Below are 115,343 nucleotides of genomic sequence, written 5' to 3' on the forward strand. Positions count from 1 at the left end.
CAACTGCCGCCACGTGATTCATCACGACCTCGCGTGGAATCCCAGCACGATCGAGCAGCGGACCGGGCGCGTCGATCGCATCGGCGCCAAGGCCGAGCGCACCGGCAAGAGCATCGAGGTGTACTTGCCGTACGTGGCGGCGACCCAGGACGAGAAGATGTACCAGGTGGTCATGGACCGGGAACGCTGGTTCCAGGTGGTCATGGGTGAGGACTACCCGACCGACGTCCTCGCCACCTCCCGGCTGGCCGAGCGGGTCCCGCTGCCGGAGGCCGCGGCTGAGGGGCTGATCATGGACCTGTCGCTGGACGGGGGGCGCGCCGATGTCTGATGACGGGCTGCCGCATCTCGCGGTCGAAGCGGCCCAGGACCACGAGTTGGCGCCGGGCTCGTAGCCGCGGATCCGCATCGCGGGCGGATCCACCCGCCCCCGGCATCCTCGCCCGGCTCGCCCGAATGACCCGAGCCATCCGCGCGTTGTCACGGGGGACAGCGCGCGGCCGGCGGGGTGGCACGGCGGCTGCTGTAGGGAGTCTCACCGCACTCGCGCGGCGCTCACCAGGAGTAATGCCATGGGACTGTTGCAGTACGCGAACCTTGGACTGTCGAAGCGCCCCGACCTGACGCAGCGGTCGGTGTTCAATGGGCTCGGCGATCTCTTCCGCTACCTGAAGTCGGTCAAGAGCTACCTCGAGCGCGACGAGGCTATCCACAGGATCGGCTGGGAGCCGGCCGACCCGCCCGAGTGGGCGCGTCTTGCACCCAGTGCCGACGGGCGGCCCGCCGAGGGGCGTCTGGGTGGCGCTGATTCGATCGGCTGGGCCGCGCAAGGCCCGATCACCTCGAGAGATCCGCGCCGCGTTCCTGGACGAAGGGACGCGCGATGTCTACGAGCGGTCGCCGGCCGAAGCTGGCGACGAGCCCTCTGGCGAGCTTGAGCCCAACGACGCCTCGCCCTCGGAGCGGCCCGCCCGCTTCCGGTGGTCGCCAGATCACCGCATCGAGGTGCTCGACCGCGACCCGCGGGCCGGGCTGCTGTTGCTCGAGCGCCTGCCGACCCTCCAGGGCACCCGCGCCCGACTCGCGCTCCGGCCGAACACCTACACGATCGGCAAGCAGATCCAGGCGATCCAGCGCCTGCAGGACGCCCCGATGCAGGGCCACCGACCGCTCATCGACCTGCTCCTACCCGACCAGGAGGTCGCCTGGCAGTGGGTGGTGCCCGCGCAGGTCGACACCTGGCGGATTCTCACCGATGCCACGCGGGCCGGCACCGCCGAGCAGCGGGACTTCGTCAGCCGCGCGCTGGCCACGCCCGACTTCGCGCTGCTGGAAGGGCCGCCCGGCTCGGGCAAGACCACGGCGATCTGCGAGCTGGTCTTGCAGATGGTCGAGGCGGGCCAGCGCGTCCTCCTGGTCGCATCGACCCATGTCGCCGTCGACAACGTGCTCGAGCGCATGATCGAGCACGAGCACACGGGCGCCCTGGTCGCGGTCCGGATCGGCGACGAGGGCAGCGTGTCGGACCGGGCCAGGCCCTACTGTCTGCGTCGACGCTTGGAGACCGAGCAGCGCGCACTGCGCGACTTCCTCGAGCGCCAGCGCCCCGGCTCCGCAGCGCAGGCCATGCTTCGTGACCGGCTGCGGCGCGGTCGCACCGCGATCGAGGCGATGGTCCTCGATGCTGCCAACCTGGTGTGCGGGACCACCATCGGCATCCTCCAGCACCCGGACATCAGGGGCACCGGCGGCCGGCGGCCGGAGTCGGACGGCGAGCGCCGGCCCCGGCAGGGCGGCGAGCCGATGTTCGACATGATGATCCTCGACGAGGCATCGAAGACCACGTTCCAGGAGTTCCTGGTGCCGGCGGTCCTCGCGCGGCGGTGGATCATCGTCGGTGACCCCAAGCAGTTGTCGCCGTACGTCGAGCAGGAGGAGTTCGCGGTCGGCCTCGAGGCCGTGCTCGTCGGCGAGCATCTGCGCAACGCCTGCGTCGACGTGTTCAGCGCCCAGCGCGGTCGAGCCCGCGGGGCGACGCTGGTGGTGACCAAGGACGCCGCCGCGATCGAGGCCTATCGCCGGCAGGCCGAGGGGCGCGGGGCGCTGGCGGTGGTCGCGGAGGCTGGTGCCACGGACATCGCCCTCGCGGATGTGGTCCTCGCGTCGCCCGACCGGGTCGCTGGGGTGGTCGACGACCTGCCGCTCGACCTCCGCGCGGTGCGCGGTGACGCGCCTGGGGCCTGGCGCGCCCGACGGCGCAGCACAGGCGAGGGCAACCTGCCGACCTGGAGCGGGGAGGTCGCGTGGCGGCTGGTGCGCAGCTACGAGCAGCGCTTCGGCGGCAACGCCAGGACGGTCGAGGCGCTGCGCGACGACCTGGCGGCGCTCGAGCCAGTAGACGACGACGGGGAGCGGCTGGATCGCTTCCGCCTGGGGCTCGCTGGGGCTCGCCGGGTCGCGCTGCCCTCGGTGATCGAACTGCTGCGCTTCGGGTTCGAAGGTGGCGAGCGCCACAGGGCGACCGCACTCAATCGCGGCTTCCTGCCCGAGGTCCTCGCCGACCGCCGAGTCCTGCTCGAGTTCCAGCATCGGATGCACCCCGAGATCTCGCTGCATCCGCGGCTCGTGGTCTACGACGACAAGGCGCTGCAGGACGCGCCCGGATTGGCCGCGGCGAGGGCCTGGAGCTACCGCGGGCACCGCGCCGTCTGGGTGCACGTGGACGGCCACTGCGGCGACGACAACATCAACCGCGCCGAGGTCGACGCGGTGATGGCCGAGTTGAGCGACTTCGTCGCCTGGGCCGGGAAGAGCGGCCTCCGCGGCGATGGCAAGGAATGGGAGGTTGCGGTGCTCAGCTTCTACCGGGGGCAGGAGCGTGCGCTCCGTGAGCGGCTGCGCAAGGCCACCAGCCAGGCCAACGAGTACCGGACCTTCCGCTGGAAGGGCGTCCCAGATCGCCCTGTGTACGGTCGACCGTTTCCAGGGCCACGAGGCCGACCTGGTGCTGCTGACCTTCGCGAAGCAGCACCCGAGCAACTCCTCGAGAGCCAGAACCGCCTGAACGTCGCGCTGACCCGGGCGCGCTACGGGCTGCGGATCTTCGGCAATCGTCATCGGCTCGGTCACAGCGAGGCGCCCTTGCTCAAGGCGCTCCAGACCCTGCCGTCGGACGTCCACTGGGATGGAGGTGAGCGATGATCCCGACCATCAAGCTGAGCCGGCCGTTGGCGGTCGAGTCCTGGAACCTCGTTGCCACGGTCGGGCTCGCCGTCGAACGACAGTGGGAGCCGGCGCTGCTGCGGCTCGTCTCTGACGAGGGGCCGACGACGGCCGCCCGCGTGGGCGACCACCTCCTCGGCGGTCGCAAGGCGATCGCCGCGCGCCTGTTGCGCGCCTGCGCCGGGCTCGGGCTGCTGGTCGAGGGCCCCGGTTACACCTACGCGCTGACGGACAGCGGCAACAGCGCGGTCGCGACCGGCGGATCCTGATTCCGGAGACGGGAGCGTGGACCCTGTGGTTTCTCCGGTGATCGGCTCCTGTCGTCGCCGGTGCTCGCCCTCGAACCGTACGCCGAGCCCTCGACGTTCGATGATCAGCAGCGGTCGAAGCGCGGCGAAGCGCCCCGCAAGTTCGTCGGGTTGCCTGAGGCGGTCCGGGTGATTCAAGGTCGGCCTGTGCCCGTGCTGCACGGCAAGTACCCGCGGGCGCGGTTCGACGAGTTCAAGCCGCAGGTGGAGCCGGCCGCGCCGGACGACACCCGGTTGACGATGACCGTGGAGCTCATGCCGGCGCGCGCCGTGGCGACGGTCCGGGGACGGCTGGGACGAATGCAGGTCGACAACCTGGGTATCCCGGAGCCGGGGCTTCACCACGACGAGGCCTGGTCCGCCCTCCTGACCGCGGCCGGGCTGCGCGACCGGTGGGATGCTGGCGCCGAGGTCCTGCGGGTCTCGTTCGACGAGACGACCGACCGGGAGCGCGCCAGCTTCCAGCGCGATCTGACGATCAAGAAGCCGTCGATCGGGGCGTGGGGCACGTTCGACGACACGGTGCTCGAGCGGGTTCCGCTCGCGGCGAGGACGCCCGCGGACGCCGCGGCCTGGGCGCGCTGGCGGCTGATGCAGTCGGTCCGCGACACCGCGACGACCGCGCGATACGCCGAGTGGGCGAAGGACGCCGTGACGCCGTTCGGCAGCCTGGCACCGGTGCTGCCGACGCGGGCGGCGCTGGCAGCCGAGCTGCGAGGCCGGGGCAAGCCTGAACCGATCTACTGGCGGCTGCAGGCCGCCGAGGACTGGAACCTATGAGCGCCACCGCTGGAGCGGCGAGAGCCGTACGTGAACAGGAGCAGTCGATGAGCGAGAGCGTGGAGCGTTCGGCGGATGGCTGGTCCGTGACCTACCGCCAGGTCGTCGACCATCGAACGACGGTGATGCCGCCGGTCGTGGTCCCGCGGATCCCGGCGACCGGGCCGGTGCATGGCGGTACCCGGGTCATCGCCGTGAACCGCGAGGGTCGAGCGCTCGCGCGGATCGTCGCGGCGATCGAGGCCGCGCGAGCGACGGTGGTCGTCGGCTCGTTCCTGATGTCGTCTCCCGAGCTTGAGAAGGCCCTGCTCGGCGCTGCCAACCGCGGGGTGCGGGTCTACGTCCTGGTCGCGGCCGAGGCTCGCCTGCTGAAGGAGCCGAAGGAGGACTCGGAGTTCGACCAGCGCATGATCAAGCAGCACAAGGAGATGCTCGATCGGCTCGCGGGGTGGGTGTTAATCCGCACCGCGGGGGACTGGCACGCGAAGGTGGTCCTGGTCGACCAGGGGCCGGCGGGGCAGGGTTTCTTGCTCACCGCGAACCTGACCGCCGAGGCGCTGTCGCGCAACGAGGAGTTGGTGGTCGAGCTCACCGCCGGCGAGCGCGCCGAGCTCCGCGAGGTCGTACGCTGGGGCCTGTGGGGCGCCGCCGACCACGAGGTGGTCGAGCCCGGCAAGTTGACCGCGGTCCAGGCCGTGTCGGAGGTGCCGAAGCCCGTCCTCACCGGCGGGGCGGTCGGCACGCTGCGCGAGGCGGGGTCGCTGGGACGGGCGATGCTCGACGTCATCGCCTCGGCCCGGTCCGAGCTGATGGTGGCCTCGTTCGGGTGGGACGTGCAGCACCCGGTCGTCGCGGCGCTCTGTGCCCGCGCGCGCGCGGGCGTCGCGGTCACGGTGCTCGCGCGTGCTCGGCCGGCCTGCCGATCGGCCCTGATCGAGCTGGCCCGGGCCGGAGCGCGCGTGTTGATCTTCGAATGGCTGCACGCCAAGGCGATCTGGAGCGACGCCGGCACGGCCATCGTGGCCTCGGCGAACCTCGAGCCGCAGGGTCTCGACCGCGGCGTCGAGTTGGGCGTCGTGTTTGCCGATGAGCGGCACGCCGAGTTGCGCGATGTACTCCGTGGCTGGGCCGCCAAGACCGAGAATGAGCTGCGGGTGGACGTGCGCCTGGGCGAGTTGCTCGGTCCGGTCCACCTGTGGAGCCGGGCCAAGCTCGATCGGGTGGAGGTCATGCCGACGTTCTCGGCCAAGCCCGAGACGACCGTGGCGGCGTCGGCCGACCGCTTGGTGGCGCCGCCGATGGCTGCGGCCGGCCCTGGATTGCCGCTGCCGCTGGCCCACGAGCACGTGATCACGCGCATCGTGAGCGCACCCGTGCTTGAGGCGGGCCTCAAGCCGGTCGACGTGGAGGACGCGGCATCGCGACTGGCGGTGTTCCGTGGACCCAAGGGCAAGGTGGTGGTCGTGAGCTCGGTCGACCAGCTGGAGGCGGCCGCGGCGATCGCCAAGGCGCATGGTGGGGCCCCGATCGTGGTGGAGCGCAAGGCGCCATGAAGCGCCCGGGTGAGACTCTGGTCTGCTGGCACTCGCAGCGCGCGGGCGGCGACGTGCTGCGCCATGCCGTGGCCAACCTGCGCGCTGACCACAAGATCGCGATCGACCGCGTGCGGTACCTGATCGATGGCGCGGCCGAGGACGAGCGCGCGCCGCGCCTGGATGGGGTCGCGGTCGAACTGGTCCGGGTGCCGATCCAGGATCCCACCCGTCACCACGAGGTCTACGAGGCCGTGCGCCGGTTCGTCCGGGACGCCCTCACGGGGCCGGTGCACGTCAACGTGTCGCCGGGGACGCCGGCGATGCACGCGGTGTGGCTCGCGCTCTACGCCGGTGGGGCGCTGCCGGTCGGATCCCGGTTGTGGTCGTCGCAAAAGCTGAAGGACGGCACGACCCGCATCGACGAGGTCGACTTTCGCATCTCGACCTACCTCGCGGAGATCCGGAGGAGTGCCGAGGCGACGCCGACCACGGCCCAGTACGATCTCGAAGCGCGGTCGATGGCCCGTCGCGACGCGTTCGAGCGGCTCGCGCGCTACGGTCGCCTCGCCGGCGCACCGCTGCTGGTCCTCGGCGAACGAGGCACCGGTAAGTCGCGCTTGGTGGAGGCGGTCATCGCCAAGCTTCGGCAACGGCCGGTCACGACGGTCGCGTGCGGGTCGCTGGACAGCAACCTCGCCGACAGCCTGCTCTTCGGCCACCAGAAGGGCGCGTTCACCGGCGCCGCCGAGAAGCGCGCGGGTCTGCTGCAGCAGAGCGACGGCGGGCTGCTCTTCCTCGACGAGGTGCAGGACCTGCCCCGGACCACGCAACGCCGCCTGGTGCGGTTCCTCCAGGATCGGCGTCGGCGCTTTCGCCCCCTCGGTGCCGACAAGGAGGTCGAGGTCGATGTCGAGGTCGTGTGCGCGTCGAACCTGCCGCTGCCGGAGCTGCGCGCCCAGCTCGATTCCGATCTCTTTGACCGCATCGGCCATCTGATCGTCGAGGTCCCGCCGCTGCGTTCGTGTCGGGAGGATCTGGTCGATGACTGGCGACGGGTCTGGCGAGAGCTGCGCCCGGACGGCGACACTGCGCCCGAGGCGCCGGTCACCAGCGAGCTCGAAGCACTGTTCGCGACCCACGGTTTCCCAGGCAACTTGCGCGATCTGCAGCGCCTCGCCTACCTGATCGCGGCGTGGGCGCCGTCGTCCTCGCAGTCCGCGGCCATCCCGATGGCCATCGCCGAGTGGTCGCGTCGCGACGGCGGCGGAACAACCCAGTCCGATGCATTCGGGCAGGGCACCCGGACCGAGCGGGTGCGCTGGTTCCATCGCGAGCTGGCCCGCTGGGCCCTGCGCGAGCACGGCACCTGGATCAAGGCAGCCCGCGCGCTCGGTTGCGACGAGAAGACGCTGCGCGCCGACGCGAAGTGAGCAGACGAGCGTGTAAGATGTCCTCCTATGGAGATGACCTTTGTTGACGCCGCCGAGCAAGTGTTGCGGGAGGCTGGTGAGGCGCTGCCGGTCGCCGAGATGTGGAGGCGGATCACGGCCAAGGCCCTGGTCGAGTCGGTCGGGGTGACGCCGGAGCAGACGCTGCGGGTCGCGCTCCTGCGGCAGGCTGCCGGGTCGTCGCTGGCGGCGGGGAAGGGGACGCCGCGCTTCTACCGGCGCGGGGATGGGGCCTTCGGGCTCTGGGCCGAGCTGTCTTCGGAGCAACGCAAGGCCATCGAGCAGGCGGCTCCTGCAGGCGAGCGTGTGCCGGCGCGTGAGTTCGCCGCTGACCGTGCGGGCATGCGAGCCGAGCCCGCGGTGGCAGGTCGCACGCTGAGCTGGCTCGTTCCGGCCGAGGGGCCGCGGCGAGCGGCCGCGGAGTTGCTGGCCGAGTTGATCGAGGACGCCCACGCAGCAGGTCCGGGCCGCTGGAAACTGACTCTCGGGCCCCGGTCGTTCCGACTGACCGTGGGGCGGATCATCGTCTCCACACTTCAGCATGGGTTCTGGTTCGCTGGCCGACCTGACGCCCTTGCCCCGGCCGACCAAACGCTCATCGAAGGGCTCGCCACTCGCGACCTCGAGACGCCGCCGTACCGGACGTTCCCCCAGGTCGTGTTCTTCGCGATCGAGGTCGACCTCCTGGCCGAGGCGGCGGGTGCGGTTCGCAACGCCGTGAGGCCGGTGATTCGGGAGGCCGCGGCCGCTGGCGAGGTGGACGTTCACGGCGCGCAGTATCATTCCCCGGGCGCCGTCGAGTGGTTGAGCAAGCTCGTGGGCCGCGCGCTGCCGACTCCAACGTACGGGGCGGCGCCTGAAGACGACCCGCCGGAGACGGCCGTCGACGAGGGGGAGTTGTCGCTCGGCGACCTGATCGAGGAGTACGTCGACACCTTCGTTTCCAAGCCCGAGGTTCGCGACTATCTGGCCGGCTACGAGCGGGAACGGGCCGCGGCGCGGGCCAACCTGACGCACATCGACGAGATTGAGCGTGCCGGGGGCGATCCTACCGACTCGATCCTGCTCGGGCTGTTGCCGTACACCGACTCGGTCAGGCACCGCGAGGCCGGCGCGTGGGTCTCTCACGCGCCGGCGATCCAGGGCAACTTCAAGACGTGGTTCGAGAACGTAGGGTGGGTCAAGGCCGAAACCAGAGTGTTGGCCTTCGTACGCGCCTGCCTGGCCAGCCCGCTCGACGTCCGGAAGGCCATCGGGGAGTTCACGGCCAATCCGCTGTCCAGAGGTTTCGGTGTCGGGATGCTGACCCCGATCCTCAACGCGCTCGCGCCCGACGAGTTGCCGCTGGTCAACGCCAAGGTCGCGCAGGTCGTCTCGTACTTCAGCGGGACCGAGGTCGAGGCAACGCTCGCCGACTACCCACAGGCGTGTCGGTTGCTGCGCACGCTCGTCGACGGTGCGCCCCAGCTCCGCGATCCCCGCCTGGGCATCCGGCCAGGCGACGCCTTCGATCACTTCTGCCACTGGCTGGTCGCCGTGCGCCGGTATGCGTTCCCGAGCAACAGCGCGATCGGGGCGGCGCCTGGATACTGGAAGATATCGCCGGGGCCGGGGGCCGAGCTCTGGGATGACTGGAAGAGGAAGTGCATCGCCGCCATCGGCGGCCGTCTCCTCGGTGACCTGACGTCGGTCGACGACGAGGAGTTCCTGGCGCGGGTGGCGTCCGCGGCCGAGCAGGATCCCACCTACAAGCTCAACGGCTCGCGGCAGTCCCTCAACCTGGCGCGGATGCCGGTGGGCACGCTGCTCGTCGCCAACCGCGGCCGGAACGAGGTCGTCGGGCTCGGCCGGGTCACGGGGCCCTACCGATTTCTCGACAGCGGCGAGTACGTGCACGAGCTGCCGGTCGAGTGGTTCGACACGGACGCGCGGGTCGTCGATCGGCCGGGCTGGGCGCGGACGCTGGTCCAGCTCGACAAGACGACGTACGAAGAGATCGCGGCGTTGCCGCCACGGGACCGAGACGTTGGGGGCGGGGGCGGCGGTCCCCCACCGCCACGCTACGACCGCGCCAGCTTCCTGGCCGAGACCGGCTTCACCGAGGCCGACGCCGACCGCTGGCTGCGCATCCTGCAGGGCAAGAAGCAGATCATCATCCAGGGGCCGCCCGGCACCGGCAAGACCTGGGTCGCCGAGCGGCTGGCCCGGTGGCTGGTGAACGGCGCCGAGGACCGGATCCGGCTCACCCAGTTCCATCCGGCCTACAGCTACGAGGACTTCATCCAGGGCATCCGGCCGCGGCTGGTGGGGACGGCGGTCAGCTACGAGCTCGCGCCGGGGAGCTTCCTTGACCTGTGCCGGGAGATGCCTCGGCAAGGGCCGGTCGTGCTGATCATCGACGAGATCAACCGCGCCAACCTGCCCCGGGTCTTCGGCGAGTTGATGTACCTGCTCGAGTACCGCGACCGGCAGGTGCGGCTCGCGAGCGGCGGCAACCTCCAGGTCCCCCGCCAACCTCGTGGTTATCGGCACCATGAACACGGCTGACCGGTCGATCGCCCGGCTCGATCACGCCCTGCGCCGGCGGTTCTCGTTCCTGCGTCTGCAGCCGAACTTCGACGTGCTCGGCGGCTACGCGCGCAAGCGCGGTATCGAGGACATCGAGGCGCTCATCGAGGTGCTCAGGCGGATCAACCGCGAGATCGACGACCCCAACTTCGAGCCAGGATCTCGTACTTCCTGAAGGAGGACCTCGCGGACGCTCAGGTCCTCGAGGACGTCTGGACCTGCGAGATCGAGCCGTATCTCGAGGAGTACTTCTACGACAGACCCACGCTGGTAGGCCCGTTTCGATGGTCGGTGCTCGTCGACGGTCCCTTCGCCGGCTGGGGAAAGACGGCGTGAACGTCATCGACCTCCGCGAGTGGGAGTGGACCACTCTCGGTGGCCCGGCCCCTGAGGCTATCGCCCGCACCGTACGAGCCCGGCACCGGCGGCAGTTCGAGGTCGAGCCGCCCGATCCCATCAACGGGACGTCGTGGCGCCTGCGCTCGACCGGGCTGGTCGGCTACCTGCCCCTCGACGCCACCCACGCGCTGCGCATCGGGCCCAAGGTGCCCATCGACAGCGTGCTCGTGATGTTCGAACGCGCGTACGACCTCAAGAGCCTGACTTGGTACGGCGGGCTGACCTCGATCGCCACCATCGAGGGCCTCTTCGAGATCCTCGCCAGCATTCTCTGCCGGCGCATCGGCGACCGTGTCCGCAAGGCCTGTACCGCGCCTACCAGGAGGAGCGCGACGAGCTGCAGGTGGTTCGTGGTCGAGTCCTCGCGCGTGAGAGCCTGGCTCGCGCGGCCCGCGGCGCCGTCGCGGTCGTCTGCGAGTACGAGACCCTGACCGACAACCTCGCCGACAACCAGATCCTGCTGTGGACCCTCGAGCGCCTGCGCCGGGTCGCGCTCGGCCGAGAGGACGTCCGTCGTATGGTCCGCGATCAGTACCGGACGCTGGCTGCGACCCTCGACCTCGTGCCCTTCCGCGCCGAGGACTGCACCGGCCGCTCCTATCACCAGCTCAACCACGACTACCAGGCGATCCACGCGCTGTGCCGCCTCCTGCTCACCCTGTGCGGCGCCGCGACCGCCTCCGGTCCGACCGCGTCCATCCCCTTCACGGTCGACATGCCGCGCCTGGTTCGAGCTCTTCGTCGCCCGCTGGCTCGCCGCCGAGCTCCCCGACTGGGCCCGATCCGCAGCACCGCCTCGACCTCGGCTCCGGCCCTCTGCTACCCCGTCGACATCGTCGTCCGCGACCCCGCCACCCGCCGCCCCATCGCCGTCATCGACACCAAGTACAAGGACGACGACCGCCCCGCCGCCGCCGACGTCCAGCAGGTCGTCTTCTACGCCACCGTCATCGGCTGTCACGAGGCCTGGCTCGTCTACCCCCGCCCCGTCCGCCCCCTGTCGTTCGCCGCCGGCCCCGTCCGGGTCCGCACCTTCGGTCTCGACCTCGCTCGAGTCCGCGACCTCGACCCAACCTCGCTCGGCGCCGCCATCGCAACGGCTGTAGCCTAATCCGGGCCTAGAGCGGCGGCCTCGTTTACGAGCGCGTGCAGTTGGGCGGCGAGGTCGGAGTAGCCGAGGAATTCAAGGACAGCGTCCAGCATCTGCATCAAGCACATGCACGCCAACGTCACGGGGCGCCCGGATGGAGCACCAGCGCCGATGAGGAACCGTCGCACCGGACCGTCAGCGGTGTCGACCTCCTCGACGTGGCTCGCGATTGCACTCAACCCAGCGTGTAGTGCTCTGCAAGCCTCGGCATAGATCAAGTTGTAGGCGTTCTCGCGATCGACCGCGAGCGCACGCATCTTGATCGATTCGCTTCCCTTGATAGCGCCAGCCCACTTGTAACGGTCGGGGTATCGGCCCTTCGCTGCGTCGTGACGCTCCTGGAGTCGCTGGATAGCATCGGCCGACAGCGCGGTCGGGTCGTCCTTGTACAACGCCTGAAATGCCTTCGCCTGGTACAGGCCCAAGACCTCATCGTGCTCGAGAAAAAGCGCGGTCCGGTTCTCGGGGTCCTCCTTAAGGATAAAGGCCAAGTCGATATCCAGCTCGCAGATCGTTCGCACCGCCCCCATCGCATCGAGGGTTAGGCCGGCCTCAGCGAGTAGCACAACGCTTTGCAGCGATGTGAGGGCGCGCGCTAGCACCGCCATCGCGACCGCCCTGTATTCCTCGGGCGGGGGCTGCTGGACGAAGGTGTTGATGGCTGCAAGGCCAACATCCTGAACCCTCACCGCAAGCTTTCTGGCATCCGCAGGGTCAAGCGTCTTCATCGCTCCATCCTCGCACCGGGTGCGACACACGAACTAGGCCGCATCGCGATTCTCGCTGCCGTCGTCGCTGTTGTCACCTGACAGGCTGAGCGCATCCGCTGACGCGCTGGACTCGTTCGCGGCATCGCGATCGGCGAACGCCGCGACGGGTCGGCCACGGTGGCGCGCGACGCTGCCGACGGGCGCGCCGCCGTCACGGACCATCACTTCGCCGCCGCGCCGCGCAGGTCGTCGGGCAGGTGGCCACGGATCGTCTTGAACCGACGCACCAGGTTCTTGAACGCCTGGCCGGCGATCCCGACCCTGGCCTCGGCGTCGGACTCGACGTGGTGGCCGGTCTCGTAGGCGTCCAGGAGCGCGAGCAGTTCGCGATCGCGCGCGGCCTCGGCGCGCAAGGCGCCGAAGACGCGGGCGCGCACCTCGCGCTGGGCGACGAGGGCGTCCGGCCGCGTGCGCGGGTCCTCGCGCTGGGCGGACATCTCGATCTCGATGCCGCCGCCGTCCTGGGAGTCGTCCACGGCGGCCGGGGTGAGCGGGACGAAGCGCCGGCGCCGGGCGCGCTCGCACTCGTGCCAGAGGCGCGAGTTCACCGTCTGCTCCAGGTGGCGGCGCAGCGTGCGGGCCTCCGGGTGCCAGGCGCGCACGCCGTCCCAGGTGTCGACCACCGCGGCGTTCACCAGGTCGATCGCCTTGTGTGGGTCGATCCGGTCCTCGATGGACAGCAGCTTGCCGCACTGGCGATCGGCCCAGGCGATCAAGTCGGGCAGGAACCCCGGCGCGGCGACCTCGTGCTTGATCCGATCGGCGATCTCGGGCGGTGCAGGGACAGCAGCCTTGCGTGGCATCTCGACGACCTTTCTTCCCCGCCATGCACCGGGGACCACCAAGCTACGGCCGCCGTCTGACACTGAACGCGCGAGCAGGTCGTTGCGCCGGCCCCGTCGACAAATCGCCGCCGTCTAAGTCCTCGAACCTCGCGGGTCGGCAATACGCCGCGGACAAATCCCGCGTGATTTCTCCCCCGGCTGACGTCGCGCCAACCCAGCGATCGCCGGTCCGCGCGCCGCGCGCCCCTTCAAGTAGGTGTCGCCCGCCCAGCCTTCGTGCCCGCCGCCCGGCCGCCGAAATCGACACCGATCGACCAGCCGACCTGCTCCTCCCGCCTCGCTCGACGGCGGATAGAAGTATGGGCACCGCGATCCACCCGGTCACCGAAATCGACACGAATCGACCGGGCGACCTGCTCCTCCCGCCTCGTTCGACGGCGGATAGAAGTATGGGCATCGAGTTCGCCGCCGACCTCCACCAGGAGGCGCGCCATGTCTGAGCTGCACTACGACGCCGACGGCGAGCCGGCCAAGCTCCCAGCCGCGGCCGAGGAGTTCCGCGTCCGGCGGTTCCGCAAGCCGGGCGAGCGCGGGGCGTGCGAGATCGTCCACGGCGCCGACGGCGCGCCGCTGTACGTCGCGGTCGACACCACCTACAACGAGTTCCGGACGCTGGTCGACGGCGTCGCCGGCCGCTACCGGCTCGACCCGGTCGATGGCACCCGGGCGGTGTGCAGGGACGCGGTGCCGATGTACGTGACGATCGACCCGGCGCGGCGCAACGGCGGCGGCCAGGGCGAGGAGGCGAGCGGCATGGTGCGCGAGCTGATGCGCGCCAACGTCGAGATGATGCGGGCCAACGTCGAGATGACCAAGCACGTCACCGAGCGGCTGGCGGGCATCATGTCGGCGACCTCGGAGATCCTGCGCGCGGCCGACGGCGCCAACCTGCCGCGCCGCGAGCCGCTGCCGCCGCTGCCGGTGACCGAGGTCGACGACCAGGAGGACGAGGACGACGACGACCAGGACGCGGTCAACCCGCTGGCGATCGCCCTGGCGCACCTGCTCGAGCAAGCGACGCCGATGCTGGGCACGTACATGGCCGAGCGGATGGCGCGCGAGCGTCGGGCCCAGGCCGCGGCGTCGGCGCCGGCGGCGGCATCACCAGCGCCGGCCCCGGCCCCGGCTGCGCCGTCGTCGGAGCCTGCGGCGCCAGCGCCGGCGACCGCCACGCCCGCCGCGCCGACGAGCGACGCCTCCGCGTCCGCCGACCTCCGCAACGCCGCGCCGCCGCCGCCGGCGGCGCCGACGCCGGAGCAGATCCAGCACCTGTTCGCGGTGCGCGCGAAGCTGTCTCCGGATGAGCAGCGCGTGGTGATGGCCGCGATCCCACGCATGGACCCGATCGCCCGCGCCGAGTGGATGACCACGATGTGCGCGCTGCCGGTCGATGACGCGGCCGAGCTGGTGCGCTCGATGATGCCGCCCCTCCGCACCCGAAAGGAGCCCGTGTCGTGATCGCATCCCCCGAGAATGACCACGCGTGCCTCGACGCCATCACCGAGGAGCTCGCGGCCCGCGTCCGCGAGCGTGACCCGGCGATCGTCGAGATCGCTCAGGCCCACACCACGACCGCCGAGCTGGCGCACTGGCTGCGCTCGCTGCCGCAGCGCGACGACCACGGCGCGCCGCACGACGGCCCGAAGGTCGCGGCCTGCGACCCGCCGCAGCGGCTGCGGCTGCCGGCGGTCGACCCCAACTGTGTCGAGCGCGCCGCGACCTTTATCGCCGCGGCCGAGCTGATCGATCCGGCGCCGGTGCGCGCGCTGGCCACGACCAACACGCCGACCGGGCTGCACACCTACCCGATCGAGGACGGGCGCCCGGTGGTGCTCGACCCGCGGGTCAGCCGCAACGCCCTGGCGGCCGGCCGCTTCCACGACCACGGTGCTCGCAACGGCAGCGGGCCGGTAGCGATGACCCCGCGCGAGCTGATCGAGTGGCTGGCCGACCTGGCGCTGGAGCCGGCGGCGCGCTTCGACCGCGGCGCCGAGCGGGTGGCGCGCGGCCATCGCGCGCTGTGCCTGGTGCTGGACGGCCGGCCGCTGTGCGTGGTCGACCTGCGCGACGTGGCGTTCGTGCTGGCGCTGGCGGATCGCGAGGCGCGCCAGTGGGGCCCGGTCGGCCCGCGCATGGTCGCGACCGCCGCGCGGGCGGTCGACCAGCTCGACCAGGCCGCCGCGTCGCGCGCCCAGCCCGAGCGCGGGCCGGCGTCCGCGCGCAACCTGCCGGGGCCCGAGCTGCGCATCGGCGACGCCCGGATCCGCCCCGACCTGCAGATCCTCGGAGCGCTGGGCCGGGTCGGCGGGCGCCTCGGCTACGCCGCGGGCGTCGAGGCCCTGCGCATCAAGCTCGCGGGCCTGGGCGTGGGCCCGCCGGTCCTGAACACGCTCGAGCGCGAACTCCAGCGCGAGGGCCTGTCGCTGGGGCCGCTCGCGAAGCCGCCGGCGGTCCTCGGGTCGCTGTCGGCGATGACACCCGAGGCGCTCGCCGGTCGCTACCTGGCCACCAAGCTGTAACCGCTTCCCGGCGCCGGCCACGGCCGCGCCGACACCACCGCGCCGCACCTGCGGGCGCACCACCACCGCCCGACGGCGCCACCGCGCCGACGGCGAACGGCCGCGATCTGTCCGGCCGCAAGGAGACCGCCATGTCCGAGATCAAGCCCACGACCGCCACCGACACTCCGAAGACCACCCGGCCCCCGAAGCGCAAGCGGACGCCGGCCCGCCCCGCGCCGCGGCTCGCGCCGCCCTGGATCGAGGGCGGCATCGACTACGGCCCGGCGGTGGTGGCGATCGAGGACCTGATCGGCTGGGCGTTCGAGGTGGCGGCCGCCAGCGTCGCCGACGTGCCGGCCGACGTGCGCCGCGTGAAGAACGCGCGTCGCTACGCGCTGGCCGCGATCCACGGCCAGGCCGATCCGCGCGCGGTCGAGGACGTGGTGTTCACCGCCGCGCTGCTGGCGCGCGTGCTCGACGCCGACCTGGGCCTCGGGCTCGGCGACATCGTGACCGTGCTCGAGCAGATGGGGCTGCCGGCGGACGACGTGCCGCCGCCGGCGCGCCGGGCGCCGGCCCGCCGGGCCCCGACGGGCGCGTCGCGCCTCGACCTGGCCGCGGTCATCGACGCGGTGGCGGCGCTCCAGGCGCTCGCCCCGATGGTCCCCCTGCGCCCGCACGGTGCGCGCAGCGCGGCGCCGATGGCGTCCTGCGCCGCGTGCCCGGCCCGCGGCCTCCGCTTCGCCGCCTAGGCGGCTGCGTCACCCCAACCAGAAAGGACACTGCGATGGCGAAGCACAAGCACAAGCACAAGATCAAGAACGGGAAGCCCAAGCACCGCAACAGCGCGGGCGCGACGCCGGCCCCGCGCCGACGCGCGCTGCGCCGCGGCGCCGCGCCGGATCCCTGGACCATCGTCGCCGCGGCGGCGGGCGGCGCCGGCAGCGCGCTGCTCAGCGGGCTGGCGGTGAACCAGCAGATCGTCAGCCCCGAGGGCGCGGCGCTGCTGATGATCGGCGCCGGCGGCGCCACGGCGTACCTGGCCGATGGCAACGCGCGGATCGTGGGCCACTCGATGGCGTCGGCGGGCGCGGGCCAGCTGGCGCTCGCGATGATGGGCCGGCGCGCGATGACCAAGGGCGGTGGTGCGCCGGCGGCGCCGCCGGCCGCCGCGGCGCCGGCGTTGCCGGCGGGTGGTGCGCCTCGACCCGCCAACGCGCCCATGGGCGGCGGCTACGTGCTCGACGTGTTCCGCGACGCCGCGCAGCAGCTCGACCTCATCGACGAGGACGAGGCCCGCATGGGCATGCGCGACGCGGCGCCCGAGGGCTACGACCTCGAGCCCGCGGCGTAGCGCGACGACTTCGGATCGGGGTCTGGCGTCGGGCGAGCGATCACGGCTGCACACAACGAAAGGCAACGACCATGGCGAACGACTACAGCGTGATCTACATCGACGACGAGCGGAACGCGCGGCCCGTCCTGGTGGACAACCGCGGGGTGCCGGTGCCGCGCACGGCGGGCGGCTTCTGGCCGCGCGTGGGCGCGCCGCGCGCGGTCTACCCGCAGGGGATGCCGCCGATGTACGGGCCGGCCCAGCCGACGGTCGTCTACCACCAGCCCGCGGCCAAGGCCTCGGCGCTGGCGGGGATGACCGTGGCCGAGCTGGTCGACATCGGCGCGCAGCTCCTGGCGGCCGTCCAGCCCCTCCCCGCGGCGCCGACCGCCGCGGGTGAGCTGGAGACCGACGTGGAGAACCTGGTGCTCTACCAGACCGCGCTCGCCACCCACGCCAAGCGCGACGAGCAGCTCCGCACCCTGGGGAGCCTGCTCGGTCGCCTGCTGCGGAAGTAGGAGGACCCGATCATGGACATCCTTCGATCGAACCCTCCCGCGTACCGGGGCAAGGCCGCGTCGTCGACGCAGGGCCGCGCCGGGCTCCTCTCGGGGCTCTGGTGCTACCTGTTCGGCGGCGGGACCCGGCCCGGGTACCGCAGCGCGAGCGATGGTGGCGCGTCGGCGCCGGTGGTGTCGCGGTGCTGGTGGTCCTTCCAGGATCGCCCGCAGTACAAGACGCCGCCGGCGCCGACCGAGCCCGGCCCCGAGCCCAGCGAGCCCGAGCCCGACCAGGGCCCGAGCGAGTGCGGCGACGGCGTGCCGGTGATCGGCCGCGGCGGGGAGATCCACATCTACCCGGCCGAGTGACCACCACGACGAGCGACTGACCGAACGCGACTGACCAACCCGTGACGGTCGGCGGTCGCTCGCCCGACTCCAGATCCTGATCCGAAGTCGAACCCCATTCCCAGGAGCAACCCATGACCCAGCACGACGACACCTGGATCCGGACCGGCGCGCTCCTCGCCGGCGTCGGTGTCGCCGGCTACTACGGCGCGCGCTGGCTGACCGCCACGCCGCCGGCCGCGGCGGCGACCTCGCCGCGGCCACGGCCACAGGCGGAGCCCAGGCCGCTGCCGATCATCGACGTCGGGCCGGTGACCTCGCCCGACCAGGTCGAGGCGCCCGCCGCCGGCGGCCTGCCGCGGCACTTCGATCCGATCTTCGAGCGCCACCGCGGCGCCATCCCGCTCGCGTTCCTGCGCGCGCTGGCGATGCGCGAGTCGGGCATGGATCCCAGCGCGCGCGGCACCGCCGGGTGGGGCCTGCTCCAGATCGTCGAGGTCGTCCGCGCGTCGTTCAACCGCGCCCGCGGCACCCGCTACACGCGGGCGCAGCTGCTCGACCCGGAGGTCAACGTGCAGATCGCGACCTGGCTCCTGCGCCGGATCGTCGACGGCTACCAGCGTCACCACGGCGACATCGCCAACCTGCGCACCGACTGGCGCAACCCGCGCTTCGTCGAGCTCGTGGTGTTCGGCTGGAACGCCGGCATGTCCGAGGCCGCCGGCGTCGGCCGCGTGGTCGAGTACCTGAAGCGCCACGGCCACCGCGCGATCGACCTCGACCTGGTGCACGAGCACGCCCAGGCCGCCGGCGCCAGCCGCCATCTGTCGAACCCGGCGAAGGTCCGCTGGGCGCGCAGCGTCGCCGAGCTGTACGCCCGCGAGTCGGGCTTCCGCAACGCGGGCTGGTGGGCGGTGAAGACCCCGGGCGTGATCCTCGGCGAGATGAACGTCACCAACGCCGACGTGAGCGCGATCGGCCGCGACATCTACGCGACGTTCCGCCGGCCCTGGGAGCTCGAGTTCGACAAGGCGCGGGCGCGCTTCCGGACCGAGCGCGGCCGCGACCCTGGCGTCGGCAAGGACAGCGACCCGGCCGCCGAGTGGGCCACGGTCTACGGCTGGATGACGCCGCGACCGTCGGCCGAGGACATCCGCTGGAAGACCTACCAGGGCGCGTTCGTGCACTCCTGGGGCGAGTTCGAGCGCGAGTGGCTCGCGTGGTTCACCAGCAACAAGGGCACGTGGGCGCGCATGTGGCGCGGCACCTACGACCAGGCGCTCGACTACCGCAAGCGCGCCCGCCAGTGGCGCGAGCAGTTCCAGGCGCTCGGCGGCGTGCCGTCGGCGCCGGCGCCGCACATCCCGGTCGAGGGCGGGCCGCTCGGCGACCTGTCGCTGTCGCGGGTGGCGGTGATCGCCGGCGCGGTCGTCGGCGCCGCGGTCGCCGGCCCGCCGCTCATCCGCGCGCTGCAGAAGGACCGGGCGTCGTGAGCGCCGACAGCCCGCTGCCGCTCGTGCTCGGCGCCGGCGGCCTCGCCGCGGTCGGCGCGTGGCTGGCGCGACCCGGCCGCGCCTCGGTCGCCGCTGCGATGGCGCCGGCGGTCCAGCGCGAGCCGCCGACCTCGTGGGTGTTCCCGGTGCCCGCGCTCGGCGACCGCCGCGCCGAGGTGTCCGACGGCTGGGGCTCGCCGCGCGACGGCGGCAAGCGCAAGCACCTCGGCGCCGACGTGATGTTCCGCCGCCGCCACGCGCTCGACCAGGCCGTGCTGTACCCGCCGGGCACGCCCCACGGCTCGCTGCACTACTTCATGCCCGACAACGTGCCGGCGCTGGCCATCGGCCCCGGCCTGGTGACCCAGGCGCGCCGCACACCGCGCGGCGGCACCGTCACGATCCGCCACGCCGACGGCTGGACCAGCTACTACACGCACCTCGCCAGCCTCGCCGTCGAGCTCGGCCAGGTCGTGGCCGCCGGCGATGCGCTCGGCACCATCGGCGGCGATCCGACCGACCCGCGCCACCTGAAGCACCTGCACCTCGAGCTGTGGGCCGATCACCTGCGGTCACGCGCCATCGACCCGGGGCCCTGGCTCCGCCGCTGGCGCCACCGCACGATCGAGCGCGCCGCCCAGCACCGCAACCGCGGCGCCGCGCTGACGTACCGCCCGGTCGGCGCCCGCGGCGACCGCTACCCCGACTGGGTCCAGGCGCTCCGCGGCAAGTCCGGCGTCTACGTCATCCGCGAGCGCGACACCGCCGGCGATCCGATCGTCGTCTACGTCGGCGAGAGCCACACCGACAACCTGTACGAGACCCTGACCCGCCACTTCCAGGAGTGGCGCCGCTACAAGGGCTTCTGGCGCGGCCAGTACGCCGAGGGCCACGACCCCGGCCTCACCTACCGCCGCGACCGCGTCGAGGTCGCCGTCCGCGTCATGTCCGGCCCCGCCGCCCTCGACGAAGAGGAGCGGCTCATCCGCCGCCTGCGCCCTCGCGACAACCTGATCGGCCAGCCGGAGGACGTCCCGTTCTGACCAAGGAGCACACCATGCAGGACCAGATCGAAGCCATCCGTGCCGCGGTCACCGACGGCGCGACCCCCGAGCAGAAGGCCCACGGCGCCCAGGCGTGTCGGGCCATTCTCGCCGCGCTCGGCGCCCAGGCCGGCAGCCCCATCATCATGGCGGGCGCGCCGACCCCGCACCCGCTCGCCGGCATCGACCCCGGCCAGGCGATCGACCTGCTGATCGCCAAGCTGTCGGCCATGCTGCCCAAGGAGGGCGACGCCAAGGCCGCCGCCCCGGCCCCGCCTTCGCCGCCGATGCGCATCGCGTTCGTGGCGCCGCCGGTACGCGCGCCAGGACCGCGTACCGCGCCGCGTCGGAGGCCGCGGTGAGCGCGGCCCCGGAACGATCGCCGCGCCCCTGGCCGCGGTTCATGACCGCGAGCGTGGCGGCGGACTACGCCCACACCTCGCCCTGGACGATCCGCCGGCATGTCCGTGCCTGCGGCCGGCGGGGACGGGCGCTGGTCTTCGCGATCGAGGACATCGACCGCTGGATGCAGGGCGAGGCGCTGGCCCGGGCGGCGCCGGCGCCGTCACGGCCGTCGCCGCGGCCGGCACCGTCGTCAGCGGCGTCGGCTGTCTCGCTCGAGCGCATCCGCACGCTGGCGCGAGATCGCGGGGGGGCTCGCGGGGTTGCCGGAGCGGGCGAGCCCGTGTCAGGGTAGGTGCGCGAGCACCTCTAACTCCCCGGAGCGATCCACGACCTAGACGAACCACGACCTTTCCCGCTGCCGGCATCACTCCAAGGAGATGAGGGTGCTCGCAACAACTTCGTCGGCGCGGAACGCCGGTGGCGGGGCTTTGCCATTTTTCGGGAGGCTTCCATGGAGATCATGGATCGAGGGACCGCTGCGGCGGTCGGAGGCGATGGCGACGGACAGGGCGGGGCGGCACCGCCACGCGATGGCGCGCGGGCCCAGGCGCGCAAGGGGTCAAGCCGCGGATGGGTAGAGCGCTGGCGCGACGTCATCGCCGCCCAGCCCGAGCTGCCGGGGGTGTGGCGTCGACGCGACGGCGGCTACCACGTGCGGGCGCGGGTCAAGGACCCACGCACCGGCCAGATGAAGGAGATCAACCGGGCGCTGGCCGACGTCGCCAAGGCCCGCGACGCCTTCGCGTGGCTCCAGACCGAGCTCGAGCGTGCCCGCGCCGGGACGCCCGAGGCCGGCGCCACGGCGCCACCGTTCCACACCTTCGCGGCCGACGTGTTCGAGCGCAAGCTGGCCCTCGGCAAGATCCGATCGGCCTCGGGGCGCGCGAAGTGGGAGGCGATCCTGAAGCACCACCTGGTGCCGGCGTTCGGCGAGATCTTCATGGACCAGCTCCGGCCGCAGGACGTGAAGGCCTGGCAGGCGAGGATGGCCGGGAAGATCAAGGCCCGCGACATGGCGCCGGCGACCGCCAACACGATCATCTCGGTCCTGCGGCAGATCACCGACGAGGCGATCACCGACTTCGACATCCGCGACCCGATGCGCGGCGTCGACCTGTTCGACATGCGCGAGCACTCGACCTACACCGAGGAGGAGCCCAACTCGCTCGCGCCGGACGACGTGCCCCGCTTCCTGGCCACGCTGCGCGACATGCACCCGGAGCACTACGCGTTCTCGTTCCTCGGCTTCACGACCGGCCTGCGCCCGTCGTCGCTGCGCCCGCTACGACGCGCCGGCGCGCACGCCGACATCAAGTGGAAGGAGGGCATCCTGCTCATCCGGCGATCGCAGACGCTGGGCGACGACGTCATGGAGACGACCAAGACCGACCTGCACCAGCGCCTGACCCTGCCGCCCGAGCTCCTCGACGTCCTCCACTGGCACGTCGACGAGATGCTGACGCTCACCAAGATGCGCTCGAGCGAGCTGCTCTTCCCCGCCATCACCGGCGGCTTCCGCTCGCGCTCCTGCCTCGACAAGCCGTTCGCCGACGTCGCCACCGCGATCAAGCTGCCCCACCGCTTCACGCCCCGCGGCATGCGCCGCACCTACCAGGACCTCGCCCGCGCCGCCGGCGTCCACGACGCCGTCACCCGCGCCATCTCCGGTCACGCCACGCCCGCCATGCAGCTCCACTACTCGACCGCCCGCGGCGACGAGGTGCGTTCCGCCCTGGCGCAGGTCGCCGGCATCGCGACCGGGGCGAAGGTGATCGACTTGGCCACCGCTCGTCGGGCAAGCGGTGCTTGATGTGGCGTTGACGTCGCCCCTTGGCGTGCGAAGATCCCCACGGAGGTAGCGATGAACGGCACAGACGCGGAGCGGGACTTGTTGGCGACGCTGGGACTGCTCCTAATACACGCCAACTACGTCGACGAGGCATTGGTGGACCTCTACTGGACAGTGGCGAGGAAGTCCGAGCCAGACCTAATAGTCGCCGTGAGGGGCAAGACGCTAGGTGGCCTTGTAAAGGCGGTGTGCGATACGTACACGGACACGATCACAGACGGAGCGCTGCTGGAGAGGCTGGAGCGGCTCCGACCGCTACTGGATGACGCTCTCCAGGTCCGCAACGACTATGTCCATGCGTACTACGTCTTCACCGGTGGGCCCAGCTTGGACCGGACTCGTCGTCCGAAGAAGGGTGCGACCGTTGAAGTCCTGAAGAACGTACAGGTAACGGACCTGGAATCCGCGATAGAGACGCTGGGCGCTGCTCAAGAGGCGATCTTGGACTTGTACGACGCAACCGTCGAACACGTGCCGGGCCGTGACTTGTCCCCGCGGGCGGCGTGGTCTCTGCGGACGGCATCTGCACCATGCGCGCGTTGGGCCATCTCCGACTATTAGTGCAGCACCATGAATGTCATCGAAGGCAACGCGGGCCCACGATGAGTCGAAGGCGGACTCGCGACGAGTCACATGTGCCCTTGCGGGCACAGCTTAGCCGCGAGATGCGTCGATTCCTCGCCAACCCGTGGGCGGCATGGTTGTGGGCGTGGGCCTGTGTCGGCCGCGAGCACGCGGGGCGCGCGCGATACGAGCAGCGGTTCCCGTGGGAAGTCGGGGGAAGTCGTGAGCCGTTCGTGCATCACGGCGGCCCGGTTCCACCTGGCCACACGATCCACGCTGACATCGACATCTTTGGCGGGCCGCCGACTGGATACGTCGGCCTGTACGTCGATGGCGAATCCGTCTTCAATGGGTCGCGAGAGATCGCGGTTGCGCTGAAGAAGTCGTTCGACGCTGTGGCCGCCATGCTCAACATCGGCGGGTTCGATAGGAAGTGGTTGATGTTGACGCTTGAGCATGTCGGGACGGCGCGACGGATGTTCCACAGCGCCCCACCTGCTCCACTGGCGGGCCATCACAACCGCATGGCGATGGTCGCCTGGCGCTTAGCGATGGAGCAGGATGGCCGCACGGGGGCGTTTCGCTACCGGTCCTGGAGTGAAGCTCGGGACGCGGCGATCGCCATCGCGCTTCCGGACGCCACGGCAGCGGAGATCGCCGATGCGATCGGCACCATCACTCCGGCCGCGGTGAAGAAGGCACGCCAGCGGCTTCGGAAGAAGAGCAGGGCCCCCGGGGGACAGGTGACTCGGAAGAAGTCCCCTCCCCGTCGATGAGCGACAGGCCTAGGTTGTCGATGTGGACACCGACGACATGGCCGCGGCCCTGAAGACTCGATCCAAACAAAACCGGCGGCGACGGCTCCGGAAGGAGCTGCCTCGCCCTCAAGCCCCCGGTGGTGTGGGAAGTGGTGTGGGACCACCTCGACGATCAGCTAACTATAGAGCGGGAGAAGAGATTCGAACTCTCGACGTCAACCTTGGCAAGGTTGCACTCTACCACTGAGTTACTCCCGCAGCGTGGGGGAGCTTTTAGCGAGCCCGGGGCGCACTGTCAAGCGCCGGCGTGACGCAAAAATGCGCGGGCGTGGTAGCGTCGCGGGCATCATGCAACGGCTCATCTTTCGCGCGCTTGTGCTGGCCCTGGCGGGCCTGGCTCTGGGGACGGCTGCCTGCGGTCCCAACCCGGCCGGCAAGGTGCCGGTGTCGTCGCCGGTCTACTCGTTCCAGGCCCCGGACGCCGAGGACTTCGAGGACCAGGACGACGAGGACGACGACACGGTCCCGCCGGACGACGTCGACGCGGGCGACTCGGAGTAAGCCATGTGCGGCATCGTCGGTTACGTCGGGGGGCGTCAGGCGACGCCGCTCCTGGTCGGTGGTCTGCGCCGGCTCGAGTACCGGGGCTATGACTCGGCGGGCGTCTCGGTCTGGTCCGACGGCGCGAGCCGGGTGGTCCGGTGCCGGGGCAAGCTCCAGAACCTCGAGGACAAGCTCCTCAAGGAGCCGGCGCCGGGCACGATCGGCATCGGCCACACCCGGTGGGCGACCCACGGGCGGCCGTCGGACGAGAACGCCCACCCGCACAAGGTCGGCACGATCTCGGTCATCCACAACGGCATCATCGAGAACCACCTGGCGCTGCGGGCCGAGCTCGCGTCGGCCGGCGCGAAGTTCACGTCCGAGACCGACACCGAGCTGTTCGCGCACCTGATCGATCGCGCGGTCAAGGCCGGCGCGACCGACCTGACGTCGGCGGTGCGCGCGGCCCTGGGCAAGGTCCGGGGCGCGTACGCGTTCGTGGTCATGAACGACGACGACCCGACCACGCTGGTGGCGGCCAAGAACGCGTCGCCGATGGTGATCGGCCTGGGCGACGGCGAGAACTTCATCGCCTCGGACGTGACCGCGATCCTGTCGGAGACCCGCCGGATCCTCTTCGTCGAGGAGGGCGAGGTCATCACGATCACCAAGGACGCGGTCGCGATCACCGACTTCGAGGGGCGGCCGAAGCACCGCGAGCCCAAGACGATCACGTGGTCGGCGATGCAGGCGGAGAAGGGCGGCTTCAAGCACTTCATGCTCAAGGAGATCCACGAGCAGCCGCGGGCGGTGGCCGACACCCTCGTGGGCCGGGTCGACCTCGAGCGCGACGACGTGATCTTCGACGAGGTCAAGCTCGACGTCGCCAACATCAAGCGCATCATCTTCGTCGCGTGCGGCACCTCGTACCACGCGTCGCTGGTCGGCGAGTTCATGATCGAGGGCCTGGCCCGCATCCCGGTCGAGGTCGAGCTGGCCTCGGAGTTCCGGTACCGCGATCCGATCGTCGGCCCCGGCGATCTGGTGGTCGCGGTGAGCCAGTCGGGCGAGACCGCCGACACGATGGCGGCGGTGCGCGAGGCCAAGGGCAAGGGCGCCAAGGTCCTGGCGATCTCGAACGTGGTCGAGTCGTCGATCGCGCGCCTGGCCGACTACGCCTTCTACACCCACGCCGGCCCCGAGATCGGCGTCGCCTCGACCAAGGCGTTCACGACCCAGCTGGTGTCGATGGCGCTGCTCGCCATCTACCTGGGCCGCCGCAACGGCAAGCTGGCGCAGGCCAAGGCCCGCGAGCTCCTGGCCGAGCTGCTGCAGCTGCCGGGGAAGCTGAAGGACGTCGTCGACCACAGCGCGCAGCTGCAGGTGCTGGCCCGGCGCTACGGCCCGGCCACCGGCTTCCTGTTCCTGGGCCGCGGCGCGCAGTACCCGATCGCCCTCGAGGGCGCGCTCAAGCTCAAGGAGATCTCGTACATCCACGCCGAGGGCTACGCCGCCGGCGAGATGAAGCACGGGCCGATCGCGCTGATCGACGAGAACCTGCCGGTCGTGGTGCTGGCGCCGCGCGGCCCCAACTACGAGAAGGTGGTCTCGAACCTGTCCGAGGTGAAGGCGCGCCAGGGCAAGATCCTCGCGATCGCCAGCCGCGGCGACAACGAGATCGGCTCGGTCGCCGACGAGGTCGTGCTGATCCCCGACGGCGCGGTCGAGCTGCAGGCGATCCTGACGGTGATCCCGCTGCAGCTGCTGGCGTACTACGTGGCCGACTTCAAGGGCACGGACATCGACCAGCCGCGCAACCTGGCCAAGAGCGTCACCGTTGAGTGAGCGCCCGCGCCCGACCCGCGCGCGCCGTGACACCGCGATCGGCCGCGCGCCCGCGCGGGCGGTGCGGGGCGCGACCGTCCCGCCGACGAAGGCGCCGTCGCCGAAGGCGTCGGCCAAGGCGCCGCCGGCCAAGGCGCTGACCCACGTCGACGCGACCGGCGCCGCGCACATGGTCGAGGTCGGCGCCAAGCCCGAGACCGCGCGCGAGGCCATCGCCTCGGGCGAGGTCCACATGACCGCGGAGGCGGCCGGGCTCCTGGCCGCGGGCGCGCTGGCCAAGGGCGACGCGCTGGCGGTGGCGCGGATCGCGGCGATCAACGCGACCAAGCAGACGCACCTGCTGGTGCCGCTGTGCCACCCGGTGCGGGTGACCGGCGTCGACGTGCAGCTCGACGTGGGCGAGACCAAGGTCGCGATCACCGTCGCGGTGCGCGCGTTCGATCGCACCGGCGTCGAGATGGAGGCGATGACCGCGGTCGCCGCGGCGGCGCTGGCGATCTACGACATGGCCAAGGCGGTCGATCGCGGGATGGTCATCGGGCCGATCATGCTCGAGGCCAAGCGCGGCGGACGCACCGGCGTCTGGGCTCGCTAGCGCAGGGGGCGGGCGCTCGGCGGGCGGGCGCTGGGCGGGGTCCGGCGCGGTAGCTCGGCTCAGCCTTCGGCGCGGCGGGCGCTCGGCGTCCGGGCGCGGTAGCTCAGTAGCTCAGGCCTTCGGCGCGGCGGGCGCGCGGCGTCCGGGCGCGGTAGCTCCGGCGTTCGGCGCGGCGGCGCGCGGCGTCCGGGCGCGGTAGCTCAGGCCTTCGGCGCGGCGGCCGCGGGCTCGTCGGCGTCCGCCGCCGCGTTGGCGTCGTCCTCGGCGGCGCGCTCCTCGGCCGCGTCGTCGTCGTCCGCGTCGTCGTCGGCCGGCGCGGCGGCCGTGGCGCCGGGCTGGTCCCACGTGCGGATCTCGGCCCAGGCCCGGTCGAGGCCGTCGACCACGCCGTAGACGCCGAGCACCAGCGTCGCCCACTTCTCGCCGCCGCCGTCGAGGCTGCGGATGCTGAAGTAGATCACGGCGAGCGAGAACGCGACCTCGGTCGACGCGAAGAACACCGGCCGGGTGTGCTTGAGCACCAGCATCAGCACGGCGAACACCGCGACCACCAGCGTCGCGACGCCGGCGGTGGCCTTGCCGGGCTGGGCCAGGACCCGCAGGCCCGACTCGAACAGGATGATCGCGGCGACCAGCGCGATCGCGAACAGCGCGAACAGCTTCAGCCACGACTCGTCGTCGCCGGCGAGGAGCCCGCCGACGAAGCCGAGCGTGAGCCCGACGAGCGGGATGAAGATCTTGGGCTGGGACAGCACGTCCCAGACCACCGACCAGCCGCTCGGCGCGCGGGTCGGCGGACCGACCCCGACGCCGGGCGGCAGGCGGACCGCCTGGGCCAGCGCGTCGCCGACGGCGCCGGTGATGAGCGCGACCGCGGCGAGCGCGATGAACAGGACCAACGTCGACGTGCGCGTGGCTGGTGACACGTGGCCTCCTGCGCGGCCCATCCCCCGGGCCGGCGCCCGTCGATCGTACGACGGTCAGCGCGCGGCGCGCATCACCCCGGCGGGACGATCTCGGCGACCGGGACCGCGACGTCGGGCTGGCCGGCGAGGGTGAGGACGTCGCCGGGGCGGGCGCGGTCGACGCGCTGGTAGACGCCGTCGACCGGGTCGGTCATGACCAGCACCTCGCGCGCGGTCAGGTCGACCAGCCAGTACACGGGGATGGCGGCCTCGGCGTAGAGCGGCGCCTTGATGCGCAGGTCCTTGTGCAGGCTGGAGTCGGCGACCTCGATCACCAGGGCGCAGCGGTCGGCGAACTGCGTGAACGAGCCCGTCGGGACGACGGCGAGGTCAGGCTCGGGCATGGAGTCGGTCCACATGCGCAGCGGGCCCTGGGGCTGGACCAGCCAGTCGCCGCCGAGCTGCCGGACCAGGATGCGCACGAGGACCGACACGACCCGGGCGTGGGCCAGCCCGATCGGGCTCATGACCACGACCTCGCCGCGCAGCAGCTCGACCCGCTCGTCGTCGCGCAGGATGCCGACCTCGGCCATCCGCAGGTACTCGTCCCGCGTGATGTGGCGGCGCGCGACGCCGACCGAGTCGAGGGGTCTCCATGGGGTGCAGCATACCATCCGCCCTCCTCCTGCCCGCGGGATAGCGAGGGCCGTGCCAGCGGCGAGGGCGCGAGGTCCCGTCGCGGCGATGTCCAGGACGTCCGGATTCCGGACGCTATGGCCGAGGGCCGGCCGTCGCCGGACGCCGCGCTGCGTCCGCGACGTCGCTGCTATGCCGTCACGCCGTCACGCCGTCACGCCGTCACGCCGTCACGCCGTCACGCCGTCACGCCGTCACGCCGTTGTCGCCGTCACGCCGGTGTCGCGCACGCCCTTAGGGCCCACGCGTGAACAACTCGGTCGGTCTCGCGGCCGATCCATCCCGGCTGGCTGCGTTGCCGGCTCCGGTCCTCGGGTCACGTCCAACGAGGACGCTCCCCTCCGGTCCTCGCCGTCGCCTTGCCATCCGGGCGCCTCGTCCGCGATCCTCGATCGACTTGTTCACGCGCGGGCCCTTACCAGGCGCGGGCCTGACCACGGTCAGCGCGCGGCGCGCATCACCCCGGCGGGACGATCTCGGCGACCGGGACCGCGACGTCGGGCTGGCCGGCGAGGGTGAGGACGTCGCCGGGGCGGGCGCGGTCGACGCGCATCAGCCGGGCGGGACGATCTCGGCGACCGGGACCGCGACGTCGGGCTGGCCGGCGAGGGTGAGGACGTCGCCGGGGCGGGCGCGGTCGACGCGCTGGTAGACGCCGTCGACCGGGTCGGTCATGACCAGCACCTCGCGGGCGGTGAGGTCGACCAGCCAGTACACCGGGATGGCGGCCTCGGCGTAGAGCGGCGCCTTGATGCGCAGGTCCTTGTGCAGGCTGGAGTCGGCGACCTCGATCACCAGCAGGCACGTGGTGGCGTAGGCATCGAACGTGCCGCGGGGCACGACGGCCAGGTCGGGCTCGGGCATCGAGTCGCCGCGGACCGGCAGGGGGCACTGCGGCTGGACGTCGAGCGCCGCCGAGAGCTGCTGGATGAGCATCCGGGTGAGCCGCGTGACCGACTGCGCGTGGTGCGCGCCGATCGGGCTCATGACCACGACCTCGCCGCGCAGCAGCTCGACCCGCTCGTCGTCGCGCAGGATGCCGACCTCGGCCATCCGCAGGTACTCGTCCCGCGTGATGCGGCGGCGCGCGACGCCGACCGAGTCGAGGGTCTCCATGGGGTGCAGCATACCATCCGCCCTCCTCCTGCCCGCGGGATAGCGAGGGCCGTGCCAGCGGCAAGGGCGCGAGGTCCCGTCGCGGCGATGTCCAGGACGTCCGGATTCCGGACGCTCTGGCCGAGGGCCGGCCGTCGCCGGACGCCGCGCCGCCTCCGCCGCGCCGCCGCTGCTAGTCGGCCAGGCCGGCGCTTCGTGCCCCGCGACGCCGCTGCTCCCCGGTCACGCCCCGCTCGTCCGCCGCTGCTACGACGCCGTCCCGCCGTCCCGCCGTCCCGCCGTCCCGCCGTCCCGCCGACACGCCGTCCCGCCGACACGCCGGCACGCCGTCACGCCGTCACGCCGTCACGCCGTCACGCCGTCACGCCGTCACGCCGTCACGCCGGGGCGTACGGGACGCCGCTGTCGCGCACGCCCTTGCCGAGCGCGCGCTTGACCGCGCTCTGGGCGCGGAACGCCGAGGCCAGGACCGCGTGCTTGACGCGATCGCGGGCGGGCGAGGCGCCGACCGGGCGCGGCGTCAGGCCGAGGCGGCGCAGCTTGGCGTTGCCGCGGTAGAGGAGCTCGTTGGCGCGGGTCGAGTCGGTGTAGTAGGTGAAGCTGATCGTCACCGACGGCTCGGGGCCGTTCTCGACCATGTGGCCGGTGGTCGAGGGCATGTAGCCGCCGGCGCCGGGGGCGAGGTCGAAGACGCGGGCGCGGTCGCGGTGCGCGTCCTTCCAGGTCACCAGGTCGCGCGAGTGGCCGTCGTGGAACAGCTCGAGCGCGCGCTCGCTGACCACCGCGCGATCGTCGTGGGGCCACACGTACAGCTTCTTGGTGCCGCGGATCTGCAGGATGAAGTTGTGCTCGTGGTCGATGTGGAACGGCGTCACCGCGCCGGGCGACGACACGAAGATCCAGCCGGCGCGGTAGCACATGCCGGGATCGACGCGATCGATCGCGGGCCGCAGCTCGTCGAGGATCTCGTCGATGAACGCGCGGTAGGTCGGGTCGGCCTGGACGTTCAGGAGCGACATCCACGCGTTGGCGCGGGCGACGTCAGCGAGGGTCTCGGCCGCGGTCTTGCCGGTCGGGTGCAGCTGCGGCGCGTCGGCGAAGCTGGTGCCGGCGGTGGCCGCGGCCGAGTGCGTGCGCACCAGCTTGCGGGCCTGCTGGCGCTTGCCCAGCTCGACCAGCGCGTCGAGCTGGAGCAGCGGGTGCGTCGACAGGGCGTGGGTGAGCCCGGTGATCTTCCACGGGTCGAACGCGGTGGGGAGGTGGATGCGTGGGCCGGCCATGCGAGGGCCGAGGATAGCAGCCGGGCGCGGCCACGGGCCGCAGCCGCGCGCGTTGCGACCACCGGTCGTGGCTGCCAAGGTCGGTCCATGCAGGCGGACTTCTGGGATCAGGTCTACGGCAGCGACGACCACGTCTACGGCACGACGCCCAACGACTTCCTGCGGGCGCACGCCGGGCGCATCCCGCCGGGGCCGGTCCTGTGCCTGGCCGAGGGCGAGGGCCGCAACGCGGTGTACCTGGCCCAGCGCGGCCACGCAGTGACCGCGGTCGACCAGTCGCCGGTGGGCCTGGCCAAGGCGACGCGCCTCGCCGACGACCACGGCGTCGCGCTCGAGACCGTGTGCGCCGACCTCGCGGTCTACCAGCCGCCGCTCGGGCACTTCGCCGGCGCCGTGGCGATCTTCGCGCACGTGCCGCCGGCGGTGCGCGGCCCGATGTACGCGCGGGCGATCGCCGCGCTGCGTCCCGGCGGGGTGATGCTGGTCGAGGTCTACGCGCCGCGCCAGGTGACGATGGGCACCGGCGGGCCCAAGGACCCCGCGATGCTGGCCGATCTCCCGACCCTGATCGCCGCGCTGGCCGGGCTCGACCTCGAGCTGGCCGAGGAGGTCGAGCGCGACGTGGTCGAGGGCCGCCTGCACACCGGGCGCGCGGTGACGCTGCAGATCATCGGCACCAAGCGCTGACCCGCGCGCGCCATCGGCTAGAGTGCCGGCGTGGGAATCATCGACGTCAGCAAGCGCATCGGCAAGCACGCCTGGCGTGTGCCCGGGCTGGGCCAGGTGCTCGAGGCCGACTACGCGCGGACGTTCGCGCGGCGGCCGCCGGGCTGCTTCCGCGGCGTGTACCGCAGCTTCGCCGAGGCCGAGGCCTCGATCCCGAGCGGGCACCCGGTCGGCTACGATCACGACGCGATGTCGACGATGTACCGAAGCCGCATGGACAAGGCCTGCCAGAGCGACTACGCGGTGCTGCTCTGGCTGCGCGAGATCCTGCGCGCCAAGCCGGGGTCGTTCGTGTTCGACGTCGGCGGGCACGTCGGCGTCAGCTACCACGGCTGGAAGAAGTACCTCGACTACCAGCCGGGCCTGCGGTGGCTGGTCGAGGACGTGCCGGCGATCGTCAAGGTCGGCGCCGAGCTGGCGGCCGAGCGCGGCGGCGCCGGGCTCGAGTTCACGAGCGAGCTGGGCGCGGGCCGCGGCTGCGACGTGCTGCTGTGCGCGGGCGCGCTCCAGTACGTCGACCTGACGGTGCCGCAGCTCCTCGACGCGGTCGGCTCGCGGCCGCAGCACCTGATCCTGAACAAGATGCCGGTCTACGACGGCGAGGGCTTCGTGACCGTGCAGTCGACCGGCCGCGCGTTCCACGCCTACCGCATCTACAACGGCCCCGAGCTGGTCACCGGCATCACCGCGCTGGGCTACACGCTCGTCGACGACTGGACCAACCGCGAGCAGCACTGCGAGATCCCGTTCACGCGCGGCAAGGACATCGACGCGTACACCGGGTACTACTTCACGTTGGCGAGGCCGAGGTCGTAGATCTCGCCGGCGTCGCCCGCGGCGACGCGGTGGGCGTGGGCGGTCAGCCAGGCCGCGAGGTCGGCGTCGATCGGCCGCTGCGCGACGTGGACGTAGTAGCGGGCGCCGCGCAGCGCGTAGTCGGCGATCGCGGTCGCGCCGGCGAGGTCGTTGGGCACGACCCAGCCCTTGGCGCGCGCGAGGTAGAACACCCGCGGGTCCTGGAAGTTGTTCGTGGTGTGCCACTGCTGGTTGTAGCCCTCGGCCCGGGCGCGCACGACGACGCGGGTGCCGGGCGGCGCCAGGGCCGCGAGCTGCGCGCCCATGATCGACTCGGGCTCGCGTGGCAGCGCCCGGACGAACCGCACCGCGCGCGCGCTCAGCGCCAGCGCCGCGATCGCCGCCAGCGCCAGCACCACGCGCGGGCGCGGCAGCTCGGCGGCGACGTGGGCGACCAGCCACGCGCCGAGCACGACGTGCGGCAGGAGGTAGTGCGTCCCGAACGTGCTGGCGGTGTAGCGGAACGCCAGGAGCGACAGCGCCAGCGCGGCGCCGGCGAGGGCCAGCTCCTCGCACGCGAACCGGCGCCGGACGGCGAGGTAGAGCGCCGCGGGGACCGCGAGCAGGCCGACGCCCCAGACCACGCCGAAGCGCGCCAGCTCGCGCCAGGGCTCGACCGCGGCCAGGGCCGACAGCGCCGGCAGCTTGCTGTCGCCGCCGGACAGCACGCCGAACGTGTTGCCGTAGGTGACGTAGAGCGTGCGCGCGTACAGCAGGAAGGCCCCGACGATCGCCAGCACCGCGGCCCAGCCCAGCCACAGCCGCGGCCGCCGCAGCGCCGGGCGGTGGGCCAGCGCGACCACGGCCACCTGCGCGAGGCCCAGCTCGAGCGTGGTCGGCTTGACCAGCCCGGCGATCGCGGTCGCGGCGATCCAGGTGGCGAGCGCGCGCGCGGACGGCCGCGCCAGATCGTCGAGGAACGCCAGCCAGCCGATCGTGAACGCCAGGAACGCCAGCGGGTCGGGCTGGATCGACGTCGACGCGACGATCGTGCCCTGCATCGACAGCGCCGCGAGCAGCGCGACGTACGCCGGCACCTCGCCGAACCGGCGGGCCAGCGCGCCGAACAAGAGCGCGCACGCCAGCGCGACGCAGGCCAGCGACACCAGCTGCGCCGGCAGCTCGACGTCGCCGGTGGCCGTCGCGAGCGCCGCGACGATCGCGGGGTAGAGCTGCAGCTCGGTCTCGACGTAGCCGGGGCCGTCGCCGCGCCAGTCGATGCGCGGCCGCAGCGGATCGAACTCCTCGTCGACGAAGTTGCGGGCGATCGCCGCGGTGTCGGCCTGGCGCCAGCCCTGCCAGTCGTCGGTGATCGCGGCCGGGCGGCGCGCCATGACCATGAACACCGCCCACGCGGCGATCGTCGCGTAGGCCGCGAGCCGCCACGTGCGATCGATCATGACTTGAGCGCGGACCACAGGCGGCGCAGGCGCGAGGTCGGCGCCGGCGGCTCGGGCGGGCGTGGTGGCTTTGGCCCGGACGGTGGCGCCAGGGCGCTTTCATACTCCCGAGCGAGTTGCTCCAGGTTGTGGAAGAAGAATGCGCGTGGGCTGACGCGCTTGCCCGTCCGTTGCTCAAGCTTTGCGATGGCCTGCATTACTAGGAGGGAGTGGCCGCCAAGGTCGAGGAAGTTGTCGTAGATCGAGATTCGCTGGGCGCCAAGCAGGCTCTTCCAGACGTCTGCGACGAGGTTCTCGGCCGGCGTTCGCGGCCCAGCATAGGGGCCTGCCACCGGCGCGGCGCCGGCGTCGGTCGGGGCCGGCAGGGCCCGGCGATCGACCTTGCCGTTGGGCGTGAGCGGCAGGGCCGGCAGCGGCACGAACACCGCGGGGATCATGTAGTCGGGCAGGGCGTCGCGGAGGTGCTCGCGCAGCGCCGCGGCGGCGGGGGCGTCGCCGCCGGACGCGACGAGGTAGGCGATCAGGCGCTGCTCGCCGCCGGGGCCGGGGCCGGCGACGACCGCGGCCTGGGCGATCCGCGGGTGGCGGGCGAGCGCGACCTCGATCTCGCCGAGCTCGATGCGGTAGCCGCGGATCTTGACCTGGAAGTCGGTGCGCCCGAGGTGCTGGAGGGTGCCGTCGGCGCGCCAGCGGCCGAGGTCGCCGGTGCGGTACAGGCGGGCGTCCGGGGCGGCGGCGAACCGATCGGGCACGAACCGCTCGGCGGTCAGCTCGGGGCGGTTGTGATAGCCGAGCGCGACGCCGAGGCCGCCGATCGCGAGCTCGCCGGGGACGCCGATCGGCACCGGCTGGCCGGCGTCGTCGACGACCCAGACCGTGGTGTTGGCGATCGGCGTGCCGATCGTGAGGTCGCCCTGGCCGGGCTCGATGCGCGCGCAGGTCGACCAGACCGTGGTCTCGGTGGGGCCGTACATGTTCCAGAGCGCGCCGGTGCGCTCGAGCAGGGCCTCGGCGAGCTCGACCGGCAGGGCCTCGCCGCCGCACAGCGCGGTGAAGCCGGCGCCGCCGCGCCAGCCGGCCTCGACCAGCATGCGCCAGGTGGCCGGGGTGGCCTGCATGATCGTCGCGCGCGCTTCCTCGAGCAGGGCCCGCAGCGCGTGGCCGTCGGTGGCCTGGTCGCGGCTGGCCAGGATGATCTCGGCGCCGACCGCGAGCGGCAGCCACAGCTCGAGCACGGCGATGTCGAACGACAGGGTCGTGACCGCGCACAGGCGATCGGCGGCGGTCAGGCCGGGCCGCGCGGCCATGCTGGCGAGGAAGTTGGTGACGGCGCGGTGGGGGACGGCGACGCCCTTGGGCAGGCCGGTCGAGCCCGAGGTGTAGATCAGGTAGGCGGCGTCGTCGGCGGTGGCGGCGCTGGCAGGCCCGGGCCCGGCCTCGGGCAGCGGGTCGCCGTCGAGGCGGAGGACCTGCGCGGCGGCGACGCCGAGGTCGGCGAGGTCGCGATCGGCGACGACGGTGTGGGCGCCGCTGTCGGCGAGCATGAACGCGAGGCGATCGCGGGGGAACGCGGGATCGAGCGGCAGGTAGGTGGCGCCGGCGGCGGCGACGCCGAGCAGCGCGGCGATCATCGCCGGGCCGCGCTCGAGGTGCAGCGCGACCACGGCGCCGCGGCCGACGCCGCGCGCGCGCAGGGCCGCCGCGATCCGATCGCGCTGCGCAGCCAGCTCGCCGTAGGTGGTGGCGGCGCCGGCGCAGCGGATCGCGACCTGGGCGGGATCGCGCGCGAGGCCGGGCGCGACGTACGCGGCCAGGTTGGCCGCGGTGGGCGGCGGCGTCGCGGTGGCGTTCCACGCGTCGAGCTGGGCGCGCTCGTCCTCGGTGATCGCCAGGAGCTCGCGCACCGGGCGCTCGGGGTGCGCGGCGATCGCGGTGACCAGCGCCAGGAACCGCCGCGCCAGGCGCTGCGCGGTGTCGGCGGTGAGGATGTCGGTATTGTAGTTGAGGCTACCGACCATGCCACGTGAGGTGTCCGTGAGCCACAGGGCGAGGTCTTGCATGGCTGCCGGCGGAAATACTCTCAGGGCCTCGAGTTCGAGTTCGCCCCATCTCAGTACTCTCGCGCGACGATCCTGGTAAGCGAGAAACGCTTGGTAGATCGGAGAGCGGCTCGGATCGCGGACGAGATCGACGACACGAACCAGATGCTCGAAAGGGACGTCCTGGGCTCCGAATGCCTCGACCGTGTCGACGCGCACCGCGGCGACCAACTGGCTGAACGATTGGTCAACGTCCAGGGTGAAGCGCAGGGGGATCGCGTTGGCGAAGAAGCCCACAACGCGAGCGAGATCTGGGTGAACGCGCCCGTGTACGGGCGTGCCGATTACTAGATCGGACTGGCGGGTGAGTTGAGATAGGAACACTGCCCATGCTGCGAGCAGCACCATGAACGGTGTCGCACTGTGCTGGCTAGCTAGTGCGCGGAGCTCGGCGCTGGTCTTGTCGTCGAGTTCGATCCATTCGGTGGCCCCATTGCCGGTCATGGTCGCGGGGCGCGGGAAATCGGTCGGGAGGTCAAGCGACTCGGGGGCGCCGGCAAGCTTGCCCTTCCAGTAGGCGAGCTGACGTTCGAGTTCAGGGCCAGTCATCCACATCCGGTGCCACTCGCTGAAGTCAGCGTAGGTCACGGGCAACGATGGAAAGGTTGGTGTTTCACCAGCCACGAGGCTCACGTATGTGGTTCCGAGTTCCTCAAGGATGATTGCCAACGAGGTGCCGTCGAAGATGGCGTGATGCACCACCAGCATGAAGACGTGCTCATCGGCGGTCGTGCGCCAGAGGTTGGCGCGGAGCAGCGGCGGGATCCCGATGTCGAAAGGTCGGGCAGCCTCCGCATCGAGCCGCTCGGTCAGTGACAGCACGTCGCCGTCCGCGACTGGGGTCGTCAAGTCGTCGAAGTCGATCGGTACAGATACGTGAGCCGCGATCGCCTGGAAAGGCACACCGTCGTGCAAGCCAATGGAGGTCCGCAGCGCCGCGTGTCGTTCGAGAAGTAGATCGAGTGCCCGCTGAAGCAGGCGACGGTCGACGTCGCCGCGCAGGCCGAACGCGGCTGGCATGTTGAACAGCGGACGTGCACCTTGGAGTTCCTCAAGGTACCAAGCGCGCTGCTGTGCCAGTGATAGCGGGGGCGGCGTAGAGGCGGTGCGCTTCGGGAGCGCGAGACGGTCAAGTCTGGTCGGGCGGTTCGCGAAGATCCAGCGCGACAGTCCAGCGGTAGTTGGATGCGTGAACGGAGCACGCATCGGAAGGTCCCACCCGAGCGCGCTCGACAGTCGAATCGTCACGCGGGCGACCAGCAGAGAATGGCCGCCGAGTGCGAAGAAGTCGTCGTCGACGCCGACCTGCGGGATCTCAAGTACGTCTGCGAAGGTCTGCGCGATCAGCTGCTCCATCGCGTCGCGCGGCGCGGCGTAGCTGACCACCGGCGCGGCGCCGGCGTCGGTCGGGGCCGGCAGGGCCCGGCGATCGACCTTGCCGTTGGGCGTGAGCGGCAGGGCCGGCAGCGGCACGAACACCGCGGGGATCATGTAGTCGGGCAGGGCGTCGCGGAGGTTCTCGCGCAGCGCCGCGGCGGCGGGGGCGTCGCCGCCGGACGCGACGAGGTAGGCGATCAGGCGCTGCTCGCCGCCGGGGCCGGGGCCGGCGACGACCGCGGCCTGGGCGATCCGCGGGTGGCGGGCGAGCGCGACCTCGATCTCGCCGAGCTCGATGCGGTAGCCGCGGATCTTGACCTGGAGGTCGGTGCGGCCGAGGTGCTGGAGGGTGCCGTCGGCGCGCCAGCGGCCGAGGTCGCCGGTGCGGTACAGGCGGGCGTCCGGGGCGGCGGCGAACCGATCGGGCACGAACCGCTCGGCGGTCAGCTCGGGGCGGTTGTGATAGCCGAGCGCGACGCCGAGGCCGCCGATCGCGAGCTCGCCGGGGACGCCGATCGGCACCGGCTGGCCGGCGTCGTCGACGACCCAGACCGTGGTGTTGGCGATCGGCGTGCCGATCGTGAGGTCGCCCTGGCCGGGCTCGATGCGCGCGCAGGTCGACCAGACCGTGGTCTCGGTGGGGCCGTACATGTTCCAGAGCGCGCCGGTGCGCTCGAGCAGGGCCTCGGCGAGCTCGACCGGCAGGGCCTCGCCGCCGCACAGCGCGGTGAAGCCGGCGCCGCCGCGCCAGCCGGCCTCGACCAGCATGCGCCAGGTGGCCGGGGTGGCCTGCATGATCGTCGCGCGCGACTCCTCGAGCAGGGCCCGCAGCGCGTGGCCGTCGGTGGCCTGGTCGCGGCTGGCCAGGACGATCTCGGCGCCGATCGCGAGCGGCAGCCACAGCTCGAGGGCGGCGATGTCGAACGACAGGGTCGTGACCGCGCACAGGCGATCGGCGGCGGTCAGGCCGGGCCGCGCGGCCATGCTGGCGAGGAAGTTGGTGACGGCGCGGTGGGGGACGGCGACGCCCTTGGGCTGGCCGGTCGAGCCCGAGGTGTAGATCAGGTAGGCGGCGTCGTCGGCGGTGGCGGCGGTGGCGGGCCCGGGCCCCGCGTCGGGCAGCGGGTCGCCGTCGAGCCGGAGGACCTGCGCGGCGGCGACGCCGAGGTCGGCGAGGTCGCGATCGGCGACGACGGTGTGGGCGCCGCTGTCGGCGAGCATGAACGCGAGGCGATCGCGGGGGAACGCGGGATCGAGCGGCAGGTAGGTGGCGCCGGCGGCGGCGACGCCGAGCAGCGCGGCGACCATCGCCGGGCCGCGCTCGAGGTGCAGCGCGACCACGGCGCCGCGGCCGACGCCGCGGGCGACGAGCGCCGCGGCGATCCGATCGCGCTGCGCGGCCAGCTCGCCGTAGGTGGTGGCGCCGCCGGCGCTGCGGATCGCGACCTTGGTGGGATCGCGCGCGAGGCCGGGCGCGACGTAGGCGGCCAGGTTCGGCGCGGGCGGCGGCGGCGTCGCGGTGGCGTTCCATGCGTCCAGCTGGGCGCGCTCGTCGTCGGTGATCGCCAGCAGCTCGCGCACCGGGCGCTCGGGGTGCGCGGCGATCGCGGCGACCAGCGCCAGGAACCGCCGCGCCAGGCGCTGCGCGGTGTCGGCGGTGAGGATGTCGGTGTTGTAGTTGAGGCCGCCGACGACGCCGTCGGTGCCGTCCAGGAACCAGAGCGCGACGTCCTGGGCCGCGGCCGGCTGGAACACCGGCAGGTTCCGGTGATCGAGGTTGCCCCAGCGCGGCGGCCGCTGGCGCGCGTCCTGGTACGAGAAGAACGCCTGGTAGATCGGGAACCGCGACTCGTCGCGGCGCACGTCGAGCGTGCGCACGAGGTGCTCGAACGGCACGTCCTGGGCGCCGAACGCCTCGATCGTGCGCGCGCGGACGCCGCGCACCAGCTCGAGGAAGCTGCGGTCGGGATCGACCGCGAGCCGGAGCGGCAGCGCGTTGACGAAGAACCCGGCCACCTGCTCGACGTCGGCGACGTTGCGCCCGCGCACCGGCGTGCCGATCACCAGCTCGCGCTGGCGGGTCTGCTGGTGCAGGAGCACGGTCCACGCGCCCAGGAGCGTCATGAACAGGGTCGCGCTCTCGCGCAGGCCGGCGGCGCGCAGGCCGTCGGTGACCGCCGGCGGCAGCCGCAGCCACTCGGTGTCGCCGGCGCCGCTCATCGTCGGTGGGCGCGGGTGATCGGTGGGCAGATCGAGCGACTCGGGCGCGCCGGCCAGCGCGGCCTGCCAGTGCGCGAGCTGGCGCTCGAGCTCGGGGCCGGCCATCCAGTCGCGGTGCCAGACCGAGAAGTCGGCGTAGGTGACCGGCGGCGGCGGGCGGCTCGGCTCGGCGCCGCGCTGGTACGCGCCGTAGAGGTCGGCCATCTCCTCGTAGAACAGGTCGAACGACCAGCCGTCCCAGATCGCGTGGTGCGGCATGAAGAACAGCACGTGCTCGTCGTCGGCCAGCTTGAACAGCCGGGTGCGGAACAGCGGCGCGACCGCGAGGTCGAACGGCACCGCGACCAGCTCGGCCAGGCGGCGGTCGAGCACGGCCGCGCGCGCGTCGGTCGGGGCGCCGGTGAGGTCCTCGAACGGCACGGCGACGTCGACGTCGTCGAGCACGACCTGGGCCGGGCTGTCGCCGACCATGCGGATGACCGTGCGCAGCACGTCCTGGCGCTGGACCAGGGTCGCGATCGCGCGCTCGAGCGCCGGGCGATCGAGCGCGCCGCGCAGGCGGTGCGCCGACGGCACGTTGAAGACCGTGCGGCCGAGCTGGAGCTGCTCGAGGTACCAGACCCGCTGCTGCATCAGCGACAGCGGCGCCGGGCCGACGTCGGCGCGGCGCGGGATCACCGGCAGCGCGACGGCCCCGGCCGGGGCCTGGGCGCCGAGCCACGCGGCCAGCCGCGCGACCGTCGGGTGCTCGAACACCGCGCGCATCGGCACGGCCCGGCCGAGCTCCTTGCCGAGCCGGGCGGCGAGCTGCGCGACCAAGAGCGAGTGGCCGCCCAGCGCGAAGAAGTCGTCGTGGATCGACAGGCGCGCGACCGCGAGGGCGTCGGCGAACCCGCGCGCGAGGCGCTCCTCGAGCGGCGTGCGCGGCGCGACCGCGGGGCCGTCGGCGACGACCGCCGGGCCTGACGGCGCCGGTAGGGCCTTGCGGTCGACCTTGCCCGAGCCGGTCAGCGGCAGCGCCGCCAGCGCGACGAAGCGGGACGGGATCATGTAGTCGGGCAGCGTCCGCGCCAGGTGCGCGCGCAGGTCGTCGTCGGCGGGGACCGCCGCGCCGGCCGCGGGCACCAGGTAGGCGATCAGCCGCACGTCGCCGGGGCGATCCTCGCGGGTGGTGACCGCGGCCTGGGCCACGGCCGGGTGGCGGGCGAGCGCGACCTCGATCTCGCCGAGCTCGATGCGGTAGCCGCGCAGCTTGATCTGGAAGTCGGTGCGGCCCAGGCACTCGAGCGCGCCGCCGTCGGCGCTGGCGCGGTGCGCCAGCGGGCGAGATCGCCGGTGCGGTACAGCCGGGCCGCGCCGCCGACCCGGAACGGATCGGGCAAGAACCGCTCGCCGGTGAGCTCGGGCCGATCGAGGTAGCCGAGCGTGACGCCGTCGCCGCCGATGTAGAGCTCGCCGATCACGCCGACCGGCACCGGCTGGCGATCGTCGTCGAGGACGTGCAGCGTGGTGTTCGCGACCGGGTGGCCGATCAGGATCGGGCCGTCGTCGGTGACGCGGTGGAAGCTCGACCAGACCGTGGTCTCGGTCGGGCCGTAGCCGTTCCAGAGCGCGCCGACGATCGGGCGCAGGTCGGCCGCGAGGTCGCGGGGCATGGCCTCGCCGGTGCAGATCGCGGTGACGCGGGGATCGCCGGCCCAGCCGGCGGCGCGCAGCAGGCGCCAGGTCGCGGGCGTGGCGTCGATGAACGTCACGGCCTCGCGCTCGACCAGCGCGCGCAGGTGATCGCCGTCGGTGGTCTGGCCGCGGTCGGCCAGCACGATCGTGGCGCCGACCGTCAGCGGGGCGATCAGCTCGGACACCGCGATGTCGAACGACGGCGTCGTGACCGCGAGCACGACGTCGCCCTCGGTCAGGCCGGGCTCGCGGGCGACGCTGGTGATCAGGTTGACGACCGTGCGGTGCGGGACCTGCACGCCCTTGGGGGTGCCGGTCGAGCCCGACGTGTAGATGACGTAGGCGACGTCGTCGGTCGAGCCGACCGCGACCGCCGGCGGCGTGGCGGGCGCGAGCTCGTCGATCGCGATCGTCCGGACCGGGCCGAGCGCGACCCGATCGCGGACCGCGGCGGTGGTGACGACGACGGCGACGCGCGCGTCCTCGACCATGAACCGCAGGCGCTCGGCCGGGAAGCTGGGGTCGAGCGGCACGTACGCGGCGCCGGCGCCGAGGACGCCGAGCAGGCCCGGCAGCAGGTGGCGATCGCGATCGGCCAGGAGGCCGATCCGGGCCCCGGGCGCGACCCCGGCCTCGACCAGCGCCGCGGTGACCGTGGCCGCGGCCGCCGCCAGCTCGGCGTAGGTGAGCGCGCCGTCGGTGGCCTTGACCGCGACCTTGCCGGGCACGCGCCGCGCGGTCGCGGCGACCAGCGCCTCGATCCGGGTCGTGCGCGGGTACGCGGCCTCGGTCTGGTTCCACGCGGCCAGGAGCCGTCGATCGTCCTCGGTCACGATCGGCAGCCGGCCGATCGGCTGCTCGGGATCGGTCAGCGCGCCGCGCAGGAGCGTCTCGTACGCGGCCAGCCACCGCCGCACGGTCGCGGCGTCGAACAGGTCGGCGTTGTACTGGCACTCGACGCGCAGCCCGGCGCCGGTGTCGACGGCGTTGACGAACAGCTCGAAGGTCTCGTGGGTGCGCGGGTTCGATTGTAGGTCGAGCGCGAGGCCGGGCAGCGCGTGGGCCTCGCCCGACAGCGCCTGGTCGATGTTGAAGATCACGCTCACCAGCGGCAGCCGCGACGGATCGCGGGCGATCGGCAACACCTGCAGCACCCGGCCGAAGGTGACGTCCTGGTGGTCGTAGGCGTCGAGCATGCCGCCGCGCACGCGCTTGACCACGTCGGCGAAGCGGTCGTCGCGCGCGAGCCGGGCGCGCACCGGCAGCATGTTGACGCAGTGCCCGACCAGGCCGCCGAGGCCGTCCCGGTTCTGGCCCGCGGCGGGGATGCCGACGACGAGATCGTCGGCGCCGCTGAGGCGGTGCAAGAGCGTGTCGAACCCGGCCAGCAGCGTCGCGAACACGCTGGCGCCCAGGCGCGCGCCGAGCTTCTTGACGCCGGCCAGGACCTCGGCCGGCACGACGTGATCCGCGCGGCCGGCGGCGGTGGTGCGCACCGGCGGGCGCGGCCGATCGGTCGGCAGATCGAGCGTCGGCGCGCCGCCGGCGAACTGATCGATCCACCAGCGCTCGTTGGCGCGGACCTCGGGCGCGTCGGCGCGCGCGGCCTCGGCCTCGGCGTAGTCGGCGAACGACGGCGCGGCCGGCAGCGGCGCCGAGCGCGCGCCGGTGGCCAGGCCGTAGAGCGCGGCCAGGTCCTTGACGATGACCCAGTACGACCAGCCGTCGAGGACGATGTGGTGGCCGGTGAACACCAGCACGTGGTGGTCGGCGGTCAGGCGCACCAGCTCGGCCCGGACCAGCGGCCCGCGCGCGAGGTCGAACGGCTCGGTGACCGCGCGCAGGGTGACCTCGGCGAACGCGGCGTCACGCGCGGCGGCCGGGCGGTCGCTTAGATCGATCAACGGCACCGCGAGCTCGGGGGCGTCGGCGGCGACGTGCAGGGTCACGCCGTCGGGGTCGAACGTGGCGCGGAACGCGTCGTGGCGGCGCGGCAGCTCGCGCACCGCGTGGCGCAGCGCGCCGACGTCGAGCTCGCCGCGCAGGTGCAGCGCCACGCTCTCGTTGTAGGCCAGCGAGGCCTCGGGGCCGAGCTCGGCCGCGAGCCAGACCTCGCGCTGCGGCTCGGTCGACGGCACCGTCCGCTCGCCGGTGGTGGTCGCGACCGCGAGCTGGGCCCGGGCCGGCGGGAAGAAGCCCGACGCCTGCATCTCGGCGGCCGCGGCCTTGTACGCGGCGACGATCGCGGCGAGGTCGGCGTCGGTGTGGGCCGTGGTCAGGAAGCACGGGAAGTTGTCGAGGATGTGGATGCCGCGGTCGCGCAGCATCGCGTAGATGAGGTCGCTGTAGGGCAGATCCTCGGTGAAGTTGTTGCGCCACCACGACGCGTAGGTCTTGAGCGTCAGCGGCGCGCCGGTCGCCTCCATGTGCGCGTTGATCTCGGCGACCATCGCCGCGGTCCGGGCGGTGAGCCCCTCCTGCAGCGCCGGGCCGGCGTCGCGCATGTACACGAGCATCGCCTTGGTGGTCGCGAGCGCGAGCGGGTGGCGCACGAACGTCCCGGCGAAGTAGGTGACGCCGACGGTCGGGATCGAGTCGTCGCCGTACTGCCAGTGGCCGCCGTCGAGCGCGTCCATGAACTCGCGCTTGCCGGCGATGACGCCGATCGAGAAGCCGCCGCCGACGACCTTGCCGTACGACGCCAGGTCGGCCTGGATCCCGAACAGGCCCTGGACGCCGCGCGGGTGGGCGCGGAAGCCGGTGACGACCTCGTCGAAGATGAGCAGCGAGCCCGACCGCTCGGTCAACGCGCGCAGGTCGCGCAGGAACTCGACTGGCCGGAAGTCGGGGCGGCGCGACTGCACCGGCTCGACCATGATCGCGGCCAGCTCGTGGGCCCGGGCCTTCAGGATCTCGAGCGACTCGGGCGTGCCGTAGTCGAGCACCAGCACGTTCTGCGACGCCGCCGGCATGATGCCGGGCGCGGCCGGGATGCTCTTGAGCTTGCGGGTGCCGCGGACGATGACCTCGTCGAAGATGCCGTGGTACGCGCCGGTGAAGATCGCGATCAGCGAGCGGCCGGTGACGGTGCGGGCGATGCGCATGCAGCCCATCACCGCCTCGGAGCCGGTGTTGCAGAACGCGGCGCGGTCGGCGCCGGTGAGGTCGCAGAACAGCTCGGCGCACTCGCCGGCCAGGACGTGCTGCGGCCCGATCTCGTAGCCCTGCTCGACCTGCGCGTGGATCGCGGCGCGCAGGAAGTCGGGCTGCCAGCCCAGCAGGTTCATGCCGAAGCCGTTGAGCACGTCGATGTACTCGTTGCCGTCGAGGTCCCAGACCCGCGCGCCGCGCGAGCGCTCGATCACCAGCTGGTAGGTGAGCTCCTTGGTCAGCGGGCGGAAGCCGTTGACGACGCGCGGGTCGGCCATGCGCGCGCGGTGGGCCTGGGTGTAGGCCTTGGACCTCGCGGTGCGGGCGGTGTAGCGGGCGGTCAGCGCGTCGAGGCGCGCGCGCTGGTGCGGCGACAGCGCGTCGGCGGCGGTGTGGATGCGCGCGATCGCCCCGAACGCCTTCTTGACGTCGTAGGTGACCGCGCCGGCCGGTGGCTCGTCCTCGTTCTTGCTGGGCGCGAGCGCGGGCTGCGCCGGCGTGACGGCGGTGACGGGCGGCGCGGCGACGGGGCGCGGCGCGGGCGCGGCCGGCGCGGGCGTGGCGACCGGTTGGCCGCCGAGGACCGCGAGCTGCTGGGCCATCAACGCGAGCTGCGCGTCGATGACCTGGCGCACGTAGCCGCCGGCGTCGCCGGCCGCGGGCGGGAGCGCGAAGGCCGGGACCCCGGGCGCCATCGTCGGCGCCGCGGCGGGCGTCGTCGGGGCCGCGGCCGCGACCGGGGCCGCGTCGGGCGGCAGCGACTCGTCGAGCATGCCGACCAGGCTGGCCATGGTCGGGAAGCTCTCCATGACCTGGCGGAACGAGACCTTGACGCTGTGCGCGCGCTGCACCGCGAGCGCGAGCTGGGTCAGGGTCAGCGAGTCGAGGCCGAGGTCGAGCCACGGCGTGTCGGCCTCGGCGGCGGTGACCTCGGTGCCGGACACCTCCTCGACCAGCTCGCACATCGAGGCGAGGAGGCGGGCGCGACGAGCAGCGGCGGAGACGGGCGCGGGCGCGGTCATGATGGGCTCCGGGAGCGGGAGGGCGGGCGCCGTGAGCGCGAACGCGGGCGCCGTGAGCGCGGCCGGCAAGGCGGGGAGGGAGGCCACGGCGGCGCCGGCGGCGACGGGCGCGTCGACCCAGTGGCGCTGGCGCTGGAACGGGTACGTCGGCAGCGGCACGCGGTGGCGCCGCTCGCCGGCGCGGTAGCGGGTCCAGTCGATCGTCGCGCCGAGGGTCCAGAGCTGCCCGAGCGCGGCGGTGATCGCCGGGCTCTCGCGCTCGGCGGCGTCGGCCAGGCTCGGCACCGCGACCGGCAGCGCGCGCTTGCCCGGGACCGCCTGGCGGGCCAGCGCCGACAGGGTCGCGCGCGGCCCGATCTCGATCATCACCCGGCGCGGCTCGGCCAGCGCGACCGCGACCGCGGGCGCGAACCGGACCGGGCGGCGCAGGTGCTCGGCCCAGTAGCGCGGGCTCTGGGCCTCCTCGTCGGTCATCCAGGTGGCGGTCACCGTCGACACGATCGGGATGCGCGGCGCCGCGAGCGGGATCGTGGCCAGGCGCTCGGCCATCAGCGGCACGACCGGATCCATCATCGGCGAGTGGAACGCGTGCGAGGTCTGGAGCCGGCGCGCGGTCACGTCGGCCGCGGTCAGCTCGGCCTCGAGCGCGGCGATGAGCTCGGTCGGGCCCGACGCCACGCACAGCCCCGGCCCGTTCTCGGCGGCGATCTCGAGCCCGGGCCGCAGGCGCGGGCGCAGCAGGTCGGCGGGCAGCCGCACCGACAGCATGCTGCCGGCCGGCAGCGCCTGCATGCGGCGGCCGCGCTCGACGACGAGGCCGATCACGTCGGGCAGCGCCATCACCTCGGCCAGGGCCGCGCACACGAACTCGCCGACCGAGTGCCCGACCAGCGCGGTCGGCACGACGCCCCAGCTCATCCACAGCCGCGCGAGCGCGTACTCGAGCGCGAAGATCGCCGGCTGCGTGACGCTGGTCGCGACCAGCGTCTGGGGATCGTCAGACCAGAACACGTCGCGCGGATCGTGGCCGAGCTCGGCGCGCAGGATCGCGCAGCACTCGTCGTACGCGGCGCGGAACGCCGGCTCGGCCTGGTACAGGCCGCGGCCCATCTGCGGGTACTGCGAGCCCTGGCCCGGGCACAGGAAGCCGAGCGCGGGCACGTCGGCGCCGAGCGCGCGCGCGCCGCAGCTCGCGACCTCGGGCGTCGTCAGCAGGCGCGCGGCGTCGGCGGCGGCGCCGGCGACGACGTACCGGCGCTGGCTGAACCCGCGGCGCCCGACCTGGAGCGTGTGCGCGACGTCGGCCAGCGGCGCGGGCTCGTCGACGAGGTAGCGGGCCAGGTCGGCCGAGGCCTCGGCCAGGGCCGGCGCGGTCCGCGCCGACACCAGCACCAGCTCGACCGGGCGGGTCGGCGTCGACGACGGGGTCGGCGCCGGGGCCTCCTCGACGACGACGTGGGCGTTGGTGCCGCCGAACCCGAACGACGACACGCCGGCGCGGCGCGGTCCCTCCTGGGTCGGCCACGCGGTCAGCTCGTGCTGGACCCAAAACGGGCTGCCGGCGAAGTCGATCTTGGGGTTGGGCGTCGTGAAGTTGATCGACGGCGGCAGCGTGCGGGTGTGCAACGCCAGCGCGGTCTTGATCAACCCGCCGACGCCGGCCGCGATCACCATGTGGCCGACGTTGCTCTTGAGCGAGCCGATGGCGCAGAAGCCGCGGTCGCTGGTGTGCCGACGGAACGCGCGGGTCAGGCCCTCGATCTCGATCGGATCGCCGAGCGGGGTCGCGGTGCCGTGGGCCTCGACGTACGAGATCGAGCGGGCGTCGACGCCGGCGGCGTCGAGCGCGGCGCCGACGACGGCGGCCTGGCCCTCGGGGCTGGGCGCGGTGAAGCTGGCGCGCTCGGAGCCGTCGTTATTGACCGCGGCGCCGAGCAGGACCGCGTAGATCGGATCGCCGGCGGCGATGGCGTCGGCGAGGCGCCGCAGCACCACCACCGCGACGCCGTCGGAGAACACCGTCCCGCCGGCGGCGGCGTCGAAGGTGCGGGTGTGGCCGTCGGGCGACGCCATCGACCCTTCCTGGAACGTGTAGCCGCTGGCCGGCGGGCAGGTGATGGCGACGCCGCCGGCCAGCGCCAGATCACAGCTGCCGCTGCGCAGCGCGTCCATCGCCATCGCGGTCGCGACCAGCGAGGTCGAGCACGCGGTCTGGACGTTCACAGCGGGGCCGGTCAGGTTGAGCTTGTGGGCGGCCCGGGGGGCGAGGAAGTCCTTGTCATTGGCGAGCAGCACCTGCAGCTCGCCCAGTCGCCCGGTCTGATCGGGTCGGGTCCACAGGTGACGTTGATAGTAGGTTGCTGTGCTCATGCCGGCGAACACGCCGATCGGCCCAGGCGCAGTCTCCGGTGCGTAGCCGGCGTGCTCGAGCGCGTGCCACGACACCTCGAGGAAGTGCCGGTGCTGGGGATCGGTCAGCGACGCCTCGAGCGGCGAGCTGCCGAAGAACGCCGCGTCGAAACGCTCGACGTCGTCGAGCACGCCCCGGGCCGGCACGTAGGCGGCATCGGTGCGCACCGCGGCCGGGACCGAGGGATCGAGCTGGTCGGGGGCGAAGAACCGGATCGACTCGACGCCGGCGCACAGGTTGCGCCACAGCGCGGCGACGTCGGCCGCGCCGGGGAACCGGCCGGCCATGCCGATGATCGCGATCGGCTCGCGGGCGTCGCCGCTCGGCGCGCGGCGCGTCGGCGTGGCGGTCGCCTCGCCGGCCATCGCCCGGGCCAGCGCCGCTGGGGTCGGCGCGGCGAAGAAGGTCGCGGTCGAGATCGCGGGCAGCCCGGCCTCGCGTAGGCGCACGAGCAAGGTCATCGACAGGAGCGAGTTGCCGCCCAGCTCGAAGAAGCCGTCGAGCGTGCCGACGCCGTCGAGGCCGAGCACGTCGGCGAACACCGCGCAGATCGCCTGCTCGCGCGGGTCGACCGGGGCGCGGTAGGGGACCGCAAGGTCCGGGCGTCGTCGGTCAGGGCCGGGCAGCGCCGCGCGGTCGAGCTTACCGTTCGCGGTCACCGGCAGCGCCGCGAGCGCAACAACGATCGAGGGGACCATGAAGTCGGGCAGCACCTTCGCCAGGGCCGCGCGCAACGTCGGGGCGCTGACGTCTGCGGTGCCATCGCCGACCACATACGCGACCAGTCGCTTGCCGATGGGGCCGTCATCACGGACCAGGACCGCGCACGCGGCGACGCCAGGGACGACCGCGAGCCGAGCCTCGATCTCGCCCAGCTCGATGCGAAAGCCGCGGATCTTGACCTGGTGGTCAATCCGATGGACGAAGTCGAGGGTGCCGTCGGACCGCCAGCGAACATGATCACCTGTCCGGTAGAGGCGATTGTCGCTGCCTATGTGATCAGGCACGAAGCGTTCGGCGGTGAGGTCGGGGCGGCGTTGATAGCCGCGCGCAACCCCGGCGCCGCCGATGTACAACTCGCCGACCATCCCGATCGGCAGCGGGGCGCCGTCGGCCGCGAGCACGTAGCAGCGGGTATCGGCGATCGGCCGGCCGATCGGGATCGTGCGCAGGTCGACCGGGAGGACGCGCGGGATCGTGAAGGTCGTGGCGATCACCGTGCACTCTGTGGGGCCGTAGACGTTGCACAGCTCGGTGGCGGGGAGCGCGGCCAACGCCCGGCGTACGTGGGCGGCGGAGAGCGCCTCCCCGCCGACGTAGAGCTGGCGCAGGCCGGCCAGGTGCCGTGGGTCGTCATCGACGACGGCGTTGAACACGGCCGTCGTGAGGACGGAGGTCGTGACGCCGTGCGTGGCGATGGTCCGTGCCAGCGCTGGTCCGGTCGGGATGGCGTCGGGGAAGACCACGCACGCGCCGCCGTGCAGGAGCGGGCCCCAGATCTCGAACGTCGACGCGTCGAATCCGAGCGACGCAACGTGCAGGAACCGCGTGTCGGCGTCGAGGTGCACGTAGTCGACATCGCCGACCAAGCGGAGGATTCCTCGGTGTTCGATCTCGACACCCTTCGGGGCCCCCGTCGAGCCCGAGGTGTAGAGGATGTACGCGCGGCTCGACGGCGTCGCTCGCTCGACCCGAGGTGCGCCGCTGTGGCTCAGCGGCACGTCCTCGTCAACAACGATCGTGCGCAGGGCCAACGCCGCCAGCGCCTCGCTGCGACCGCGATCGGTCACGATCACGCGGGCGGCGGTGTCATCGATGGCGAATTTCAAGCGGTCGATGGGGTGCTTGGGATCCAGCGGTAGATAGCAGCCGCCGGCCTTCAGGATGGCCAGCATCGCGACCACGGCGACCGGCGATCGCGGCAGGATCAGCGCGACCGGATCGTCGGTGGCGACGCCGGCGGCGATCAGGCGCTCGGCCAGCTCGTCGGACGCGGCGTCGAGCTCGGCGTAGGTGAGCTGGCCGCCGTCCCAGATCAGCGCCGGGCGGTCCGGGGTCGCGGCCGCCTGCGCGCGCACGAGGCCGTGGACGGTGGCGTCGGGTCGGTAGGCGCGGGCGGTGTCGTTCCAGGTCTCGACGACGGTGGTGCGCTCGGCGGCCGACAGCGGCGTGGCGTCGGCGAGGTCGGCGGCGGTGGCGAGCGCGCCGACCGCGACCGCCCACAGCTCGCCCAGGCGGGCGACGCTGGCGTGATCGATCAGCGCGGGCGCGAACCGCGCGGCCAGGCCGGTCGGGGTCCGCCACCACACCAGCGCGCGGTCGCCGAGGTCGGCGACGGGCCCGTCGGCCCAGGCGCTGGCCGCCGGCTCGGCGGTCATCGGCGCGGCCGCGGCCGCCGCCAGCCACGCCGCGACGTCGCCGCGGGCGGGCACCGCGATCGCGACCGCGCCGCCGTCGGTGCGTCCGAGCCGGGCCCCGGCGACGCCGGCGATGCGCGCGAGCACCAGCGCCCAGGCCGCGCGCGCGGTCGCGTCGAGGTCGCCGTCGGCGCGGGCGGCCGCGGCGGTCAGCGCGATCATCGCCGCGGGCAGCGCGGCCTCGTACGGCCGCGACGGCGGCGCGTCGGGGGACGGCGGTGGCACGGACAGGGCGTCGAGCAGATCGGCGTTCGGCGTGGTCATGGGATCGTGGCCTCGATGCGCGTGACGATGGCGTTGACGATGTCCATGGGCACCACCGCGGCGTTGACGGCGGCGTCCGAGTTCCAGGCCGCGCTGGCGGCGAGCTCGACCTGTTGCGCGCCCGGCCACGGCGAGGTCGCGCCGGCGCGGGTGGTGATCAGCGTGATCAGGTCGGCGCGCGGCGGCGCGCGGGTCAGGTCGATCGCCGCCATCCCGGTCGCGAGCGCGTCGCTGATCGGCGTGCCCAGGGCCTCGCGCGGGGTGCCGTCGGCGCGGTCCGGCGGCGGCCGCCAGTGCGGGCCGATCTCGTCGCGCATGAACGCCGCGTGCTGCGCCCCGAGCTCGCGCAGGTACGCGCGCCCGTCGACGACGGGATCCCACGCGATCAGGTGCCGCGCGACCAGGTCGTCGCCGGTCGCCAGCGTGGCGAGGGTCGCGCCGAGCCGCAGCCCGACCAGCGCCACCCGCGGGCTGCCGCTGGCCTCGCGCAGCGCCGCGGCGGCGGTGCGCACGTCGGCGATCCACCCGGCGATCGTGGCGTCGTGAGCGTCGCCGGCCGAGTCGCCGGTGTGGGCGTAGTCGAACCGCAGGCACGCGTAGCCGGCCCGCTCGAGCTGCGTCGCCAGCACGCGGTAGATCCGATGGGCGCGCGCGGCCTCCTCGCCGAACGGGTTGCACAGCAGCACCGCGGCGCTCCGCGCGCGCAAACGACTCGGTCGATGCAGTGTGCCGAGGAGCGCCCCCGGTCCCCCGAAGTAGTGGACTTTCGCCGCCAACACGACGAGATTACCGGGCGACCTCCATGGCGGCAACGAGCCCTGCACCCTACCTGGCCCCCGACGAGGTCGTCGACCTGGGCGACGAGCGCGGCCTGGTCGCCGTGCTGACGCGCGCGGGCGCCGCCGCCACGGGGCGCCCCGCGGTGATCTTCCTCAACGCCGGCGTGCTGCACCGCATCGGTCCGCACCGGCTGCACGTGCGCCTGGCCCGCCGGCTGGCCGCGCGTGGGCTGGCCGCGCTCCGCCTGGATCTCGGCGGCGTCGGCGACAGCCCGTCGCTGGGCGACGCGGTCAGCTTTCGTGACAGCGCGGTCGCAGACACGCGCGCGGCGATGACCGCGATGACCCGCGCGACCGGCGCCGAGCGGTTCGTGCTGTTCGGGCTGTGCTCGGGCGCCGACAACAGCGTCGCCACCGCGCTGGCCGACCCGCGCGTCGTGGGCGTCGTCGCGCTCGATCCGCCCACGTACACCAACCGCCGGGCCCGCGCGCGCAAGCTGGTCCGACGGGTGATCGCGCTCGGCGGTCCGGTCGCGGCCGCGCGCTGGGCGACCACGGTGATCCAGCGCCGGCTCGGGCGGCGCATGGGCGGCGCGTCCGACGACGGCCAGCGGCGCGAGGTCGCGTCGGTCGAGGACCACGGGGCGCAGCTCGCGACCCTGGCGGATCGTGGGATCGCGGTCCTGGCGATCTACACCGGCTGTCACGACGATCGGTACAACCACCCCGACCAGCTGTTCGAGCACTACCCGGGGCTGCGCGGCCGGGTCGAGCGCGCGTTCTTCCCCGACGCCAACCACAGCTTCGCCGAGCTGGCGGCCCAGGCCGCGCTCGGCGATCTCGTGACGACCTGGCTCGAGCGCCACTTCCGCTGACCCTTGCCGAGGGCGGGGCCCCGCGGTACTTAGCGACCGTGTTCCGCGCGCGCGTCAAGTCGGTCGCCAAGCAGGTCCTCGCGCGCTCGACCCGCGGCCGGATGATCTGGCGCGGCCCCGCCGACAGCCGCCGGGTCGCGATCACGTTCGACGACGGGCCGGGCGAGCTGACCGAGGCCTACCTCGACGTCCTCGCGGAGCTCGGCGTGCCGGCGACCTTCTTCGTGATGGGCTACTACCTCGACCAGCAGCACCTGCCGGGCGCGGTCGGCAAGTACCTGCGCGGCGGCCACCAGCTCGCCGGCCACGGCTACTTCCACGAGCGGTTCACCACGCTGGGCGCGCTGGCGATGCGCGAGGAGCTGACCCGGATGGAGCGCGCGCTCGGCCCGATGCCGTGGGGCAAGTGGGTGCGGCCGCCGCACGGCTCGATCGGCCCGCGCGACGCGTCGGTGATGCTGGCCCTGGACTACACCGTCGCGATGTGGTCGTTCGACAGCTGCGACTACGACGGCGCCAGCGCCGACGTGCTGATCGAGCGGTGCGCGCCGGCGCGGGTGGCGCCGGGCGAGGTGATGCTGTTCCACGAGGCCTGCCCGGCGACGCTGACCGCGCTGCCGACGATCGTCCGGCGCCTGCAGGCCGACGGCTACGAGCTGGTCACGATGGCCGACCTGCTGGCGCGCTGAGCCGCGCCGGGCGTGTGGGGCGGGCTCGTCGCCCGAGGCGCCGTGCGTCAGCGGCCGGCGCCGGCGCGGCTCAGCGCGCCCGCGATCGCGTCAGCGGCCGACGCCGGCCGACAGCATCAACCCGATCGTGCCCTGGCCGTCGCCGATCACGCCGAACCGCACGCTGGCCGAGACCAGCGCGCCCAGCGGCAGCCCCTCGACGCCGATCGCGCCCCAGGGCCCGACGTAGCTGCGATCGTCGCCGGCGAACAGCGGCTCGTTGGTCCGGGTCAGCGCGGCGCCGCCCCCGACGAACACGACGTTGCGCCGGCGCGGGCCCAGCATCATGCGCACGCGCACGCCGGCGTCGAGCTCGACCATCGCCATCGAGTCGGCGACGCGGGCGCTGCCGCTGCCGTAGTACGACCACAGGAGCGACCACGACAGGCCCAGGCCGATGGTCTGGGGCGCGCGCAGCGGCGCGTAGCCGGCCTGGATCCCGACCACGAGGCCGGTGCCGATCGAGTTGTAGAGCGACCCGGTGCCGGTGCGCGCCCCGATCACGCCCGCGATGCGGCCGGCGGGCAGCGGCTCGGCGCGGGCGCGCGGGGGCGCGGCGGTCGAGGCGAGCGCGGCGACCACCAGCCCGGCCAGCACCGGGGGCAGGCACGCGCGGGCACGGACAGAGCGCGGCATCGGCGCGGCTAGAACTTCGAGGTCGTGGCCAGGAAGGTCATCTTGTCGTTGGTCGCCCGCAGGCGCCGCGACAGGGTGCGCACGAAGTTCCACAGGAGCTCGTACGCGAGGTCGCGGTCGACGAACAGCAGGTCCTCGAGGTCGCGCCGGTTGACCACGAACAGCCGGCACTTCTCGTGGCACACGGCGGTGGCCGAGCGGGGCGCGTCGTCGATGAGCGACATCTCGCCGAAGTACGCGCCGGGGCGCAGCACCGCGAGGGCCTCCTCGCCCATGCCCGGCACGAACCGGCTGATGCGGACCGCGCCCTCGAGGATCTGGTAGAACTTGTCGCCCGCCTCGCCCTCCTGGAACACGTTCGCGCCGATCTTGTATTGCTCCTCGACGCCGATGTCGACGACGCGGCGGAGGTGCACGGGCGGCAGTCCGGCGAAGATATCGATCTGCGCCAGGATCTCGAGGGTGGACTTGCCCGCGAGGTCGAGCGGCGCGGGTCCAGCGGGGGCGTCAGACATGCGCGGTCAGGGTCCCACGGCCCGCGGCACGTCGCAAGTTACGCCCGGGGCGGCCGGCCCCGAAAATGCCGACGGCCGCCCGAGGGCGGCCGCGACGTCACGCTCCGTGCGTTCGGCCGTGAATCAGGGAATCTTGCCGAGCAGGAGGAAGGCGACGATGAGCGCGTAGATGACCAGCGACTCGATGAGGGCGAGGCCGAGAATCATCGGGCCGCGGATCTTGTCGGCGGCGCCCGGGTTGCGGGCGATGCCGTCGAGCGCGGTCGCGGCCGCGCGGCCCTGGCCGAGCGCGCCACCGAGAGCGGCGATGCCGAGGCCGAGCGCCGCGCCGAGCGCGATCAGACCCGAGTTGCCGGCGACCTGCATCTTGGCGCCGTCGGCGCCCTGCGCGAACGCGACGCTCGCGAGGCAGGTGACCATCAGGAAGGTGAGGAACGAGGTGATCTTCTTGATCGAACGGTGGCTCATGGTCTTTCTCCTTATTGTCCAAACGCGCGGAGCGCGGGTTACCTAGCGTGAATCGACGGCGACGTGAAGAGGTTCGGGGGACAAAGTGCGCGGCGCGTCGAGCGATCAGGGGCGGCGGGCGGCGAGGGGGGGGGGCGGCTGCCGGGAGGCTTGCGGGGAGGATCTGGGCCGTTTCGGGTGGGGGCGAGGTGCCTGCGGTGGCGGTCGTCTGTCCGGGTCCGGAGCACCCCCAGCCACCGCCTGGGTCTTTTCGAAAGACCCTCTCAGGTCTCAGTGCTCCTCGTGCTCCACCGCCATGCCCAGGTAGACCATCGTGAGCGTGCAGAAGACGATGGCCTGGACCAGGCAGACCAGCAGGCCGAGCAGCATGAACGGGATGGGCACCAGGATCGGCACCAGCATGAAGAACGAGAACACGACCTTGTGGTCGGCGACCATGTTGCCCATGAGCCGCAGCGTCAGCGAGATCGGGCGGGCGATGTGGCTGACGATCTCGATCGGCAGCATCAGCGGCGCCAGGGCCGGGGTCGGGCCGAGGAAGTGCTTGAAGTACGCGAGGCCGTGCTCCTTGATGCCGTAGACGTGGGTCGCGATGAAGACGGTGCCGGCCAGGGCCAGGTTGGTCTTGATCGTGTCGTTGGGCGAGATGAAGCCCGGCACCAGGCCGATCAGGTTGCCGAACAGGATGAAGACCCAGAGCGCGCCGACCAGCGGGAAGAACCGCGGCGCGTTGTGCGGACCCATCGCGCCCTCGACCATGCCGTAGACCATCTCGGCCATGACCTCGAAGAAGTTGCGGATGTTCATCCGGCGCGGCGGCACGAGGCCGCCGTCGGCCGACGCCAGGCCGCCCTTGAACTGCAGCGCGCCGTAGATGACGAACAGGAGCACCAAGAGCGTCACGAGCACGTGCGCGAGCGTGAAGTGGCTCTCCTGGAACACCAGCAGCATCGGCTTCTTGCGGCCGAACAGGTTGTCCGCCTTCTCCATCAGCGTTTGCCAGAAGGAGAAGCGGTTGAGGAAGTCGAACCAGGTTCCGTGTTCACCCATGGCGCTAGCTCGAAGACGTGGGAGTGGACGATTCGTCGGGCGAGTCGGGGGTCGACGGGGCCGGGCGCAGCACGCTCAGCACACCCTCGACGACGATCGACACGATGAAGACCGAATAGCCGATGACGAAGAAGATCGCGTCGATCGGCAGGAACGCGAGGGACAGGACGACCGCGCCCATGAGCGCCACCATCTTGGGCATGATCAGCGCGATGCGGTTGGCGCCGACGCCGTCGCCGCGCTTGGCGTCGTCGATCCAGCGACCGATGAGCCGGTTCATGAACCAGAAGTTCAGGCACGTGAGCGCCACGCCGACCGCGGCGCCGAGCGCCTGGTCGCGGCGGGTCGCGACGGCGCACACGATCACCAGCACGCCGCCGAACAGGTAGTTCAGGCGCTCGATGCGGGGCATGCTCGCCATCGTCATCACGGCTGGGATGCTCCGGCCTCGGCGGCGGCTTCGGCCTCGGCGCGATCCGCGTCGCGATCGGCCTGGCGGACGAAGCGGTAGATCGCGCGCATGCCAGCGGTGAAGCCGAGGCACAGGAACAGGATCATCATCCAGGGGCTGGTGCCGATGCGGCCGTCGAGCCAGCGCCCGAAGAACATGCCGATGAGCACCGACACCGACAGCTCGATGCCGACCGAGCTGGCCGACAGCGACCGGTAGTAGTCCCGGGTCTTGGCCGCGTAAGGCGCGGCGCGTCGCACGCCGGCCGTCGAGGCCTGCGTCGTGGGCGTGGTGGTGATGCTATCTTCGCGAAGTCCCATGGGAATCTGCGTCGAGGCGGGCCGCGTGTAACATGGGCTCCCCGCCGTGGTCAATCGCGAACGGCCGAAACGCCGGCGGCGATCTCCTGATGACTCAAGGCCATCCGCTCGCCTGCGGCAACTCGCCGCACGTGTCAGACCGAGGTCGGCGGTCTAACTGTTTGGAATAAAAGAAGAACTTGACCGGGCCGGGATCGGGACGGAGCTCGGCTGTTGTTCGCAACATATTGGAATTATTAAGGAATCCTGGTGGCCGCCCCGGCAGTCTCGGGTGGGCAATGATCGCCCAGCAGGTGCGGCCCGCCGCCCATCCCGGGCCTCGACGTTCGTGGGCCGACGGCGCGCTCGCCGCCGCCCGAGTCGCTCACGAGCACGGCCCACGGCCACCGCTGGCTCGACTGCGCGGACCGCAGATCCCAGCCACGAGGGTGGCGGCGCGAGCGCATCGCGACGGCGCGCGGCTTCGCCGGTCGTGTGGCACAAGCTGGCAACCCCCCGGCTGGCGCTGGTGGCCCCCGCGTCCCGGTGATAGGTTCCGCGGCGATGTCTCCGGTAAAGCTAGCGATCATCCTCCTAGGGATCGCCGCGTGCGACGGCGGCAGCGCGACGATCAAGGACGCCGCCATCGACACCCCGACAACCATCGATGGCGCGGCCGACATCGACGCTGGGGTCGACGCCTCGGCGGCGTTGCCGGCGTACGAGTTGACCGGCGGCGCCGCCGGGTTGCGCGGCGCTCGGTTTTCGGCGGACGTGCAGATCGGCCACGGGTTCGATCAAGCGCCGGTCGGGACGACGATCAGGGCTGAGGGCAACGCGGCGGTGAAGCCGTGAGGAGCACGACGATGAGACTCGCACTCGCCACGTTCCTGGCGCTGGCCGCGCTGACCGGTACCGCCGCGGCGGTCCCGACCACGATGTCGTTCACCGCGCGCCTCACGGACGGGGTCACGCCGGTCGAAGGCCCGGTCGATCTCCACGTCGCGGTCTTCGACGCCCCGACCGCGGGGACGATGGTGTGGGAAGAGACCCACGCCGGGATCGTCGCGAGCCGCGGCCTGGTCTACGCCAACCTCGGGAGCGTCGATCCGGTCAACAACGGGATCGACGCGTCGGTGTTCACGGGCACCCCGATGTACATCGAGCTGACCGTCGATGGCGACGTCCTGAGCCCGCGCATCCCGGTCGGGGCGGTGCCCTATGCGGTCAAGGCGGGCGTCGCCGAGGCCCTCGAGGGCTTCGATCCCGGCTCGATCATCACCGGCGTCACCGCGGGCGCGGGCCTGACCGGCGGCGGCACGACCGGCGGGGTCACGCTGACCGTCGACACCACCGCCATCCAGAGCCGGGTCACCGGCACCTGCGCCGCGGGCACGTTCATCACGGGCGTCGCCGCCAACGGCACGGTCACCTGCGGCACCGACTCGGTCGGCACCGGCGACATCACCGGCGTCACCGCGGGCGCGGGCCTGACCGGCGGCGGCACGACCGGCGGGGTCACGCTGACCGTCGACACCACCGCCATCCAGAGCCGGGTCACCGGCACCTGCGCCGCGGGCACGTTCATCACGGGCGTCGCCGCCAACGGCACGGTCACCTGCGGCACCGACTCGGTCGGCACCGGCGACATCACCGGCGTCACCGCGGGCGCGGGCCTGACCGGCGGCGGCACCGCCGGCGGGGTCACGCTGACCGTCGACACCACCGCCATCCAGAGCCGGGTCACCGGCACCTGCGCCGCGGGCACGTTCATCACGGGCGTCGCCGCCAACGGCACGGTCACCTGCGGCACCGACTCGGTCGGCACCGGCGACATCACCGGCGTCACCGCGGGCGCGGGCCTGACCGGCGGCGGCACCGCCGGCGGGGCCTGACCGTCGACACCACCGCCATCCAGAGCCGGGTCACCGGCACCTGCGCCGCGGGCACGTTCATCACGGGCGTCGCCGCCAACGGCACGGTCACCTGCGGCACCGACTCGGTCGGCACCGGCGACATCACCGGCGTCACCGCGGGCGCGGGCCTGACCGGCGGCGGCACCGCCGGCGCCGTGACGCTGTCGATCGCCACGGACGGCGTCACCTCGGCCCACATCCTCGATGGCACGATCGTCGCCGCCGACCACGCGGCGGACTCGATCACCGCTGCGCAGATCGCGACCGACGGCGTCGGCGCCGCCGAGATCGCCGCCAACGCGGTCGGGCCCTCCGAGATCGCCACGAACGGCGTCACCACGATCGACATCGCGACCGGCGCCGTGACGATGTCGAAGACCGACGCCCCGGTCGGCTACGCCGCGCTCAACAGCAGCAACGGCTCGTCGAGCGTCTACCCGAGCGGCGACATCACCTTCGCGGAGAACGGCTCGTGCATGGTGACCGTGCAGGCCATGGACCTCGGCGCCAACGCCAGCTTCCGCCTGCGCCCGAGCATGCTGCACGTCGCCTCCAACGCCGCCCTGGCGCCGGCCGAGTTCGCCCCGTCGGTGTACGGGTCCGACGGCGCCACGCAGAACGGATACTTCGCGAGCTCGACCGCCGTGATCACGACCAACCAGCTCGGCGCGTGGCGGTTCGGCTGCGAGATGCCCGGCTACCCTGGTCAGCTCAACTGCCGCGTCTCGTGGCTGTGTAACTGACGCGCGCGGGCGCCGCCTGGTCGTCATCCACGCGGCGTGACCGGGCCTCCTGGAGGACACCTGGTGGTCGCAGCTCTGCTACCTTCCGGCGCTGTGAACACGCTGGGCGGAGATCTCCACGTCGCCACGCGCCGCGGGCGCACCTCGTCGCGATCCCGCGCCACCGCGCCCCGGGTCCGGCGGGCGGCGCTCGTGCTCGCGCTCGTGCTCGTCGGTGCGTGCGGCGCCAAGGGCGGCGGGAGCACCGGCGCCGGACCGTTCGCGCTGGCGTGCGACTCGGCCGACACCGCGCAGAAGTCGACGATGTTCTGCGTCCGCACCGATAGCCGCAACGGCGACGCGCTGGTCGTCGATCTCGATCGCCTGCCGATCACCAGCGGCGCGTCGCGCGCCGCCGCCGGGCCGGCCGGCACCTACCAGACCGTGTGTGACTCGACGGTGACCCCCCAGAAGTCCGACTTCGGCTGCGTCCGCCTGCACACCGGCACCGGCGAGGTGGTCGTGCTGCGGCTGTCCGAGCTGCCGCACTGGCCGCGGTGAAGACGCTCGAGCGCTATCAGCCCGCGCTGCTGGCCGTGCTGGTCGCCGCGTGGGCCAGCGTCGTGCTGTCCGACCGCTTCTTCACCGATCCCGACAGCTACTTCCACGTCGGCGTCGCGCGTCGGCTGATCGAGCACGGGTGGCTGCGCCGGTTCGACTGGCTGCCGTACACGACGCTGCACGATCCGTATCCGGACATGTACGTCGGGCAGCACGCCGTGTTGTCGCCGTTCGTGGCGCTGTTCGGGGTCGACCTCGGGCTGCGGCTCGGCATCATGGCGCTGTCGTCGGCGTTCGCGCTGAGCCTGCACCTGGTGCTGCGGCGCCGGGGCGTCCGCTGGCCGACGCCGTGGATCGTCCTCGCCATCCTCGGCTGCCCGCTGGCGCTGACCTACAGCGTCTTCCTGAAGGGCGCGTCGACGTTCCTGGTGTTGCTGCCGTGGTTCGTCGACGCGGTGTGGGCCGGCGCGTGGCGGCGGACGTTCGTGCTGGCGTGGCTCAGCGTCTACGTCTACGTCGGCGCGACCGTGCTGGTGCCGTTCGCGCTGGTCCACATGGTCGTCGGCCGCTGGTGGCACGGCGGCTGGGACCGCCGGTGCGTCGGCGCGACCCTGGCGGGGCTGGTCGCGGGGATGCTGATCAACCCGATGTGGCCGGCGCACTGGGGCTACGTGCTCGCCGAGCTGCGCAGCATCTTCACCCGCGACCCGACGATGGTGCCGGGCGAGTACCGCGGCGCCGAGTGGGCCGCGCTGACCGGCGCGATGCTGGTGCAGGTCGCCGGCGTGGCGATGGCGGCGTGGTTCGTCGTGCTGGTGCGCCAGCTCGGGCGCGCGCAGCGGGTCTCGGCCGAGGCCGCGAGCGGCGCCATCGCCGCGCTCGGGCTGCTCGGCGCCGGCCTGCTGTCGGGCACCAAGCTGGTCGAGCTGTTCATCGTCTTCTCGATCCTGGCGCTGCCGCTCTTGGCCCGCGACATGCGGCCGTGGTCCCGGTGGATCGTGGCGGCGGCGGTCGCGGTCGGCGTCGCGGCGGCGACGTGGTCGATGGGCGATCTGCGCACCCAGCAGCGCGGCGAGGGCCTGGCCCGGCCCGCCGACTACGCGCTGATGGCGAGCTGGCTCGGCGAGCGCACCGAGCGCCGAGAGATGATCGTCGCGCCGTGGGACGACATGCCCGGGCTGTTCGCGTTCGGCGGCGACCAGCGCTACGTCGCCGGGCTCAACATGCAGTTCCTCCACGATCAGGATCGCCTGCGCTTCGAGGCCTACGCGCTGCTGTACCGCGGCGTGATCTCGGATCCCGAGCAGACCTTGATCCGGTTCTTCGACGGCGCGCGCTTCATCCTGGTGCGCCGGCTGGCCCACCTGCCCGGCGAGCCCGCGCTCACCGATCGGCTGGTCCACAACCCGGCCTTCGAGGAGCTGGCCGCGCCGACGCCGGTGTGGCGGGTGTTCCGGCGCCGCGCGGTCGGGCCGAGGCCGCCGTGACGCGCCGGTCGGTGGTGGTGCCGGCCTACGACGAGGCGGCGCGGCTCGGCCCGACGCTGGCCCGGATCGCGGCCCACCACGCCGGCGCCGACGTCGAGGTGATCGTCGTCGATGATGGCTCGCGCGACGCCACCGCCGCGATCGCCGCGGCCGCCGGCGCGCGGGTGCTGCGCCACGCGGTCAACCGCGGCAAGGGCGCCGCGGTCCGCACCGGCGTGCTGGCGGCGACCGGCGATCGCATCCTGGTGTGCGACGCTGACCTGGCGACGCCGATCGAGGCGGTCGCGCGGCTGGACGCCGCGCTCGACGCCGGCGCCGATCTCGCGATCGGCTCGCGCCACGTCGCCGACGCGCGCATCGAGGTCGCGCAGCCCTGGCACCGCCGCGTGCTCGGCCGCGGCTTCCGCGTGCTGGTGAAGCGCGGCCTCGGCATCGCCGCGCGCGACGCCATGTGCGGGTTCAAGCTGATGACCCGGGCGGCCGGGCGCGATCTGTTCGGCCGGGCGCGGATCGATCGCTGGGCGTTCGACGTCGAGATCCTGTACCTCGCGCGCGATCGCTGGCAGGTCGCCGAGGTGCCGGTGCCGTGGCGCCACGTCGAGGGCTCGCGGGTCTCGGTCGCGACGGCCGGGCCCCGCGCCGCGCTCGACCTGATCGCGATCCGCCTCCGTGGCCGCGGTTGAGCGCCGCCGTGGCGGTGGCGAGCCTCGCGATCGTGGTCCGCCGGTCGCCGCCGTGATCGAGCTCAGGGGGCCGCAGCGGCCGGGGCGGACCCCAGCGTCTGCGCCGCGGCGGTGACGATCGTGTCGATGTCGTCGTCGGTGAAGGCCAGCGAGACGAACATGGCCTCGAACTGCGACGGCGGGAGCGAGACGCCGCGGTCGCGCATGCCACGGAAGAACGAGGCGAAGCGGGCCAGGTCGCAGGTCCTGGCGGCGGCGTAGTCGGTGACGGGGCCGGCGGTGAAGAACAGGGTCAGCATCGAGCCGACGCGCTCGACGCAGGCGGGGACGCCGGCGGCGCGGGCGGCGCCGGCGAGGCCCAGGGCGAGGCGGGCCGAGAGCGACTCGAGCCGCTCGTAGGTGCCGGGCCGGCGCAGGAGCTCGAGCATCTTCAGGCCGGCCGCCATCGCGATGGGATTGCCGCTGAGCGTGCCGGCCTGGTAGACGGGGCCGAGCGGCGCGAGGTGGTCCATCAGGTCGGCGCGGCCGCCGAAGGCCGCGGCCGGGAGCCCGCCGCCGACGATCTTGCCGACGCAGGTGAGGTCGGGCGTGACGCCGTAGAGCGCCTGGGCGCCGCCGTAGGCGACGCGGAAGCCGCACATGACCTCGTCCATGATGAACACGACGCCGTGCTTCGAGGTCAGCGCGCGCACGCCGGCCAGGTAGCCGGGCGCCGGCGGGACGCAGCCCATGTTGCCGGGCACGCCCTCGACGATGATCGCCGCGACCTGGCCGGGGCGCTCGTCGAGGATGCGCTCGATCGCGCCGAGGTCGTTGTGCGGCACGGTCAGCGTGTCGGCGGCGGCGCCGTCGGTGACGCCGGCCGACCCGGGGATGCCGAGCGTGGCGGCGCCCGAGCCGGCCGCGACCAGGAGCGCGTCGGAGTGGCCGTGGTAGGCGCCGTCGATCTTGATGATGACCGCGCGGCCGGTGGCGCCGCGGGCCAGGCGCAGCGCGCTCATCGTGGCCTCGGTGCCCGACGACACCGCCCGGACCTTCTGCATCGACGGCACCGCGGCGCGCACGGCCTCGGCGAACTCGACCTCGATCTCGGTCGGCGCGCCGAAGCTGGTGCCGTTGGCGAGCGTGCGCGCGATGACCTCGAGGATCTCGGGGTGGGCGTGGCCGAGGATCATCGGCCCCCACGACCCGATCAGATCGAGGTAGGCGTTGCCGTCGACGTCGAACACCCGGCCGCCCTCGCCGCGGGCGATGAACAGCGGCTCGCCGCCGACCTGGCGGCACGCGCGCACGGGCGAGTTGACCCCGCCGGGGATGACGGCCTGGGCGCGGGCGAAGATCTCGGCGGAGCGGGGCGTTGGGCGGAGCGTCATCGGGGCGGGCTTACCACGGCCGGCGGCCGGCGCGATGGCCGCGGCCGGCGCGCGATCGTCGCCGCCCGGATCGCGCCGCCCACGTCCTCGACGCCGGCGCACCGCCACCGGGCGGCGGCGGCGGCGGGGACCACGGTGCGCCCGCGCCCGCGCCCGCGCGCCGGCCGGTGTATCCTCGCGAGCCATGGTGCAAGCGCGCGCGGGTCACGTGGGTTCGTTGGCTCTCGTCGCGTCGATCGTGGCGCTCGGCGCGTGCGGGCGCGCCGGCGGAGCGGCGCCGCTGCCGGTGATCGGCGCCCAGCACGGCGCCGCCGTGGCGACGGTGCCGTGTCCACCCGAGGCCGAGCTCGCCGCGGCGCTGCGCGCGCGCTGGGCGCTGACCAACGCCGACGTCGACACCACCTGCACGCCGGGGCGGTTCCCGCAGGCCGGCTGGGCGATCTCGGCGGTGGTCGACCTGTCCGAGGACGAGGCCTGGGATCGGATCGTCGTGCTCGACGCCGCCACCCGTGCGGTGATCGCCGAGAGCGAGGTGCACTCGATCCCGCCGTGGGCGCGCAACGAGGGCTCCGGTGGGGCGCGGTTCGAGGTGGTCGACTTCGACGGCGACGGCGTCGACGAGCTCACCAGCACGGGCGGCGAGAGCCACGGCGGCTCGAACGTCGAGTGGCTGGCCGTCGCGCGGCTGAGCGGCGCCGCGATCGCCCAGGCGCTGTGGCTGCAGACCCACTACGACGACGCCGGGGAGGTCGACGCCGCCGAGGGCCTCGCGTGCGACGTCGACGCCAGGATCGTCGCGAGCGGCGCGGCCCGGGTCATCGCCGCGGTCGGCGCCGTGACCAGCCAGCGCACCGAGCTGCCCGAGGATTGCTTCGTCGGACGTCGGGAGTACCGGCTCCGCGACGGCGCGTTCGTGCACGCCCCCTGAGCCACCGGCGGAGCGGGCGCGGCGCCCGTGCGCGGCGCCCGTGCGCGGTGCGCGCCGCCCCAGCGGCCGACCGGGGCCGAGGTCGCGCGCACAGCGAGACCCAGCGGCTGACCGGCTGGCCGAGTGGTCCCCGATCCAGATCGCTACGCCTCGACGTCGTCGTCCGCGTCGTCGTCGTCCGCGTCGTCGTCGTCGTCCGCGTCGCCGTCGTCCTCGCCGTCGAGGTCGCTGGCGTCCATCGGCACGGTGTCGCCGTCGTCGGCGGCCTCGATCGGCGCGCCCTCCTCGATGTCGCTCTCGTCCGGGTCGGCCAGGCGCTCGAGCGCCGCCACGCTCTCGCCGTCGTCGAGCCGCATCACCCGGACGCCCTGGGTCGCGCGACCCTGGATCGGGATGTCCTTGGCGCGCAGGCGGATGATCTTGCCCTTGTCGCTGATCAGGATCACGTGATCGTCGGCGGCGACGATGCGCACCGCCGCGACCTTGCCGTTGCGGGTCGTGGTCTTGATCGTGATGACGCCCTTGCCGCCGCGGTTCTTGGTCGGGTAGTCGGCGAGCGACGTGCGCTTGCCGTAGCCGCGGGCGCACATCGTCAGCAGCGTGGCGTCGCTGCCGCGCTCGAACGCGACCATGCCGACCAGGCGATCGTTGGTGCCGAGCTTCATGCCGCGCACGCCGCCGGCCTCGCGGCCCATCGGCCGGACCTTGTCGTCGCGGAACCGGACCGCCAGGCCCTTGGCCGAGGTCAGGAGCACGTCGTGCTTGGCGCTGGTGATCGCCACCGACACCAGCCGGTCGGTGTCGTCGAGCGAGATCGCCCGGATGCCGGTGACGCGGATCTTCTCGAAGGCGGTCAGCTCGGTCTTCTTGACGGTGCCGCTCGCGGTGGCGAGGAACACGTAGCGGTCGTCGCTCCACTCCTTGAGCGGCAGCATCGACACGACCTCCTCGCCGTCCTGGAGATCGATCACGTTCACGAACGGCTTGCCCTTGGAGGTGCGCGCGCCCTCGGGCAGCTCGTAGACCTTCTTGTAGTAGGCCCGGCCCTTGGACGTGAACAGGAGCAGGTGGTCGTGGGTCGAGGCCGCGAACATGTCGGCCACGAAGTCGTCGTCCCCGCCCTGGGCGGCGCCGGTGATGCCGCGGCCGCCACGGCCCTGGGCCTGGTACTCCTTGAGCCGCGTGCGCTTGACGTAGCCGAGCCGGGTCCGGGTGACGACCATGTCCTCCTGGTCGATCAGCGCCTCGGTCAGGATCTCGCCCTCGGCGTCGACGATCTCGGTCCGGCGCGCGTCGCCGAACTCGTCCCGGAGCGCGACGAGCTCCGCGACGATCGCGCCCATCAGCTTCTTGTCGTCGGCCAGCAGGCCCTCGAGGTAGTCGGTCAAGCTCCACAGCTCGCGGTACTCGGCCTCGAGCTTCTCGCGCTCGAGGCCGGTCAGCCGGCCGAGCCGCATGTCGAGGATGGCCTGGGCCTGGCGGGCGGTCAGCTGCACGAACCCGGCGGCGCGCGCGGCGGCGACCTCGGCCTCGGGCCGGCCGGCGCGCTCGAGGAAGCCGTCGAGCCCGCCCAGCCGCTCGGCCTGCAGGCGCTCCTTGGCGATGTCGGTGTCCTTCGACCCGCGGATGATCTCGATCACCCGGTCGATGTTCATGACCGCGAGGCCGAGGCCCTCGACGATCTCGCGCCGGGCGCGGGCCTCGCGCAGGTCGAACAGCGTCCGCCGGGTGACGACGTCGCGGCGGTGGTCGATGAACACGTGCAGCGCCCGCCGCAGCGTCAAGAGCACCGGCCGGCCGTCGACGATCGCCAGCATGTTGACGGCGAACGAGCTCTGCAGCGCGGTCGCCTTGTAGAGGTTGTTGAGGATGACCTGGTCGTTGGCGTCGCGCTTGAGCTCGAACACGACCCGCATGCCGGTGCGGTCGCTCTCGTCGCGGATGTCGGAGATGCCCTCGAGCTTCTTGTCGCGGACCTGGTCGGCGCAGTTCTCGATCCACCGCGCCTTGTTCACCATGAACGGCAGCTCGGTGATGATGATCGCGGGGCGGTCCTTGCGGACGTCCTCGACGTGCGCGCGCCCGCGCACCACGACCGAGCCGCGGCCGGTCTTGAACGCGCTGAGGATGCCGAGGCGGCCCTGGATGATGCCGCCGGTCGGGAAGTCAGGCCCGGTGACGATCCGGAACAGGTCCTCGTCGGGCAGGGTCGGCCGCTCGATCAGCGCGAGCACGCCGGTGACGATCTCGGTCAGGTTGTGCGGCGGGATCGACGTGGCCATGCCGACCGCGATGCCGGTGGCGCCGTTGAGGAGCAGGTTCGGCACCTTGGTCGGCAGGACCGTGGGCTCGAACTCCTTGTCGTCGTAGTTCGGCTGCCACTCGACGGTCTCCTTGTCGAGATCGGCGAGCAGCTCGCTGGCCAGCTTGGCCATGCGGCACTCGGTGTAGCGCATCGCCGCCGGGGGATCGCCGTCGACCGAGCCGAAGTTGCCCTGGCCGTCGACGAGCATGTACCGCATCGAGAAGTCCTGGGCCATGCGGACCAGGGCGTCGTAGACCGACGCGTCGCCGTGCGGGTGGTACTTGCCGATGACGTCGCCGACGATGCGCGCGCACTTGAGGTACGAGCGGTTCCAGACGTTGTTCAGGCCCTTCTGGGCGAACAGGATGCGCCGGTGGACCGGCTTCATGCCGTCGCGGGCGTCGGGCAGGGCGCGCGCGACGATCACGCTCATCGCGTAGTCCATGAACGAGGAGCGCATCTCCTGTTCGATGGCGATCGGCGTGATGTTGGCGTTGGCGGCGGGGTCGGACATCGGCGGCTCGCTTCTTCTGCGTCCCGGGCCGCGTCGGGGCGGCGGCCCGCGGCTCCGACGACGACCGCCGGCGCACGGACACCGTGTTTAGCCCGAGCCGGCCGCGCACGAAAGCCGCGGCGGGCGCCATTTCTCGGTGAGATCGGAAGCTAACCCCAGGGCCCGCCTGGGTTGATCCCGCGCCGCGCCGCCGCTCCGCCACGCTGCCGCGTCGCCGCTCATCCACGCCGCCGCGCTGCGCGGGACCCGGCGGTCGCAACGACGAGCGCGCGCGGCACCGCGCCGCGGGGCGACGCTGGCGGGCCCGGTGGGCGGCGGCCTACTGCCGGTAGTCGTACCAGGCGCTGTCGTACGGGGCGGCCTGGTGGCAGCGGGCGAAGCAGAAGTCGGCGTGCGTTTCAGCGCCGCCCGGGCTCGACGTCTGCGAGAACAGCCAGTGCTCCTGCAGCGGCAGGTCGGTGTCGTCGCCGAGCTTGCGCATCAGCGCGACGTAGCGGAGGTCGCCGGGCGCGCCGCCTTGGTCGTCGTGGATCTCCTTGACGATGATCGAGCCCTCGGCGTAGCCGCCGACGAACGGCTGGGCCGGGTCCGCGGCGATCGGGTTGACGTAGATGATCCGGTAGGTGTCGCCGTGGCCGGGCGCCGGGCCGCGCACGTCGAGCCGCTTCCAGCTGGTGTAGTCGCCGACCGGCTCGGGATCGACCGCGACCGAGCACGCGCCGAGCGCCGCCAGCGCCAGGGCCAGCGCCGCCCTCACGGCTGCACCTCGAGCGCGCCCAGCGCCAGCTCGATCGGGCCGGCGCCGTCGTCGAGGATCGCCACCAGCGCGTAGCTGCCGGCCGGCGGCCGGGCCACGGTGACGGCGTCGGTGCCGGACTTGACGGCGGCCAGCACGCGCTCGCCGTCGACGCCGCGCGCGCGCACGGTGCCGACCACGAGGTCGCGGTCGCCGTCGGCGATCGTGTAGCGCAGCGCGACCGCGGTGGCGTCGGCGGTGGCCGTCGCGGCGATCGTCGGCGGCTGGTTGCCGGGGCGCGGCGTCCGGTCGGGCGGATCGCCCTGGGCCCAGGCCACCAAGGTCGCGCGCTCGTCGTCGCCGAGCGGGAACCGCGGCGGCATCGGCGCGGCCGACGAGTCGACCCGCAGCGGGATCGCCAGCGCCATCGCCGCGGCGCCGCGGACGCCGACGTCGTCGTCGGGCACCGCCGGGTCGCCGGTCTCGATGATCGTGTCGTCGTACGAGTCGAGCCGGAAGCCGCACCAGCGCACGCCCGGCGTGGTGGTGCAGGCCGACCGCCCGGGCGCGCCGCCGATGGTCGGCACCGAGTGGCAGCGGACGCAGCTGGCGGCGAGGATCGGCAGGACGTCCTCCTGGAACCGCGCGGCGGTGGGCGCGCCGTCGGTGCAGGCGGCGAGCGCGGCGGCGAGGGCGGTGGCGAGCAGCGCGCGGGTCATCGCGTCCTCACAGGTAGTAGTGCAGCTGGAGCTGCGACAGGAAGCCGGGCGCGTCGAGGTCGTTGCCGACGGCGCTGGCGCGGTTGAGCCAGTACAGCTCGACGTGGGCGCGCGGGAAGTACTGCAGCACGATCTCGGCGGCGTCGCGCCACGACCGCAGGGTCAGGTCGGGCTGCCAGCGGTGGACGCCGGCGGCGAGCCACACGCCCCGGGTCACGCGCTGGCTGGCGCCGAGGTAGCCGCCGAGCTGCCACCGGGTCGGGCCGGCCGGGAAGCTCTGGCGCTGGAGCGCGACCTCGCCCTCGAGCAAGAGCCCGGCGCCGTCGAACCAGCGCTGGCCGGTGCCGTCGAGCAGCACCCGGGTGTCGTCGGGCGAGGTCGCGTAGCGCACGCCGGTGCCGAGCGCCGCGGTCTGATCGAGCACGCGCCGCTGGTAGCTCGCGGCCACGCCCTTGGCCCGGGGCCCCGCGCCGAGGAGCGGCACCGGGTTGGGGATGAACGCGTGGACGTGGCCCTCCCAGTCGCCGCGCACGACCCCGGCGCCGACGCCGTAGGGCTCCTCGGACAGGCCGAACCCGAGGTAGCGCCGCACGGACGCGGTGTGGTCGGGCAGGCGCAGCCCGAGCGGGGTGAAGAACCGCCCGGCCCGCGCGTAGGCGGCGCCGCGCTGGTACATCAGGTAGTGCTCGCGCGAGCCGAGGCGCTCGATCAGGGGCGGGCTGGGATCGCGGGCGGCGCCGCGCAGCCCGACGACGAGGTTGAACGACACGCCCGCGCCGCCGGCCCGGGCCGCGAGGTCGGCCTGCATCGGGAACGCCGCGAGGTCGCGCTCGCCGTCGGCGGCCTTGATCATCGCCGCGCCGCGGAAGTCACCGCCGAGCGCCAGCCACGACGGCGGGGTCCACAGCCCGTGCAGGAGCGCGCCGTCGCCGCCGCGGCTGATCGTGTCGCCGGCCTCGAGCCGGCCGTAGTCGGTGAGCAGCCCGCCGCCGGTCGGGGCGAGGTGGCACTCGCTGCAGGTCGTCGCGCCGGTCGAGAGCTGGAAGCGCGGGTAGGCCGCGGCCGGGGCCGCCAGCGCCAGCAGCGCGCCGATGACGACGGCTACTCGCACGTCGCGCCCTCCGCGATCCAGCGCTCGACGAGCGCGAGCTCGACCTCCGGCAGCGGGCTGTCGGGCGGCATGCGCGGTCGGCCGATGCCGCGCAGCTGGTAGACCAGCTGCGAGAACTCGGGGCTGCCGGGGTCGACGTAGTTGCGCGGCGGCGCGCCGGGCACCAGCGGCTCGCCGCAGATGCGGCCGGTCAGGAAGGTGTACGCGCCGGTCCGCGACGACAGGTCGAGCCCGGCGACCGCGGCGGCGGTCGAGTGGCACCCGGCGGTGGCGCACGCCGGCGCGATCACGGCGGTGTGCAGGTACGACCAGCGCGCGGGCCGATCGTCGACGTCGGCGCACCCGACCAGGGCCGCGAGCACGAGGAGGCGAGGGGGCGAGGGCATCCGTGCCCATGCCTACGCCGGTCGCCGCGGCTGGTTACACCGCGGCCGCGGGCAAGAGCGCCGCCAGCGCGGCGCCGTCGACGTGGACGTCGTGGCGGGCCAGGCGCGCGACCACGCGCTCACGCACCGCGGTCACCAGCGCGCGCTGGTGATCGGCCGCCGGCGCGACGCCCAGCCCCGGCGCCTGGCACGCGTCGCAGGCCTCGCGCTGCCACAGCGGCGCGAAGCTGGCGATCGCCGCCAGCGCGACCTCGGCCAGGTGCGCGCGATCGGCGGGCTCGAGCTGCGGCCCGGCCCAGGCCAGCAGGCGGAACCCCAGCTCGGCGTGGGGGCCCTCGTCGCCGAGCAGGCGATCGAGCACGGCCTGCACCAGCGGCTCGGTCACGAGCGCCCGCGACCGGCGCAGCGCTGGCACGCTCAGCGCCTCGCCGACGCACGACACGCTGATCGCCAGCTCGAGCGCGCGCACCAGCGCCGGCGCGCCCGGCGTCGTCACCTGCGAGATCTGGGCGACGTCGAACGCCAGCGGCAGCGCGCCGCCCAGCTCGCCCAGCAGCCGGGCGACCAGCTCGACGTGATCGAGCTCGTCGACGACGATGTCGGCGGCGACGGCGGTGAGATCGACCGGCGCGCCGCACTCGAGCAGCGCGGTGGCCAGGTTGCCGAACGCCGCGGCGCTGGCGTACTCGGTGAAGACCCCGTTGGTCCACACGCGCCGGGCCTCGAGCAGCTCGGCCGCGGTCGTCGACGCGAGGTCGAGCGTGCCCCAGGGCAGGTCGTCGATGCCGGGCCGGCGCCGGCGCAGGCGTCGCTCGGACCAGACGCCCTGCCAGTCGAGCTGGAACAGCGCGGTCACGGCAGGCCCCGACGGCACGCGGCCACGAGCGGCTCGGTCGAAGGGGCGTCGGCGGCGATCGTGGTCATGGTCGGCTGCTCGCTGGCGGCGTCGGTGATGAGCCGCACCTGGCGATCGACGTCGATGAACACGGTCACGTCGGTGGTGCCGCAGGTCCGGCTCTGGAACGCCCAGCGCCCACCGTCGGCCTCGATCAGGCGGGTCGTGCCGACGGCGTCCGTGCACTGGCGCTGCGGCGGACCCTTGGTGGCGATGTTGCCGCACACCGGGCGCTCGCTGGCCGAGACCAGCGGGCGCGCGACCGCGACGCCGGGCGCGGACACGGGGCGGACCAGCGGCCGGGGCGCGGGCGTGGGGCGGACCAGGGGCCGGGGCGCGGCGGCGCGGGGCCGGGCCGTGTGGGCGGGGGCGTCGCCCGGACGGGCCTCGGCGACGCAGGCGGTGGCGGCGAGGGTGGAGAGCGCGAGGACGAGGGTGGTGGGCGGGGGCGGCATGGGTGGCTCCTTTGAGCACCAGGACGCCCGCGGCCCCCGACCGTTAACCGCGCCGCCAAGAAAAAGACGACGTGCCGCCCGCCGCGCAGAGCCTGTGCTTCTTCCGGTCGAGCACCGGTCGACGCGCCGGGAGTTTCGCGTCCTGGGTGGGGGCCCTCATCGGGGCTGCCCCCGATGGGGGAGGGTTCGGCGACGAACCCTCTGGAACTCAGGCGCGGCCGGCGGCCTTGCGCCAGCTCGCGCGCTCGGCGCACCGCTGCCACCACGCCATCACGTGCGCGTGCGGCACGAACAGCTCCTTGGCGGGGGTCGCCATCAGGTACTCGATGTACGGCAGGAAGCCGACGTCGGCGAGCGTGAACGCGTCGCCGGCCAGGGACGGCGACTGAGCGAGGCGGGCGTCGAGCACCGCGAGCGCGCGGGTGATGCCGGCGTTGCCGTCGCTGATCATCTGCGGGTCCTGGGCCTGACCGCGCATCGGGAAGAACACGTAGTTGTAGATGAGCTTCATCGCCGACGGCGTGAAGTTCGAGGTTTCGACGCTGATCCAGTGCTCCATGACCGCGCGGCCCTGGGCGGTGTGCGGCACCAGCGCGCCGCCGGCCCGCTCGTCGAGGTAGCGGCAGATCGCGCGCGACTCGTAGAGCGCGAAGCCGTCGTCGTCGATCGCCGGCACCTGGCCGAACGGCTGCCGCGCGAGGTGCGCCGGCTGCTTGTGCTCGCCGGCCCCCAGGTCGACGTTGAGGAACTCGAACGGGGTGCCGGTCTCGTGCAGCGTGCACAGCACCTTGCGGGTGCAGGTGCTCAGCGGGTTGCCGAAAAGCTTGATCATCGGCGCAGGGTAGCGCCGAACCGACCGGGCGGCAGGGCGCCGCGTGGGCGGGATCACGGGTGGAGCACCGCGCCGCCGATCACCTGGCCGCGCCACTTGGTCAGCAGGGCCTCGCGCCACGCGGTCAGCGGGAACCGGTGCGACACGTACGGCGAGATCGCCCCGGCCGCGGCCCAGCCCAGCACCGCGGCCAGGCGCGGTGGCCGCAGCGCCGGATCCTTGACGGTCGAGATCACGGTCGGGCAGCCCAGCACGTCGAGGCCCTTCATCATGATCAGGTTGGTGGGCAGCTGGTTGGCGTTGGGCGCGCCGCGCCCGCCCTTGCCGGCGGCCACGAACGGCGTCGCGGCCCAGCCGACGATCAGGTAGCGCGCGCCGAACCGCGCGCACCGCAGCGCCGCCTGCGACAGCTCGCCGCCGACGCCGTCGTAGACCACGTCGACGCCGTCGGGCGCGATCGCCTTGACCGCGTCGCGCAGCGGCGCGTCGCCGAGCGCGACGACGTGATCGGCGCCCCGGGCCGCGACCACCTCGAGCTTGGCGGCCGAGCGCCCGACCGCGATGACCCGGGCGCCGACCTGGCGGGCGACGTCGACCGCGGCCAGGCCGGTGGCGCCGGCCGCGCCCAGGATCAGCACGGTCTCGCCCGCGGCGAGCCGGCCGCGCGTGAGCAGGCAGTGGTAGGCGGTCTCGTAGTTGCCGAGCAGGCAGCAGGCCTGATCGAAGTCGAGCGCGCCCGGGATCGGCACGACCGCGGCCGCCGGCGCCACCGCGTAGCTCGCGAAGCCGCCGTAGCGTTGGTAGGCGCCGAGCGAGCGCGGGCCCGACGTGAAGCCGTCGATCAGCACGCGATCGCCGACGGCGCAGGTCGTGACCGCGGGCCCGCGCCACGCGATCGTGCCGGCGTACTCCAGCCCGGGCGTGTACGGCGGCGTCGGCACGTGCTGGTACTGGCCGCTGGTCATGAGCAGATCGACCCAGCCGACCTGGGCGCTGGCGACCGCGACGATCACGTCGGTCGGCGCCAGCGTCGCCGGATCGGGCGGCGCCATCGGCTCGAGCGCGAGGTGGTGATCGATCGCGTCGAGCGGGGTCTCGCCGAGCGCGGTGACGACGACGCGGTGGCCGGGCTGCATCGCCGGCATGATGCCGGAACCGGCGGCCGGGCGGTCCGCGGCGGTCCGGATCTTCGAGGCCGCTCGGCCCCGGGCGGCACGCGCCGGGTCGGAGCAGCGTGGCGAGCATCACGCCGCGGTCACAAGGGCGCGCGCACGTCGAGGCGCCTTGGTAGCCTGGCGCATGCGCACCGCTGTCGCTGCCCTCGCGTGGATGGGGGCGATCGTCGTGGCCACCGCCTGCGGCGGCGGCAGCCCGGTCGACGCCGGCGGCTACGATCCGTTGCCACCCATCGACGCGTCGGGACCGCTGATCGAGGCGCCGCTCGAGCAGTGGACCTGGGTGCCGATCGAGGGCATGCGCTGCGGCGACGGCTCGGCCACCGGCGTCGGGGTCAACCTGACCCGCCGCAGCGATCGGGTGCTGGTGTTCCTCAACGGCGGCGGCGCCTGCTGGGACGCCCAGACCTGCTTCGAGCTGCGCACCGCCGCCAGCATCGACGCGCCGTTCGGCGCCGCCGAGTTCGAGGCGGTGCGGGCCACCCTCGCGAGCTACCCGCTGTTCGGGCGCGCGGCCGGCAGCCCGTTCCAGAACGTCAGCTTCGTGTTCGTGCCGTACTGCACCGGCGATCTGCACGCCGGCCACAACACCGCGCCGTACACCACCACCGCCGGGCCGCGCACGGTCGCGCACGTCGGCCAGGACAACCTCGACGCGCTGTGGCCGCGGTTGCGCGACGTGCGGCCGGGCGCCGATCGGGTCTGGCTGACGGGCGCGTCCGCCGGCGGCTACGGCGCGATGCTCGAGGTCGATCGCCTGCGCGCGGCGTTCAGCGCATCGCGCGTCGACGTGCTGTCCGACTCGTCGCACCCCATCGATCCGGAGCCGGCGCGGTGGGACGCGATGCGCGCCGCGTGGTCGCTCGACCTCCCCGGCGGCTGCGCGGCCTGCGCCACCGGCTTCGGGGGATGGCCCGCCCACCTGCGCGCCACCGCCCCGACCGGCGCGCGCTGGGCGCTGCTGATGAACACCCGCGATCAGACGATCGCGGCCTACTTCGGCGTGAGCCAGGCCGAGCTGGCCGCCCGCACGCTGGCGATCCGCGATGGCATGACCGTCGGCAGCGGCCAGGCCGCGTTCGTGATCGACGCCGCCAGCCATGTGCTCACCGCCACCAGCCCGGCGCCGCAGACCACCGGCGGCGTGGGCATCGCCGCTTGGGTCCGGCAGTTCGCCATCGATGACCTGGCGTGGGCGTCGGCGGGCCCGTGACCCTGGCCTGATCCACCTTCCCAAGCGATCCGCAAGAGATCAGCTGGTGGTGAACGATAATTCTGGCAAGAATTAGGCTTCGTCGGGCTGGATCAAGGCTTGGCGGCGGTCCACAGTCCGCCTCCAGGAGGCACCCGTGGACACCCGCAAGAGCCGCACTGCATCGAACACCGCCCCGCGCGAGCTGCGCGACTTCCTCGAGATCCCGTACGACGAGCTCGAGGAGCTCAACCTCGAGGCCAAGAACCAGCGCCTGAACCGGACCAAGCCCGACAAGATCCGCGAGCAGCGCATGAAGTACCTGACCGACGAGAAGCGCATCAAGGCCGTCACCGTGTGCTTCACCGACCTCGAGGGTCGGCTGCACATGCTCGACTACGACAAGAAGTTCCTCCTGCGTCGGCCGACAACCTGACCTTCGACGGCAGCTCGATCCGCGGCTTCTCGGCGCAGCAGGAGTCCGACCTGCGCCTCGGCATCGACTGGCCGGCGTTCTACTGGCTGCCGGCCGACGTCTTCGGGCCCGGCAAGGTGCTGGTGTTCGGCGAGGTGCTCGAGAAGGACGGCTCGCCCTACGAGGGCGATCTGCGCGGCCGGCTCAAGGCCTACACCGAGGGCCTCTACGCCAAGGATCAGACGGTCTGCAACGTGGCCCACGAGATCGAGGGCTTCCTGTTCAAGGGCCGGGACGCCGAGCGCCACTACCACGAGACCGGCGCGTTCGAGTTCATCTCGACCGGCGGCTACTACCACTCGCTGCCGGGCGACGCGCTGCGCCGCTTCATCGACAGCTCGGCCGAGGCCCAGCGCGCGATGGGCTTCGAGAACGAGAAGGACCACCCCGAGGTGGCGCCGTCGCAGTTCGAGATGAACTTCAAGTACGCCGACGCGGTGGTCGGCGCCGATCAGGTGCAGCTGTACAAGCTGCTGGCGCGCCAGGTCGCCAGCCAGCACGACATGACCGCGTCGTTCCTGCCCAAGCCGGTCACCGGCGTCAACGGCAACGGCATGCACACCAACCTGTCCTTGTCGAAGAAGGGCGTGAACACCTTCCACGACAAGAAGGGCAAGGACGGCCTGTCCAAGGCCGGGTGGGACTTCATCGCGCGCATCCTCGGCGCGGCGCCGGACATCTGCCTGGCGCTCAACGCGTCGGTCAACTCGTACCGCCGGCTCGATCCGCACTACGAGGCGCCGAACCAGATCAAGGCCTCGGCGATCGACCGCGGCTCGATGGTGCGCATCCCGCTGGGCAACGAGCGCTCGGCCCGGGTCGAGGTGCGGTCGGTGGCGCCCGACGCCAACCCGTACATGTCGGTCTACACGATCCTGCGCACCGGCCTCGAGGGCCCGGTCGAGGCCGACGACGACGGCAAGAAGTCGCGGACCCGGTTCCTGCCCGACAACATCTACGACGCGATCCGCCTGTTCAAGGGCAGCGCGTTCACCAAGAAGCTGTACGGTGAGACCGTCCACACCAAGTACGTCGAGCTCAAGAACGCGTCGGCCGAGCGCTGCCCGAAGGCCCTGGGCGCGACGGTCAAGACCAACGAGATCCAGTTCCACCACGAGATCACGAACCAGTACCTGTGGTCGAAGTTCTGAGCGGGGCGGATCCGGGCGGAGCTTGCCTCTCCTGAACCGATTCGCTCGGCGGAGGTCTGGGGCCCTCCTCGGGGCGGTCCTCGATGGGGGCCGGCGCGCGGGCGCGGTCGCGGGGCCGCCGATCAGGCGCTGGCGAGGGTGACGACGATGGCGACGAGCGGCGCGGCCACCTCGAGGCGGTCGAGCCAGGGGCCGCGCACGTGGGCGCGCACCCGGCGGCCGATCAGGTTGCCGACCACCAGCGCGGCCGCGAGCGTGGCCAGGGCCGGCACCATCGCGGCGCTGTACAGCCCGCCGAGCGCGTAGCCGGCGACCCGGGCGCTGTTGAGGATCAGGGCGCTGGCGGCGACGGTCGCGACGTAGCCGTCGCCGCGCACGCCCGCGGCCAGGAGCACCGGCGACACCAGCACGCCGGCGCCGCCGGCCGACGCGCCGACCGCGCCGACCACCGCGCCGCTGCCGGTGAGCGCCCGCGGCGACGGCGCCCACGCGAGGCCGCCGAGCGCGCGGGCCAGCGCCAGCGCGGCCACGACGATCAGCGCGCCGTGCAGCACCGCCGGCGGCAGCGAGGTCACGACCACGGCGCCGGCGAGCGCGCCGACCGCCAGGCCGACGCCGAACCGGGCCACGATCGCGCGGTCGACCGCGCGCGCGTACAGCGCGGCCCGGTGGGCGTTGCCGACGGTCAGGGCCGCGGCCGACAGCGCCAGCGCGGTGGCCGGCGGCATGAGCAGGGACAAGAGCGCCAGCGCGACCATGCCGCCGCCGACGCCGGTGACCGTGGTCAGGATGCCGCCGAGGAGACCGATCGCGACGAGGAGCGCCATGCCGCTACGATGGCGTCTCGCGGGCCAGCCGTCTTGTCGAATGATTCGATGGTTTCCATAACCAGTGTCGATGGTACGATCGCGGCGATGTTGCGCGAGCTCGAGCAGTTCGTGGCGGTCGCGACCGCCGGCACGTTCACCGCGGCGGCCCGGCGGGTGCACCTGTCGCAGCCGGCGCTGACCGCGGCGATCCAGCGGCTCGAGCACGAGGTCGGCGCGCCGCTGTTCGATCGCGGGCGCCACGGCGCGACCCTGACCGCGGCCGGCCGCGCGCTCGTGCCCCGGGCCCAGGCGGCGCTGGCGGCGTTCGCCGACGGCAAGCGCGCGGTGGCCGAGATCGAGGGCCTGGCGGCGGGCGAGGTGCGCATCGGCGGCGGCGCGACCGTGTGCACGTACGTCCTGCCGCCGATCCTCGCCCGGTTCCGGCGGGCGCGGCCCGGCATCCGGCTGGGCCTACGCGAGGGCTACACCGACGAGCTCGAGCAGGCGATCGAGGCCGGCACGCTCGACCTCGCGGTCGTGACGATCGACCGGCGGCGGCCCGCGGCCGGGTCGATCGAGCGCCTCGGCAAGTTCCCCGACGACGACCTGATCGTCGTGGGCGCGCCGGACTGCGATCCGCGGACCGCGCCGTGGATCACGTTCGCGCCGGGCTCGCCGACCCGGGCGCTCCTGCTCGAGCGCGTGCCCCAGGCGGCGATCGTCATGGAGCTGGGCTCGATCGCGGCGGTCAAGGGCCACGTCCGCGCGGGCATCGGCCTGGCGCTGCTGAGCCGGCGCGCGGTCGAGACCGACCTGGCCCGGGGCAGCCTGGTCGAGGTGCCGCTCAAGTGGGCGCCGGTGCGACGCCGGCTGGGCGTGCGCCACCGTGGCGCGCGGCACCTGACGCCGGCCGCGACCGCGCTCCTGGCGATGCTGCGCTGAGCGCGAGGTCCGACCTTCGCCGACGCGCCGCGGCGGGCGCTGGGCCAGCGCGACGGCCGCGCGCCGGTCAACGCCGACGACGATCCAGCGACGCCGTCGCGGCGCGCACGTCGGCCCACCGCGTCGTGCCGGCGCGGGGTGGCCAGGGCGCGCCGGCGGCGGTACCACTACCGGCATGCGCAGGTCCCTCTGGTCGATGGCGTTGTTCCTGGCGGCGGCGTGCGGTGGCCCGTCGGCGCCACCCGCGGCTCGTCCCACCCCGGTCCCGGTGGCGCCGGTCCCGCCTGCGCCGCCGCCGGTGGCGCCGGCCGCGGTCACGCCGCCGATCGCCACGGCCCGCGTGGTCACCGACCGCTACCACGGCGTCGACGTCGCCGATCCGTACCAGTGGCTCGAGGGTGACGGCCCCGAGGTCACGGCCTGGAGCGACGGCCAGGACGCGTACGCGCGCCACGTCCTCGACCACCTGCCCACGGTCGCCGCGCTCCGCGACGAGCTGCGCGCGATCTACACCGCGCCGACGACCAACTACGGCGACCTCAAGGCCGCGGGCGGCAAGGTGTTCGCGCGCCGCAAGCTGCCGACCAAGCAGCAGGCCGAGCTGGTCGTGATGGACACGCCCGAGGCCGCGGCCGAGGCGCGGCTGATCCTCGACCCGACCGCCGGCGGCAGCGCGATCACGACGATCGACTGGTTCGTGCCGTCGCCCGACGGCACCAAGGTCGCGGTGTCGATCTCGTCGGGGGGCAGCGAGGCCGGTGACCTGCACATCGTCGATCTCGACGGCCGCGACCTCGACGTGGTCATCCCCGACGTCCAGCGCGGCACCGGCGGCGGCGACATGGCCTGGCGCCCCGACGGCGCCGGGTTCTGGTACACGCGCTACCCGGCGCCGGGCGAGAAGCCCGACGACGAGCGCGACTTCTGGATGCAGGTGTGGTGGCACACGCTCGGCACGCCGGTCACCGACGATCGCTACGAGCTCGGCGCCGACCTGCCCAAGATCGCCGAGATCGCGCTCGTCGCCGACCCGCGCGGGCGGGTGCTGGCGACGGTGCAGGACGGCGACGGCGGCACCTTCCGGCACTACCTGCGCGCGGCCAAGGGCGGCTGGACCCAGCTCACCGACTGGGGCGACGCGGTCGTGTTCGCTGGCTTCGGTCCCACCGAGGACCTGTGGCTGGTGTCGCGCAAGGGCGCGCCGCGCGGCAAGGTGCTGCGGCTCGACGGCAAGCGGCCGGCGCTGGCGCGCGCCAAGGTGATCGTGCCCGAGGGCGCCGACGCGATCGTCACCGGCTACCCCGACCGGGGCCTGGTCGTGACCAAGGACCGCCTGTACCTGACCGTCCAGCTCGGCGGCCCGACCGCGCTGCGGGCGTTCACGCTGCGCGGCCGGCCGGCGCCGGCGCCGGCGCTGCCGCCGGTGTCGAGGGTGGCGCAGCCCAAGGTGGTCGGCGACGACCTGGTGGTGTGGTCGTCGTCGTTCACCGCGCCGGGCGGGTACGCGCGCATCGACGGCGAGACCGGCGCGCTGACCACGATCGCCGCGCTGTCGCCGCCGTCGACCGTCGACCTCAGCGAGTTCGAGGTCGTGCGCGAGCAGGCGATCTCGCAGGACGGCACCCAGGTGCCGATGTCGATCGTCTGGAAGCGGGGCGCGCCGCGCGACGGCTCGATGCCGTGCGTGGTCAACGGCTACGGCGGCTACGGCATCAGCCAGGAGCCCGGCTTCCTCGAGAGCTGGGCGCCGGTGCTCAAGCGCGGCGTCTGCTTCGTCTCGGTCAACACCCGGGGCGGCGCCGAGTTCGGCGAGGCCTGGCACCGGGACGGCGCGCTGACCAACAAGCAGCACGTCTTCGATGACTTCGCGGCGGCGCTCGATCACCTGGTCGCGCGCGGCTTCACCCGTCCGGAGCGCACGGTGATCCTCGGCGGCTCGAACGGCGGGCTGCTGATGGGCGCGCTCCTGACGCAGCACCCCGAGCGGGTGCGCGCCGTGGTGGCGCAGGTCGGCATCTACGACATGCTCCGGGTCGAGCGCTCGCCCAACGGCCAGTTCAACATCACCGAGTTCGGCACCGTCGCCGACCCCGCGCAGTTCGCGGCGCTCTACGCGTACTCGCCGTACCACCACGTCGTCGCCGGCACCGTCTACCCGGCGGTGCTGATGACCACCGGCGCCAACGATCCGCGGGTCGCGCCGTGGCAGTCGCGCAAGATGGTCGCCGCGCTGCAGGCGGCCCAGGGCGGCGACGCGCCGATCCTGCTGCGCACCAGCAGCAGCTCGGGCCACGGCGCGGGCACCGCGATGGACGAGCGCATCGACGCCGGCGCGCACGTGCGCGCGTTCATCCTCGATCAGCTCGGCGTCGAGTGATCGTCGTCGCGGCCGCGGGCGCTCAGCCGAGCACGCCGCGGTCCCGCAGGATCGCCTCGATCTCGGCGCGCCGGGCCTCGAGCTCGGGCGGGTCCTTGACCGGCTGGAACCGGCCGTCGACGCCGCCGCGCGCGACCTCGAGGAACTGGGTCGGCAGGAACGCGGTCAGCTCGCCGACCAGGCGCTCGGACTGGATCGCGGTGGCGCCGTCGACCTGCTTGGCGACGTGGAAGTAGGTCAGGTCGAAGTCGCGATCGATCGCCTCGACGTCGAGCACGAACGTGTTGGTGTTGAACACGGCGATCGCGTCCTGATCGAACCCGGGCGGGAACCGGAACGACTCGAGGATCTGGACGACGCCGTCGACCCGGGCCGGGGCGCCGCCGCGATCGCCGGGGTCCTTGCGGACCACCTCGGCGGTGATCGCCCGGCCGCTGGCCAGGTGGGCGCCGATGACCGCCGGGTCGAGCGTGGCGGCGAGGTTGTCGACGTTCGACATGTGCAGGTAGCGGCCGCCGGCGGCGCGGAACCGCGCCAGCGCGCCGGCGCGCCGCAGCGCGAACGTCAGATCGCCGTGGCCGGGCGCGTACGGCGACAGCGCGCCGTCGGCCTCGCGGAACAGCGCGCCGTCGGGCGTGAGCCGCAGCGACACGAACTGCGGCACGCACGCGATCGGCGTCGCGGGCGCCGGGGCCCGGGCGGCGAGGTCGTCCTCGAGCCGGGCGTGGGTGGCGTACGACGTGAGCAGCCACACCGGCACCGTGGTCGCGTGCGTCGCGGCGATCCGCGCGGCGTCGGCCAGCTTGAGGTCGAGGAAGGTGCGGTCGCCGACGACCGGCACCACCGCCTTGACGACGCCGCCGAACCGGGTCGCCATGCCGCCGGCCAGGTAGACCACGCCGACCTGGCCGGCGCGGATGGCCGCGGCGCCGCGGGCGTGCAGCTCGGCCCGGGCGGGTGAGCCCGGCGGCGGCAACGCGATCACGTCGTCGTCGGTCGGCGCCGTGACCTCGCCGGCGACGGCGTTGGCGGCGGCGGGCGCGCCGCGGGCCAGGCTCGCGGCGGCGGCGTCGAGGCGGGCCTGGTCGAAGCCGAACCGGTCGAGGAGCGCGCGGGTGTCGGGATCGATCGCGGTCATCGCGCGCGATGGTACGGCAAGCGCAGGTCGCCCGGGGCCAGGGCCGCCCCCAGCGCGCGCCCGGGGCCACCGCGGGCCGCGGCGCGGTAGTGCGCGCGCAGCTCGGCGCGGTCGGCGGCCATCGTCGCCGCGAGCTCGGCGCGGTCGTCGTCGGAGATCGTCCGCGCGAGCGCGCCGTCGGTGAACAGCGCCAGCAGGGCCCGGCCGGCGGCGGCGTGGCGGGCCTCGTCGCGCACGAGCGCGGCCAGCACCGCGCGCGGCCCCGGGGCCGAGGTCGCGGCGCGGTACGCGGCCAGCGCGGTCACCGACTCCTCCTCGGCGACCACCAGCTCGCGCCCGACGATCGCGGCCGCGCGCTGGGCCTTGGTCGTCGCGCCGCGGTCGGGCAGGCCGACGTCGGCGAGATCGATCGCGCAGTCGGCGTGGCCGCCCAGCCAGCCGGCGACCTCGGCGCACCAGGCGGCGTGGCGCAGCTCGTCGCCGATCAGCCGCTGGACCGCGCACAGCGCCGCGAACGGCGCCTCGAGGTCGGCCAGCAGGTGCGCGAGCTCGGCGAAGACCGCGACCGAGCGATACTCGTCGACGATGCGCGCGGCCCAGGCGACCCGCGCGGCGGCGCGATCGGCCTCGGCGTAGGCGGACAGATCGGGCTGGGGCCAGCGCGGGCCGCGCAGGTCGACGGCGAAGCGCGCGAGCGGCGCCGGGCCCGGGGCGAGGTCGATCACGGGGCGTCGGCCCGCGCGGTGGTCGCCGCGGCGGTCCGCGCGGTCGCGGCCGTCGCCGGGGTGGCGGTCGACGCGGCGGTCGACGCGGTGGTCGCGGCTGGCGCCGGCGCGGCGGCTGGGGCGGTCGCGGCGGGCTTCGCGACCTGGAACCGCTGGCGCTCGTTGCCCCAGCGCGGGCCGCCGCGCAGCTGGTAGCGGCGCCCGTCGTCGGGCGCGAGCGCGATGGGCGCGGGTCGCGTGGCGGTGACCGGCGGCGTGACGGCGGCGCTGGCCGGGGTCGCGGGCGCGGGCGCGGGCGCGGGCGTGGTCGCGGCGGTGGCCGGGGCGGCGGTCGCCGCGGGGGCGGGCGTCGCACGCACCGGCGGCGGGGACGGGTGCTCGCAGCCGGCGGCGACGAACAACGCGGTGGCGATCCAGGGATGGTGGCGCATCTCGGTAGCCTGCCGGAGCGGCGTCGCGGGCGCCGTCAGGGCTGCGTAAGGCTCCTGGTGCTCCGACCGCGTGATTCTGAACCGCCACGCCGCCGATGCATCTCCATGGGCTGCGTTGCAACTCCTCGAGTTACGGAGAGTAGCCCGTCGTCGTTGCGCCTTGCCCCTGGAGCGCCTCGACGCCGTGGACGGATCACGATCACCCGGTCGGAGCACTCGCTACTCGGCGAGCATGCGCGTGAGCCGCGGCGCGATCTGATCGACCGCCCCCGGCCCCTTGATCGAGCCCTGGATCCGGGGCCCGGCGGCGCGGCCGTCGGCGCCAGGGCGCGCGAACAGCGGGATCATCTGCGCGCCGTAGCCCGCGGCCTCGAGCCGGTCGTCGTCGCGCTCGGCGTCGAACTCGAGCACGGTCAGGCGCGGGAACCGGGCGTCGAGGTCGCCGCGGGCCACCGCCGCGTGGAAGTAGGTGCACGGCTCGCACCACGGCGCGCCGACGTAGACCACGACCTGCCGGCCGGCCGCGCCCGCGACCTGACCCGCGACCCACGGCGCGACCTCGCCGTCGGCCGGCGCCGCGATCAGCTCGACCTTGGCCGGGGCGGGGGCCTCGTGGCCGCCGCAGGCGACGGTGGCGGCGACGAGCGAGAGGGCGGCGCGCATGGCCCGATCATGCGTCGGCTCAGGCCCGGCGCCAAGGCGCGGACGCACGATGGCGGGCGGATCGGCTCGTCCCCGGCGGCCGTGGGGGTAGACTGCGCGGCCCGTGACCGCCGTCCTCACCGTCCAGGATCTGCACAAGCGCTTCGGCGATCGCCGGGTGCTGGCCGGCGCGTCGTTCGTCGTCGACGAGCGCGATCGGATCGGGCTGATCGGCGCGAACGGCGCCGGCAAGTCGACCCTGCTCAAGATGATCGTGGCCGGGGCCGCCGGCGGCGGGGTGACCGCGCGCGACGCCGCCGAGCGCGACGCGATCACGCCCGACAGCGGCGTCATCACCTGGCGGCGCGACCTGACGCTCGAGTACGTGCCGCAGGAGCCGATCCTCGATCCCGAGGCGACCGTCGGCGCGACCCTGGCCCGGCCCGGGGTCGAGCTGCACCAGGTGCGCACGGTCGCGGCCGCGCTCGATCTGCCGCCCGAGGACGCGGTGCTCGGTCGGCTCTCGGGCGGCGAGCTGCGGCGCGTCGCCCTGGCCCGGGCGCTGCTCGGCACGCCCGACGTGCTCGCGCTCGACGAGCCCACCAACCACCTCGACGCCGACACCGTCGCCTGGCTCGAGGATCGCCTCGGCAGCTTCCCGGGCGCGGTCATCGTCGTCACGCACGATCGCTACTTCCTCGATCGGGTCGCGACGCGGATCCTCGAGGTCGATCGCGGCCAGGTGTTCGGCTACGACGGCGACTACACCTACTTCCTCGAGAAGCAGGCCGAGCGCCTGTCGATCGAGTCGACCCACGAGCACGAGCGCGCGATGTTCGTGCGGCGCGAGCTCGACTGGATCCGGCGGGCGCCGCCGGCGCGCACGGTCAAGTCCAAGGCCCGGGTCGATCGCTTCGACGCCGCGGTCGAGCGGGCGCCCGGCGTCGACGAGCGGCCGCCGCGCCGGATGGCGCTGACGCTGCCGGCCGGCCCGCGCCTGGGCTCGACCATCCTCGAGACCCGCGCCCTGACCAAGCGGATCGGCGACCGCACGCTGTTCTCGGACCTGACGATGACGATGAAGCCGCGCGATCGGATCGGCATCGTCGGCAAGAACGGCGCCGGCAAGACCACGCTCATCCGTACGCTCCTGGGTGAGCTGCCGCCCGACGGCGGCACCGTCACGCTCGGCGTCAACACCCGGCCGGCCTACCTCGAGCAGGCCCGGACCGACCTCGACGACGATCGCACGGTCATCGAGGAGGTCGCCGGCGGCTACGATCACGTCGAGCTCGAGAGCGGCCGCACCCACGTGCGCACGTTCCTGCGCCAGCTCGGCTTCGCCGACGCCACCGCCGACGCCAAGGTCGGCAAGCTGTCGGGCGGCGAGCGCAACCGGGTCATGCTCGCGCGCCTGCTGCGCCGCGGCGGCAACCTGCTGGTGCTCGACGAGCCCACCAACGACCTCGACCTGATCACGCTGGCCACGCTCGAGGACGGCCTGCTCGACTTCCCGGGCTGCGCGCTGATCGTCAGCCACGATCGGTGGTTCCTCGACCGGGTCGCGACCGGCATCCTGGCGTTCGACGAGTTCGGCGTGACGTTCTACGAGGGCACCTACTCGAGCTACGAGGCCAAGCGCCTGGCCCGCCGGGCCGAGGCCAAGCGCCCGGCGCCGGCGGCGGCCAAGGTCGCGGCGACGTCCAAGGCCGAGCGCCCGCGCAAGCGCACGTTCAAGGAGCAGCAGGAGCTGACCGCGATGGAGGCCACGATCCTCACCGCCGAGGCCCGGGTCGGCGAGCTCGAGGCGGCGCTGTCGGATCCGGCGCTGTTCCGGGACCGGCCGCTCGAGGTGGCCGGCCTCAACGCCGCGCTCGAGGCGGCCCGGGCCGAGGTCGAGCGCCTGTACGCGCGCTGGGCCGAGCTCGACGCGATCCCGCCAGCCTGACCGCCGGCTGCGGTACTGTGGCGCGCAGATGATCCGTCGCCCGGCAGCGATCCTCGCGCTCCTCACCGGGCTCAACTTCCTCAACTACCTCGACCGCATCCTGGTCGCGGCGGTGCTGCCGAAGCTGTCGGCCGACCTGGGCCTGTCGGACTTCCAGGCCGGCCTGACCGCGACGGTGTTCCTGCTGGGCTACTTCGTCACGGCGCCGCTGTTCAGCGCGCTGGCCGCGCGCTACTCGCGGCGGTCGCTGATCGCGTTCGGCGTGGCGGCGTGGAGCGTCGCGACCGCGACCTCGGGCCTGGCCGGCGATCTCACGAGCCTGCTGATCGCGCGGGCCGTGGTCGGCATCGGCGAGGCCAGCTACGCGACCCTGGCGCCGACGATCATCGACGACATCACCCCGGCCGACCGCAAGGGCAAGGCGCTGGCGATCTTCTACCTGGCCACGCCGATCGGCTCGGCCGTCGGCATGGTGCTGGGCGCGCAGATCGCCGCGCACTGGGGCTGGCGCACCGCGTTCTTCGTCGGCGGCGGCCCCGGCCTCTTGCTCGCCGCGACCTGCCTGCTGATCGCCGAGCCGGCCCGTCGGACCGAGGTCGCGCGGCCGAGCATCCTCGGCAACGCCCGGACGCTGTGGCGCATCCCGCTGTACCGCCGCGCGGTCGCCGGCTACATCGCTCACACCGCCGCGGTCGGCGCGTTCGCGCACTGGGGCCCGACGTTCCTGGTCCGCCGCTACCACCTCGACCTGGCCAAGGCCGGCACCTGGCTGGGCGCGGTCATCGTCGTCGCCGGGGCGATCGGCACGATCATCGGTGGCCGCTGGGTCGATCAGGCGCTGCGGCGCTACCCGTCGGCCGGCGATCACGATCACGCCAGCACGCGCGCGGGCACCAACGCGCTCCTGCGCATCTGCGCCATCGGCGTGGCGGTGGCGGCGCCGTTCACCGCGATGGCGTTCCTGTCGCCGTCGGCGGCGCTGTTCTTCGTGCTGGTCTTCGTCGTCAACGTCGGCATCTTCCTGTCGACCTCGCCGGTCAACGCCGTGCTCCTGCGCACGGTTCCGCCCGAGCTGCGCGCGGCGTCGATGGCCTTCGGCATCTTCGCGATCCACATCTTCGGCGACCTCGGCTCGCCGCCGGCGGTCGGGCTCTTGCTCGACCACATCGACATCGTCGCGGCCATGCTGACCTTGCCGGTGGTGATCGGCCTGGCGGCGGCGCTGTGGTGGCCGCGGGCGCGCGAGGCCACGGGCGATCCCTGAAGGGCGCCGCCGCCTTGCGCTGGCGGCGCGGACCGTCTACGCCTCGGGCCATGCCCAACCGCCTCGCCGGCGAGTCGTCGCCCTACCTGCTCCAGCACCGGGACAACCCGGTCGACTGGTACCCGTGGGGCGCCGAGGCGTTCGTCACCGCCGCGCGCCTCGACAAGCCAGTGTTCGTCTCGATCGGCTACGCCGCCTGCCACTGGTGCCACGTCATGGCCCACGAGAGCTTCGAGGATCCGGCGATCGCGGCCTTGATGAACGAGCTCTACGTCAACATCAAGGTCGATCGCGAGGAGCGGCCCGACGTCGACACGCTCTACATGAACGCGATCCAGGTGCTGGGCGAGGGCGGCGGCTGGCCGCTGTCGGCGTTCTGTCTGCCCGACGGGCGGCCGTTCTTCCTCGGCACGTACTTCCCGTCGCAGGACCGCTACAACCGGCCCAGCTTCAGCAAGGTGCTGCGGGCCATGGCCCAGGCCTACCGCGAGGAGCGGCCCAAGGTCATGGAGAACGTCGAGGGGCTGGTCGAGGGCCTGGTCCAGGTCGATCGCCACTACCGCGGCCAGCCGGTCGCCGGCGGCAGCGCCAGCGCGTCGCTCCTGGTCGCGGCCGGGCGGCAGATCGTGGCGCGGTGCGACCTCGAGCACGGCGGCCTGGCGGGCGCGCCCAAGTTCCCGTCGAGCTCGGCCCACGAGCTCCTGGCCCGGGTGGCCCGGCTGGGCTTCGGCGCCCCGGCCCAGGACGCGTTCGTCCGGTGGGCGGACAAGATGGCCGAGGGCGGCCTCTACGATCACCTCGGCGGCGGGTTCGCGCGCTACTCGGTCGACGAGCGCTGGGCGGTGCCGCACTTCGAGAAGATGCTCTACGACAACGGCCAGCTGCTGGCGGTCTACGGCGACGCCTACGCGCTCACCCGCGGCCCGCGCTACGCCCAGATCATCGAGGAGACCGTCGGGTACCTGGCGCGCGAGCTGTCGGATCCGGCCGGCGGGCTGTACGCGTCGCAGGACGCCGACAGCGAGGGCGAGGAGGGCAAGTTCTACGTCTGGACGCCCACCCAGGTGCGCGACGCGCTCGGCTTCGTCGACGCGCTCCAGCTCTGCAAGGCCTACGGCGTGACCACCGCCGGCAACTTCGAGCACGCGACCACCGTGCTGGCGCGGACCACGCCGCTCGGGGACCGCTCCGACGAGGCCCACCTCGCCGAGCTGCGCGCGCGGCTCCTGACCGCGCGCCAGGCCCGGGTGGCGCCGGCCACCGACGACAAGGTCCTGGCCGGCTGGAACGGCCTGGCCGTGACCGGGCTGGTGCGGGCGTGGAACGCGACCGGCCACGCGCCGGCGCTGGCGCTGGCCCGCCGGGTCGGCGACTTCTTGCTGGCGCGCATGATCGACGGCGATCGCCTGGCGCGCGTGTACAAGGCCGGCGCCACCAAGCTCGACGGCACGATCGAGGACTACGCGTTCGTCGCCGCCGCGCTGTTCGACCTGGGCGAGGCCACGCTCGAGGCCCGCTACTGGCAGGCCGGGGCGGCGCTGATCGGCGCGATCCGCGCGCGCTTCTACGACGACGCCGACGGCGGCGTCTTCTGCCTGACCGCGTCCGACGATCCCGAGCCGCTGATCCATCGGCCCGAGTCGCACCACGACGGCGCGATGCCGTCGGGCGCCGCGGTCGCGGTCGAGGGCCTGGTCCGGGTCGGCTACGTGCTCGACGACGCCGACGCGCTCGCGAGCGCCGAGCGCTACCTCGACCGGCGCCTGAGCTCGGGCGCGCTCGGGCCGCTCGGGGCGGCGCGGCTCCTGTCGGCGCTCGATCTGTTCCTGCACGCCCAGTGCGTGGTGGTGACCGAGGGCGCCGGCGGCGACGAGCTCCTGGCCGCGGCCCGAGCCGCGTACGCGCCGGCCCGGATCCTGGTCGGCCCGTGGGCCGCGCCCGCGGTGGTCGCGGGCAAGGCGCCGCTCGACGGTCGGGCCCAGGCCTACGTGTGCCGCGGCCCGGTGTGCGCCTTGCCGCTCACCGAACCCGCCGATCTCGCTCGGCTCCTGGCCGAGCCGCCGGCCGCGTGAACATCGGGGCGGCGACGTCGTCCAACCCCTATCCGGCGCAGGGCGCGCCGCCCGAGGTATCATCCCCTATGGTCCGACCCTCCTCCCGCTCGCTGGCCGTGCTCGCGGCCCTGGCGCTGTGCGCCGGCACCGCCGCCGCCGACGTCCCGGTCCCCGGCAACCCTTGGCCCTGGCCGACGCTCAAGTCCTGGCTCGAGGGCGCGCCGGTCAAGGCGGACACCGCCGGCAAGGTGGTCGTCCACTGGTTCTGCAAGCCCAAGGTCGAGGCCTGCAAGGACGACCTCGCGCGCATCTACAACATGCGCGAGACCGGCACGATGGTCTACGTGATCGCCTACATCGGCGGCACCGCGCGCGACGCCAAGAAGCTCGACCCGGTCCGGGGCGAGGTCGGCGCCGGCGCGGTCGCCTACGGCAAGCCCGTCATCAAGCTGCTGAAGGAGCTCGGGTTCGGCGCGATGCCGGTGTCGATCGTCGTCGGCACCGAGGGCAAGGTCCAGCTGGTCACGACCACCGCGGATCTCGATCAGCTCGACGCCCGCGACGCCAAGGTCGCCGCGCTGGTCAAGGGCATCCACGAGTTCGACACCACCCAGAGCGGGCCGACCGCGCCGATCAAGCCCGGCGACAAGTTCGACGTCGGGGTCGAGGTCAAGCTGGCGACCTGGCTCAACTGGAACAACATGGTGCCCGAGGTGTTCCTCACGACCCTGCCGCCCGACCTCACCTGCGACGCCAAGATGAAGCGCGGCGCCGACGTGACCGTCGACGGCAAGTTCCTCCGGGCGAAGTTCCAGTGCTCGTCGATGGTCAAGGGCGCCTACGAGCTGCGGGCCGCGCTGCGGTTCGGCTACGACGCGCCCAACAAGGCCACCGGCGTCGGCGAGGACAACGTCAGCTGGAAGTTCGTGATCAAGCCGTAGCGGTCGCACCGGCCACGCCGCCCCGCGCGACCGGCTCGACGCCGCTGGCCGCGCACCTCCGGGGGCGCGCCTCGACGCTCCGTGTCCCGACGGCGGATCACGATCAGCTGCATCGGCGGCTGCCCCGCGACGGCGACGTTCCGCTGCTCGGCGCCCGGCATCGGCGCATCGGCGGTCTTGACCGGGACCGCGTCGGCGTACTTCGCCAGCGTCGACGTCAGCGTCGGCCACTGGCCGGTGACGGTGGCGGCGATCTGCGCGCAGCCGGGCACCGCGCGACAGCGCCGCGCAGGCCTCGGCGTTGGGAACACGTCGGCCGGCGCCGGAGCTGACGACGACCGACCGGTTCGCCGAGCTGGTCCGGCGGCGCCCGCGCGGTCAGCGCAGCTTCGCGACCTTGACCCGGGACCACAGCGGGCGGTGATCGGCGGCGAGGTGGCCTGACTCGCTCAGACGATCGAGCAGCTCGTAGGCGGCGGCGACGTCCTCCTCGGCGTTGTCGCGCGGCGACGGGCTCGCCGCGGCGCCCAGCGCGCGGACGGCGCGGGCGCGCAGGAACCGGGCCTCGGCCACGAGCATGATCCACACCGCCGACTCGGGCGACGCCGCGATCGCGACCAGGCCCTGGACCACCGCGCGATCGGCGTCGGCCAGCGACGCGGCGGCCTTGCCGCGGGCGAGCCCGAGGTCGCCGCGCACGATCAGCGCGCCGACCAGGTTCTCCTTCCACTCGAGGTTGACCTCGTCGTCGGCCACGAGCTTGTCGGCCAGGCCGATCGCGCGATCGATCGCGGTCGCGGCCTCGGCGCCGCGCCCGGCGCGGGCGTGGATCCGCGCGATCAGCACCTCGGCCTGGGCCAGCTCGTTTGCGGACCCCGGCCTGGTCGGGGCTGCCGGCGAGGAGCGTGGCCCGGGCGTCCCGGGCGGCGACCGCGGCGGTCAGCGCCGCCTCGAACTCGTTGGCCGCCAGAGCTGGGCGTAGGAGATCTTGGCGTCGCTCCACGCGACCAGGCGCTGCCACAGCGGGTTGGTGGGGTCCTTCGCGAGGATCTGCGTGCGGATCGCGCGCGCGGTGCCGTAGCCGTCGAGCGCACCGCGCACGTCGCCGCGCCACAGGCGCGCGTCGGCCAGCCGGAAGTGGATGCGCGACACGTCGATCTGCCAGCTGGCGTTGGTGGGATCCTTCGCGACCAGGATCGAGTGGTTGGCGAGCGCCTGCTCGAGGAGCTGGGTGGCGTTGCGGGCGTCGCCCTTGTCGACGAGCGCCAGGCCCCAGCTCGACAGCGCCAGGCCCCGCTCGCGCCGCCACGCGGCGTTGCCGGGATCGCGGCGCAGCAGGCCGTCGAGCGTCGCCACCGCCTTGCTGTAGGTGGCCTCGGCCGAGGTGATCTCGCCCAGCTCCTTCTGCAGGTCGGCGACCTGCATGCGGGCCTTGACCAGATCGAGCTGCCGGCTCGAGTTCTCGGGCTCGGCCGACGCGACCTCGGCGCGCAAGCTCTCGCACGCGCGGTACTCGGCCAGCGCGCCGGCCGAGTCGCCGCGGGCCTGGAGCGTCGACGCGATCTTGAGGTGGCTGGTGGCCAGGTCGCCGCGCGCGGCCACGTCGCCGATCCCGGCGCTGACCGCGGCGTCGACCACGCGCTGCCGGGCCGTCATCGCCGCCTGGTACTCGCCGAACGCGACGTCGATCTGGCCCTGGTTGCGGACCACGTCGCCGATCAGATCGCGGGCGACGGCGCTGCCCAGGAGCGCGGCGCGATCGTCGGGGCGGCTGAGCAGGATGTCCTCGTAGTGACCGAGCGCGCTGCGGTAGGTCTCGACCTCGCCGACGAACTGGCCGCGCGCGTGCAGCACCCGGCCGACCTCGACCAGCATCTCGCCCAGGATGCGTCGCCGATCGAGCGTGCGCGGGTGCGCGGCGCGCGCGCCAGCAGGCCCTCGAGCTGGGTCCGGCCCTCGCTCAGGGTCACGGCCGCCGAGTCGAGATCGCCGCGCTCCTCCTCGGCCTGGCCCAGCGTGTACAGGGCGATCGCCAGCCGCTCGCGATCGTCGTCGGTGATGCCGGTGGGGCTGCGCGCCAGCTGCTGGTAGTAGTCGCGGACCTGCGCGCCGATGCCGGCCAGCAGATCCTTGCGGCCGATCGCGCCGAGCCGGTTGCGCATGTCGCTGATCAGGTAGTCGACGACGCCCTCGGCCGCGGCCCGGCGCTGATCGGCGAGCTGCCGCTGGGCCTCGGCCCGATCGCGCTCGACCACGATCCGCCGCAGCGCCAGCGTGCCGAGCGCGACGAACGCGACGAACGCGACCGCGGCGATCGCGACCGCGGCCCGGTGCCGGCGCACGAACCGCGCGACCCGCTCGCGCAGCGAGTAGCGGTGCGCGGCCACCAGCTTGCCGGTCTGGAACCGGCGCAGCTCCTCGGCCAGCGCCTGCGCGGTCGGGTAGCGATCGCCGGGCTCGTGGGCCATCGCGCGGGCGATGATCGCGATCAGATCGGCCGGCGCGTCGGGCGCCCGGGTCGCGAGCGGCTCGACCTTGCCCTCGATCGCCGCGGCGATCACGTCGGTGGCGGTCTTGGCGGCGTAGGGCGGGGCCCCGGCCAGCAGGTGGTAGAGCATCGCGCCGAGGCTGAAGACGTCGGCGCGCTCGTCGACGACCTCGCCCCGGGCCTGCTCGGGCGGCATGTAGGCCGGCGTCCCCATCACCGCGCCGGCCACCGTCAGGGCCGGCTCGTCGGACGTGGTCGGGCTGCGCGGGCGCGGCTGGTCGCGCTCGGTGCGCGTCCCCGGCAGCGAGTCGGTCGAGTCGTCGTCGAGATCCTTGGCCAGGCCCCAGTCGATGACGACGATCTCGCCGAAGTCGCCCACCAGCACGTTGGCCGGCTTGAGGTCGCGGTGGACCATCCGCTTGGAGTGGGCGTAGGCGATCGCGTCGACCGCGGCGGTGATCGTCGCGAGCAGCGCCAGGCGCTGCTCCAGGGTCCGGGCCTCGGCGATCGCGCGATCGAGCGGGCGCCCGCTGACCAGCTTCATCGCGTAGAACGGCTCGCCGGACGGCCAGCGCCCGGCCTGGTAGACCGGCACGATCGCCGGGTGCTGGAGGCGGGCGGTGATCAGCGCCTCGCGCCGGAACCGCGCGGCGTGCTCGGGATCGGCGTGGAGCAGCTCCTTGAGCGCCACCGGCCGCCCGAGGATGCGATCGTGGGCGGCGATGATGCGGCCCATGCCGCCGCGGGCGACCTCGCGCTCGGACACGTACTGCCCGGGGTCGGTGATCGGCAGGTCGTCCATGGCGATCGTCGCGTCGGCGCGCGGATCGCCGCCCCCGGCGATCGTGTCCTGGTACGACTCGACGCCCAGCGAGCGCCGGGCCGTGGGCGGACCGCCGTCGACGCTCGGCACCGGCGGGCGCTGGCTGGTGACCGGCGCGATCGTGGGTGCGAACGCTTCTGGATCGCTGGGCGGCGGATCGCCGGCGCTCATCTGCTAGCAATGTAGCGCCGATGTCGCCTCCACTCCACGTCGTGCGGGCCGGGACCGCGGGCCCCGCGCTCGTCCTCGTCCACGGCAGCGCCACCGACGCCGCCACCTGGACCATCCAGCTGGCGTCGTCCCTGACCAGCCGCTACCGCGTGATCGCGTACGATCGCCGGGGCGCCGGGCGCTCGGCCAACCGGCCGGGCGTGGCCTGGCACTCGATCGACGACCACGCCGCCGACCTGGCCGAGCTGATCGCCGCCGCGGGGCCGCCGGCGCTGGTGGCGGGCTCGAGCTGCGGCGCGGCGGTGGCGCTCGAGCTGTGTCGCCGGTCGCCGGCGCTGGTGCGCGGCGCGATCTTGATCGAGCCGCCGCTGGCCCCCGACGACGCCACGCCGTCGGTGCCGCCCGGCTTCCTGGTCGCGCTCGACGACCTGGCCGCGACCGGCGGGCCCGAGGCCGCGGCCGAGCGCTTCTTGATCACCGTGCTGGGCGAGGCGGCGTGGGCGCGGCTGCCGCGCCTGTTCCGCGCGCGCACCCGGCGCGAGTGGCCGCAGATCCGCGGCGACTGCTACGCGCTCGACGCCTACCGGGTCCGCTACGCCGAGCTGGGCGCGGTCGACGTGCCGGTGCGCCTGCTCGGCGGCGATCGCTCGGCCGCGTACTTCCGGCCGACGCTCACGGCGCTGGCCGCGGCCCTGCCGCGGGCCTCCCTCGCGATCATCGCCGGCGCTGGTCACATGCTCCACGCCGAGGCGCCGCGGGCGTTCGCCGAGCACGTCGACGCGCTCGCGGCCGCGACCGGGTGATCAGCGCGCGGCGGCGTCGGCGGGTCGCCGCCGCCAGCCCGACCGCGAGCAGCGCCAGCGCCGCGGGATCGCCGCCGCCGACCGAGCACGCGACGTTGGTCTGGGTCGCGGTCAGCGTGCGGCGCACCTCGAGCACGCCGTCGCCGGTGCTGGTCTCGCTGCCGTCGCTCGCGACCACGCCGACCGCGAAGAACAGATCCTCGTCGGACGGGGGCGTGAACACGACCGTCAGCGCGTGGGCGCCGCAGTTGCGCACGCCGATGACCCGGCGGGTGCCGAGATCGACCTGGTAGGCCGCGCTCGGCCCGGTCGGGTTGCCGTCGCAGCGCATCTCGGGCGTCTGGTCGACGATGTTCAGGAGCTCGACGGCCGGGTGCGCGCCGTCGGCGTCGATCAGCTCGAGCGTCAGCGCGTACGGGCGGCCGTCGTCGGGCCAGGTCAGCGTCGCCTCGTAGCGCTTGCCGGCGTCGATGCGGTCGGGCAGGCCAGCGATCTTGACCTCGGGCGTGTCGCCGCCGCCGTGGCAGACGCTGCACGACAGCCCGTCGGGCGGCGCGCCGGTGAAGTAGCGACCGCCGCCGCCGCCGTCGATGGCCGGCTCGGCGTAGCGCTCGGGCTCGGAGAAGCCGAGCGCCGCCGTCGGCGCCACCGCCAGCCCCAGCGCGATCAGCGCGGCGCGGCTCATGGCTGCCCCGCCAGGGCCCACTGCGCCAGCACGATGAAGCGCGGGTCGTCCTTCGACGGGAAGATCGCGTTGCCCCACGGGTCGGTGCCGCGGTGACGGACGCCGCCGTCGGCCTCGGCCAGCGGCTTGCGCAAGAGCGGCGCGCGCTTGATCCCCGCGGGGCTCATCAGCATCGAACGGGTCCGGGTGTAGGTGACGGCCAGCTCCTCGGCGGTGACCGGCGCGTCGAGGTCGGTGTCCTCGCGCAGCCGGGCGCGACCGGGGCCGAACACGACGAGGAACCGGTCGGGGTTGCCGTGGCAGGCGGTGAACGCGCAGTCGCGCAGCAGGATCGGGTAGACCGCGTCCTTGAACACCACCGGGTCGGCGTCGGGCACGACGACCTCATCGTCGGGGACGCTGCACCCGAGCGCGGCGGTGGCCAGCGCGAGCAGCGCCAGCGCGGGCCAGGTGGAGATCGAGATCGAGCGCGGCGCCATCGCGGGGCGGATGATGCGCTCGTCGGCGCGCGCGCGCATCGACTTCGTGTGCACGGGCGCGGCGATCGTGTAGGCTCCGCGCGTGCTTGCGCCTCGCCATGCTCGTGATCGTGCTCACAACCGGGTGCCTGCGGGTCAAGCCGCACGAGCGCCAGACGCTCGCCCGGCCCGACATGGTGATCGGCAGCGACGCCGAGCTGCGCACCGGCGAGTCGCACGCGCGCTCGTACCGCGAGGGCTCGAGCGGCGGCGGCGAGGCCAAGGCCGGCGGCTGCGGCTGCAACTGAGCTTCAGAGGGCCTGTCGCCAGGCCCTCCCCCGTCGGGGGCAAGCCCCGACAGGGCCCCTATTCTGCCGACGGCAGTGATCTCGTCGCGTTAGCTGATCGCGGCCTGGCCGTGCGGCCACTTTCGGCCACTCGACGCTGGAACCGCGCTCGATCGGCCGCTCGTTCGCGCGCTCGACTGGTCGCTCGACTCGGCCGCTAGTTCGGCGGCGGAGCCGCGTCGCCGGCCTGCACGGCGCGCGGCGGGCGCCGAGTCGACGGCACGGGCGGGGGCTGGTCGAGGAGCATGACGGCGTCGCGGCGGGTCTCGGGCTGGAGGTGAGCGTAGCGGAGGGTCAGCTCCATCTTCGAGTGGCCGAGGAGGTCCATGATCGCCTTGGGGCTCACGCCGCGCATCATGAGGTGGGAGGCGAAGGTGTGGCGGAAGCGGTGCCAGTTGATGCGCGGGCGGCCGGCGTGGTCGCAGATCATGTTGAGCGCCTTGACGGCGGTGCCGTGGTGGATGTGCGAGCCGCGCCGGCCGCAGAACACGAGCGGGCCGCGGGTGTGGCGGATGGCGGTGAGCGCGGCGATGGCGTCGTTGGAGAGCGGCACAACGCGGCCCTTGCCGCTCTTGGGCGGGCCGGTCACGCCGTCGACGAAGTTCTCCTCGACCTGGAGCTTGCCGCCGTCGAGATCGACGTCCTGCCAGCGGAGCCCGGCGAGCTCGCCGTAGCGGAGGCCGGTGCGGACAGCGACGATGATCATGGCCTTCCAGGGATCGAGGGGCTCGGCGACGGCGATGAGCTGCGCGGTCTCCTCGAAGGTGAGGAACTGGGGCCGCCCGCGCGAGACCTTCTGGGTGGGCCAGCGCGGGAGCTTGGCGAGCACGTCGGACTTGTGCGCGTAGCCGAGCAGCGAGCGGAACTCGGTCATGATGCGGTAGACGGTGCTGGGCAGCTTGCCCTCCTCGTTGAGCATGTGCAGGCGCCAAGCCTCGACGAGCGGGAACGTGATCTGGTCGAGGCGAAGCTTGCCGAAGCGCGGGAGGACCTGGAGGCGGAGCGTGGTCACCTTGTGCCGGTAGGTAATGGGGCGGTTGTCGGCCTTGGCCTGGGCGAGCCAGGTCCGGGCGAACTCCTCGACGGTCGGCACCGGCGGGGCGGTCGGGACCGTGGCCATCCCCGCGGTGCTCGGCGCGGCGGCCTCCCCGCGGGCGCGGGCGATCGCGAGGCGCTCGGCCTCAGCAGCACCCTCGGCGGTGTTCTTCTGGCCGTAGTCCTCGGGGACGCCCGAGAGGCGCACGGACTGGCCGTTGACGGTGATCTGCTTGCGGAAGAACCAGCGCTTGGTGCGGGGATCCTTGCGGGCGGACATGGGAGCTTTCTCGTCGGGGCGCGGGGCGGCGCCGCCGGACGTCGCGCGAGCGCGCGGTGAAGGTGGTGGGAGCGAGCCAGGCGGCTCGGTGCTCGGTGCGGGTCAGAACGGGACGGCGGCGGTGTCGTCGGGGGCCGCGGCGCCGGCCGCGTACCAGGCGGCAGCGGCCTCGTCGTCGGCGGTGCGGGCCTGGCCGACGATGTTGTCGCGCGGGCTCAGGCGACGGATCAGGCGCTGCTCCATCTCGAGCGCGTGGCGCGCGGGCGTGACGAGCACGGCGGCGTCGACGGTGGCGCGCTCGTAGGTGAGGCCGGGGTCGTGCTGGTCGGTGTACTGGCCGCGCCAGTGATCCTTGGCGCGGTGCCAGGTCTGGAAGTGTCGGGTCAGGGTGTCGTAGAGCCGATCGCCGCTGCTCTGCCCGACGTAGACGAGCGGCATCGAGCCGTCGGCCTGGCGCTCGCGGATCACGTAGACGCCGGAGCGCCCACGCAGATCCTGGACCCAGGCCGGATACGGCTCGCCGCGGGCGCCGACGGGTCGGAACGTGAGGCGACCGTTGCGCACGCGATCCGGGTCGCTGGCGGCCTGCACGTCGAGCAGGCGGTGGGCCAGCGCGGGCAGCTGATGGACCCAGAACCCCTCGTTGTCGGTGTACTCGTCGGTGTCGTCGCCGAGGTGCAGGAGCGTCTCGACGGCGTCGAGGATGCTGCGCCAGAAGTCCCAGACGCCGACGGCGTGGTTCCAGCCGAGCGCAGCGACATCGCGATGCAGCGCGAGCGAGACGAAGTTGGCGACGTACCGGACGTCGGCGTGCGTGGTCGCGGGGAACGCGGAGACCGCGGCACCGGGCGGCGACCGATCCGAGTGCGGACCGACGGTGGCCACGAGCCGGCGGCGGGTGGCGAAGCGGTTGCGGAGCTGCGCGATCACCGCGGACGGGTCGGGCATCAGCGACGGGCCGGTCCACGGGCCGCCGTTGCGGGGCTCGGCGTCGTCGAGCTCAACGGAAGCTTCCAGGCGCTGGAGACGCGCCACGCCCACCGCCCGCACGGGGACGTAGGGGCTCCCGGCGAGGATGCGCGCGTCGCGCCAGAGGTAGTGACGCAGGATGCCACCGCGGCGGAGGCCCTCGCGCACGCCGCCATCGGTGAGGTACGCGCGATCGTGGAGTTGCTCGCCGTCGGTCCAGACGATCACGTACTCGAGACGGCTGTAAGGCTTGCCCGCCGGCGCGGCCTCGGCCGTGTACGCGCGCGCTAGCGCGGCATCGGCGTCGGCGAGCGTGCGATAGAGCCCCGCCAGCATCGCCGGGTTCTCGCAGTCGACGACGTGCACGCGCGCCAGGTGCAGCGTGCGGGTCACGACGGGCCTCGGGCGTCGTGCGCCCGGGTGAGCGCGCGCGCGATCGTGCGCGCCAGATGCGGCGCCTGCTGGCCCCAGAACCCCGGGTTGTCGGGATAGGCCGCGTCGGCGTCGGCGCCCTGGTGGTGGCGGATGTGCTCGACCGCCCGCGCCCAGCGATCCCAGAGCGCCCCCTGCGGCCGGCCGGTCAGGTCGCGGAGCGGTGCGAGGTCGTGCGCGAGCGCCAGCGACAGCCAGTTGGCCGCCAGGGTGACGTCGCGGTTGGTCGTGACCGGGATCCGGTGGCCGGCCGCGGTCGCCAGCGGCCGGGCCGTTGCGAAGTGGGCCTCGAGCGCGGCCAGGGTCGCGAGCGGATCCGGCAAGAGCGACACGCCAGGGATCGCGGTCGTGGTGCCGACCGCCAGGAGCGCCGCGTCGGTGACCTGGAGCTCGTCGGCGTTGCGGTGTACTGACCGCGCTGGCGCGGCCGCCAGCGGCGGCTCGGCCTCGAGGCGCCGCAGCAGGTCGGCGCCCCAGGCGGCGCGCGCGAGACGCTCCTCGGGCGACCAGGCGGTCCAGGTGGCGGCCTGGTCGCGCAGCCAGGTCGCGACCTGCTGGAGGTGCTGGCGCAGGATGCCGCCGTTGCCGGGCGCGGTGCCGAGGTCGACACGGCGCACATCGGCGCGCCCCTCGTGCGCCGCGCCGTCGGTCCAGACGACGACGAACGCGGTCTTGTCGTAGCCGCCTCCCTCCGGCGGCGGCGCGTGCGCGAACGCGGCGGCGAGCGCGCGATCGGCGGCGGCGAGGGAGCGGTAGGTCCGCGGGCGCACGCGCGCGTTCTCGGACCAGGTGATCTCGACGCGCGCCAGCGGCGGCGGCGACGCGACGCTGTTCCGGACCGCGTGCTCGGCGGGGAGGTGCGCGCGCAGCGCGGCGCCGGTCGCCTGGAGGCTGGCGGAGCGGGTCGGACGGGACAGCGTGCGCGCGGCGTGGTGGAGGTGCACCACGAGGAAGCCGGGCCGCGCGATGTCGGAACGGCGCAGCTCGACCATGCCGGCGAAGCGCCAGCCGTCGGGCCAGGTGAGCTGGTAGCGCACGAAGTGCTCGGTGCGGGGCTCGCGCTCGGGGACCTGCGCCCACGCCGCGGCGATCGCGCGCTCGGCGTCGCCGAGTGACGCGAAGGTCTGCGCCGCGAGCGCTGGCAGGTCCGACGCGGTGATCTCGACGGTGGTCGCGGGGGTCATCGGGTCCCCCCGGCCAGCCAGGCGGCGATCTGCGCGCGCGACAGGATGATCCGCCGACCGAGCCGGCCGCACGGGATCTCGCGGCGGCGCGCGGCCTGGTAGACGGTCTTGCGATCGACGCCGAGCCAGGCGGCGACCTCGTCCACGGTGCAGATGTCGGACGGCGGCGCGACCGCCGCGCCGTCGGTGGTGATGGGACCGGCGCCGATCACACGGCCTCCGGGTGCAGGCGCTCGAAGGTCGCCCAGTCGGACCGCCAGGGGCAGTAGTGCTCGAAGACCTCGCGCGGGTGCGCCAGCGCGGTGGTGAGGCTGGCCTCGATGTCCCAGGTGCGGTGATCGAGGACCGTGCCGGCGATCAGCGCCTGGGCGTCGCTGTCGACGTTGCGCATCAGGTCGCGCAGGTCGCCGACGGCGACGCGCCACTTCTCCCAGATGACCGCGGCGTCGTACGGATCGATCGTCGGCAGGTCGTTGCGGAGCGCGAAGGTCACGAAGTTGGCGATGACCTTGACGTCCGCGATGGTGAGGCGCGGACGCTCGTGACCGGGCGGGACCTTGGAATCCACGGGGCCGCGCGCGGTGAGGAACTGCTGGCGCAGCGAGGCGACCGCGGCGCGCGGATCGGGCAGCAACGTCGCGTCGAGCTGACCGGGCAGCGTGATCGCGACCGACCGACCAGGCACCGACAGCGCGGGGACGCCACGACCCGCGTATGGGCGGGGACTCACGGGACCCTCGGGGGGAGGACCCCGTGCGCCGCCGCGCGGGCGTGCAGGAGGAGCTTGGACATGGGGACTCGTGGGGGAATGGGGTGAGGCGCGCGGGGCGCGCGGATCAGGTGGACGCGGCGCAGGGCGGCGACATCGACGACGGCCACGCCATCGCGACGTCGCGCACGCGCACGCGGGTCCGGAACAGAGGGACGCCGCCGACGACCTCGGCCGCGAACGCGCCATCCGCGTCGACGTCCCAGCGCACCAGCGGCAGCCCGGCGACCCGCGGGTCCTCGGGCAACTCGAGCCAGCGCGTCCGGGCGATGAACGTGGAGACTGCCGCCATCAGGGCGACCGCCTCGGCCGGGTTGCGCGACGTGCCGGTGAGCGTGAACGTCAGATCCACGCTGACCGGGCCGGGATGCAGGCGTCGGCGCTCGCCCTCATCGGTCAAGACGGTCTCCCGGATCGGTCGCTCGGTCGTCCCGACGCGGGCGAGGTCGAGCCGCGGCCCGGCCAGCGTCAGCGCGGGTCCGTCGGACAGCGGCACCATGCGGACGTTGTCGAGGTCCAGATCGGTCGTGAACGCGAACCGGGCCGCGGGCGCCGCGAAGGTGCGGAGTGCGCTGGCGACGGCGCGGGTGATCGCCGCGGTCCGCACCTCGGCGGGCGAGCCGGGCACCGCCGCCAGGACGCCGTCCCACTCGGCGCGCGCGCCGGCGACTACGGTGCCGCCGGGCGTGAGGTTCATGACGGCGATGAGCGCGCGATCGATCAGACGCGGGAGCATCGGCACCCACAGCTCGGCAGCGCCGGGCGCGTCGGGGAGCCGGTGCATCGTGAACGTCAGCGCGCGGACGGTCTCGCCCTTGGTGCCCGTCGACGCGACCGGTCGATCGTTGATGGTCAGCGCGACGTTCGGCGCGGCGTTGCGCAGCTGGATGCGCACCAGGTCGAAGCCGAGCGTGGTGCCGCGCAGCGGCGCGACGTCGACGATCGCCGGGATCACGACACCCTCGGGATGGGCACGAGAGTCAGGCGGAACGGCTGGCCGACCGACGTCGCCAGTGCGGTCGCGGGCTCGCCCACGGCGTCGCGCAGCTTGGAGATCGCCAGGTCCAGGACCTGATCGGCGCTCATGCCGGCGAACGGGTTGGCGCTGACCGCGGGCACGATCGGCGGGATCGGCGGGATCGGCGGGCGATCGGGCGCGTCGGTGCTCGGCGGTCGACCGGGACGGGCGGAGTCGCCGCTCGTCGGGTGATCACGGGCGGCGTCGGTCGTCGCGTCCGGGGCGCGAGGCGGAGACGTGGACGCACCGGACACCGCGACGTCCGCGCGGGTCAGGGGCTTCGGCACCGGCGGAGACGCGGATGCACCGGACACCGCGACATCCGCGCGGGTCAGGGGCGTCGGCACCGTCGGAGCGTTCACGACGGCGTTCGGGCGCGCCGCCGGGCACGCCGCGTCGAGCGCGTCCGCGAGCGCGCGGCAGGCCACGGCACCGCGGCGCAGGTCGACGTCGCTGGCTCCGTCGCGAGCAGCGGCGGCGATGGCGGCGAGGATGGCGTCCATGGCGGCCTACTTCCGGCGGACAACGACCGCGACGATCGCCACCGCCAGGGCGGCACCAGCCAGGACCAAGGCGGCGAGGATCGGCGGGCGGACGCGCTGCGCGACCTTGGCGCCGATGTACCGCTCGGCGACCGCGCCGAGCCGACCGGCGTAGGCACGGGCCTGACCGGCGACCTGGCCGACGGTGGTGCGGACGCGGGCAGCGACGCGGCCGGCGTGGCCGCCGAGCTCGCGGACGTGGGCGCGCACGACGTCGCGCGCGTGCGCGGTGAACAGGTGGCTGGCCTTGAGCGTGGGGATCGTGGTGGCGGTGGACATGGGGCCTCGGGAGGTGGGTGCGGGATCGTGGGGATGTGGGGAGGTCAGGTGATGGGGAGGCCGTCGCGCGGATCGCGGAGCACCTCGCGGACGTACGCGGCGGCGATGCCCTTGCAGTAGGCGCGCTTGCGCGGGTTCGACAGCGTGCGCGCGGCGCCCGCGGCGCTGGCGGCGTCGGCCACGGTGTCGAGCGTGATGGGTTGCTCGGAGCGCGTGCGACGCAGGTAGCGGACGACGCACCCGACCCCCGCCCGCTCGCTGAAGCCCGCGTTCCAGCCAAAGCTCAACAGCTCGACGAACGCGGGCCGGGTCCAGTCCTCGGCCAGCGCCGGCACGTCCGGGTGATGGCGTCGGTAGCTGGCGATGATCGTCCGGAGAATGTCGGCGGCGACGCGGACGTTGACCGCCGGATCAGTCATCTGCTCGGCGCGCACGGTCGCGCTGGGGTGACGGCGGTTGTAGTCGGCGACCGCGATCGGGACGACGTTGATCAGCCCGAGCCGATCGGCCGGGTTCAGGCCACTCTCGGCATGCCCGAGCGCGCGCAGGTACGCGACCGGGAGGCCCCGGCCGTGCGCGCGGAACAGGCCATCGAACGCGCGCGACAGCCCCGGGCGCCCGGGTCGCGTCTCGGTGGGCGCGGACCGAGCCTCGTGGGTGGCACCCGGTTCGCCGCGGCGCGCATCGCCGTGCGAGGGCGCCCCGTCGAGGGCGCCCAGCTCATCGTCGCGTCGCGCGTCGGCCCGCGCGGTCACAGCCTCGGCGATCCGCGTGGCCGTCCGGGCCTCGGCGGCCGCCTGGTGCTGGGCGCGCCGCGTGTACCAGACGACGCCGGTGACGACACCCGCGGCCAGGGTCAGATCGAGCGCGCGAGCCATCACGCGACCTCGGGCCGATCGACGGCCGGCCACTGCGCCAGGTACGGCTGCGGATCGATCGCCGCGAGGCCGTTGCCGTCGTGCCAGAGCTCGAAGTGCAGGTGCGCGATGGCGCGCGGGTCCTTGGGATCGGCGCCGATGACGCCGATCGGTTGCCCGGCGACGACGCGCTCGCGCGCGAGCGCCCGCGGCGGGTCTCGCCGACGCGCAGCGACGCCAGGTGCGTGTAGTGGGTCGCCCACGGCGCCCCATGCGAGAGCACGACGGAGTAGCCGCGCGGCGTCCACCCGGCCGACCAGATCTCGCCATCGGCGGCGGCGAGCGCGACCGTGCCCGCGGGCATGAAGTGCAGGAGACTGTGGGGCGCGGCGGCCGGGAACGTGCGCCACAGCTCGCCGCGCCACCGCCGCCGGTACATCAGGTCGACGCCGCGATGCAGCGCGCCGCGGTTGCCGCCGACCCGCGGCGAGCCGTAGCCGTCGGAGACGACCGGTGCGCGGTCCTGCCAGCGCGGGAGCGGCCAGATCCACCGCCCGGGCAGAGCCGGCGGCGGCGCCGCAGCAGGCGCGACCTCGGTCCGCGCGCCGCGATCGGCATCCTCGCCGCGCCGGTGGTGCAGGTACCAGAGACCGCCGACCGTCGTCGCGCCCGCCAGGACGAGCCACGGGACCACCCCGTTGCGTTCGGCCGACGCGATCACGATGCCCCTGCCTCGTCGGGCTTGGCCGGCCGCGGCCAGATCCGCGGCACGATCACGACGCCGCCGACGACCGCGGCGGCGACGAGCAGCGGCACGGCGAGTCGCCCGAACAGCCCCGCGGCGATGCCGCGCACCGGTGCGGCCACGACCTCGCCGGTGCGGTACGCCACGGTCGCGACGACGTCGGCGGCGTCGCTGGCGCGCGCGGCGAGCGCCTCGGGGAAGTGGACGATCGTCTGCTTGGCCGCGTCGACGACCAGGTCCCAGCGCGACGGCTGGTCGCGCATGACCGACATCCACACCGCCGGCTTGCGGGTCCAGGCGAACCAGAACCGCTCGTTGTCAGCGAACGCCTGCGCGTCGTCGGCGTCGACCAGGCGGGCGTCGAGGTCGCGCTGGATCTGGGTCCAGATCGCCTTCTTGTCGTCGAGCGCCTCGAGGTCGTCGCGCCAGATCTGCTTGAACACGCGCCGCCAGATCGCGGCGAGCTGGCGGACGTCGCGGTTGGTCGTGGCCGGGTACGAGCCGAGGGGGCTCTCCTGGACCGGACGGCGCGCAAGGAAGAACCGGCGCGTCGCCCGCCACAGCTCGATCGGATCGCCGATGCCGGTGATCGTGAGCCTGCCGTCGTCGGCCTGGCGGACGTCGAGGGTCACGGGCCCACCTGCGGGACGAACGGCCGGCGGGCCTCGTCGCGCGCGACGTCGCGAGCGACCGACAGCGGGACCGAGACCCGGCGGTACGCCCGCCAGAGCTCGGCGTTGCCCGGGTAGACCTGGTCGCGCGGCATCCCGCGGGCGTGGTCGGGGATCATCGCGGCGACGCGCTGCCACTGGGCGACGTGGTCGCCGAGGACCTCGCGCGCGGTCGAGCCCGCCGGCGCGGTCGCGATGAACCGCCGGAGCTCGTCCTGGACGATGTGCGCGATCTGGACGACGTCGGCGATCGTCGTCTCGGGGTAGCGCCAGCCGCGATCGTCGGCGCGCATCAGCCGGCGCGCGGCGAAGTACGCGCGCAGGTCGAGGTAGGTGGTGAGCGGATCGCCGGTGCCGACGGCGCGCGCGAGGCCATCGGGGCCGGCGCCGACCAGACGGTTGCGGCGCACGTCGACGGTCGCGAGCCGCTGGGCCAGGGCGCGCGCGTCGCCGAGCCAGAACTGCTCGTTGTCGGGGTAGACCGCGCCCCACGGCACCGCGCCGCACTGGGCGCGGATGCGCGCGAGGGCGTCGCGCCAGGCGGCGCGGGTCGCGGCGAGGTTGGCCAGGTCGTAGCGTGGCTGGCACAGCTCCTTCGAGAACTGCAGCGCCGCGCGGCGGACGTCGCCGATCGTCGACGCGGGGAAGAGCTCGCCGGCGGCGCTGACCAGCCCGGGGCGCGCGGCCAGGTGCGCGGCGATCAGCGTCTGCCAGGTATCGATCGCGGTCGGTGGGGCCGCGGGACGCACGGCCACGGCCGGCGCCGCGAGGGCGTCGGGTGCATCGACGGTGTCGGGCGGGAGCGCCGCACCGTCGGCGCCCGTCTCGAGGGGAAGTGCGAGGAGGTTCATGGGGGGCCTCAGGCGGAGGTGGGAAGAGAGCGAAGGACCGAGGGCGCGCGCTGAGCGCGAGCCCGGGGACGAACCAGGACGGAGTCAGGTCACGTCAGGACGTGCGCGATCAGTCGCGCGGCTGGATCACGATCGTGATCGGGCCGGCGCCGAGCGGAACCGGCACGACGGTCGTGCCGTAGTCGAGCGCGTACACGTCGGGCAGGTCGCCCGGCTCGCACGGCATCGGCGCGGGCGCCTGCTGCTGCGGGTGGCCGTCGCACGGCGTCGGCTCCTGCTGCGGCGCCCGGGCTCCTGCTTCTGCGGCGCCGGGGTCGGCTCCGGCTTCTGCTGCGGCACCGGCACCGGCGGCGCCGGCACCTTGTAGGCCGGCGTCGACGAGTCACCGAACAGGCCGCGGAGCCAGCCGAACCACCCGGAGGTGGTGGGCGTCGGCTGACCGGGACCCTTGTAGGTGGGGTTGCTCATGGTGATGCCGATCAGCCGAGCAGCTTGGCCAGGAGGGCGCCGATCGTGCGGAGCTGCTCGTCGCGCTTGGCGTGGGTGGCGAGCGCCGCCTGGTAGGTCACCAGGTTCGCGGCGTCGTCGTCGGCCTTGCCGATCGCGCTGGGCGCGTTGGGCAGCGGCTGGAGCGCGGCGAAGGCCTGCGCGGCGAGCGCGAGCACCTCGCCGGCCGGCATGTCGAGGATGCGCTTCTGGCGCACCACGACCTGCTGCTGCGGCGCGTAGGCCGGCATCGCCTGGACCGGGTAGCTCGGCGCGGTCGGGTACTGCACCACAACCGGCTGGTTGGTCCGGGGCATGCCCCAGATCGCCGGGCGCCGGCCGCGGACGATCGCGTTGCGCTGGCCGTCGTCGTAGATGAAGTCGTCGTTGTCCATGGGGTTCGTCTTTCGCAGGGGGTTGGTCTTGGGTGGAACGGACGGTCCGCCCCCGGCGCTCACGCGCAGCGCGCGCCCTCGGTCCTTCGAGGTGCAGTCCGTGCGGGACCTACCCGACGACCGCGTAGCCGACGTCGTCGAACGGGTCGGCGTCGACCGCGTAGCCGTTGCGCTCCTCGGCGAGCATCGCGGCGATGCGGCGGTCGGCCCGCTCGAGCGCGCGGGTCATGTCGTCGTCGGCGCCGCCCAGGTACGCGTTGCGCTTCGCCGGCGCGGTGCCGGGCGGCAGCGCGGGCGCCGGGGCCACGGCGGCAGCGGCGGGCCGCGCCGTGCCGGCCTTCTTGAGCGCGCGCTCGGTGAGGTAGGCGGTGCCGAGCTGGCTCACGCCCGCGCCGAGCATGCCCTGCGCCAGGCGCTGCCAGTTGCCCGACATGAACGCCGAGCCGGCGCCGCCGAGCAAGGTCGCGCTGATCGCCAGCGGCATCACGCCGACGTTGTCGATGAACTCGTGCGCCAGCAGCGCGGTCGCGATGCCGCCCGCGGCGTTGGCGCCGACGCCGAGCAGGTGCTCCTTGTTGATCACCGCAGCCTCGGGCTTCATCGCCTGGCGGAGCGCCGACGCCTTGCGCTTGACCGCCCCGGCGGCGGCGCCGACCCGGGAGGGCCGCGGGCGCGCGTACGGCTGCAGCGCCATCGACGGCGGCGAGATCGGCGCCAGCGGGAGCAGGATGTCGTCGGGGATCGCCGCGTTGTTGCGGCGCGGGTGCGTCAGCTTGGGCTTGAACTTGTGCTTGGGAGGGGCCAGGGGGACTCCTGTGGGGTCAGCGGAAGGTGAGGAAGGGGAAGTGGCCGTCGTCGTCGGCGCTGTGCGCGACGGCCGGGCGGCGATGGATCTGGATCGGCACGCGCCGCGGGCACGTCGGCGCCGTGGTCGGCGCGGCGCGCCCGGCGCGGGCGAGCTCGGCGAGCACGCGGTCGAGCACCGGGTTCGTGGCCTCGTAGAGCCCGCCCGCCAGGTGCGCGAGGCCGGCGAGGTTGAACTCGCGCTCGAACGTCACGATCAGCAGGCCGACGACGGTGAGGACGTCGGCCTCGGCGAGCTGCGCCCGGCGGGTGCGCGCGCCGCCCCGCGCGGTGGCGTCGACCGCGGCGCGGACCCGGCGGATCGCCGCCAGATCCTCCGGGTCGTCGGTGCGCGTGCACACCGCGTCGAGGATCCAGGTCACGGCCTGGTGCCCGGCGGCGCGCAGCGGGGCGAAGTCGAGCGGGGGCGGTCCGGCGGGATCGCGGTCGATCTCCTCGCGGGGGACCTCGTGGAAGCCGGGGCCGAGGGACTCGAGGGCAGCACGCAGTTCGTCAGTGGGAGACACGGGGACCTTTCACCCGACCAGGCGGTCGGGAGGGCGCGCCGACGGGAGGTCGGCGGGCGCGACGCGCGGTGCGCGGCGGCGCCTGTGGGGAGGGCGAACCGAAGGGAAGCGAAGGAAGGGAGTGAGACCGCGACCGGCCGCGGGAGCAGGCGGGCCAGCCGCCACGGTGGGGCTACGCCGCGCCCGCCCGCTCCAGGTGACGTGCGACCAGCGCGTCGCGCGACATCGCCGCGAACGAGTAGATCGGCGGCGCCGGCCGCCCGAGCGGCCCCAGGCTCAGGCCGTCGCGGTTGAGCTCACGCTCGAGCACGCCCAGCATCCCGGGCGTCACCCCGAGGCTCGCGAGCTGCGCCCGCGCGACCGCCGTCCCGGCCTCGAGCCCGACAGCGCCGAGCGTGCGCAGGACCGCACCGACCGCCTCGGGGATCGCCGGCCGCAGCCGGTACCGACCGATCCGGAACGACACGTTGCGCGGCGCGTGCTCCGCCGCCACCCGGCGCTCATCGCCGGTGGCGTCGGCCAGCTCGACCACGGCCTTCGCCACGCGGTCGACCACGCCGAGGCCGGCCGGGCCCCACAGGGGCGCCTCACGCGCGGCCAGCGCCAGGACCGTCGCGACATCGTCCGCGAGGCCGCACGCCACCGGGGTGCCGCTCGCCACGGCCGCGAGCGCCGCCTGGCCGTTGCGCAGGCGCCGCGGGCCACCCGGCAGCTGGTGCGCCGGCTCGGCGGCCACGCCGCACACCCACGCCGCGCAGTTCGCGAGGTCGGTCGGCAGCGGCGTCGCCGCCGCCACGTCGACGCCCGCCCGCGCGCTGTTGCGCGGCACCCGCGGATCGAGGACCACCGGCCGGTCGCGCTCGACCGGCAGCGTGTGCCGGCCCAGCGGCGTGTCGATCGTCGCCAGGCGCCGCGGCGTCGCCGGGTCGAGGAACTCGGCGAGCACACAGAACAGGGACCCGCGTTCCACGCAGTTCGGGTCCGGAGCCGGCAGCCGCAGGCGCTGCGGCGGCGCGCAGGCGTCGATCCGCGGGCCGTCGTCGGGCTGGCCCAGATCGTCGCGCTGCGGCAGCGAGCGGATCCAGCGGATCACCGCCGCGGGCGTGCCCAGCTCGTGTGCCAGCGCCAGCAGCGCCGGCTCGCGCTTCGCCACCAGTTCGCGCACCAGGTCGGTGATCGCGCCGAGGCAGGTGTGATCGTTCAGGGGGGATTGGATCATGGGGATGGTTCGAGGGGAGGAAGGGAGGGACGCGGGGAGCGTCGAGGCGGGGAGCGAACGGGACGAGGGGCGTCGAGACGGGCCGGAAGCGGGCGTGTGCGTGGCGAGATTGCGGACGTCAGCCGCCGCGCCGGGCCAGCTCGGCGCGGATCAGTGCCGCGGCCTCGGCCGGCGGCATCGCGAGCAGCCGCGCCGACCACGCGTCGCGCTCGGCCTGCGGCGTCGCGCCGAGCAGCGAGTGGACCTTGAGGATCTCGGTCACCTTCAGGTGCTGGGTGATCGCCTTCATGCGCGCGGCGGCCTCGGCGCTCGACAGGCCCGGCGGCGGGGTGACCTGGCGCTGCTCCTGGAGCACGGGCTCGAGCTGCGCGGTCGGCACCATCGCGAGCTCCGCCGATGCCGCCGGCGCGGTTGTGGCCACGGCAGCCGCGGGGGTGATCACGGCCACCGGCGCGCCGTCCGTCGGCACGATGTCGACCACGTCCGTCGAGTCGTGACCATCCGCATCCGCGTCGTCGGGGTCGCGGTCGCCGCTGAGACCACCGTCGTCGGTCGACTCGGAGGCGTCGGCCTCGCGCTGCGCGGCGTCCTGGGCCTCGTGCCGCGCGGTCACCCGCGCCAGCAGCGCCGCCGCCTCGGCGACCGCGTCCTCGAACGGCAGCGCGCACAGGTGCGCCGTCAACCGCTGGCGCTGATCGGGCTCGAGGTGCATCACCAGGCGCCGGAACCGCGAGCCCTCCGCGCCCAGCTCGTACCCGATCAGCAGCATGTGCGAGGTGCAGAGGTGGCTCGGGATCGGCGGCTCGGTCGCCGGGGCCTCGACTTCAGCGGCCACCGGCTCGTCCACCGGGCCGGCGTTGCGCAGCGCCGCGTCGTTGCCGAACCCGCCCATCACCAGCCGCGCGACGTCGGCCACCGGCGCGATCACGCCCTGCACCTTGTCGGCGATCGACAGCACCTTCGCGAACATGTCCTGCTCGGTCGGCTCGGCCGCCAGCTCGTCGTCCGCGTCGCCGTCATCCGCGCCGATCGCCATCGCGTTGCGGGGCATCGGGTCGAACGGTGGCGGCGGGGGTGCCCCCGGCGGCAGGGCCGGCGGCGGGGGCAGCGGGCGCCGCAGCGGCATCGCCGCGCCGTCGGCCGCGCGCACCAGCTCGGCCGCGGCGCCGATCATCTCGCGCGCCCCGGCGGCGCACGACGTGCTGCGGTCCGACAGCGCCGAGGTCAGCATCTGGATCGTCATCACCTGCCCGCGCAGCGCCTCGGCCAGGAGGTACTCCGACCCGGACAGGTCGCTGGGCATCGGCAACGCCGGCCACGTGCCGAACGGTGCCGTCACCATCGTCGTGGACACGGGGCCGCGGGGCCGCGACACCGGCGCAGGCGTCGGCGCGTCGTCGTACTCCACCAACGGCACGCTCGCGGCTGCGGCCCCGGCGGCGGCGTTGCGCAGCTGCGCCTCCACGGTCACGTACGCGGCGTCGCAGTCCGCGACCGGCAGCCGGTGCTCGTCCAGCGCGTCGAGCCGATAGCGACCGGGCGCGCCGCCGATGGCCGCGCGGAAGGCGTCGAACCCGACCCCGATCGGCACGATCACAGGCACGCCGCTGGAATCGCGCACGACGTCGAGCTGCCCCCGCTGGGCCTCGCGCATCCTTCGGACCCGCCACGCCGCCGCTTCGCTCGGCGGGGCAAACGGCTCGCCCTTGTAGTTGAACGCTAGCTCGGACACTGGACAGCTACCTCTCTCCCCCGCGGTGCGGGAGACACGGATGCGCCCGCGGCGCAGGTTGGCCACGGCGCGACCGCGTGCCGCCAAGCCGGCACCGCGAACTCGCGCCTCTCATCTACCTATCGGCTGCAAGAAGCCGTGCCAGCACGCCGGCCGTGACGATTTGTGAGATCTCCCTGGTAGCGCGCGACCTCACCCCATCCGGGTGATGTCGTCATCTGGGCTGCCGGGCTACCGTGCCCCATGCTCGGGTCGCTCAATCGTCGACGAATCAGCGTTGCGCTGCTCCCTCTCCTGGCCGTCTTGAGCGTCGCCGTCCTCGCGCGCGCTGGCGATGAAGATGACCGTCGTCGGCTGGTCGACGAGATCGACGACCTGCTCGAGGACACGGCAGGCGACCTGGACGGATTCGCCAGCGAGTCGTCCGTCAGCGATCTAGATCGAGCGCTCGATCGGACGGGGCGGGTGAAGGACAAGGCCCGCGAGCTTGAGCGGGTCCAGGGCGACGACTCGAAGGCCCGCGACATGGCCTCGCGCTACCCCGGCTACGCCGACCACTTCCGCGAGGCTGCGGCCAGTCTCCGCCCTCTCAAGGAGGCGCAGCGCACGCTCGATGAGCAACCCCGGGCTTGCCAGGATCGCTGGCGTGAACTCGAGGCAAAGGTACGGGTCTACGTCGACCGGAACGACCCGGCCGGCGTCACCGAGATTCCAAAGCTCGCCCAGGAGTACGGGCGCCCGATCGTCGAGGCGCTCGACCGCGCCGCGCGGCGCAAGGACGAACTCGGCCGGCTTCGCGACGGCGTCCGCTATTTCTCGGACAGCGACGGGCGTTGGTCCAGCGTGCGCAGCGAACTCCACGACGCGGCCAACGAGATCTACGACTACTGGCTGCGCAAGCACGAGGAGGTGCTGCGCGAGTGCGTCGAGCTGAGCAAGCTGGAACGCAGCACCATGGTCGAGGCGGCAATGGCCAAGCTCGCATCCAGCGAGCAAGGCCGCCAGGCCATCCTCAAGGAACTGGCCGCGGAGCTGGCCGAGGCCCAGCGGGTGGTGACCGACGTCGAGGCCGACGGTGACGACAGCGACGTCAAGAGCGCCGAGCGCGACGCCGACGATGCCCGACGCCTGATCGAGCGTCTGAAGGCCGCCGCCGGCGAGGACCGCAAGGCGCGCGAAATGGCCGACCGCTGGCCTGCGGAAATCGACGGGATGAGCCGCGCGTTGGTCGCGCTCGATGAGGAGAAGGACTACCAATTCCGCGTCGACAAGGCGCCCGACCGCTGCCGCACCGAGGAGGACAAGATCGTCCGAGCGGCCGACAGCCTCGAGCGCCTGGATCCAGACAAGTCCGACTTGTCGTCGATTGAGCGCGCCACAGACGGGCTCGACGCCATCACGCAGAGCGCCCGCGAAGGCTTGATCGAGGCACTACGGAAGGCCGCCGAAGCCAAGCGCGAGGTCGAGAACCTCGCCCGTCAGGCCAGCGGATGGTCGCCCGGCCCCAGCGAGCTTCGCGCGATCGACGAGGAGATCGATGAGTCTGCCGCGGACATCGCCAAGCACTTCAACCAGGCCGAGGCCACGGCGCAACAAGTGTGTGCCGCGCCGGCTCTCGGGCCTGCCCATCCTGCGGTGAAGAAGGCCAAGGCGAAGATGTTCGGCGACTGCACCAAGGCCGAGTTCGTTCCACTGCGGCAGGCCGTCGTCAGCTACTGCAAGCAGGGCCTCGAGACGTGCGATCAGCGCGATTCCTGCTCGACCCTGCGCGCCAAGCGTGATCAGTTCATCTCGTGCCGCGACGCGCGCACGGTGCTCCGCGATCGCTGCTACTCACGCCAGCGCGACACCCACGATCTGGCCATCAGCGAAACCGACAAGGGTCGCAAGTCGTGCGAGAAGTTCATGACCGACAACGGCTGCTGAGTGACGATCACCGACATCCTCCGCCACGCCATCTACGCCGCGTTTCGGTCGCCGCCGCCACCGCCCGGCGCGCTCGTCCTGGCAGGGGCTGACCCAGGCGAGGCGCTGCACGTCCGGCGCACGTTTCGCAAGCGGCGGTGGACCGCGGTCGAACGGACGGCACCGCGGACAGCGGGCTCGGCGCTCGCGTGGCTGACGCCGCCCGGGCGCCGCCACTATCTTCCGCTGTGGCTCGTCGCTGCCCTGCACGATCGTACGCCACGCGCCTCGGCCGTGTTTCACGTCGCTCGCATCGCCGAACCGGCACAGCACGCCGAGTTGGCGCTGTACACGCCGGCCGAACGGGCCGCGGTGGCGGCCGTGTTGCACTGGATCGCTTCAGACGACCCAGTGCTTGCCGAAGACGCTGCTCGGGCGCTCCCGGCCTGGCGCGCCAGCATCGCGAGCCCACATCACGGTGCGTAGTGCGCTGGGGAGCTAGCGCGGGCTTGCTGGCGCACGCGCGACCACGACGCGCGATCTGGAACGTCAGCGATATGGCCCATCTGGCCCATGTTGTGATCGAACCAACCACCCCAGCTTGATCGCCGCCCGCCGCCTGTCGAGCGCGCGCGAGCGCTGCATGAGCGTGGGCGAGCGCCTGCCGAGCGCGCACGGGCCCCGCACGAGCGCCTGCCGAGCGCGCACGGGCGCCGCACAAGCGCCTGCTGAGCGCGCACGGGCGCCGCACAAGCACCTGCCGAGCGCACGGGCGCCGCACGAGCGCCTGCACAAGCCCCGGCGAACGCGCGCCGAGCGCTGCACGAGCGGCTGCCGAGCGGTGCGCGAGAGCCCGCATGAGCGCTCGATTTGCTTGTCCGCAGGCCGAAACGCGCCGCTACGCGCTCGTCCAGAGGATCGCGGAGGCGAGCGCCGTCAGCACGGCGACGAACCGCACCGCGACACCGGGCCTCGGTCTGGCAGAAGCAAGGCGACCGCCGTACCGCCGCCGATCGAGATCGGCGCCAGCGGGACGTTCGGTGCGGGGTCGGCGCGGAAGACGCCCCATGCCACCACGGCAAGCACCGCGCCGCCGATGCCCCACGATGCTTAGCCACGCCTGCCGCCATCAGGTTTTGCTTGTGCGATGCGGTGTCGGTCGTCACGCCGAGATCGCGGACGATCGCCCGCAGGTCGTCGCGGCCCGGCCTGGCCGCGCCCGGCACCCGGACGATGCCAGCCGGCCCGGACCCTGTCGCACCTGGCAGCGGCGACGAGTCCAGGCCGAGCCGCTCGGAATCGTGCACGTTCCGCGGCGGCCCACCCGCCTCGCGGTCAACCTCGCTCGCGCCCAGCCGGCGCTCCAACTCGTCGGCCATCCGCAGGGCCGCCACAGCGAGGCGACATCCGCGGGCGTCCACGGCGTCAGGGGCCTCGTCGTCCGGGGCGTCGAAGATCTGGTCGATGACCTGCTCGGAGCGGCGCTCGTCGTCGCGTTCACGGGCGATCCGATCGGGCCGGTCTTTCGGCTCGATGCTGTCGGTCATGATGTTCTTCCGCATGGTCTACCTCACGCCTCCGAGTCGCTGGAGCGACTCATGTCGAGGTCATGGTTGAAGGGGGTCGCCACGGCCAGCACGTCGCGGACGTCGGTGCGCAGCGCCCGCGACAGCTTGCCGGCGTGCCGCCGCAGGCGCTGCTTGGCGGCCTTCACCGCGGCCTGGGTCAGCCCGGTCGCGTCGGCCAGGTCGCCGTCGGTCGCGGCATCCGGCATCGCAGCCAGGACCGACAGCGCGATCGGGTCGTCCTTGGCGTGCTGCCACATCTCGACCTCGGCCCGCCGGGCCAGGGTGCGGAGCTCGACCTGACGCTCGAGGTCCTCCCCGTGGAGCCCCTCGTCCGCCCACACCGGGTGCTCGTCGCCGACGTGGTCGAGATCGATCAGCGTCGCGAACAGGTCCGGACGCTTGCGCTTGCGCAGCTGGCGCGCGGCGAGCTGGATCTTGTCGCGCAGGTGCGCACGCAGGGTGATCTGGCCCGGGATCCACTTGATGTTGCCGCCGAGCGTCGCGGCCAGGACGTGCTGGACGATGTCCTCGGCGTCCCAGGGCAGATCGATCTGGAGACGCTGAAGCCGGGCCAGCTCGATGTCCGCGCACCGCGCGGCGGCGGTCATCGTCGCCGGGGTCGCCTCTCGGCGAAACGCCGCGATCCACGCTGGCGCCGGCCAGCAGATCGGATCCATCGCCAGCTCACTGCCATCAGTCACCATCGACGCATTCTTGTGCTCGTTCATCCGGCCTCTTCCTTCACGGCATGACGGCTCACCCACGCCCGACTTCGGTGCGCGTTGTCCGCTGCGGTCGCGTTGTTCCCCATCCCCTGTCGTGCACCCAGGCGCGGCGTGCGGCGTCGCTACGACCAACCACGAGCCGATCCACGTCTGCGATGCTGATCGCCCGACACCCGTCGAGCTGATCGTTGCCGCGTGTCAGGCGGCGCCTAGACGTCACCTCCCTCGGCGAGCACCGCTGTCCGCGAGTCGCACGCCCGCCTCAACACGCCGGCACCCGCGCCAACACGCACTCGTGGAGCATCGCGCGATCGAGATACAGCGACCGCCGGGTGCGAGCCACGGCGGCAAGTTGCTCCAGCTCCTCCTCAGGCTCGGCGCCCGCGGTCGCCGCGCGCCGCAGGTCGACGATCGCCTGGGCCTCGGCGTCCCTCAGGGCCACGGCCACCCGCGGCAGGAGCGCGTCGATCGCGCCCGCGCCGAGCCGCTCGGCCATCATCGCCTGGAACGTCCGGGGGCGACGCGCCGGCCATCGCGGGCCTGCGCTCGGCTTGGGGACTGCGGCGAGCTCGCGGGCGCGCACCTGGACGCTCAGGTCGTGCGCCCAGGGCATCATCGGCTGCGCGATCACCGCCGCCTCGAGATCGGTGAACACGCGGTAGCCGATCTGGCGCGGGATCGGCGGCAGATCCTCGGCCGGCGCTGCGATGAACCCGCGCTCGCGGCGCAGCTCGTCGACCCCCTCGAACATCAGCACCGCCGCAGCGAGCGCGAACGGCCCCGGACCGCGCTCGGCGACGTGTCGCACGGCGAGGGTGTCGAGCGCGTCGAGGATCCGCGCCTCCGACGGCCGCTCCTCCCGCGGCCCGCGCTCGGCCGGCCCCAGCGCCGACCAGTGCACGTGCACCCGAACGGTGTGGTAGGCGGTCCATTGCTGCACGTGCCGGCGGATCTCTGCGACCGACCACGGCATCGACTCCACGCGGCGTGACTGCGCTCTCACCTGACCTCCATGCCCCGTCTATCGACCACCCGCGCGCGCGGTTGCGTCGTTCGCTGCAGCGGGCGAGATCTCGCCCGCGATCACCTGTGTCGCGCTACGTGGCCTTCGCCCAGGCAGCCGCGGCGGTCGTCAAGGTCGGGCCGACGGCGACGCCGTTCGCGACCAGCGCCGCGACCACCTTGGCGAGCGCGCGGTGGGTGGGGCCGATCGACGCCAGCTCGATCCACTGGACCTGCCGTTCGAGCAGCGCGCGGAGGACCGGGCCCAGCTCGCGCAGCCAGGCCTGGTGTCCCGCGGCAGCAGCGGCCAGCGGCAGCGTGAGCACACCGGCCGGCGCCGGGCCGTCAGTCGCGGCGGCCTCGGTCGCGGGCGCGCGCGAACTCGGGGCCACAGCTCCTCGATCGCCGGCGGCGACAACGTCGCGGG

Annotated in this window: 101 protein-coding genes, 1 tRNA gene and 6 pseudogenes; 47 read left to right on the forward strand and 61 right to left on the reverse strand. The window is 73.5% G+C overall.

Features of this window, described 5'->3' with window-relative positions; genetic code table 11:
• From IPL61_12100 to IPL61_12140, 9 genes are all read left to right on the forward strand, one after another.
• Positions 1-331: hypothetical protein (locus tag IPL61_12100; GenBank protein MBK9032045.1), on the forward strand; the 331-nt coding region annotated here is incomplete at its 5' end.
• Positions 332-798: 467 nt separating this feature from the next.
• A complete protein-coding gene (locus IPL61_12105; GenBank protein ID MBK9032046.1) occupies positions 799-3,201 on the forward strand; it encodes an AAA family ATPase in 2,403 nt (800 codons plus the stop codon).
• Positions 3,198-3,491, forward strand: a complete 294-nt coding sequence (locus tag IPL61_12110; GenBank protein ID MBK9032047.1) for a hypothetical protein — start codon at positions 3,198-3,200, stop codon at positions 3,489-3,491. Before IPL61_12105 ends, IPL61_12110 begins: the two co-directional genes overlap by 4 nt.
• A 60-nt stretch (positions 3,492-3,551) precedes the next feature.
• Positions 3,552-4,310, forward strand: coding sequence for a hypothetical protein (locus IPL61_12115; GenBank protein MBK9032048.1), 759 nt, complete (start codon positions 3,552-3,554; stop codon positions 4,308-4,310).
• Positions 4,311-4,357: 47 nt separating this feature from the next.
• Positions 4,358-5,863 carry a phosphatidylserine/phosphatidylglycerophosphate/cardiolipin synthase family protein gene (locus IPL61_12120; GenBank protein ID MBK9032049.1) on the forward strand — a complete coding sequence of 502 codons (1,506 nt, stop codon included), beginning with the start codon at positions 4,358-4,360 and terminating at the stop codon, positions 5,861-5,863.
• Positions 5,860-7,275 carry a sigma-54-dependent Fis family transcriptional regulator gene (locus IPL61_12125; protein MBK9032050.1) on the forward strand — a complete coding sequence of 472 codons (1,416 nt, stop codon included), beginning with the start codon at positions 5,860-5,862 and terminating at the stop codon, positions 7,273-7,275. The genes IPL61_12120 and IPL61_12125 overlap by 4 nt, the downstream gene beginning before the upstream one ends.
• A 27-nt stretch (positions 7,276-7,302) precedes the next feature.
• On the forward strand, positions 7,303-9,840 hold the full coding sequence (locus tag IPL61_12130; protein ID MBK9032051.1) for an AAA family ATPase: 2,538 nt from the start codon (positions 7,303-7,305) through the stop codon (positions 9,838-9,840).
• Complete coding sequence (locus IPL61_12135; protein MBK9032052.1) at positions 9,827-10,036, forward strand: hypothetical protein; 210 nt, start codon at positions 9,827-9,829, stop codon at positions 10,034-10,036. The genes IPL61_12130 and IPL61_12135 overlap by 14 nt, the downstream gene beginning before the upstream one ends.
• A gap of 429 nt (positions 10,037-10,465) precedes the next feature.
• Positions 10,466-11,371, forward strand: coding sequence for a hypothetical protein (locus tag IPL61_12140; protein ID MBK9032053.1), 906 nt, complete (start codon positions 10,466-10,468; stop codon positions 11,369-11,371).
• On the opposite strand, the gene IPL61_12145 is transcribed toward IPL61_12140, so the two are convergent.
• The 3 genes from IPL61_12145 to IPL61_12155 form a co-directional block, all read right to left on the reverse strand.
• Positions 11,368-12,138, reverse strand: coding sequence for a hypothetical protein (locus IPL61_12145; GenBank protein ID MBK9032054.1), 771 nt, complete (start codon positions 12,136-12,138; stop codon positions 11,368-11,370). The genes IPL61_12140 and IPL61_12145 overlap by 4 nt on opposite strands.
• 203 nt (positions 12,139-12,341) lie before the next feature.
• Positions 12,342-12,983, reverse strand: a complete 642-nt coding sequence (locus IPL61_12150; GenBank protein ID MBK9032055.1) for a hypothetical protein — start codon at positions 12,981-12,983, stop codon at positions 12,342-12,344.
• A 230-nt stretch (positions 12,984-13,213) separates the two neighbouring features.
• Positions 13,214-13,459 (reverse strand): hypothetical protein, encoded by a 246-nt coding sequence (locus tag IPL61_12155; GenBank protein ID MBK9032056.1) that lies wholly within the window; start codon positions 13,457-13,459, stop codon positions 13,214-13,216.
• Here IPL61_12155 and IPL61_12160 point away from each other — a divergent pair.
• The 12 genes from IPL61_12160 (at position 13,458) to IPL61_12215 (ending at position 23,840) form a co-directional block, all read left to right on the forward strand.
• Positions 13,458-14,483 carry a hypothetical protein gene (locus tag IPL61_12160; GenBank protein ID MBK9032057.1) on the forward strand — a complete coding sequence of 342 codons (1,026 nt, stop codon included), beginning with the start codon at positions 13,458-13,460 and terminating at the stop codon, positions 14,481-14,483. The genes IPL61_12155 and IPL61_12160 overlap by 2 nt on opposite strands.
• The gene (locus tag IPL61_12165; protein MBK9032058.1) at positions 14,480-15,544 is read left to right on the forward strand and encodes a hypothetical protein; all 1,065 of its coding nucleotides are present in this window, start codon (positions 14,480-14,482) and stop codon (positions 15,542-15,544) included. Before IPL61_12160 ends, IPL61_12165 begins: the two co-directional genes overlap by 4 nt.
• 131 nt (positions 15,545-15,675) lie before the next feature.
• Positions 15,676-16,278, forward strand: coding sequence for a hypothetical protein (locus tag IPL61_12170; GenBank protein MBK9032059.1), 603 nt, complete (start codon positions 15,676-15,678; stop codon positions 16,276-16,278).
• Between the two features lie 35 nt (positions 16,279-16,313).
• Positions 16,314-16,880, forward strand: coding sequence for a hypothetical protein (locus tag IPL61_12175; protein MBK9032060.1), 567 nt, complete (start codon positions 16,314-16,316; stop codon positions 16,878-16,880).
• Positions 16,881-16,951: 71 nt separating this feature from the next.
• Positions 16,952-17,380, forward strand: coding sequence for a hypothetical protein (locus IPL61_12180; protein ID MBK9032061.1), 429 nt, complete (start codon positions 16,952-16,954; stop codon positions 17,378-17,380).
• 12 nt (positions 17,381-17,392) lie between these two features.
• Positions 17,393-17,731, forward strand: a complete 339-nt coding sequence (locus tag IPL61_12185; GenBank protein MBK9032062.1) for a hypothetical protein — start codon at positions 17,393-17,395, stop codon at positions 17,729-17,731.
• A gap of 113 nt (positions 17,732-17,844) precedes the next feature.
• Positions 17,845-19,203, forward strand: coding sequence for a transglycosylase SLT domain-containing protein (locus IPL61_12190; protein MBK9032063.1), 1,359 nt, complete (start codon positions 17,845-17,847; stop codon positions 19,201-19,203).
• A complete protein-coding gene (locus IPL61_12195) occupies positions 19,200-20,246 on the forward strand; it encodes a peptidoglycan DD-metalloendopeptidase family protein (protein ID MBK9032064.1) in 1,047 nt (348 codons plus the stop codon). Before IPL61_12190 ends, IPL61_12195 begins: the two co-directional genes overlap by 4 nt.
• Before the next feature lie 14 nt (positions 20,247-20,260).
• Positions 20,261-20,608, forward strand: a complete 348-nt coding sequence (locus tag IPL61_12200) for a hypothetical protein (GenBank protein ID MBK9032065.1) — start codon at positions 20,261-20,263, stop codon at positions 20,606-20,608.
• 665 nt (positions 20,609-21,273) lie between these two features.
• Positions 21,274-22,461, forward strand: a complete 1,188-nt coding sequence (locus tag IPL61_12205; GenBank protein ID MBK9032066.1) for a hypothetical protein — start codon at positions 21,274-21,276, stop codon at positions 22,459-22,461.
• Between the two features lie 51 nt (positions 22,462-22,512).
• Positions 22,513-23,061, forward strand: coding sequence for a hypothetical protein (locus IPL61_12210; GenBank protein ID MBK9032067.1), 549 nt, complete (start codon positions 22,513-22,515; stop codon positions 23,059-23,061).
• Between the two features lie 104 nt (positions 23,062-23,165).
• A complete protein-coding gene (locus IPL61_12215) occupies positions 23,166-23,840 on the forward strand; it encodes a hypothetical protein (protein ID MBK9032068.1) in 675 nt (224 codons plus the stop codon).
• A gap of 168 nt (positions 23,841-24,008) precedes the next feature.
• On the opposite strand, the gene IPL61_12220 is transcribed toward IPL61_12215, so the two are convergent.
• Positions 24,009-24,080: transfer RNA gene (locus IPL61_12220), tRNA-Gly, on the reverse strand.
• Between the two features lie 90 nt (positions 24,081-24,170).
• Between IPL61_12220 and IPL61_12225 the strand changes: the two genes are divergently transcribed.
• The 3 genes from IPL61_12225 (at position 24,171) to moaC (ending at position 26,805) form a co-directional block, all read left to right on the forward strand.
• A complete protein-coding gene (locus IPL61_12225) occupies positions 24,171-24,383 on the forward strand; it encodes a hypothetical protein (GenBank protein MBK9032069.1) in 213 nt (70 codons plus the stop codon).
• 3 nt (positions 24,384-24,386) lie between these two features.
• Positions 24,387-26,210 (forward strand): glutamine--fructose-6-phosphate transaminase (isomerizing), encoded by a 1,824-nt coding sequence (gene glmS, locus IPL61_12230; protein MBK9032070.1) that lies wholly within the window; start codon positions 24,387-24,389, stop codon positions 26,208-26,210.
• Between the two features lie 169 nt (positions 26,211-26,379).
• Positions 26,380-26,805: a cyclic pyranopterin monophosphate synthase MoaC gene (moaC, locus tag IPL61_12235; protein ID MBK9032071.1), complete on the forward strand. Its 426-nt coding sequence runs from the start codon at positions 26,380-26,382 to the stop codon at positions 26,803-26,805.
• A 200-nt stretch (positions 26,806-27,005) separates the two neighbouring features.
• Here moaC and IPL61_12240 read toward each other — a convergent pair whose 3' ends face one another.
• From IPL61_12240 to IPL61_12255, 4 genes are all read right to left on the reverse strand, one after another.
• Entirely contained in the window at positions 27,006-27,731 is a 726-nt protein-coding gene (locus tag IPL61_12240) for a hypothetical protein (GenBank protein MBK9032072.1), read from the reverse strand.
• 71 nt (positions 27,732-27,802) lie between these two features.
• Positions 27,803-28,384, reverse strand: a complete 582-nt coding sequence (locus IPL61_12245; protein ID MBK9032073.1) for a Uma2 family endonuclease — start codon at positions 28,382-28,384, stop codon at positions 27,803-27,805.
• A 574-nt stretch (positions 28,385-28,958) separates the two neighbouring features.
• Positions 28,959-29,522, reverse strand: a complete 564-nt coding sequence (locus tag IPL61_12250) for a Uma2 family endonuclease (GenBank protein MBK9032074.1) — start codon at positions 29,520-29,522, stop codon at positions 28,959-28,961.
• A gap of 377 nt (positions 29,523-29,899) precedes the next feature.
• Positions 29,900-30,802, reverse strand: a complete 903-nt coding sequence (locus tag IPL61_12255) for a cupin-like domain-containing protein (protein MBK9032075.1) — start codon at positions 30,800-30,802, stop codon at positions 29,900-29,902.
• 87 nt (positions 30,803-30,889) lie between these two features.
• Here IPL61_12255 and IPL61_12260 point away from each other — a divergent pair, with 87 nt between their 5' ends.
• Positions 30,890-31,489, forward strand: coding sequence for a class I SAM-dependent methyltransferase (locus tag IPL61_12260; protein ID MBK9032076.1), 600 nt, complete (start codon positions 30,890-30,892; stop codon positions 31,487-31,489).
• 30 nt (positions 31,490-31,519) lie between these two features.
• Positions 31,520-32,344, forward strand: a complete 825-nt coding sequence (locus tag IPL61_12265; GenBank protein ID MBK9032077.1) for a methyltransferase, TIGR04325 family — start codon at positions 31,520-31,522, stop codon at positions 32,342-32,344.
• Here the strand turns inward: IPL61_12265 and IPL61_12270 are convergent.
• The 8 genes and pseudogenes from IPL61_12270 to IPL61_12305 form a co-directional block, all read right to left on the reverse strand.
• Complete coding sequence (locus IPL61_12270; GenBank protein MBK9032078.1) at positions 32,314-33,783, reverse strand: glycosyltransferase family 39 protein; 1,470 nt, start codon at positions 33,781-33,783, stop codon at positions 32,314-32,316. The genes IPL61_12265 and IPL61_12270 overlap by 31 nt on opposite strands.
• Entirely contained in the window at positions 33,780-41,957 is an 8,178-nt protein-coding gene (locus IPL61_12275) for an amino acid adenylation domain-containing protein (protein ID MBK9032079.1), read from the reverse strand. Before IPL61_12275 ends, IPL61_12270 begins: the two co-directional genes overlap by 4 nt.
• A gap of 5 nt (positions 41,958-41,962) precedes the next feature.
• Positions 41,963-43,672: pseudogene (locus IPL61_12280) on the reverse strand (non-ribosomal peptide synthetase).
• Between the two features lie 1,962 nt (positions 43,673-45,634).
• Positions 45,635-46,438 (reverse strand): annotated as a pseudogene (locus IPL61_12285) (acyltransferase domain-containing protein).
• Positions 46,439-46,570: 132 nt separating this feature from the next.
• Positions 46,571-47,002 (reverse strand): annotated as a pseudogene (locus IPL61_12290) (hypothetical protein).
• A gap of 294 nt (positions 47,003-47,296) precedes the next feature.
• A pseudogene (locus tag IPL61_12295) lies at positions 47,297-48,199 on the reverse strand (polyketide synthase).
• Between the two features lie 180 nt (positions 48,200-48,379).
• A pseudogene (locus IPL61_12300) lies at positions 48,380-50,116 on the reverse strand (amino acid adenylation domain-containing protein).
• A gap of 299 nt (positions 50,117-50,415) precedes the next feature.
• The gene (locus IPL61_12305; GenBank protein MBK9032080.1) at positions 50,416-51,126 is read right to left on the reverse strand and encodes an alpha/beta hydrolase; all 711 of its coding nucleotides are present in this window, start codon (positions 51,124-51,126) and stop codon (positions 50,416-50,418) included.
• 95 nt (positions 51,127-51,221) lie between these two features.
• Between IPL61_12305 and IPL61_12310 the strand changes: the two genes are divergently transcribed.
• Both IPL61_12310 and IPL61_12315 read left to right on the forward strand, forming a co-directional pair.
• Entirely contained in the window at positions 51,222-52,073 is an 852-nt protein-coding gene (locus IPL61_12310) for a hypothetical protein (GenBank protein ID MBK9032081.1), read from the forward strand.
• A 38-nt stretch (positions 52,074-52,111) separates the two neighbouring features.
• Positions 52,112-52,762 (forward strand): polysaccharide deacetylase family protein, encoded by a 651-nt coding sequence (locus tag IPL61_12315; GenBank protein MBK9032082.1) that lies wholly within the window; start codon positions 52,112-52,114, stop codon positions 52,760-52,762.
• Between the two features lie 90 nt (positions 52,763-52,852).
• On the opposite strand, the gene IPL61_12320 is transcribed toward IPL61_12315, so the two are convergent.
• The 6 genes from IPL61_12320 to IPL61_12345 form a co-directional block, all read right to left on the reverse strand.
• On the reverse strand, positions 52,853-53,437 hold the full coding sequence (locus IPL61_12320) for a hypothetical protein (protein MBK9032083.1): 585 nt from the start codon (positions 53,435-53,437) through the stop codon (positions 52,853-52,855).
• Positions 53,438-53,445: 8 nt separating this feature from the next.
• Positions 53,446-53,952 (reverse strand): cyclic nucleotide-binding domain-containing protein, encoded by a 507-nt coding sequence (locus IPL61_12325; GenBank protein ID MBK9032084.1) that lies wholly within the window; start codon positions 53,950-53,952, stop codon positions 53,446-53,448.
• A gap of 123 nt (positions 53,953-54,075) precedes the next feature.
• Positions 54,076-54,420 (reverse strand): ATP synthase F0 subunit C, encoded by a 345-nt coding sequence (locus IPL61_12330; GenBank protein MBK9032085.1) that lies wholly within the window; start codon positions 54,418-54,420, stop codon positions 54,076-54,078.
• A gap of 270 nt (positions 54,421-54,690) precedes the next feature.
• Positions 54,691-55,470, reverse strand: a complete 780-nt coding sequence (atpB, locus tag IPL61_12335) for a F0F1 ATP synthase subunit A (GenBank protein ID MBK9032086.1) — start codon at positions 55,468-55,470, stop codon at positions 54,691-54,693.
• A 4-nt stretch (positions 55,471-55,474) separates the two neighbouring features.
• On the reverse strand, positions 55,475-55,882 hold the full coding sequence (locus IPL61_12340; GenBank protein MBK9032087.1) for an ATP synthase subunit I: 408 nt from the start codon (positions 55,880-55,882) through the stop codon (positions 55,475-55,477).
• A 14-nt stretch (positions 55,883-55,896) separates the two neighbouring features.
• Positions 55,897-56,241: an AtpZ/AtpI family protein gene (locus IPL61_12345; protein ID MBK9032088.1), complete on the reverse strand. Its 345-nt coding sequence runs from the start codon at positions 56,239-56,241 to the stop codon at positions 55,897-55,899.
• Positions 56,242-56,784: 543 nt separating this feature from the next.
• Between IPL61_12345 and IPL61_12350 the strand changes: the two genes are divergently transcribed.
• From IPL61_12350 to IPL61_12375, 6 genes are all read left to right on the forward strand, one after another.
• Positions 56,785-57,075 carry a hypothetical protein gene (locus tag IPL61_12350; GenBank protein MBK9032089.1) on the forward strand — a complete coding sequence of 97 codons (291 nt, stop codon included), beginning with the start codon at positions 56,785-56,787 and terminating at the stop codon, positions 57,073-57,075.
• Between the two features lie 11 nt (positions 57,076-57,086).
• Positions 57,087-58,115: a hypothetical protein gene (locus IPL61_12355; protein ID MBK9032090.1), complete on the forward strand. Its 1,029-nt coding sequence runs from the start codon at positions 57,087-57,089 to the stop codon at positions 58,113-58,115.
• Positions 58,116-58,291: 176 nt separating this feature from the next.
• Entirely contained in the window at positions 58,292-58,879 is a 588-nt protein-coding gene (locus tag IPL61_12360) for a hypothetical protein (GenBank protein MBK9032091.1), read from the forward strand.
• A 93-nt stretch (positions 58,880-58,972) separates the two neighbouring features.
• On the forward strand, positions 58,973-59,419 hold the full coding sequence (locus tag IPL61_12365; protein MBK9032092.1) for a hypothetical protein: 447 nt from the start codon (positions 58,973-58,975) through the stop codon (positions 59,417-59,419).
• The gene (locus IPL61_12370) at positions 59,416-60,906 is read left to right on the forward strand and encodes a hypothetical protein (GenBank protein ID MBK9032093.1); all 1,491 of its coding nucleotides are present in this window, start codon (positions 59,416-59,418) and stop codon (positions 60,904-60,906) included. The genes IPL61_12365 and IPL61_12370 overlap by 4 nt, the downstream gene beginning before the upstream one ends.
• A complete protein-coding gene (locus IPL61_12375) occupies positions 60,903-61,589 on the forward strand; it encodes a glycosyltransferase (GenBank protein ID MBK9032094.1) in 687 nt (228 codons plus the stop codon). The genes IPL61_12370 and IPL61_12375 overlap by 4 nt, the downstream gene beginning before the upstream one ends.
• Positions 61,590-61,651: 62 nt before the next feature.
• On the opposite strand, the gene hemL is transcribed toward IPL61_12375, so the two are convergent.
• Complete coding sequence (hemL, locus tag IPL61_12380; GenBank protein ID MBK9032095.1) at positions 61,652-62,962, reverse strand: glutamate-1-semialdehyde 2,1-aminomutase; 1,311 nt, start codon at positions 62,960-62,962, stop codon at positions 61,652-61,654.
• 217 nt (positions 62,963-63,179) lie between these two features.
• Between hemL and IPL61_12385 the strand changes: the two genes are divergently transcribed.
• Entirely contained in the window at positions 63,180-63,890 is a 711-nt protein-coding gene (locus IPL61_12385) for a hypothetical protein (GenBank protein MBK9032096.1), read from the forward strand.
• 143 nt (positions 63,891-64,033) lie between these two features.
• Here IPL61_12385 and gyrA read toward each other — a convergent pair whose 3' ends face one another.
• The 9 genes from gyrA to IPL61_12430 all read right to left on the reverse strand — a co-directional run bounded on the left by gyrA (position 64,034) and on the right by IPL61_12430 (position 72,979).
• On the reverse strand, positions 64,034-66,709 hold the full coding sequence (gene gyrA / locus IPL61_12390) for a DNA gyrase subunit A (protein ID MBK9032097.1): 2,676 nt from the start codon (positions 66,707-66,709) through the stop codon (positions 64,034-64,036).
• 319 nt (positions 66,710-67,028) lie between these two features.
• Positions 67,029-67,466, reverse strand: a complete 438-nt coding sequence (locus IPL61_12395; protein MBK9032098.1) for a cytochrome P460 family protein — start codon at positions 67,464-67,466, stop codon at positions 67,029-67,031.
• Positions 67,463-68,164 (reverse strand): hypothetical protein, encoded by a 702-nt coding sequence (locus tag IPL61_12400; protein MBK9032099.1) that lies wholly within the window; start codon positions 68,162-68,164, stop codon positions 67,463-67,465. Before IPL61_12400 ends, IPL61_12395 begins: the two co-directional genes overlap by 4 nt.
• Before the next feature lie 7 nt (positions 68,165-68,171).
• Complete coding sequence (locus tag IPL61_12405; protein ID MBK9032100.1) at positions 68,172-69,275, reverse strand: hypothetical protein; 1,104 nt, start codon at positions 69,273-69,275, stop codon at positions 68,172-68,174.
• The gene (locus IPL61_12410) at positions 69,266-69,661 is read right to left on the reverse strand and encodes a hypothetical protein (GenBank protein ID MBK9032101.1); all 396 of its coding nucleotides are present in this window, start codon (positions 69,659-69,661) and stop codon (positions 69,266-69,268) included. The genes IPL61_12405 and IPL61_12410 overlap by 10 nt, the downstream gene beginning before the upstream one ends.
• 34 nt (positions 69,662-69,695) lie before the next feature.
• A complete protein-coding gene (locus IPL61_12415; protein MBK9032102.1) occupies positions 69,696-70,517 on the reverse strand; it encodes a ferritin-like domain-containing protein in 822 nt (273 codons plus the stop codon).
• The gene (locus IPL61_12420; protein MBK9032103.1) at positions 70,514-71,011 is read right to left on the reverse strand and encodes a hypothetical protein; all 498 of its coding nucleotides are present in this window, start codon (positions 71,009-71,011) and stop codon (positions 70,514-70,516) included. The genes IPL61_12415 and IPL61_12420 overlap by 4 nt, the downstream gene beginning before the upstream one ends.
• 208 nt (positions 71,012-71,219) lie before the next feature.
• Complete coding sequence (locus tag IPL61_12425; GenBank protein MBK9032104.1) at positions 71,220-71,840, reverse strand: glutathione S-transferase N-terminal domain-containing protein; 621 nt, start codon at positions 71,838-71,840, stop codon at positions 71,220-71,222.
• Between the two features lie 56 nt (positions 71,841-71,896).
• Positions 71,897-72,979, reverse strand: a complete 1,083-nt coding sequence (locus tag IPL61_12430; GenBank protein MBK9032105.1) for a zinc-binding dehydrogenase — start codon at positions 72,977-72,979, stop codon at positions 71,897-71,899.
• 163 nt (positions 72,980-73,142) lie between these two features.
• On the opposite strand from IPL61_12430, the gene IPL61_12435 reads away from it, so the two are divergent.
• Both IPL61_12435 and IPL61_12440 read left to right on the forward strand, forming a co-directional pair.
• Positions 73,143-74,231 carry a hypothetical protein gene (locus IPL61_12435; GenBank protein MBK9032106.1) on the forward strand — a complete coding sequence of 363 codons (1,089 nt, stop codon included), beginning with the start codon at positions 73,143-73,145 and terminating at the stop codon, positions 74,229-74,231.
• Positions 74,232-74,367: 136 nt separating this feature from the next.
• Positions 74,368-75,836, forward strand: a pseudogene (locus IPL61_12440) (glutamine synthetase).
• 122 nt (positions 75,837-75,958) lie between these two features.
• On the opposite strand, the gene IPL61_12445 reads toward IPL61_12440, so the two are convergent.
• Positions 75,959-76,663: a sulfite exporter TauE/SafE family protein gene (locus IPL61_12445; GenBank protein MBK9032107.1), complete on the reverse strand. Its 705-nt coding sequence runs from the start codon at positions 76,661-76,663 to the stop codon at positions 75,959-75,961.
• Positions 76,664-76,750: 87 nt separating this feature from the next.
• Here IPL61_12445 and IPL61_12450 point away from each other — a divergent pair, with 87 nt between their 5' ends.
• Both IPL61_12450 and IPL61_12455 read left to right on the forward strand, forming a co-directional pair.
• Entirely contained in the window at positions 76,751-77,587 is an 837-nt protein-coding gene (locus tag IPL61_12450; protein MBK9032108.1) for a LysR family transcriptional regulator, read from the forward strand.
• Between the two features lie 175 nt (positions 77,588-77,762).
• Entirely contained in the window at positions 77,763-79,964 is a 2,202-nt protein-coding gene (locus IPL61_12455; GenBank protein ID MBK9032109.1) for a S9 family peptidase, read from the forward strand.
• Positions 79,965-79,986: 22 nt separating this feature from the next.
• Here the strand turns inward: IPL61_12455 and IPL61_12460 are convergent, their stop codons facing one another.
• The 4 genes from IPL61_12460 to IPL61_12475 form a co-directional block, all read right to left on the reverse strand.
• A complete protein-coding gene (locus IPL61_12460; GenBank protein ID MBK9032110.1) occupies positions 79,987-81,102 on the reverse strand; it encodes a UTP--glucose-1-phosphate uridylyltransferase in 1,116 nt (371 codons plus the stop codon).
• Positions 81,099-81,827 (reverse strand): hypothetical protein, encoded by a 729-nt coding sequence (locus tag IPL61_12465; GenBank protein ID MBK9032111.1) that lies wholly within the window; start codon positions 81,825-81,827, stop codon positions 81,099-81,101. Before IPL61_12465 ends, IPL61_12460 begins: the two co-directional genes overlap by 4 nt.
• Entirely contained in the window at positions 81,824-82,258 is a 435-nt protein-coding gene (locus IPL61_12470; protein ID MBK9032112.1) for a hypothetical protein, read from the reverse strand. Before IPL61_12470 ends, IPL61_12465 begins: the two co-directional genes overlap by 4 nt.
• 219 nt (positions 82,259-82,477) lie before the next feature.
• On the reverse strand, positions 82,478-82,921 hold the full coding sequence (locus IPL61_12475; GenBank protein MBK9032113.1) for a thioredoxin family protein: 444 nt from the start codon (positions 82,919-82,921) through the stop codon (positions 82,478-82,480).
• A gap of 103 nt (positions 82,922-83,024) precedes the next feature.
• On the opposite strand from IPL61_12475, the gene IPL61_12480 reads away from it, so the two are divergent.
• The 4 genes from IPL61_12480 to IPL61_12495 all read left to right on the forward strand — a co-directional run bounded on the left by IPL61_12480 (position 83,025) and on the right by IPL61_12495 (position 89,107).
• Entirely contained in the window at positions 83,025-84,848 is a 1,824-nt protein-coding gene (locus IPL61_12480; GenBank protein MBK9032114.1) for an ATP-binding cassette domain-containing protein, read from the forward strand.
• 28 nt (positions 84,849-84,876) lie between these two features.
• A complete protein-coding gene (locus IPL61_12485) occupies positions 84,877-86,112 on the forward strand; it encodes an MFS transporter (protein MBK9032115.1) in 1,236 nt (411 codons plus the stop codon).
• Between the two features lie 50 nt (positions 86,113-86,162).
• Positions 86,163-88,184, forward strand: coding sequence for a thioredoxin domain-containing protein (locus tag IPL61_12490; protein MBK9032116.1), 2,022 nt, complete (start codon positions 86,163-86,165; stop codon positions 88,182-88,184).
• Positions 88,185-88,252: 68 nt separating this feature from the next.
• The gene (locus IPL61_12495) at positions 88,253-89,107 is read left to right on the forward strand and encodes a hypothetical protein (GenBank protein MBK9032117.1); all 855 of its coding nucleotides are present in this window, start codon (positions 88,253-88,255) and stop codon (positions 89,105-89,107) included.
• A gap of 378 nt (positions 89,108-89,485) precedes the next feature.
• Here the strand turns inward: IPL61_12495 and IPL61_12500 are convergent, their stop codons facing one another.
• Together IPL61_12500 and IPL61_12505 are read right to left on the reverse strand one after the other, a co-directional pair.
• Positions 89,486-89,953 carry a hypothetical protein gene (locus IPL61_12500; GenBank protein ID MBK9032118.1) on the reverse strand — a complete coding sequence of 156 codons (468 nt, stop codon included), beginning with the start codon at positions 89,951-89,953 and terminating at the stop codon, positions 89,486-89,488.
• A gap of 872 nt (positions 89,954-90,825) precedes the next feature.
• A complete protein-coding gene (locus IPL61_12505) occupies positions 90,826-92,589 on the reverse strand; it encodes a serine/threonine protein kinase (GenBank protein MBK9032119.1) in 1,764 nt (587 codons plus the stop codon).
• Positions 92,590-92,609: 20 nt separating this feature from the next.
• Here IPL61_12505 and IPL61_12510 point away from each other — a divergent pair, with 20 nt between their 5' ends.
• The gene (locus IPL61_12510; GenBank protein ID MBK9032120.1) at positions 92,610-93,392 is read left to right on the forward strand and encodes an alpha/beta hydrolase; all 783 of its coding nucleotides are present in this window, start codon (positions 92,610-92,612) and stop codon (positions 93,390-93,392) included.
• On the opposite strand, the gene IPL61_12515 is transcribed toward IPL61_12510, so the two are convergent.
• A complete protein-coding gene (locus IPL61_12515; protein MBK9032121.1) occupies positions 93,304-94,077 on the reverse strand; it encodes an MYXO-CTERM sorting domain-containing protein in 774 nt (257 codons plus the stop codon). The two genes, IPL61_12510 and IPL61_12515, sit on opposite strands and share 89 nt — an antisense overlap.
• Entirely contained in the window at positions 94,074-94,610 is a 537-nt protein-coding gene (locus tag IPL61_12520; protein ID MBK9032122.1) for a hypothetical protein, read from the reverse strand. The genes IPL61_12515 and IPL61_12520 overlap by 4 nt, the downstream gene beginning before the upstream one ends.
• A 56-nt stretch (positions 94,611-94,666) precedes the next feature.
• Between IPL61_12520 and IPL61_12525 the strand changes: the two genes are divergently transcribed.
• Entirely contained in the window at positions 94,667-94,843 is a 177-nt protein-coding gene (locus IPL61_12525) for a DUF4266 domain-containing protein (GenBank protein MBK9032123.1), read from the forward strand.
• A gap of 196 nt (positions 94,844-95,039) precedes the next feature.
• Here the strand turns inward: IPL61_12525 and IPL61_12530 are convergent, their stop codons facing one another.
• The 17 genes from IPL61_12530 to IPL61_12610 form a co-directional block, all read right to left on the reverse strand.
• Positions 95,040-96,197 carry a site-specific integrase gene (locus IPL61_12530; GenBank protein MBK9032124.1) on the reverse strand — a complete coding sequence of 386 codons (1,158 nt, stop codon included), beginning with the start codon at positions 96,195-96,197 and terminating at the stop codon, positions 95,040-95,042.
• Positions 96,198-96,299: 102 nt separating this feature from the next.
• On the reverse strand, positions 96,300-97,559 hold the full coding sequence (locus tag IPL61_12535) for a hypothetical protein (GenBank protein MBK9032125.1): 1,260 nt from the start codon (positions 97,557-97,559) through the stop codon (positions 96,300-96,302).
• The gene (locus IPL61_12540) at positions 97,556-98,782 is read right to left on the reverse strand and encodes a hypothetical protein (protein MBK9032126.1); all 1,227 of its coding nucleotides are present in this window, start codon (positions 98,780-98,782) and stop codon (positions 97,556-97,558) included. The genes IPL61_12535 and IPL61_12540 overlap by 4 nt, the downstream gene beginning before the upstream one ends.
• Complete coding sequence (locus IPL61_12545; protein ID MBK9032127.1) at positions 98,779-98,994, reverse strand: helix-turn-helix domain-containing protein; 216 nt, start codon at positions 98,992-98,994, stop codon at positions 98,779-98,781. The genes IPL61_12540 and IPL61_12545 overlap by 4 nt, the downstream gene beginning before the upstream one ends.
• Positions 98,991-99,512, reverse strand: a complete 522-nt coding sequence (locus IPL61_12550; protein ID MBK9032128.1) for a hypothetical protein — start codon at positions 99,510-99,512, stop codon at positions 98,991-98,993. Before IPL61_12550 ends, IPL61_12545 begins: the two co-directional genes overlap by 4 nt.
• Positions 99,513-99,618: 106 nt before the next feature.
• The gene (locus tag IPL61_12555; protein ID MBK9032129.1) at positions 99,619-100,506 is read right to left on the reverse strand and encodes a hypothetical protein; all 888 of its coding nucleotides are present in this window, start codon (positions 100,504-100,506) and stop codon (positions 99,619-99,621) included.
• Positions 100,503-101,072, reverse strand: coding sequence for a hypothetical protein (locus tag IPL61_12560; GenBank protein ID MBK9032130.1), 570 nt, complete (start codon positions 101,070-101,072; stop codon positions 100,503-100,505). The genes IPL61_12555 and IPL61_12560 overlap by 4 nt, the downstream gene beginning before the upstream one ends.
• A 6-nt stretch (positions 101,073-101,078) precedes the next feature.
• Positions 101,079-101,390, reverse strand: coding sequence for a hypothetical protein (locus tag IPL61_12565; GenBank protein ID MBK9032131.1), 312 nt, complete (start codon positions 101,388-101,390; stop codon positions 101,079-101,081).
• Positions 101,391-101,434: 44 nt separating this feature from the next.
• Positions 101,435-102,268: a hypothetical protein gene (locus IPL61_12570; GenBank protein ID MBK9032132.1), complete on the reverse strand. Its 834-nt coding sequence runs from the start codon at positions 102,266-102,268 to the stop codon at positions 101,435-101,437.
• Complete coding sequence (locus IPL61_12575) at positions 102,268-102,510, reverse strand: hypothetical protein (GenBank protein MBK9032133.1); 243 nt, start codon at positions 102,508-102,510, stop codon at positions 102,268-102,270. Before IPL61_12575 ends, IPL61_12570 begins: the two co-directional genes overlap by 1 nt.
• A gap of 454 nt (positions 102,511-102,964) precedes the next feature.
• On the reverse strand, positions 102,965-103,624 hold the full coding sequence (locus IPL61_12580) for a hypothetical protein (protein ID MBK9032134.1): 660 nt from the start codon (positions 103,622-103,624) through the stop codon (positions 102,965-102,967).
• A complete protein-coding gene (locus IPL61_12585) occupies positions 103,621-104,514 on the reverse strand; it encodes a hypothetical protein (protein MBK9032135.1) in 894 nt (297 codons plus the stop codon). The genes IPL61_12580 and IPL61_12585 overlap by 4 nt, the downstream gene beginning before the upstream one ends.
• 479 nt (positions 104,515-104,993) lie before the next feature.
• Positions 104,994-105,395 (reverse strand): hypothetical protein, encoded by a 402-nt coding sequence (locus IPL61_12590; protein ID MBK9032136.1) that lies wholly within the window; start codon positions 105,393-105,395, stop codon positions 104,994-104,996.
• Between the two features lie 109 nt (positions 105,396-105,504).
• Positions 105,505-106,089, reverse strand: coding sequence for a hypothetical protein (locus tag IPL61_12595; protein ID MBK9032137.1), 585 nt, complete (start codon positions 106,087-106,089; stop codon positions 105,505-105,507).
• 127 nt (positions 106,090-106,216) lie between these two features.
• Positions 106,217-106,765, reverse strand: coding sequence for a hypothetical protein (locus tag IPL61_12600; GenBank protein MBK9032138.1), 549 nt, complete (start codon positions 106,763-106,765; stop codon positions 106,217-106,219).
• A 172-nt stretch (positions 106,766-106,937) separates the two neighbouring features.
• The gene (locus IPL61_12605; protein ID MBK9032139.1) at positions 106,938-107,984 is read right to left on the reverse strand and encodes a hypothetical protein; all 1,047 of its coding nucleotides are present in this window, start codon (positions 107,982-107,984) and stop codon (positions 106,938-106,940) included.
• Between the two features lie 118 nt (positions 107,985-108,102).
• Positions 108,103-109,716: a hypothetical protein gene (locus IPL61_12610; protein ID MBK9032140.1), complete on the reverse strand. Its 1,614-nt coding sequence runs from the start codon at positions 109,714-109,716 to the stop codon at positions 108,103-108,105.
• Positions 109,717-109,959: 243 nt separating this feature from the next.
• Here IPL61_12610 and IPL61_12615 point away from each other — a divergent pair, with 243 nt between their 5' ends.
• Positions 109,960-111,642, forward strand: coding sequence for a hypothetical protein (locus IPL61_12615; GenBank protein ID MBK9032141.1), 1,683 nt, complete (start codon positions 109,960-109,962; stop codon positions 111,640-111,642).
• Positions 111,643-112,107 (forward strand): hypothetical protein, encoded by a 465-nt coding sequence (locus tag IPL61_12620; GenBank protein MBK9032142.1) that lies wholly within the window; start codon positions 111,643-111,645, stop codon positions 112,105-112,107.
• 1,084 nt (positions 112,108-113,191) lie between these two features.
• Here IPL61_12620 and IPL61_12625 read toward each other — a convergent pair.
• From IPL61_12625 to IPL61_12635, 3 genes are all read right to left on the reverse strand, one after another.
• Positions 113,192-113,893 carry a hypothetical protein gene (locus tag IPL61_12625; protein MBK9032143.1) on the reverse strand — a complete coding sequence of 234 codons (702 nt, stop codon included), beginning with the start codon at positions 113,891-113,893 and terminating at the stop codon, positions 113,192-113,194.
• 283 nt (positions 113,894-114,176) lie between these two features.
• The gene (locus IPL61_12630) at positions 114,177-114,821 is read right to left on the reverse strand and encodes a hypothetical protein (protein ID MBK9032144.1); all 645 of its coding nucleotides are present in this window, start codon (positions 114,819-114,821) and stop codon (positions 114,177-114,179) included.
• A 190-nt stretch (positions 114,822-115,011) separates the two neighbouring features.
• Positions 115,012-115,308, reverse strand: a complete 297-nt coding sequence (locus tag IPL61_12635) for a hypothetical protein (GenBank protein MBK9032145.1) — start codon at positions 115,306-115,308, stop codon at positions 115,012-115,014.
• Between the last annotated feature and the right edge of the window lie 35 nt (positions 115,309-115,343).

This window comes from Myxococcales bacterium, assembly GCA_016717005.1.
Taxonomy (GTDB): Bacteria; Myxococcota_A; Polyangia; order Haliangiales; family Haliangiaceae; genus UBA2376.

What these genes read in the sequence shown, in the direction of transcription:
- IPL61_12255 (MBK9032075.1), bottom strand. Translation starts at nt 30,802, where the DNA reads ATGGCCGGCCCACGCATCCACCTCCCCACCGCGTTCGACCCGTGGAAG.
- IPL61_12540 (MBK9032126.1), bottom strand. Translation starts at nt 98,782, where the DNA reads ATGACCCCCGCGACCACCGTCGAGATCACCGCGTCGGACCTGCCAGCG.
- IPL61_12410 (MBK9032101.1), bottom strand. Translation starts at nt 69,661, where the DNA reads ATGCCCTCGCCCCCTCGCCTCCTCGTGCTCGCGGCCCTGGTCGGGTGC.
- IPL61_12345 (MBK9032088.1), bottom strand. Translation starts at nt 56,241, where the DNA reads ATGGGACTTCGCGAAGATAGCATCACCACCACGCCCACGACGCAGGCC.
- moaC (MBK9032071.1), top strand. Translation starts at nt 26,380, where the DNA reads ATGGTCGAGGTCGGCGCCAAGCCCGAGACCGCGCGCGAGGCCATCGCC.
- atpB (MBK9032086.1), bottom strand. Translation starts at nt 55,470, where the DNA reads ATGGGTGAACACGGAACCTGGTTCGACTTCCTCAACCGCTTCTCCTTC.
- IPL61_12490 (MBK9032116.1), top strand. Translation starts at nt 86,163, where the DNA reads ATGCCCAACCGCCTCGCCGGCGAGTCGTCGCCCTACCTGCTCCAGCAC.
- IPL61_12245 (MBK9032073.1), bottom strand. Translation starts at nt 28,384, where the DNA reads ATGGTATGCTGCACCCCATGGAGACCCCTCGACTCGGTCGGCGTCGCG.
- IPL61_12605 (MBK9032139.1), bottom strand. Translation starts at nt 107,984, where the DNA reads ATGATCCAATCCCCCCTGAACGATCACACCTGCCTCGGCGCGATCACC.
- IPL61_12200 (MBK9032065.1), top strand. Translation starts at nt 20,261, where the DNA reads ATGCAGGACCAGATCGAAGCCATCCGTGCCGCGGTCACCGACGGCGCG.
- IPL61_12470 (MBK9032112.1), bottom strand. Translation starts at nt 82,258, where the DNA reads ATGCGCCACCATCCCTGGATCGCCACCGCGTTGTTCGTCGCCGCCGGC.
- IPL61_12615 (MBK9032141.1), top strand. Translation starts at nt 109,960, where the DNA reads ATGCTCGGGTCGCTCAATCGTCGACGAATCAGCGTTGCGCTGCTCCCT.
- IPL61_12190 (MBK9032063.1), top strand. Translation starts at nt 17,845, where the DNA reads ATGACCCAGCACGACGACACCTGGATCCGGACCGGCGCGCTCCTCGCC.
- IPL61_12130 (MBK9032051.1), top strand. Translation starts at nt 7,303, where the DNA reads ATGGAGATGACCTTTGTTGACGCCGCCGAGCAAGTGTTGCGGGAGGCT.
- IPL61_12590 (MBK9032136.1), bottom strand. Translation starts at nt 105,395, where the DNA reads ATGGACAACGACGACTTCATCTACGACGACGGCCAGCGCAACGCGATC.
- IPL61_12340 (MBK9032087.1), bottom strand. Translation starts at nt 55,882, where the DNA reads ATGCCCCGCATCGAGCGCCTGAACTACCTGTTCGGCGGCGTGCTGGTG.
- IPL61_12175 (MBK9032060.1), top strand. Translation starts at nt 16,314, where the DNA reads ATGGCGAAGCACAAGCACAAGCACAAGATCAAGAACGGGAAGCCCAAG.
- IPL61_12625 (MBK9032143.1), bottom strand. Translation starts at nt 113,893, where the DNA reads ATGGTGACTGATGGCAGTGAGCTGGCGATGGATCCGATCTGCTGGCCG.
- IPL61_12180 (MBK9032061.1), top strand. Translation starts at nt 16,952, where the DNA reads ATGGCGAACGACTACAGCGTGATCTACATCGACGACGAGCGGAACGCG.
- IPL61_12215 (MBK9032068.1), top strand. Translation starts at nt 23,166, where the DNA reads ATGCGTCGATTCCTCGCCAACCCGTGGGCGGCATGGTTGTGGGCGTGG.
- IPL61_12120 (MBK9032049.1), top strand. Translation starts at nt 4,358, where the DNA reads ATGAGCGAGAGCGTGGAGCGTTCGGCGGATGGCTGGTCCGTGACCTAC.
- IPL61_12475 (MBK9032113.1), bottom strand. Translation starts at nt 82,921, where the DNA reads ATGCGCGCCGCCCTCTCGCTCGTCGCCGCCACCGTCGCCTGCGGCGGC.
- IPL61_12270 (MBK9032078.1), bottom strand. Translation starts at nt 33,783, where the DNA reads ATGATCGATCGCACGTGGCGGCTCGCGGCCTACGCGACGATCGCCGCG.
- IPL61_12445 (MBK9032107.1), bottom strand. Translation starts at nt 76,663, where the DNA reads ATGGCGCTCCTCGTCGCGATCGGTCTCCTCGGCGGCATCCTGACCACG.
- IPL61_12515 (MBK9032121.1), bottom strand. Translation starts at nt 94,077, where the DNA reads ATGAGCCGCGCCGCGCTGATCGCGCTGGGGCTGGCGGTGGCGCCGACG.
- IPL61_12250 (MBK9032074.1), bottom strand. Translation starts at nt 29,522, where the DNA reads ATGGAGACCCTCGACTCGGTCGGCGTCGCGCGCCGCCGCATCACGCGG.
- IPL61_12460 (MBK9032110.1), bottom strand. Translation starts at nt 81,102, where the DNA reads ATGACCGCGATCGATCCCGACACCCGCGCGCTCCTCGACCGGTTCGGC.
- IPL61_12210 (MBK9032067.1), top strand. Translation starts at nt 22,513, where the DNA reads ATGAACGGCACAGACGCGGAGCGGGACTTGTTGGCGACGCTGGGACTG.
- IPL61_12185 (MBK9032062.1), top strand. Translation starts at nt 17,393, where the DNA reads ATGGACATCCTTCGATCGAACCCTCCCGCGTACCGGGGCAAGGCCGCG.
- glmS (MBK9032070.1), top strand. Translation starts at nt 24,387, where the DNA reads ATGTGCGGCATCGTCGGTTACGTCGGGGGGCGTCAGGCGACGCCGCTC.
- IPL61_12150 (MBK9032055.1), bottom strand. Translation starts at nt 12,983, where the DNA reads ATGCCACGCAAGGCTGCTGTCCCTGCACCGCCCGAGATCGCCGATCGG.
- IPL61_12430 (MBK9032105.1), bottom strand. Translation starts at nt 72,979, where the DNA reads ATGCAGCCCGGCCACCGCGTCGTCGTCACCGCGCTCGGCGAGACCCCG.
- hemL (MBK9032095.1), bottom strand. Translation starts at nt 62,962, where the DNA reads ATGACGCTCCGCCCAACGCCCCGCTCCGCCGAGATCTTCGCCCGCGCC.
- IPL61_12485 (MBK9032115.1), top strand. Translation starts at nt 84,877, where the DNA reads ATGATCCGTCGCCCGGCAGCGATCCTCGCGCTCCTCACCGGGCTCAAC.
- IPL61_12135 (MBK9032052.1), top strand. Translation starts at nt 9,827, where the DNA reads ATGAACACGGCTGACCGGTCGATCGCCCGGCTCGATCACGCCCTGCGC.
- IPL61_12450 (MBK9032108.1), top strand. Translation starts at nt 76,751, where the DNA reads ATGTTGCGCGAGCTCGAGCAGTTCGTGGCGGTCGCGACCGCCGGCACG.
- IPL61_12435 (MBK9032106.1), top strand. Translation starts at nt 73,143, where the DNA reads ATGCGCACCGCTGTCGCTGCCCTCGCGTGGATGGGGGCGATCGTCGTG.
- IPL61_12585 (MBK9032135.1), bottom strand. Translation starts at nt 104,514, where the DNA reads ATGAACCTCCTCGCACTTCCCCTCGAGACGGGCGCCGACGGTGCGGCG.
- IPL61_12355 (MBK9032090.1), top strand. Translation starts at nt 57,087, where the DNA reads ATGAGACTCGCACTCGCCACGTTCCTGGCGCTGGCCGCGCTGACCGGT.
- IPL61_12155 (MBK9032056.1), bottom strand. Translation starts at nt 13,459, where the DNA reads ATGGCGCGCCTCCTGGTGGAGGTCGGCGGCGAACTCGATGCCCATACT.
- IPL61_12350 (MBK9032089.1), top strand. Translation starts at nt 56,785, where the DNA reads ATGTCTCCGGTAAAGCTAGCGATCATCCTCCTAGGGATCGCCGCGTGC.
- IPL61_12145 (MBK9032054.1), bottom strand. Translation starts at nt 12,138, where the DNA reads ATGAAGACGCTTGACCCTGCGGATGCCAGAAAGCTTGCGGTGAGGGTT.
- IPL61_12160 (MBK9032057.1), top strand. Translation starts at nt 13,458, where the DNA reads ATGTCTGAGCTGCACTACGACGCCGACGGCGAGCCGGCCAAGCTCCCA.
- IPL61_12505 (MBK9032119.1), bottom strand. Translation starts at nt 92,589, where the DNA reads ATGAGCGCCGGCGATCCGCCGCCCAGCGATCCAGAAGCGTTCGCACCC.
- IPL61_12110 (MBK9032047.1), top strand. Translation starts at nt 3,198, where the DNA reads ATGATCCCGACCATCAAGCTGAGCCGGCCGTTGGCGGTCGAGTCCTGG.
- IPL61_12325 (MBK9032084.1), bottom strand. Translation starts at nt 53,952, where the DNA reads ATGTCTGACGCCCCCGCTGGACCCGCGCCGCTCGACCTCGCGGGCAAG.
- IPL61_12495 (MBK9032117.1), top strand. Translation starts at nt 88,253, where the DNA reads ATGGTCCGACCCTCCTCCCGCTCGCTGGCCGTGCTCGCGGCCCTGGCG.
- IPL61_12260 (MBK9032076.1), top strand. Translation starts at nt 30,890, where the DNA reads ATGCAGGCGGACTTCTGGGATCAGGTCTACGGCAGCGACGACCACGTC.
- IPL61_12510 (MBK9032120.1), top strand. Translation starts at nt 92,610, where the DNA reads ATGTCGCCTCCACTCCACGTCGTGCGGGCCGGGACCGCGGGCCCCGCG.
- IPL61_12595 (MBK9032137.1), bottom strand. Translation starts at nt 106,089, where the DNA reads ATGGCGCTGCAGCCGTACGCGCGCCCGCGGCCCTCCCGGGTCGGCGCC.
- IPL61_12400 (MBK9032099.1), bottom strand. Translation starts at nt 68,164, where the DNA reads ATGACCCGCGCGCTGCTCGCCACCGCCCTCGCCGCCGCGCTCGCCGCC.
- IPL61_12310 (MBK9032081.1), top strand. Translation starts at nt 51,222, where the DNA reads ATGGCGGCAACGAGCCCTGCACCCTACCTGGCCCCCGACGAGGTCGTC.
- IPL61_12320 (MBK9032083.1), bottom strand. Translation starts at nt 53,437, where the DNA reads ATGCCGCGCTCTGTCCGTGCCCGCGCGTGCCTGCCCCCGGTGCTGGCC.
- IPL61_12570 (MBK9032132.1), bottom strand. Translation starts at nt 102,268, where the DNA reads ATGGCTCGCGCGCTCGATCTGACCCTGGCCGCGGGTGTCGTCACCGGC.
- IPL61_12455 (MBK9032109.1), top strand. Translation starts at nt 77,763, where the DNA reads ATGCGCAGGTCCCTCTGGTCGATGGCGTTGTTCCTGGCGGCGGCGTGC.
- IPL61_12125 (MBK9032050.1), top strand. Translation starts at nt 5,860, where the DNA reads ATGAAGCGCCCGGGTGAGACTCTGGTCTGCTGGCACTCGCAGCGCGCG.
- IPL61_12420 (MBK9032103.1), bottom strand. Translation starts at nt 71,011, where the DNA reads ATGCCGCCCCCGCCCACCACCCTCGTCCTCGCGCTCTCCACCCTCGCC.
- IPL61_12560 (MBK9032130.1), bottom strand. Translation starts at nt 101,072, where the DNA reads ATGGACGCCATCCTCGCCGCCATCGCCGCCGCTGCTCGCGACGGAGCC.
- IPL61_12530 (MBK9032124.1), bottom strand. Translation starts at nt 96,197, where the DNA reads ATGTCCGCCCGCAAGGATCCCCGCACCAAGCGCTGGTTCTTCCGCAAG.
- IPL61_12170 (MBK9032059.1), top strand. Translation starts at nt 15,676, where the DNA reads ATGTCCGAGATCAAGCCCACGACCGCCACCGACACTCCGAAGACCACC.
- IPL61_12330 (MBK9032085.1), bottom strand. Translation starts at nt 54,420, where the DNA reads ATGAGCCACCGTTCGATCAAGAAGATCACCTCGTTCCTCACCTTCCTG.
- IPL61_12565 (MBK9032131.1), bottom strand. Translation starts at nt 101,390, where the DNA reads ATGTCCACCGCCACCACGATCCCCACGCTCAAGGCCAGCCACCTGTTC.
- gyrA (MBK9032097.1), bottom strand. Translation starts at nt 66,709, where the DNA reads ATGTCCGACCCCGCCGCCAACGCCAACATCACGCCGATCGCCATCGAA.
- IPL61_12225 (MBK9032069.1), top strand. Translation starts at nt 24,171, where the DNA reads ATGCAACGGCTCATCTTTCGCGCGCTTGTGCTGGCCCTGGCGGGCCTG.